This is a genomic window from Aquimarina ulvae (assembly GCF_053613295.3).
Genome location: NZ_JBSIBP030000009.1, coordinates 57,672 through 173,014, shown reverse-complemented (window position 1 = coordinate 173,014; position 115,343 = coordinate 57,672). Strand labels below are relative to the sequence as shown.

The following is a 115,343-nucleotide window of genomic DNA, read 5'->3' as shown; positions in this document are numbered from 1 at the left end:
AACAAAGCAGCTTTTCCAAAAGGTATGGTATAATACCCTTCAGGTATTTCTTGTCTTATACTACGGTACAGTGCTTTATGTTCAAAAAACAATATTGGATTCGGATCTTCAATCGAAGTCAGTAATAACCCTTTGGCATCCGCAGGAAAAGCTGGGTATGCGACTTTTAACCCCGGAGTTTTTGTAAACCAGGCTTCGTTGGTCTGACTATGGAAAGGACCGGCACCAACACCACCACCACAAGGCATTCTTACAACTACATTTGCCGACTGACTCCAACGATAATAAGATTTAGCTAATAGATTTACAATAGGATTAAATCCAGACGAAACGAAATCAGCAAACTGCATTTCTACCACAGCTTTCATCTTATTTATTGATAATCCATATGCCGCAGAGATTACAGCAGATTCGCAAATTGGTGTATTACGAACTCGATCCTTTCCAAATGCTGCTACAAATCCTTCAGTGATTTTAAAAACACCTCCATAATCTGCAATATCCTGCCCCATAATAACCAAGTCACGATGTTTATGCATTCCTTCTTTTAAAGCTTCAGAAATTGCATCTACAAATCGTAGCTCCTTAGTATTCGTATGTGGTCGGATTTGTTCAATCTGATATGCACTATACACATCATTCAATTCTCTATCTAGATCAATATCTATTTTTTCTTCTTCGTTAGCCCTTTGCCATTGTGATTCAATTTCTGCTTTTAAAATAGTTTTTTTCTGAAGGTCCTCTCCTTCCGAAAGAATTCCGTTTTCCACAAGGTATTCTTTATAGTTTTCTATGGGATCCTTAGATGCCCAATGCTCCATTAATTCATTAGGAACATACTTGGTACCACTGGCTTCCTCGTGGCCTCTCATTCTAAATGTTTTAAATTCTAATAAAACGGGTCTGGGGTTTTGTCGTATACTCGTTGCCAGCTTATGTACTTTGTCGTAAACTTCCAATATGTTATTTCCATCAATGTGATACGATTCCATACCATATCCTACTCCACGATCAGCAAGGTTTTTACAATGATATTGTTCATCAGTTGGTGTAGATAACCCATATCCATTGTTCTCAATGCAAAAAAGAATCGGTAAACTCCAAACCGAAGCAATATTCAGTGCTTCGTGAAAATCACCTTCACTAGTACCTCCTTCTCCTGTAAAAACCGCCGTTATTTTATTATTTTTTTTTAAGAGATTTCCCAAAGCGATACCACAAGCAACTCCTAATTGTGGTCCGAGATGCGAAATCATTCCGATGATTTTATATTCTTGCGTACCAAAATGAAAAGAACGGTCTCGTCCTTTAGTAAAACCATTGGCTTTGCCTTGCCATTGACTAAAAAGCCTAAACATAGGTACCTCTCTAGTCGTAAAAACACCTAAATTACGATGCATTGGTAACACATATTCATCTTTATGTAATGCACTGGTAATTCCTACTGAAATAGCTTCCTGACCAATACCACTAAACCATTTAGAAATTTTACCTTGCCGAAGTAAGATCAACATTTTCTCTTCTATCAATCTGGGCTTTAACATACAGGTATATAATGAAACTAATAGTTCATCACTATATGTTTTTCTATCATAGTCAAATAATACTTTCTCTTCTTCCATATGGTCCAAAATTCAATAAATTCAAATAATATATAGTTTCATAAAGTAAAAACAGACAAGTAAATGTAATTATTTTTATTTCAGAAAAAACATCAGATTTCATAATACTATTAAGTAGTTGTTAATTTAGATAGAACAATTATGCGAATTAATTAAATTTACCGCTAGTTATCCATAAGGCATTAAAAAATAATTAATTTGACAGTAGTAACGAATATTTCAAAAAAACATATCACGGATGATGTGTTTTTAATGAAATACATCTATTTTAGTTATAGAAAATCAAATAACCATGAATAATATACCAAGTGTAGATCTTGCAGATTTTTTATCTGATGATTCGTCACGTAAAAAAAAGTTCGTTGATGAAATAGGAAAAGCTTATGAGGAGATCGGTTTCGTTGCGTTAAAAAACCATTTTCTAAGTGATGATTTAGTTGAAGAACTGTATAAAGAAGTAAAAGCCTTTTTTGCTTTACCTCTAGAAGATAAAAAGAAATATGAAATTGAAGGACTAGGAGGACAAAGAGGGTATATTTCTTTTGGAAAAGAACATGCAAAAGGAAAGAAAGAAGGGGATTTAAAAGAGTTTTGGCATTTTGGACAGGAACCTTCAGAGGATGCTAAGTTGATTGAAGAATATCCTCCAAATGTAATCGTAGAAGAGCTAATGGATTTTAACCATACCGGTATGGAAGCCTATAGAATGCTTGAAAAAACTGGTATATACGTATTAAGAGCCCTGGCGTTATACATTGGTCTCGATGAACATTATTTTGATCATTGGGCCAGTAATGGTAATAGTATTTTACGCCCTATTCATTATCCTCCTATTACTACAGAGCCAAAAGGCGCAGTTCGTGCAGGAGCTCACGGTGATATTAATTTAATTACGCTATTAATGGGAGCTTCTTCTGGTGGTTTACAGGTACAGCGTAAAGATGGCGAATGGATAGACGCTGTTCCCCAAGAAGATGAATTGGTGATTAATGTGGGTGATATGTTAGAACGTCATACTAATAATAAACTACGTTCTACAATACACCGAGTAGTAAATCCACCAAAAGAAGAATGGAGTAAACCGCGATATTCTATTCCTTTCTTTATGCATCCAAGAAGTGATATGAAATTAAATTGCCTAGAGGAATGTATTACAGAGAGTAATCCAAAACAATATGAAGACATTACAGCTGGTGATTTTCTTCATCAAAGATTAGTAGAAATTGGATTGATAAAAAAATAGTTTCAATAAAATGGACTTAAAAGATCAATTAAAGAATTTATTTCCTGATCATGAACATACTGATGATGAAAAGGAAGAGAAAAAAACAGATAGCATTTGGATGCAAGATGATCCTATTATTTGTAAATATGAGAAACGAAAGGGGAAACCAATTACTATTTTAGAAGGCTACACAGGTGCCAACGAGGATTTTAAAAAACTTGCTAAAGAAATCAAAACAAAATTAAGTGTTGGCGGTAGTTTTAAGGATGAGCGTATTATTATTCAAGGGGATTATCGTGATAAAATTATGGGTATCTTACAAGAAAAAGGATTTAGAGTAAAAAGAGTTGGTGGATAATCACTGCCATATAATTTATCAAAAAAAATAACTAATTGGGGGATACAACTTTACATATTTCTAATGGTGACAGTTTAACTGATCGCCTAAAAGAACTAAAGCTTGTTGATGGAGACTTTATGGTTTGGCGTGAGATGCTTTGTGAAGGGCCTACAGATATAAAGATAGAGTCTGAACAAGCAATAGCGAAACGCAAAGATTTTCTAAAAAAATATTACAGAATTTCTCATGCAGACTATCAGAAAAAGTTTGTAACAGAATTAGATAGGGTAATCAACGAAATTAAAAAGTATGATGAAATCATACTTTGGTTTGAATATGATCTTTTTTGCCATATCAATATGATTGCTGCTATCAGTTTATTGCTAAGACTAGAAATAAAAGACACCCCCATCTATCTCGTTTGTAGTGGTCGGGTTGAGAACTCAAAAAAACACTTAGGATTATGCGAGCTATCAGATGTTCAGTTAAAAAAGCATTTTGAAAATAAAGTTTTGTTACATCTAAACGATTTAGAACTTGCAGCTCATATTTGGACAATATATTGCGAATCAAACCCAAGCAAAATATCTGGGCAAATTAAGAAACAATCATCTTTTGATTATTTATCTATTTGCTTAAGAGCGCATTTACAAAGGTTTCCCAATATGCTAACTGGTCTTAACACATTAGAGCACAATATTTTGGAAATGGTAAATACATATCAGATTAAAAACATAAAACAACTAATGGGATACGCACTTGAATACCAGGGATTTTATGGGTATGGAGATATGCAAATGAAACGAGTATTGGCAAGGCTTTTCCAATTTTTTGATCAAACTAAAGACCAGCTTCTATTATCAGAAAGAGGAATATTAGCTTTACAACAAAAAAAGAATTTTTATAATACACAAATGTTGGATTGGTATTATGGAGGGGTAAAAAAGTATGATTACTTATATAATGATGAAACACACAATCTACTAAAATTATAGTATGCCTATAGCAGAATCTGAATTAATTCTAAACCATGATGGTAGTATTTATCATTTAAATCTAAAACCAAAACATTTGGCAAATACAGTCATCGTAGTCGGTGACCCAGATCGGGTTAATCACGTTACCAAATATTTTGATACCGTAGAATTCAAAATAAATAAAAGAGAATTTCATACCCAAACAGGTACTTATAAAGGAAAACGAATCACAGTATTGTCCACAGGTATTGGTACAGACAACATAGATATTGTTTTTAATGAATTAGATGCATTGGCAAACATTGATTTCGAAACTAGAGAAGTCAAAAAAAATCATACCTCGCTTCATATTGTTCGTATTGGTACTTCGGGAGCGATACAACCAGAAATACCCATAAATAGTTTCATAGTTTCAGAACTTGCCATAGGATTTGATAGCCTGCTCCATTTTTATGATAGTAAAGACATTCAGTTTCCTCAGATTTCAGAACCACTAATGAAACATTTAAATTGGGATAAAGATAAATCAACACCTTATGTAGTGTCTTTTGATAAGAAACTAGGAAGACATATGCAAAGCGATCGTACTACCAAAGGTTTTACAATTACAAATGTTGGTTTTTATGGTCCGCAAGGACGTATATTAAGATTACCTACTTCAGACGCGAAATTGAATGATAAAATAGCATCTTTTCGTTACGCTGATAAAAAGATAACCAATCTTGAAATGGAAACCTCAGGTATCTATGGAATGGCAAAGCTACTCGGTCATCGTGCAGTTTCCATGAATGCAATGATCGCCAATAGAGCAACTCAACAGTTCAGCAGTGATCCCAAAAAGGCGGTTAATGAACTTATCAAATATTCTCTGGATAGGATTGTTAGTTATAAAAGTTAGATTTAACCTAAAATTAAAACTAATAAATTATAGATAATTTAACTTTAAATATGGATCTAAAAGAATACCCTTACCAAAATCGAGATTTAAATTGGTTAAGTTTTAATGAAAGAGTTTTGCAAGAAGCGGCGGACAAATCTAATCCACTATATGAACGTCTAAAGTTTTTGGCCATCTTTTCCTCTAATCTAGATGAATACTTTAGTGTAAGAGTGTCAAGGTTACGTCAAATAAAAAAAATAGATAAAAATTTACGTAAAAAACTTGCTTATAAACCGAGTAAACAGGTAAAAGAAATACTTAAGCGGGTTAAAGTTCTACAAGAGAAGTTTGGAGATATCTTTTTTAATCAGCTTGTTCCTGAGCTCACTAAACACCAGATTTATTTAATCGACCATAAACAGTTTGATCTCAATCAACATCAATTTGCTACGCAATATTTTATCTCTAAAATACTTCCACTTGTCGAAGCTACATTGGTTACTTTAGACAAAGCTAATGAAATCTTTTTAGAGAACAACAACCTTTATTTACTAGTAACTTTTCAGGAACGTGATGTATATGGCATAGTTAATATCCCATCAGATTCTTTAGATAGGTTTATTTGTTTTCCTTCATTAAACGGAAATCACTTTATTACTTTTTTGGAAGATGTTATGAAACCTAATCTCAACCAAGTTTTTGAAAATAATACTATTAAAGACTGTTTTCAAATAAAACTATCACGCGATGCAGAATTATATATAGATGATGAATTTGAAGGTGTCTTGGCAGAAAAAATAAAAGAATCCTTATCTCAGAGAGATTATGGTCAACCAACTCGTTTGCTCTTTGATGCCTCTATGCCCAAACTACTTAAGACAAAAGTGCGTAAACTTTTTGATTTAGGGAAAATAGACATGATATCTGGTGGAACATATCATAACTTTAGTGATTTTTTTGATTTCCCGGATCCAACTGATAATCCATCCTTACATTATACAAAACTAACCGAAGTGAGGCACAGGGCTTTTGATCGAAGTGAAAGTTATTTCAAAACAATATCCCAAAAAGATCAATTGGTTCACTTTCCTTATATGTCATTTGATTATGTTCAAGACTTTATTAATAAAGCGGCAACTGATCCTGCTACTACCGAAATAAAAATCTCGTTGTATCGGGTAGCCAAAGAGTCTCAACTCACTAATTCACTGTTGACAGCTTTAGAAAATGGTAAAAAAGTTACTGTTTTTGTTGAAGCAAAAGCCCGTTTTGATGAGGAGAATAATTTAAAATGGGGAAAGATTTTTGAAGAGAAAGGAGCTTCTGTTTTTTATAGTTATCCTAAAATTAAAGTTCACTCTAAAATATTGCTTGTAAAACGAAATGAAGAGGAAAAAGATAAACTATACAGCTACATCGGTACTGGTAACTTTAACGATAAAACAGCAAAAATTTATTGTGATCACGGTCTATTTACTACAAACCCTTTAATTACTAAAGAATTATCCGAGGTTTTTGAAGTATTGTCAGGAAAAATGATTTTGACTAAACCCAAGTGCTTATTAGTTTCTCCTTACACCACCCGATCAACTTTTGAAAAACTTATCGATATTGAAATAGCTAATGCAAAAAAAGGTAATCCTTCTGGAATTAAGGCAAAATTAAATAGTTTAGAAGACAAAAAAATAATACAGAAACTTTATGAGGCAAGTAATGCTGGTGTAAAAATCGAATTACTAGTAAGAGGGTTTACTTGTTTAATTCCTGGGTTATCTGGATTTAGTGAGAATATTAGAATAACGAGTGTCGTAGATAGATTTTTAGAACATGGTAGAATTTATCTTTTCCATAATAATGGAAACGATAAAATGTATATAGGCAGTGCGGATTGGATGACACGTAACTTAGACAAACGTATAGAAGTATTATCGCCTATTTTAGACAAGGATTGTAAAACTGAATTAAAACACATTCTAGAAATACAATTAAGCGATAATGTAAAGGCAAGAATTCAAGACGAAAAAGAAGCCAATAATTATAAAAAGAAAATGGACGATAATCCGTCCATACAATCTCAACATCAAATAAGAGAATTTCTGAAGAAACAAAATTCTTCAGAAAATGTATTATCCAAACAAAATCTTTAAACTTATTAAAAAATTAGTAGCTAATAGTAAGGCGATGAAAACAACAATTCCATTTTCTAACGTATTGCTTTTTAATTTAGCCACCTTGACTTGAATACTTTTATCTCTTAAAAAATTCTTTTTCATAGCAAATATTGTTTTATTTGGTTCTAATTACTTCAAATATCGTCGTAATTATCAGATTTATATTTCAAATATACTGATATTATTTTTAAATTAACGATAAAAAACAAATATAATCGATAAAATACACAATCTAACAAACTTCAAATATTAAAACTATGCATACTCTAAAAATCGGTGGTGTTCCGGAACACTTTAATTTACCCTGGCATGTAACTATTGAAGAAGGAGCCTACTTACAAAATAATATACAGTTAGAGTGGACAGATTTTCCCGGAGGAACAGGTGCAATGTGTGAAGCTTTAAGAAATAAGGATATAGATATGGCCATTATTCTTACAGAAGGAATCGTAAAAGATATCATTGCTGGTAACCCTTCTCGAATTGTGCAGACCTATATTCAATCACCTTTAATATGGGGTATACACGTGGGGCACAACGCTACCTTTAAAACTCTTAATGAGCTGGAAAACACTAGAGCAGCAATTAGCAGATACGGATCCGGATCACATTTAATGGCGTATATCAATGCAAAAAATAATGGATGGAACATTTCTTCTTTACAATTTGAAGTAATTAAAAACCTTGATGGGGCGATTAAAGCTTTAACAGAAGGTAATGCTGACTATTTCATGTGGGAGCATTTTACCACAAAACCAATGGTTGATAACAAAATATTTCGAAGAGTAGCAGACTGCCCTACTCCCTGGCCATGTTTTGTGATCGCTGTCAGGGAAGAAGTTTTGAATACAAAAAAGGATCAAATAAAAAGTATTTTAGATACCATAAACACCACTACATCAGGCTTCAAAAGCATTCCAAGTATCGACAAAACGCTTGCAACTAGATACGAGCAGAAACTAGAGGACATTAAACAGTGGCTTAAGCTCACCGAATGGAGTCAATCCCTAATAGCAACCAAAACCCTACACGAAATTCAAAATCAATTAGTTAGTTTAGATATAATTGATAAGGTAGTTGATCCTAAAGATTTAATTTTTGAGATATAAGCAACCTTTTCCAATTTGTTACATCTTTTTAAAAGCGAAAACAACTTAATTATTATGAAACAGACAATAATTGCCTTCATTATTTTATTCTCATATCATATTTCATCTGCTCAAGATCAATCAGATATACCGCATAGAGATACGAGTAAAAATGAACTAAGTATCAACCCTTTTAATATTGTAGCGTTTGGAGCATTAGATCTTGGTTATGAAAGAATTCTAAATGATAATAGCAGTTTGGGCTTTGATTTTTTCTACAGGTTAGTTGAGGAAAGAGAGGAGGATGACGATTATGATCTTATAGATACAGATGGTGTGTTTGATAAAGAAATAGCCTTTACCACAAGGTTTAAATATTTTTTTGGTAACAGGGTTGCCAGAGGATTTTATGTAGAAGCGTTCGGGATGCTGTCTTCCGGAGAGCACGATAATTATGTCGTGGTTTATGATGATCAAGGAAATTTTGTTAGTTCAGGAGATGTGGAAGAAGAATATACAGACTTTGCTCTGGGGTTTTCAGTGGGAGGAAAATTCGTTACAAGAAATGGCTTTTTTATCGATTTAGGATTCGGAATTGGACGTAATTTATTCAATAATAAAGCCCCTGAAATCGTATTAAGACCTAACTTATATTTAGGGTACCGATTTTAAATAATACCTTTTAGTTTAAAATAGCTTACCGTTACGTTATAGAAGATACTGTCATGGTTAGAATCAATAAAACCTTAAACATCTAAATTCTGCATCTATTGTTTAATAGTATACGCAGTGTTATATAGCAGAAGGTGATAAAAACTATATAATTCTATTTCTTCAATCCGGAGGAAAAGGTATAATGAAAAACATTTAAAATTAGGAAATACACATATTTAATATAACAGAAGGTTTATTAAACCCAAGTTTATGATTCTTATTTCAAAAAAGGAATACTTAAAAAAATGACCTATACGTACATCATCTTGAGTTGTTTTATTGATTTTGTGGTAGAAACTACCTATAATTTTTTGAATAAAAATAGTTTGGATCTACTAGAGTACCTTAATTTATTAATTGGAAATAATCATAAAAGTAGGGTATTTGATTATATAGACCTTATTTAATATAGGTTATACATAGCAAATGTTCTTTTTTTTAATAGTTTTTTAAAGGAACATTAATTAAAACATAAGGATATTTAATATATAATTAAATCATATATCTTAAGGGCTTTTCATAAGAAAAGGTTTAAATATTTTTGTACATTTGCACTGCCTACCCCAACAAACTAATTATGAAAGTGTACGCAACCTTTTTTAGGTACGAACATCCAATAATTAACTAACAAATAAAATATGGTAACGTTTCTACTAATTCTTGGAGGGCTCATTGCATTCAATTTTATTCTTTTAAAATTTAGTATCCAATCCGTGGATACCAATAAGAAAAAGTCAAAAGAGGTAAGGTCTACTACCCATACCAAGCTAGATAAGTCTAAGACAACAAGTATCCCAAAGGCAGCATAAATAAATTGTTTACCACCGTATAGGCAACTGATTTGTTTTTTTTAGATACTCATTCGCTTTACTAAAATGCTTGTTTCCAAACCAGTATCCCCTATTTGCACTTAATGGTGAAGGATGACCGCTGTTCAGGACGTAATGCTTTTTACTGTCAATTCTAGCACCTTTCTTCTTGGCAAAACCTCCCCACAACAAGAAAACCACATCATTTTTATGATCCGAAATGGATTGAATAACCGCATCCGTAAATTTTTCCCAACCTTTTCCTTGATGAGATCCTGCTTGATGAGCTCTTACGGTTAATGTAGCATTCAGCAATAGTACTCCTTGTTTCGCCCAACGTTCTAGATTGCCATTTGATGGAAGAGGAATATCAACATCAGATGCTATTTCCTTAAAAATATTGATCAATGATGGTGGTATTGGAATTCCATTATTTACAGAAAAACATAACCCATTAGCCTGTCCGATACCATGATACGGATCTTGACCTATTATGACTACTTTTACATTATCAAAACTACAAGAATCAAAAGCAGCAAAAATATCTGACCCTTTTGGAAAACAAGTGTGAGTCAGATATTCAGTTTTTACGAAATCAACTAATTTTGTAAAATATGGTTTTTCAAACTCATCTGTAAGCTGTTCTTTCCAGCTATTATCAATATTTACATTCATGTTAGTATCAAAAAAATATGCAATTGTTTACATTTGCTTTATTGTAAAATTAAAACAAAAAAAAACAAAAATTAAAACGAAGGCTCAGTTTTATCATAAAGAAATTAACACAAAAACAACCCTTCTAAAAGATTAGGACAACACATGATCCGTATTTCCGAAAAAACCTTAAAAGATCTAGAATTTAACATCATACTTGACCATATTTCTGATTTATGTAATACTGAATACGGTAAAAAAAAGGCGTTAGAGATTATTCCATTAGCTACAAAAGAAGCTTTGCATATTGCACTACAACATGTATTTGAATATAAATCTTCTTATTTAAATGATAGTAAGATACCAAATCATGGATTTGATACTATTGATAAAGAATTACAATTACTAGCAATAGAAAATACGTTCTTAGAGACCCCTAATTTTAAAAAGATAGTATCGATAAGCCATACTGCAAATGAATTACTCGCCTTTTTAAAAAAATTCAAAGAACTATACCCCATTCTATACCAATCTTCATCTGAAGTTCCATTTACTAAAGAGATTATCAATTTAATTGAATCAGTTGTTGACAGGTTTGGCGAAATTAAGGACCATGCCTCTCCCACTCTTAGAGTGTTAAGAAAAGACATTAATGAGGTACAAGGAAAACTTAACGGTAGTTTCGGTAGGGATTTGACTAGATACAATAGTCTTGGCTATCTTGATGATATTAAAGAAAGTGTTGTTGATAATAGAAGAGTGCTTGCAGTTAAATCTATGTATCGCCGTAAAGTTAAAGGCTCGATCATGGGAAATTCTAAAACTGGTAGTATTGTATATATTGAACCGGAAGCAACATTACAGTATAGCAGAACGCTTAGCAATTTAAAATATGATGAGCGAGAAGAGATTGTAAAAATACTTAAAGACCTTACCAATAAAATAAGACCTTTCTCAGGATTATTAGAACAGTATCAGGAATACCTAAGTGATATTGACATTATAGCTGCAAAAACAAAATACGCTAATCAACTAAACGGCGTGCTTCCTAAAATAACAGAAGATCGAGAGCTAACTATAAAGGATGCATACCACCCATTACTCTATCTCAATAATCAGGAAAAAGGAGCAAAAACCTATCCACAGACAATTTCTTTAGATAAAAGCAATCGAATCATTGTGATATCTGGCCCCAATGCCGGAGGAAAAAGTATTACACTAAAAACAGTAGGGTTGCTACAAATTATGCTGCAAAGTGGCATGCTAATTCCTGTACACGAATATAGCAGGATGTGTTTATTCAATACCATACTTACTGATATTGGGGATAATCAATCCATAGAAAATCATTTAAGTACTTACAGCTATCGATTAAAGAATATGAATTACTTTCTTCGGAAATGTAACAATAAAACGCTATTTCTTATTGACGAATTTGGTACTGGTAGTGATCCAGAATTGGGGGGTGCTTTGGCTGAAGCCTTTTTGGAGGTTTTTTATGAACGAGAATCTTTTGGTATAATTACTACACATTATGCTAATCTAAAAATATTGGCCAATGAATTGCCAAATATGACCAATGCTAACATGTTATTTGATGCCAAAAGCTTAGAGCCTTTGTTTAAACTATATCTGGGAGAGGCAGGAAGCTCTTTTACTTTCGAGGTAGCTCAAAAAAATGGTATCCCTTACAGTTTAATCAATAAAGCAAAGAAAAAAGTAGAACGAGGAAAAATCCGTTTTGATAAAAGTATCGCCAACCTACAAAAAGAGAGATCAAAACTTCAAAAAACTACTTCTGCACTAAAGACAAAAGAACAAAAAACAGAAGAAGAAAAAGAACGATTAGATAAGATCAATCAACGATTACAATCAAAATTAGAAAGCTATCAAGAGTTGTATGATAGTAACCAACGAATGATATACTTAGGTCAGAAATTAAACGAAATAAGTGAAAAATACTTCCATAATAAAAAGAAAAGAGATCTTATAGACGAATTCATGAAGATTGTTCAGGTAGAAAATTCTAAGAGGACAAAACAAACCGTCAAACAGAGAAAGATTAAAAAAGCAAAGGAAGAAAAAATAGTTAAAGAAGTAGAAAAAAAAGTAGAGGTAATTAGGGAAAAGAAAAAAGAACTAAAGAAAAAAGAAGAAAAAATTGAAAAAGCCAAACCGAAGATTGCTCTTAAAATTGGTGATAGAGTACGCATGATCGACGGAAAGTCAATTGGAACCATCGACACCATAGAAAAAGGAAAAGCAGTGGTTAACTACGGAATTTTTACCACCAATGTCGCCACAGATCAGCTGGAGTTTGTTGAACGGAAAAAATAAGAATTTTTCAGAAAGAAAACAGCATAGCAAAAGGCCACTAGTTTACAGATTAGTGGCCTTTTTATCGTAGGTAAAGTTCAAGTGATTATTACTTCCCTCCTGCTAGTAAGACAAAAGAATTACCTGATATAGGAGACACCGTATAGGTCTTAACTTTCTTTAAGGTTTTTATATGTTTTTCTGCTTCTATAAAAGCCAGCTCCATGGCACTAGAAGATATCACATCATCAATCTTTATCGTTTTAGAAATAACATCCCCATTTATATACTCTACGGTCATTTTCCACTTCTTTATGGAATGAAAGTTTTTTGAAGCCAAACTGCTTTTCACAAGCTCTTTGGCTTTTTCTTTTTTCTTCTTTTCCTTCTCGTTTACTGGATTTGTTGCCAAAGAGTTTGCATTCCCTAATGTTACGCAAAACATTGCAATTGCTAATAAGAATTTCATTTTTAGTGGTTTTGATTTGTATGATTCCAATATACAAATTATATTTTAATAATCAAATATTTTTTTATTAAAAATTTATTTGTATATTTATTCTGTAACAACAACATTAACCAATGGTTAACAAGAAATTAAAAAAACTACTTAAAAAAAGTAAAGGAGCTAAAACTGTTTACGGAATTTCAAAGGCATTAGGCATTAGTCCACAAGCTGGAGACTATGTAGTGAAGAAAAAAAATCTAGCAAAAGATTTTGAACGGCTGCAAAAAATCGCGAAATATATGGAAGTAGATATCACCGATATTGTAGACCTTAAAAAGAAATAAAGACGTCTTAATTCCGTACTGTTTTTTTGATTTTCAATACACAAAATAAGATAAGCAGCGGGAAGAAAATTAATAAAAGAGTGCTATTCCTGAAGTCAATAATATATAATTTGTACGAAGATTTACCTTTATATGACTATCTATATGGTATCAATTATGGCTTATCTGGTTACATATCCCGATCATCGAATACATAGGGTTTTCTATTCGGTGTCAGAAACCGAAGTAAGTACACACTATCATTGTTGGAGCAAGACTTATTATGCACAGGCTTCACACCAACGATCTACATTTATAAGAAAAAAAGAAAATAGTCGTCGTTTTATCGCAAGTATATTATTAGAATTTATAGTTTGGTCATTCATTTAGTAACTTTTAATCCCGGACCAACAATTGCTATTACTGTTCTTTTGGGCGTGTTAATTGGATTAATCTACAGACCTACATAGTCCTGTTAAAGTATCCTTAAACCTAAATACCCAGAATTTTATCTTTTTATATTTGACACAACACTCAAAACTAGGATCAATCTTATATTATGCGAAAACTACTTGTTGTAATAACTTTTAGTATGCTGCTCATACAGGTTATAGAAGGACAGCAGCCTAAAAAACCAAATTCTGTTGAAATTCACGAAGCTATTAAGAAACTTAACTTTTTGGGTTCTGTTCTTTATGTTGCTGCACATCCTGATGATGAAAACACAAGACTTATTTCATATATGTCTAATGAGGTCAAGGCAAGAACAGCCTATTTATCTCTTACACGAGGTGATGGCGGTCAAAATTTAATCGGTCCTGAAATAAGAGAACTTCTTGGAGTAATAAGAACGCAGGAACTGTTAGCGGCTCGACATACCGATGGTGGGGAGCAGATGTTTACACGAGCTAATGATTTTGGATATTCTAAACATCCTGATGAAACCTTAGCTATCTGGGATAAAAAAGAAGTGTTGAGTGATGTTGTGTGGGCAATAAGAAAGTTTCAACCGGATGTTATTATTAACCGATTTAATCATAGAACTCCAGGTAGCACACACGGACATCATACCTCTTCTGCAATGTTGAGCGTAGAAGCTTTTGATATGGTAGCTGACGAAAATATTTATCCCGAACAGTTAAAATATGTAGATACTTGGCAACCCAAAAGATTATTTTTTAATACTTCTTGGTGGTTTTATGGAAGCAGGGAAAATTTTGAAAAAGCAGATAAATCTAAGTTTTTAGAGTTTGATACAGGTGTATTTTATCCTGGTTTAGGGCTTTCCAATACAGAAATTGCTTCCTTAAGCCGCAGTCAGCATAAGTCACAAGGTTTTGGGAGTACGGGAACGAGAGGAACTCAGACAGAATATATAGAATTAATAAAAGGAGAATTACCTAGAGATAAAACTAACATGTTTGATGGTATAGATACTTCTTGGAATCGTATTAAAGGAGGAAAAGCTATTGGTGATATCCTGTCTGAAGTAGAAAAAAACTTTGACTTTAAAAACCCATCCGCCTCAGTTATCCAATTAGTTAAAGCGTATGAATTAATACAAAAACTTGAAAACACACACTGGAAAACTATTAAATCTAGAGAGATTAAAGATATCATAGCAGCGGCTACCGGCCTTTATCTAGAAGCCGCTGCTACGGATGCTTTTAGCACACAAGACAGCGACGTAACGATCAAAATAGAAGCCATTAATAGAAGTAACGTTCCTGTTCGTTTGAGATCAATTGAAATTGAAGCAATTGCGGTGTCTGAAAACCCTGAAATTATCCTGAAACAAAATGACAGAAAGGATTATGAATTAATAGGAAAAATAGCTTCAGAAACTAAGTACACCACAGCCTATTGGCTAAATAACAAAGGGACTCTTGGTATGTATAATGTAACAGACCAAAAACTGATAGGTACCCCAGAAACCAAACATCAAACCAAAGCAATTTTTAGTATCGAGATCAACGGAGTAGTGATTCCATATTATAAAGATATCGTTTATAAGACCAATGATCCTGTAAAAGGTGAAGTATATAAACCTTTTGAAATAATTCCTGCGATATCGGCCAGCATAAAAGATAAAGTTATTATTTATGCAAATTACCTTTCAAAGCAAATTCCTGTCAGTCTTAAAGCTGGAGAACCTAATGTAACAGGGACTGTTTCCTTAAATCATCCAGAAGGATGGCAGCTATCTCCTCAAAGTATTGATTTTAGTATAGCTGAAAAAGGTGAAGAAAAAACAGTTGTTTTTACCCTTACTGCACCCAAAGCTCAAAATGAAGGATATATTTCTCCTAAAATCAAAAGTAATGGAAAGACTTATAAAGATGAAGTAATCACGATGAACTACGATCATATTCCTTACCAGACCGTAGTACTCCCATCAAAAACTAAAATCGTTCGATTAAACGTTGAAAAGAAAGGCCAAAACATCGGGTACATACAAGGTGCAGGAGATGTGGTACCAGAAAGTTTACAACAAATTGGCTATCAGGTTACTATTATTAATCCAGAAACAATTTCTAAAAACACCTTGCAGCCTTTTGATGCAATCGTAGTTGGTATACGTGCTTATAATACTGTAGAAGCTTTAAAATTTAAACAAAAAAACCTACTGGATTATGTAAAGAACGGTGGAAATCTAGTTATTCAATACAATACCAATAGAAGGCTAAAAGTAGAAAACAACCTTGGACCTTATCCTCTAAAATTATCCAGAGATCGTGTTACCGATGAAAATGCACCTGTTAAGCTTCTTGCGAACGATCATCCGGTACTAAATACCCCAAATCAGATTACAACTAAAGATTTTGAAGGTTGGGTACAAGAGCGAGGATTATACTTTCCTAACGAGTGGTCTAAAGAATATGTTCCTATCCTATCGTTACACGATAAGGGAGAATCTGAAAAAAAAGGAGCATTATTGATTGCTAAATATGGAAAAGGATACTATATATATACTGGCTTAAGCTTTTTCAGAGAATTTCCCGCCGGAGTTTCGGGAGCGTACCGATTATTTGCAAATATGTTATCTTTAGGAAAATAAAAAAACCACGATGAAAATTTCAAATATCAAGATAGTATGGCAAAAACTTTATACGATTATACTAGTTGTCAATGTATTCTATTTGCTCTTTTTTTATTGGATTACAAAGACTTTTTCATAAAGTTTTATTTACTGAATATCCTCTTATACTAATTTTCATTATTACAATAGATAACTAAGATATGCAACTTATAGATTGGATCGTACTAACTGGAACATTATTATTTATTGTATTATATGGGGTTTGGAAAACTCGAGGCAGCAAAAATGTTCAGGACTATATTCGAGGAGGTAACCAGGCAAAATGGTGGACAATTGGGCTCTCTGTTATGGCAACACAAGCTTCTGCAATCACCTTTCTTTCTACTCCTGGACAAGCATTTCATAGTGGTATGGGATTTGTTCAGTTTTATTTCGGTTTGCCTATAGCTATGATTATTATATGTATGGTATTTATTCCATTATACCATCAATTAAAAGTGTATACTGCCTACGAATATTTAGAAAGTAGATTCGATTTAAAAACCAGAACAGTTACCGCCTTTTTCTTTTTAATTCAACGAGGACTTGGAGCGGGAATAACCATCTTTGCTCCTGCCATCATATTATCGGCTGTATTAGGTTGGGATCTTACTACGCTAAATATCATTATTGGAATACTCGTTATCATATATACCGTTTCTGGAGGAACAAAAGCGGTGAGTGTTACCCAAAAACAACAAATGGCCATTATATTTACAGGAATGTTTATTGCTTTTTTCTTGATAATAAGTTATTTACCAGAAGACGTAACCTTTTCGAAAGCGTTGGATATTGCAGGTGCTAGCGGAAAAATGGAAGTATTGGATTTTTCATTTGATCTTGATAATAGATATACAGTCTGGACAGGAATCATAGGAGGTACATTTTTGATGCTTTCTTATTTTGGAACAGATCAAAGTCAGGTACAACGTTACTTATCGGGGAGATCGGTTAGAGAAAGTCAACTAGGTTTGTTATTTAATGGATTGCTAAAAATCCCTATGCAATTTTTTATTTTATTAGTTGGAGTTATGGTTTTTGTTTTCTATCAATTTAATGCTGCACCCCTTAATTTTAATCCTGCTGCTACAATTGCTGTTGAAAACTCTAAATATACCCGTGATTATAAAGACCTAGAAAAGCAACTAACAGAAATTCAAAATTCTAAAGAAATCGCTATTCAAAATTATTTGAAAGAAACTGAAAATCAGGCAAAACTACAAGCTAAAAATGAAATAATCACTTTAGAAAAATCTGAGAAGAAAACGAGAGAGGCTGCAAAGGAATTAATAACTATGGCAGATCCAATTGTAGAAACCAATGATAAAGATTATGTGTTCATTCATTTTATCCTAAACAATCTACCTAGAGGACTTATTGGTTTATTATTAGCTGTGATACTATCTGCTGCCATGTCATCAACAGCTTCAGAATTGAACGCCTTAGCTTCTACCACGGCGATTGATCTCTACAAACGAAATATAAAAGAAGAAAAAAGTGAACAACATTTTGTTACTGCTTCCAAAATTTTTACACTGATGTGGGGTTTATTAGCTATTCTAGTGGCCTGTTTTGCTGACTTGTTTGATAATTTAATACAACTAGTCAATATTATAGGTTCCATATTTTATGGAAATGTTCTTGGGATTTTCTTGTTGGCCTTTTTTGTTAAATTTGTAAAAAGTAATGCCGTTTTTGTTGCGGCATTGATAACACAAGTTATTATAATTATTGTATGGTGGCAAGATTGGATGCCTTTTCTTTGGCTTAATGCATTAGGTTGCGGAATCGTAATGTTTTTAGGTATCTTTTTAGAACCTTTTATTCCAACCAGTGATATAGAAGTTGAATCGTAATGAAAATAAAAAAAGGGAAGCTAATAAATGACTTTCCCTAATTAAACTATTATTAAGTAAATAATATCTATACCGCTTTGAACAGTTCTAAAGGTAAATATGAGTCTTGATATCCTTCTATTATTACCAGACACTACCCTGATGTAATATAATTATCTATTAAAATATAAATTAATAGAGGTCAGTATTTAAATACGTATCTTGATATCTAAGAATATGTATAAATATGAATATTTTTAAGGGTCAAAATGTTCTAGAGTTCTCTGATCGGTTCAAAACAGATGAAGAATGTAAACAATATTTAACTGAAATTAAATCCGAAAATCCATTTAAATGCACTTGATGTAATCATACTGCCTGTCAGACTCGTGATGATTTTTCTAGACAATGTAATATATGCATACATACATAATTAGCTACGCCGAGACTCTTTTTTACAAGGTTAAGTTTGGTGTACGTAAGGCATTTTTTATTTGTTTTGAAATGGCTACCAGCACAAAAAGTTTATCTGCAAGTTATATGGGTGTTCGCTATGGCGTAACGGAAAAACAGCTAGATTGTTTATGCTTAAGGTTTGGGAAGCAATGTCATCAAGCCAGAATAATCCAATGGATGGAGAAGTTCATGTCGATGAATTTATTTTGGGAGGAAGAGATAAAGGAAAAACAGGAAGAAGTTACGATGGTAAGAAAAAGGAAGCGGTAACAGCTGTACAGCTAACAGAAGATAGCAAGATTAAAAGAATGTATGCTATGAAGATAGATGATTTCTCGGCTAGATCACTATATTACATCTTTGTTATTACCTAAGTCGTGAAGCAAAAGAGACCACAGATAAATGGAGAGGATATCGACCTATTGCAAAAGCATATAACATCAAACAAATAAAAAGTAATAATGGTCTAAACTTTAAGGCTCTTCATACAATGATCCATCAAGTGAAATCTTAGATACGAACAACCTACTCTTGGGTTAGTGACAATAATTTGAATAGATATTTTAATGAGTTTTGTTTTAGAATAAACAGATCGCAGAGCAAAGAAATCATTTTTAATAATTTGATTACCAAAATGGTAAAAATAGATAAAATATATCAAGCAAAATTAATAAGTAACTAATTACTGACCTCTATAAATTAAAATGAATTCTATTATCAGGTAATGACACTCACAATATGTGTTCATTTGTAGCGAAAGAATTCTTGATATAATTAAAAATGAATATAATACCTTTTACTAATTGTATTTTGATAATTATCATGGTTTCTGTTACCCAAAAAGTTTTTTGATAAAAGGTAGTTAAAAATTAACTTTGTTCTATTAAATAGTGAGCTAAGCATTTGCACGAATTCATTAAAAAATCAATAAAAACTTTATTATTAAATGAATAGACATTCATCCCACTCAATTTCATGATTTGTTAAATGCGAAATAATGCTTAAGCCAATTCCAGACAATCCTTCTAGTAAACTATATGGCTTAGTCCAATTCCGTAGTCCAGCATCTACTGAATAATTAATCCTTTTATTTTTATCAAATTCTGCCATATCATCACCAACTTTTTTCCAATATTCAGAAGATTCCTTAAAAGAATAAATTTTAGTTTTTTTATACAATTTCCCATATATATGGAACAAACCATAGGCCCCGTGACATAATCCCGCATCCATTATCGAATTTTTTTCTACCCCCCTTCTTTTTGATGTATGACATAATATTAGAAGTGCCTCTTTTCTGAGTTCTATATTTTTTGTTACATCCGCGGCTTTCAATAACGATAACCCTAGACCAACATCGCCATAACACCAAGCTAAACGAGTGAAAGGTTTTTCTGTTTTTAGAGAAATATATTCACGTGCAGGAAACAACGAAATGGTATTAGTCTGTTTTGTAGATAGAATATATTTATAACTTCCTCTTATTAATTGTATATTTTTTTTACGGTATATATTTTCTTCATAAACAAGAGATAAAAAATACAAGATACTAGGCACGCCATGAGCTAACCCTAAATCAATATATGAATCCTCATTATCATCTAACCTCTTCGGGAATTCCCACCTGATACCTCTTTCGTCTTCGATTTTTGTTTTTTCAAAATAAAATATCAACTTACCGATTATTTTTTCATATCTAACTTTTAAATTATGACTATTTGTATTTTTGTAACGTTTTAGAAAAAAAACGCCATATCCAATTGCTCCATGCAAAAAATCATAATCCTTTCTTTCTAAACTAAGGTTTAGAGCGTTAAAAAGAAAGTCATCTACTTCTGAGAAAAAGTTTTCATCATCAATTTCTATAATATCATTTTCTTCTAAGAATTGTAATGTCCATAAAAAACCAGTAATTCCATTGCTATAAGTTGAATTAATATAACCTCCATTAATACTTTCAATGCCTCTTTGAATAAGATGTTTTGCTTTTTCAAATTCTTTCTCGCATTTTAATAATTTGGATAGTAAAAAACGAAAACACAATATTCCGGAAAGCCCTGAGATTACACCTAGATTTTCTTCAAATTTTTCATTTTCATCAATTGCATCTTTAATTTTATCTAAAATGAGTAAGTTTCTTTTCTTATCAATCATATTTTATAGCGTTTTAAAATTAAAAACAGCAAAGATTCTAATAGAATCCTTGCTGAAAAAATTACTTTTTTAATTAATCTTAGACAACTGTTGTACAACATTCTTTATAATTAGTAAAGTTAGTAGCCTGGCTATTGCAATACCCGTCTTTAGAGTCACAGCCATCACCACTTGCATCTATGGCCATTTTTCCTCCATTTACAGATTGTAAGCTGCTAATTGTCATCTTGTTTAGGTTTAGCTTTCCTACGTTTACTTTGTTGTTTTTCATAATTCGAGATTTAAATAGTTTTTATCTACTTTTTTTAGAGACCTGTAGATATATAAGTCTGTCCTTTTCAATACTATTTTTAATTTATTTGAATAGTCTCTTATGTCAACGCATTTTATGTGTACTCTGCTATTGAAAATTTCCAAAGCATGATAAAAGTCAGATAGTCAATTTTCATAATTATCCTATGCATATGGGTTAAATTTCTTAGCACTGACCGGCACTTAGTTCGGTTAAACAAGCATTAAATGCATTATAATCAGTGGGATGACAAGCATCACATTCATAAGCAATTGTGGAGCACTCTATAACAGTTGCTTTCCCTGCAAAAATTGTTTTTTGTTCGTTCTTATTTAATGCCTTTCCTAAATCTGAAATATTTTTTAACATGAGTAAAATTTAAATTAATTATTCTTTAGCTTTTATAATTTGACTATTGTACAAAGACAGATTATAAGCATCCACTATTACGCATACACCATCTCCAAGTTTCTGTATCAGTCATATCATTTGGATCACCATTGCAATAATCAGAAATTGCCCAAAAATCCTCATCAGAGCATATTGGTCTTAGTCCACCGTTGGTAGATCTTTGTTCTGTCTTACTTAAAATCTTTCCTAAGTTTAAAATGTTTTTTAACATGATTAAAATTTAAATTATAATGAATACCGTGATCCTTTTTAGACACTCACAGCATATGTCCTATCCTTCGCGAAAGAATTTAGATTATATAATCAGGAAAGAAACGTGAGTAACTTTTTCTAATCATACCGGCTTGTTACCACAAATAGTTTTTTGTTACCCAAGAAAATTATCTTTTTTTCAGAAAAAATAATAACGAAATGATTACCAGTATCATAAGAAGAGAAAAAAGAATTCCGTATAGGAATATATTTGATGGAAATAGTTTGGTTTCTGCATCGCCAATCAATACAAAAGTTGCCCAATAGTGTGGAGATGCATCGGTTAAAGAAGCCGATTTTAGATAGCCAATTTTAGCATTGTGTAATGCTTCAGATTTCGTCTGACCTTCTGCTAAGTTATGATAGAAACTCTCCATAATTTGAGAAGTAGATTTATCATTGGCATTCCATAGCGAAGAGATTACTGTATTCGCTCCGGCATAAAAAAAACCTCTTGCCAAACTCATCACACCTTCGCCTTCTACTATTTCTCCTAATGAGGTGTTACAGGCACTTAGAACCACCAATTCTGCTTGATTTCGGGAAGTGTACAACTCGTGATACTCTAGATTAGTATCATAAAATGCTATCTGAAGATTATCCGAAAAATTGGCGTGTGTAGCCAGGTGAATTATTTTATGATCATCGGTATGAGACAAAAAGTTATACTTAGAAGCTTCTTTATTGCTATACCTATCTCCTACTACGCTCTTAGCGATTCCTTCTATCTCTTTCCTACTATTGCTAATCTCTTCAAGATCATCTTGGGCAAAATTTATTGGAGCAAAACATACAATATCCTTAGAAGGTGCTCTCTTAACGCTAGCATTGTGTTGCAAAAATGACATAGAATATGCATAACTTATTTCATTATCTTCAATAAGATATTTATTTGTTTTTTTATCAACTATTAAGGATTCAAAAGGAATATATTGTAAAGTGCCATCAGGAATAATCACTAAGTGCTTTTGATCCAGAGAAATAGCAACCTTTTCTTTTGGAATCAGTAATGTATATAATTCTGAAGCTGTCTCCTGAAAAGCCAATCGATCTTGAATTGTCTCAAAAGGTTTTGATAATTGAATTCTGTAAGTGCTAACAAGCTTTTCTAAAACAGCTAATTCTCCGATTCTAATAATCTCTGCTTGTGTTCTAGAAACCAAAGTGGCGTATACTACGCTAAAAGAATCATAATATTCGTCGTGATTAGTAATGTATGATATGATAACACTGTCGTCATCTATTTTACTTTGAACACACTTAAGGTCAACAATTTTAGTGGACTCTTGCCCCTTATAATATGCAGGAAATAATACTTGTAACGAATCTTCTTGTTTTTGATATTTTTGTTTTAATCTAAACCGATTTCTTTCCAGTAATTCAACACTATCCGTATTTTTAGTAGTAGAAATTGAATTTTCAATATCAATAATTTGTTTTTTTAACTCATTTTCTAGTGCTAATACTGTATCTGGTAGCTCTGATTTCCCTATAGAATTGATAATATCTTCGGTCAATAATAATGCCTTCTTTTTTTCTGAGAAATAAAATGCTTTTTCTTTCTCATTAAGCATTTTACAAACTAATATTCCTTTTAAGTAAATTTCTGAAGCTTTTTCTTTCCAATAAAACTTTGAGCCTTCTTCTTTACTTACATCGATCAAAATGTCTACTAATGCATCAGCCAAAACTAAGTTAGACAGTGCGAGTTCTAAATAGGCTATATTATTTTCTTTTTCATTTAATTTTATAAGAACAGTTGATTTCTGGATTAAGGCTAGTAAAATATAATATTGATAATCAGAATTTTTTAAATCCTTCAACCTTGGCAGCGTATTAATATTCTCATCCAAATTTGAACTCGCCATTAGCGATTTTTGTATTTTATTTAATGCTTCTTTGAATTGATTATTTTCATAATAATAATAACTCAATTGGTGATATGCAGTTGATTTTTCCCTTACTTCTCTAGCATATTTTACACCTTCATTTAAAAAGAAAAAAGCACTATCCATTTGTTGCTCTTTTATCCTATCTCTATATAAATCTCCTAGTAATACATAGGATGTGTAAATAAAAGTAGAGTCATTATCCTTAATAGCTTTATTTAGGTTCCTGTAACTATAATATTTAGCTTTATTAAAATCAAGTTTTTCTGCAGAACTGTAGTAATTGGCGTAGTAATTATTCAATGTTCTATAATCTCTTACAGAATATGTAGCTACTTGATTAAAAAGTTGATCGGTTTTATCCAATAATTCTTTCGCTCTGTCCAAACTATTAGAAGTGTTAATTTCCAGTAGAACCAACGCATGGTTGAGATACTTAACGATCAAAACATTATGATTACCAATTTGTTCCAATCTAGAAATTCCGTGTGTATAATACTCATCAGATCTAAAAAAATCTCCATTTTTTCGATAAAATTTACCTAATTCACAATATGCTCTGGCGGTAGAATAATCATCTAAATTCTTAGTGATCACCTCTTTGTGGTAGGTTATGGATTTATCAAAATTGTCAATTTTAGAATATAAAAGCCCTAATTTATATAGAGCTTTTGCATATTCCTTATTCTTTAAACCGAGCTTGTGATATATCGATATTTCATATTCTGTGTAGTCAATTGCTCTTTCATACAACCTTGCTTTATACAACTGTTTTGAAAATTCACCAGCGATTTTAATTTCATTTAAATACGCTCCCTTATTTTCATATATACCAATAATACTATCAACCTCTCTTGCTATAACAGAAATCTCAATATTCTCATAATCCCATAAAGATTCGTAGTATTTATAAAGGTCTTGAGAGTTTATATGTGTATGTATAAGTATAAAAAGAACGAACCAACAATACTTATAACACTTCATTACTTCCTAATTACGGGGTTTACAGTTAGCAAAATAGGTAACATTTTGGATAGCTTGTCTCAAAGGCTCATCACTAGAAGTATCAGCAAGAGGCCCAGGTATTCTGGCTGATTCTACTGTCCAAGTTTCTTTATCATCTTCCTCACATTGGACTATATCAGATATTAATAATAACAATCTATATTCTGTTCGTATTTCATTTTTTAAACTATCTGATGTACCCTCTACATATTCAATCAATACTTCTATTGTACCATCTGCCAACAAAATAGGTCTTCGTTTATCTAATGCTGTTTCTTCAATAACCATATCGTTTGTTACTGAATCAGTGCTACAACCCATCATAAAAATCATCGCACAAATAATTGTAACTTTATTCAAAAAAAATTGTCTAATCATTATCTTACTTTTTTAAATTATAATATTTTATCCTATTAGTTACAAAAAAGTTCATTTTGTTACCCGGGTGAAGATAAATATTTTGTTTGACCATGGAATCACAATATCATAATGATTAAAAATGAACAATATCTTATCGGTTTGTTGAATAATGATTCTAAAGGAATCATGAAGATTTATACCGAAGTTTTTCCCAGAGTGAGAAAGTTTATTTTGCAGAATAAAGGTACACAGCAAGATGCCGAAGATATTTTTCAGAAAGCCTTAATACAAATCACTGTTAGATATCGAAAAGAAAGGTTTGAAATCAAAGCGAGTTTTGAAGCTTATTTATTTACTGCTTGTAAAAATTTATGGCGCAGAGAATTAAATACTTCAAAAAATAGGGTAACAAATAGTGATATTATTGAACTAGTACCTGCAGAGCGCAATACTGCATTAACTATTTTAGAGCAAAAGAGATGGGAATTGTTTACAGAAAAACTTGATTTGATCTCAGAAAACTGTAAGAAAATATTGACCATGTTTTTTAATAATAGCTCATATGCCGATATTGTTCATAAAATGGGATATAGTTCTGAAACTGTAGCAAGGCAACGTGTTTTTAAATGTAAAACAAAATTATCGAAGACGATTAAAGACGATCAACGTTATAATTCACTCAAAAAGTTATGAGTATAGAAGAAGACATATTAATCCAAAATTTTCTTAAGGATACACTTTCGGAAAAAGAAAGAAGCGAAGTTTTACTTCAAATGGAAAACGATAATGATTTTCGAGAAAAGGTGAACTTTGAAAAACAATTACTTCTAAACCTAAATGAAAGTAAATGGAGTATAAGTACGAATCATGAATTACAGGAAGTAAAGGAATATGAAGCATTGCTTAGAAGTGAATCTACTAAGGTATTAACAGATACAATTAGTGCCGTAAATAATGAATACCAGTTAAAACAAAACAGAGGAAGCCGATCCTGGCTTTTATATATAGGTATAGCGGTCATTTTGGTTCTTATAGGTTTCACTATTTTTTCGCCTTCTAAAGCTACTTCCGAAGAATTATATGTAAGTTATTTAGATGCATCAGAATTACCTTCTTTAGTAGATCGAGGAAATGGTGAACAAAAATCACTTATCAAAGCACAAAGATTATTTGAATCGAAACAATATAATAAAGCATTAGAAATTTTGACCGCAGACTTAGATAATATGCAGAAAAACAAAGCAACTATATATTTATATACTGGAATTTCTCAAATGGAATTGAATCAATTTGATAATGCAGAAAAAACATTTGATACGTTAATTAATAGTAACCTTATCGATGCTCCTAAAGGAATATGGTATAAAGCATTATTATTACTAAAACAAAATAACATAGAAAAAGCAAAAGAAATACTTTCAGAAATTGGTAAGTACCCAAATCATTATAAATCTAAAGAAGCATCCGAGCTTTTGGAACAATTATAACACTAAAAACCCACGAAGTTCGTGGGTTTTCAATTTTATCAAATAATGCATTCTCATTCCAGAGAAATATTACATAGTTTTTATCCTAACACTTCAGCTACTTTCTTACCAATTTCAGCAGGGGAATCTACCACGTGAATTCCGCATTCTCTCATAATTGTTTTCTTTGCTTCAGCTGTATCTTCACTACCTCCTACAATTGCACCTGCGTGTCCCATTGTACGTCCTGCAGGGGCTGTTTCTCCGGCGATAAATCCAACCACCGGTTTAGAGGTTCCACTTTGTTTAATCCATCTTGCCGCATCTGCTTCAAGCTGCCCTCCAATTTCTCCGATCATCACTACACAACTGGTTTCAGGATCATTGATCAATAATTCTACAGCTTCTTTAGTTGTTGTTCCAATAATAGGATCCCCTCCGATACCGATAGCAGTAGTAATACCTAAACCTTGTTTTACAACTTGATCTGCAGCCTCATAGGTTAACGTACCTGATTTAGAAACAATACCAACATTTCCTTTTTTGAAAACAAAACCTGGCATAATACCAACTTTGGCTTCACCAGGAGTAATAACACCCGGGCAATTTGGACCGATTAATCGACATCCTTTATCTTTGATATAGTTAGAAGCTGTAATCATATCTGCAACAGGAATACCTTCAGTAATAGTGATGATTACTTTAATTCCTGCATCAGCAGCTTCCATAATAGCATCCGCGGCAAATGCAGGTGGTACAAAAATAATAGTCGTATCTGCTCCAACTTCTTTAACGGCATCTTCTACAGTATTAAAAACTGGTTTATCAAGATGTGTCTGCCCTCCTTTTCCTGGAGTTACACCACCGACGACATTAGTACCATACTCGATCATTTGTCCAGCGTGAAAAGTACCTTCACTACCTGTAAAACCTTGAACTATTATTTTAGAATCCTTATTTACTAGAACACTCATTGCGTTATGATTTTTTTAATTTTTTTAGCAGTTCCAAAAGTACGCTTTTGAACACTATAGTTAAAATGAAAAATAAAAAAAATGGTTATTTTTAATTTTTTGCTTTCTGTTTATAAAAATTAAACCAACCTACTTTAATTTATTACTTTACTTGGAAACAAAAGATTTTAAATTTTCTGGAGTATTATCTCCTTGTTGACTAATTTGGTAACCTCTATATAGTTTATCATCCTTTAATTCCCATATAGCTATAAAATGTGCTATTGCTTCTTCTTTGTCTGGTCTTTCGATGGTTTTTGCCACATATGTATATCGTATAGTTACCATCCCCTTTTCTTCTAAAAGATGACTAATTTCACACTTAAACGTTTCAAAAGAACTAGACATCTCCTTAAACATCGTTTTGATATCTTCAAAACCCTTCTTGTTGTAGCCAAAACTACTGTTCCAATTTAGTTCAACTTCTGGATGTAAATATTCAGAAAAGGCATCTATATTATGAATCAAATCCGTTTGATAAAAGGACTGAACCACCTCTTTTGCTGTAGTACTCATTATTCTTTATTCTTTAATTTTTCTATCATTTCGGGGATTTGCCTAATGGCAGCAATTTCTTTATATTTTTTTCTAAAATCATCTGCAGGAGTTCCAAAATAACTTTTATTCCCTTCCAATGATTTACTTATTCCGGATTGTGCGGATACAACAGCCTTCTTTCCTATTGTTATTCCACTAGTTACTCCGACTTGTCCCCATAAAGTCACCTCGTCTTCTATCACCACACAACCTGCTATACCAACTTGAGATGCTATCAAACATTTTTTTCCAATAACAGTATCGTGTCCTATATGAACCTGATTATCAATTTTAGTCCCTTCTTTAATTGTAGTATCGCCTGTAACTCCTCTATCTATTGTACATAAAGAACCTAAATCTACATTGTCTTCTACTACGACTCTTCCTCCGGATACTAACTTATCGAATCCTTCAGGGCGATTCTTATAATAAAAAGCATCAGCTCCTAATACAGTTCCAGAATGTATGGTTACATTATTGCCTATAATAGTACCATCATATAAACTTACATTTGCGTGTATCACACAATTATTGCCTATCTCCACGTGATTACCGACAAATGTTCCTGGTTGTATGACGGTGTTTTTTCCTATTTTGGATGATTCGGATATAGCTGAATTAGTTTTTTGAAAAGGTTTGAAATATGTAGTTAATATATTGAAATCACGAAAAGGATCATCAGAAATAAGCAAGGCTTTTCCGTCAGGACAATCAACTTTTTTATTGATTAGCACCACTGTAGCCGCACTTTCTAAAGCTTTGTCATAATACTTCGGATGATCTACAAAAACAATATCGCCTGGAGTCACCACGTGAATCTCATTCATTCCCAATATCGGAAAATCAGGTCTACCGATAAATTCTGAGGATATTATCGTAGCTATTTGTTTTAAGGTGTGTTCCTGAGGAAATTTCATTTTTATAATTCGGAATTCAGAATACGTTTTCTGAATTATTCTTTAATACGTTCTTTATAGGTACCCTTTTCGGTTTCCACTTTGATTTTATCTCCTTCGTTGATAAAAAGTGGTACCATTACCTCTGCTCCTGTTTCCACCGTAGCAGGTTTTGTAGCGTTTGTAGCTGTATTTCCTTTTACTCCAGGTTCTGTAGAAGCTACCTCTAATATTACACTTGCCGGCATTTCTACAGAAAGAGGCATTTGGTCTTCAGAGTTAATAATTACAGTAACAACTTCTCCTTCTTTTAATAGTCCGGGAGCGTCTAATGTAGATTTTTCTAAAGTTATTTGATTATAATCCTCTGTATTCATAAAGTGATACGTGTCTCCTTCTGCATACAAAAACTGAAATTTATGCGTTTCTACCCGTACATCTTCGATCTTATGACCGGCAGAAAATGTATTATCAATTACTTTTCCAGTAGTTACACTTTTTAATTTTGTTCTTACAAAAGCAGGGCCTTTCCCTGGTTTTACATGTAAAAACTCTATAATCTTATATATATCGTGATTGTATTTAATACACAATCCATTTCTAATATCACTCGTACTTGCCATTGCTATTATATTACTTATTGCTATTTTATCTTTCTATCACTATTAATTTGAGAAATACCCTTTCATAATACCTCTCTGAGAGTTTTTTATAAACTCTAAAACTTCATCTCTTTCTGGCGTAGCTTCCATTTCAGCTTCAATGATCGCAACAGCTTGAGAATTATTATAGTTGCTTTGATACAATATTCTATAGATAGATTGTATCTCTCTAATTTTTTCTGTTGTAAACCCTCTTCTCCGTAACCCGATAGAGTTTATACCTACGTAAGATAATGGTTCTCGTGCCGCCTTTGCATAAGGGGGGACATCTTTACGGACTAAAGAACCGCCAGTTACGAATGCGTGATTTCCAATACTACAAAATTGTTGTACTGCTGCCATTCCTGCTAATACTACATAATCTCCTACATTAATATGCCCCGCTAATGTACTGTTATTAGAAAAAATGCAATTGTCTCCTACAATACAATCATGCGCAATATGGCAGTACGCCATAATCCAGCAATTTTTACCGATTTTTGTTTTCATTCTATCGGTAGTTCCTCTATTAATGGTTACACATTCCCTGATCGTTGTATTATCTCCTATTTCAGTTGTTGTATCTTCATCATTAAACTTTTTATCTTGTGGAACCGCAGATATCACAGCTCCTGGAAAAATACTACAGTTTTTACCAATACGAGCACCCTCCATAATGGTCACATTAGAACCTATCCAGGTTCCTTCTCCAATGACCACATTATTATGAATCGTAGTGAAAGGTTCAATAACTACATTTTTTGCAATTTTTGCTCCAGGATGTACATATGCTAAAGGCTGATTCATTGGTTGTATTTTAATGTTTTTAGTATAAACAAATTATAAAAGTATACTACAGGATAATTATTTTGATTTAACTATTTGTGCCATAAGTTCTGCCTCTGTGACCAATTTTCCATTAGCATAAGCAAAACCTTGCATATGGCAAATACCTCTCCTTATGGGTGTAAGCAATTCTAATTTAAATATCAGCGTATCTCCAGGGAGCACTTGTTGTTTAAATTTCACCTTATCTATTTTCATAAAATAAGTCAGATAATTTTCTGGATCCGGAACCGTACTTAAAGCAAGAATACCTCCTGTTTGCGCCATAGCTTCTACCTGCATCACTCCGGGCATTACAGGAGCACCAGGGAAATGTCCAACAAAAAACGGTTCATTCATTGTCACGTTTTTCATTCCTACTACATGTTTATCAGACATTTCTAAAATTCTATCTATTAGTAAAAATGGAGATCTATGTGGAAGCATAGACATTATTTTATTAATGTCCATCAGAGGTTCTTTGTTTAAATCAAACTGAGGAACTTTATTACGCTTTTCAATTTTAATGATTTTTGAAAGTTTCTTAGCAAACTGAGTATTTACATAGTGCCCCGGTTTATTTGCTATAACCTTCCCTCTAATTCGAGTTCCTGTAAGCGCGAGATCACCAATAACATCTAATAATTTATGTCTTGCTGCTTCATTAGGATAGTGCAGTGTTAGATTATCCAATATGCCATTAGGTTTGATAGCAATAGAATCTTTGCCAAAAGCAACTTTTAGTTTTTCCATAGTATCAGGACTTAATTCCTTATCTACGTATACGATAGCATTGTTTAGATCTCCTCCTTTAATCAGCCCGTGTTCTAACAACATTTCCAATTCGTGAAGAAAACTAAATGTTCTGGCGTCTGCAATTTCTTTTTTAAAATCTGAAAGATGCTTTAACGATGCATTTTGTGTACCTAGTACTTTGGTTCCAAAATCTACCATAGTGGTTACCTGATATTCATCTGATGGCATCACAATAATTTCGCTACCAGATTCCTCATCTGTATATGAAATTACATCTTTTACAATATACTCATCTCTTTCTGCTTCTTGCACTACGACGCCAGCCTCTTCTAAAGCTTTGATGAAAAATTTGCTAGAACCATCCATAATGGGAGGTTCTGAGGCATTAAGCTCAATCAAAAGATTATCAATTTCCAAGCCTACACAGGCAGCAAGTACATGCTCTGATGTTTGGATACTTACTCCATTCTTTTCCAGATTTGTACCTCTCTGCGTGTTTACTACATAATTAGCATCGGCTTCGATAATAGGACTTCCTTCTAAATCTACCCGACAAAAAGCATATCCATGATTTTCTGGAGCAGGTTTAAAGGTAAGTGTCACTTCTTTTCCAGTATGAAGTCCAACTCCTGTAAGTTTAACTTCTTTTTGAATAGTTCTCTGTTTATTTTCAACGGAATTACTCATTGTCATTTATCTTTTTCTCAAGTTTGTATATTCTATTTACAATTTTGGGCAAATTTTTAAAATGCACATAGGATTTATTATAATCCGAGTACCCTAATGCTGGAGACCCTTGTATTGCTTCTCCATCTTTTATATTTCTTCCAATTCCAGATTGTGCCTGGATTCTAACTCTATCTCCAATAATCAGATGGCCTGCAATACCAACCTGACCTCCAATTAGACAATGTTTACCAATTTTAGTGGATCCTGCAATACCGGTTTGTGCTGCTATAGCGGTATGCTCTCCAATTTCCACATTGTGTGCTATCTGGATCTGATTATCTAACTTCACTCCTTTACGTATAACTGTAGAACCCAGCGTTGCTCGATCAATTGTTGTTCCTGCTCCTACATCTACATTGTCTTCTATAATCACATTACCTGTTTGCGGAACCTTACTGTATTCTCCCTTCTTATTTGGTGTAAATCCAAAACCATCTGCTCCAACTATTACACCACTATGGATTACACAATTATTGCCTATAATCGATTCAGAATAGATTTTAGCTCCAGCAAAAACGACCACATTATCACCGATGATTACATTATCTCCTATATAAACGTTTGGATAAATTTTTGCATTTTCACCAATATTTACATTATCACCAAGATATGAAAATGCACCTAAATATAAGTTCTCGCCATATTTTGCTGATTTAGAAATAAAACTTGGTTGTTCAATCCCAGTTTTATTCATTTTAACCATATTGTAATAATCCAATAACTGAGAAAACGCTTTATAGGCATCATCTACCCTAATTAAAGTAGTCTTTATATTAGACTCTGCTTCAAACGTTTTATCAACAATAGTTATTGAAGCGTCCGTAGAATAAATATATGGAGTATATTTAGGATTAGACAAAAATGTTAACGAACCTTTAGTTCCTTCTTCTATCTTTGCTAGTTTTGATACTTCTACGGTTTCATCACCTTCGATTTCACCATTTAGTATACCTGCAATTTGTGTCGCTGTAAAAATCATTAGCAACAAAAGTATAAAAAATGTGTTAATCTATATACTTTGGATAGCATATAAAATATTTAGTTACTGGTTTTGACAATGCCTTTAAATTAAATTGATCGGTAGCGCTCACAATATCAACTATTTTGCTCGATTTATACAGAATATTTATATTTTGTTTATTCTGATGATATGCCTGATTAGAAATTTTTCCAGTGAAAACAAAATAACGAGCTTCTTCTTCTGAAAGATTATTTTTTGTTTTAAACTGGTCTAATCGTTTTTTTATTTTTTCTTTACTAAAGGGCTTCTTTTTAATTTTAATTTTAAGTAAATCCCTATCAATAATCATATTACAAAGATTTCTTAACACAAAGTCTTCTGATGAACCCCACTCTTTCATAGCTGAAATAATGTCGTAATCATCAAGTTTGGAAAATGTTTCTAAAACCTCTACAGTAAAATTATCGACAGCAATTTTATTTTCCAAAAAAAATAGTAATGCTTTACTCGAATTAAGTTTTTTTCCTTGATCTATTAATTCCTTAGCCCTTTTTAAAACTCTTATCAACAAACTTTCGGCAACCAGACTTGTTTTATGAAGATATACCTGCCAATACATTAAGCGCCTTGCCAATAAGAACTTCTCTACTGAGTATATTCCTTTTTCCTCCACCACTAAGTCATCACTTACTACATTTAACATAGTAATTAAGCGTTCACTGTTGATGTTTCCTTCGGCAACACCGGTATAAAAACTATCCCTTTTTAAATAGTCCATGCGGTCCATATCCAATTGCCCTGAAATAAGCTGATGAAGAAACTGTCGATGGTATTCACCCTTAAAAATTTGTATAGCAAGCGTTAAACTACCGTTAAATTCTTCATTGATTCTCTCCATAAACATTAAAGAAATAGCTTCATGATTTATCTCATTTACAATACTATGTTCCATTGCATGAGAAAAAGGTCCATGTCCAATATCGTGTAATAGGATTGCAACACACAATGCATCTTCTTCTTCTATAGAAATACTAACACCTTTAAAACGAAGGACTCGCACTGCATTTTGCATTAAATGCATACATCCCAAAGCATGATGAAATCTGGTATGATGAGCACCGGGATATACCAAATACGAAAGCCCCATCTGAGAGATTCTTCGTAACCTTTGAAAATATCTATGTTCAATAAGATCAAAAATTAGTTCATTAGGAATGGTAATAAAACCGTAAATTGGATCGTTTAATATTTTAAGTTTGTTTCTTTTTTTCAAGTTTACTTTACTTTTGTCAACAAATATATATCTATGTATTCAGAATTACGAATTAAGGGTTGTGAATTATTAGATATTGTATGTTTCAAAAAGTACAACTGTAATTCTAAAAAATAAACAGTTATTTATTTTATGACATACATGATACTAAAAAGATGATACATGTAGATATGTATCACCAAATCATTTTAATATTTATGAATAAAAATTTTAGCATATAATGAGCAATATAAAGATACTTTGGGTAGATGACGAGATCGATTTATTAAAACCACATATATTATTTTTAGAAAAGAAAAATTACGAAGTAACCAAATGCCAGAGCGGTACGGAAGCTCTGGAAACTTTGGAGGAGCATAATTTTGACATCGTTTTTCTTGATGAAAATATGCCTGGGCTTTCAGGAATAGATACACTATCTGAAATCAAAGAAAAAAATGACAGCTTACCTGTAGTGATGATTACTAAAAGTGAAGAAGAGTATATTATGGAAGAGGCAATTGGAAGTAAGATTGCTGATTATCTCATAAAACCAGTAAATCCGAATCAGATTTTACTTAGCTTAAAAAAGAATTTAGATCATTCTAGATTAATTTCTGAAAAGACGACTTCAAATTATCAACAAGAATTTAGGAAAATAGCGATGGAAATGGCTATGGTAAATTCTTATGAGGAATGGGTAGAACTCTATCAAAAACTAGTATACTGGGAAATTCAATTAGAAGATATTGAAGATACTGGTATGTTCGAAATTCTTGAATCACAGAAGGTAGAAGCAAATTCTCAATTCTGTAAATTCATTGACAAAAACTATCCTGACTGGTTTAGCGGTGATGACCAAGGGCCAATCATGTCGCATACCTTATTTAAAGAAAAGGTTGTTCCAGAAATTAGCAAAGACCAACCGACATTGTTTGTGGTCATTGATAACCTACGATACGATCAATGGAAAGCCTTCGAACCTATTGTAAATAATTATTACAAAAAAGAAGAAGAAATCTCTTATTGCAGCATCCTGCCAACAGCTACCCAGTACGCTCGTAACTCAATATTTTCTGGATTGATGCCATCAGATATGAAAAAGCGACATCCAGATTTGTGGTTAGATGATACCGATGAAGGAGGTAAGAATATGAATGAAAATGAATTCCTAACCGCACAATTACAACGATTAGGTTTGAATATAAAACACGAATATTATAAAATAACAAATGAACGATCTGGTAAAACCCTTGCTGCAAACTTCAAAGGGCTTAAAGATAATGACCTAACAGTAGTCGTTTATAACTTTGTAGATATGTTATCCCATAGTAAAACCGAAATGGAAGTGATTAAAGAATTGGCTTCCAATGATAAATCGTATAGATCCTTAACGCAAAGTTGGTTTAAAAACTCTCCACTGCTGGAAATGATACAGCAAGCTCAACAAATGGGATTCAAACTATTAATCACTACGGATCACGGAACAATCAACGTAAAAAATCCATCTAAGGTAATAGGAGACAAAAATACAAGCCTGAATTTGAGGTATAAAACTGGTAAAAGTCTAACGTATGAAGATAAAGAAGTCTTAGCGGCTACAAATCCAAAGTCAATACACCTACCTTCTATAAATATGAGCAGCTCCTTCATTTTTGCAAAAGGAGACTATTTCTTTGCTTATCCTAATAATTATAATCACTATGTAGGATATTATAGAAACACCTATCAACACGGTGGAGTTTCTCTTGAAGAAATGATCATACCATTTGTGGTGCTAAAACCAAGGTAATTAAAAATAAAAAATGAGACTGTTTTAAAATAATAACTTCTAAAACAGTCTCATTCGGTATATGATAATCTCTAAATAATAAAGATCTAAAACGTTAATTACATTGAGATTAACCAATTCTCAGGCTTGTCAGACAATATGAATCACCGTCTTCTCTACAATCGAAACAATCTTGTCAAAATTTTGTTTACAATAATTGATAACGACTCCTTGGATAGTAGGTTGTTCTGATTTGTTCACGATTTAAACACCTGTTAACTTTAAGATTGAAATCCTAATTACTTGGAGTAGGGTAAAAAAGATAACCCGCTAATTGTAAAAAAGAGCTGAATAAGAGAAAAAGAAGGACAAAAGCTATTATTATAGTGATTGTAGTAAAAACAAAGTGTAATAAGAGAGGTTCTAACATCCAAGATCTTACTTAATTAGGTATAAAAGTATCCTCTTCTGAAAACACTTTGAATAGTAGGAGTTAAAAATATTATTTTACTTAAAAATTTGAGAATATTAATGAAGCAAATGACATTAACGTACACCTTAGAGGAGCTTTCACAAACTGCACGGCAGCTTATAGAACATATACAACATAAAACACTTTTATTTGATGCAGAAATGGGTGTGGGAAAAACAACATTAATCAAGGAAATCTGTAAGCAATTAGGGGTGAAAGATACAATTTCGAGTCCTACCTACTCTTTAGTTAATGAATACAAAGGTACAAACGATACCATCTATCATTTTGATTTTTACAGAATACACGATGAAGAAGAGGCATATGATATAGGTTTTGAGGAATATTTAGATACGAACGCCTGGATATTCATTGAATGGCCCGATAAAATAATTAATTTATTACCAGAAAAGAGTGTTAAAATTAAAATACAGCTTTGTAACGACGGTAAAAGAATGCTTTTACTGGAATGAAAATATGTTAAAAAAGCTGTTTTAATAAAATTTAACAGAATTACTCTTTTTCTTACAGTAATAATCTACTATTTTTAAAGTTGATTTTTACAAGTATTTAATCGATAAAAGAATGATTTTTGACAGAAACAACGTAATAGAAATACGTTTCTCCAGTACGAGAAGTGCGCTCTTACAGCTTGCAAAATTACAATTTTTTTGAATCGAGCTACTGTAAGATTTTGAGTTAAGTTTGAAATCTAACTAATTTAAACCTTTTTAACGATGAAAATCACCTCCACTATCTTTTTAAGCTTTTTCTTTACCCTAGGAACCTACATATGCTCAAATGTAGATAACAATTACCAGACAATACCCGATACCTCAATCACACAAAATGACAACACCCAGCAAGGAACAATTACCACCTCAAAATCAATGTCCACACCAAAAATCAAAATTAAAGTACCTAAGAATAAGTAGTCTGATTGTTTTTCTCATAGCAACAGTCCCTTTCTTATTTTATATAAATGATATTTTCCCGGATGGTGCCATCTGGGAAAACTCATTTTTTACTTACCAAAGTCAATATTATCAAAGCGTCAATGTATTTATATGGGTATTGCTGGGTAAATTTATTCCATTAACACTTTTTATTATCTGGTTTTTTACCTGTAAACATTGGTGGTGTCCTGTAATTCTAATTCCTATTTCTCTCTATAGCTTTCAGCTTATCACACTAATAATTGAAGATTCTCATATTATAAATGAAAATGAAATATTTTATCTTATTCCAGTTATGATAGTAATTTTAAGTATTGTCTATACCATCCGTACCCGAGTTTTTGACAAGATACATGGTATCGACTTATCAGAATTACATTCTTTTAGTAAATTTGATAAAAAGTCTTGGTGGAATAGATTCCGATAATTATTGAGCATCTTGATTTCTAAGTTGATGTCTTGCTGAGTATTGTATGTTATTGATCGATCCAACCAAATACCAACTCACCCAAATACAGAGATACTAAATTTGGATGCTATTCATTTTTATTCGTAATTTGAGATACAGAAGATCACACAATGGACAAACCAACCTCTCCTTTTACCAAAGAGCAACTCTTGCCACAGGAGGAAATGATAGAAGTGGCACGTAAAAAAGGAAAACTTTTTATAGGTATCCCCAAAGAAACTAGCTATCAAGAAAAACGGGTATGTCTTACACCCGATGCTGTTGCTGCTTTAACTGCGCACGGTCATAGAGTATTAATAGAAACAAATGCAGGAATTGGAGCAAGTTTTACCGATCGGGAGTATAGTGAAGCTGGAGCAGAAATTACTAATGATACCAAAAAAGTTTTTGGATGCCCTATAATTCTAAAAGTAGAACCACCATCCATAGAAGAATTATCGCATATCAACCCTCAAACTGTACTGATCTCTGCCTTACAATTAAAAACTCAATCCAAAGAGTATTTTCAGGAACTTGCAAAAAAAAGAATAACAGCCCTCGGTTTCGAATTTATTAGGGATGCAGACGGTGCCTATCCTGCCGTTCGTGCGTTAAGTGAAATTGCTGGTACTGCGGCAGTTTTAATTGCTTCAGAGTTGATGAGTAGTTCAACACAAGGTTCTGGATTGATGATGGGTAATATTAGTGGTGTTCCACCTGTAGAAGTAGTCATTATTGGAGCCGGTACAGTGGGAGAATTTGCAACGCGCTCTGCAATTGGACTTGGAGCTAATGTAAAAGTTTTTGATAATTCTATCACTAAACTTAGATGTATACAAACGCACGTTGGGCGACCCTTGTATACATCAACTATCCAACCAAAAAACTTATTAAAAGCACTAAGACGCTGTGATGTGGTTATCGGAGCTGTTAGAGGTAAAAACCGCTCACCTATTATTGTATCTGAAACGATGGTAGAACGTATGAAAACTGGAGCTGTTGTCATAGATGTAAGTATAGATATGGGTGGCTGTTTTGAAACCAGTGAAGTAACATCACACGATCACCCTACTTTTGAAAAACATGGTGTCGTACATTACTGCGTGCCAAATATACCATCCCGCTATGCCAAAACATCTTCTTTATCTATCAGTAATATATTTACGCCTTATATATTACAAATTGGCGAAGAGGGTGGTGTAGAAAATGCTGTACGTTTTGATCGTGGGCTAAAAAGTGGATTGTATTTTTACCATGGAATTCTTACGAGTAAATCTGTTGCCGATTGGTTTGATTTGTCATATCGTGATATTAATTTGTTAATTTTATAATCGTAGGTCTTTCAGTATAAAAAAACTCGGCTGTATTTGAATAACCCTTATTCCTATACTTCTTGCTCATACCCCAAACCTGATGGAACTCTCTTATCCTTCAAGTAGTAAAAAACTCATTCACTCAAACACCACCAAACTCCAAAACTTTACTTACTTTTGACCCTTTATCATTACAAAATATGAAGCTTGCACATAGACTGGGATTTTATTTTTTTGGATTTATTATCGGGTTATTTTTATTGTTCTTTTTTTTAGGTGGAAAAAAAGCTTCTTGCGATTACACTCCCACTGCCAGAGTGTTGAAAAATATTCGAATCAAAAAACGTATATTTTCTGAAGATGCAAGAGTCGCAATGTCTAACTATCGCATTGATACTGCAGATATTTCTAACATACTCAGATCAGGAAATGTAGATTTCGGGAAGAGTAATACAAAACTAGATTCTTGTAAGACCTATTTTATAGAAGGTGAGGCTAAAGAGAAAACTATTGGATTACTAATCGCAAATTGTGATTCGATAGCTCGTGTGACTACTTTGGAGATTTTAAAGTGATTTTAACATACGACTCATTACCCAAAACTCAAAATTCTCTTTGCCAATACTAAAAGGGTGTTCTCTAATAATCTTGTAGTTATTTCTTTGGTAAAAAGCCACTGCTTTTTCATTAGACTTTAGAACAGATAGCCAAATAAACTCGCTATGATTTTCAATTGCTTTATGAATTATTGTAACTGGGTACCTATACTTTTGCCCAGATGCTGTTTTAAAATATAAATTTTTTGAAGTTTACATACTTTCTTTGCCTTTATAAACTCTGATCGATCGTTTAGTTGAATTTTAGCATACCCCACCGCGGTATCTGCATCAAAAACGATCCAATACATATTTGAGGATTTTTCTTAATTTTTCTTCAGAAAATGTATTTTCTAGATAATTGATTAAACCATTTCTGTCTCTAAAAAGATACCCAAAAGATTGATCAAAAGTCATTTTTCCTAGGAAAGAAAGCTTATGAACATCATGTACCGAAGTTATTTGTATTTGCACACTCAAAATTTTATCTTTCTCTAGAGTTATCCTTCCTAAATGTGTTTAGTAGTTCTCTAAAACTTTCCATATCTACTGGTTTATGGATTTTTTTAGAACTAACAGGATATTTTTCTAACAGATGAGAAGGTCTGGTTGGTCTTTTAGTAAAACCACCTCCACAATTAGGACACACATTATGCAAAATTGTAGCTACACAATCTTTACAAAAAGTACATTCAAAAGTACAGATCATCGCTTCTTCACTTTCATTGGGCAAAGATGTATTGCAGTGCTCACAAGTAGGTCTTATTTCTAACATATTTCCAAAATTAAGAATTGTGATTATTCAGTTATGAATTAAAATTAACACTTGTTTTCTATATACTTCATTACAGTTTCTGGAACTTTGACACCACTTAGCAAATCAGGTTCTGAAACGGGATCACTTGCTACTTGTCTGATAGGTACAACTCCAGCCCAAATAGGTAAACTGTGATCCTCTTTTTCATCAACTACTCCCTCTGCTCTGATTTTTGCTGAAGCTATATCAATCTCAACCGCCATAACTAAAGTCGCATCAAATTCTTTCCTATTAGGTCTTCTCACATTGTCCCAATGCCCCGGAACCATATGGTTAAGAATACAGGCTAATGCATTCATTTTTTCTTTAGGATTTAGCACTTTACGAACGTTACCAAAAGCATTTACAGAACGGTAATTAGCGGAATGATGAAATGCAGATCTGGCCAGCACCAACCCATCCAGATGTGTAACAGAGAGGCTAACTTTTCCCGCATCTAATAAATTTATAATCATTCTGTTCTTTAATGATCCGTGAATATAGATGATATTATCTTTTCTTCCATAAGCAGTTGGAATGACAATCGCTTTACCGTCCCACACATACCCAATATGACATAAAAAAGTATCATCCAGGATTTTATTAATTTCTTCTACAGTGTAACTGGCTCTTTTAGCTCCTCGTACTACTTTATTCAACGGTGTAATTTTATATTCTGACATTATTTGTTCGTTTTTTGATACGCCTCAAAATTAGTAGCTTTATGGAGTGTTAATCTAATCCAGTTTACATATTATGAGTAGTCCAGTTTTATTTCCTTTAAAAAGTATAATTGAATTGAACAGAACGTCTAACAGGCACCTTTACTTGCAATTGTGCGATCAAATAATTGGTCTTATTCAATCAGGAAAATTAATACCATCTACAAAACTACCAGGATCCCGCCCGTTGTCAGAAGATCTTAATATACATCGGAAAACAGTTGTAGCAGCTTATGACGAACTGATGTCACAAGGTTGGATTCATAGTATTCCTGCAAGCGGCACTTTTGTTAGTAAAGATTTACCTATCATCAATCCTAGACAATTAAAAGTTTCTCTTACCTCCAAAAGCAATTCAAATACAGTGGGTTTTGAATTCAAAAACAGAAAACATCTCTTAAGAAAAGAAATAGAAACTCATCATGCTATGTTAAAAATAGATGACGGAGTTCCTGATCATCGATTAGCTCCTATTGATGATATTGCGAAAAACTATCGAAATATTGCAAAAACTTCATATCACAGAGAACTACTGACTTATAGCGATACTCGTGGAAATATCGATTTACGCAATGCATTGGTCACCTATCTTAACCAAACCAGAGGGTTAAAAATAACAAAAGATAATATCCTTATTACTAGAGGGAGTCAAATGGGTATTTATATAGCTAGTCAACTTTTGCTTAATCAAAAAAATATTGTCATTACTGGTAACACCAATTACATGACCGCAGATAATACTTTTAGAGAAGCAGGTGGAATTATAAAACGTGTATCGGTAGATATAGAAGGTATAAAAACGAGTGAAATTGAAAAAATCTGTAAAAAACATCAAATTAGAGCAGTGTATGTAACATCACATCATCACCATCCTACTACCGTAACTTTATCCGCAGAGCGACGTATGCATTTGCTAAGTCTGGCGCAGCATTATCATTTTGCTATTATAGAGGATGATTACGATTATGATTTTCATTATAACAATGCCCCAATTCTACCATTAGCCAGCAATGATACTCAGGGAAACGTTATTTATATAGGAGGGTTTACAAAGATCATCGCTCCCGCACTACGTATTGGGTATTTTATTGCTCCAAAAGAAGTGGTTGATGAAGCTGCAAGACTAAGGCGTATTCTGGATAGACAGGGCGACACCTTATTAGAACAAACACTGGCTCGAATGATTGTAAACGGTGATATACAAAGACATAGTAATAAAGTTCGTAAAATCTATAAAGCTCGTCGCGATTTATTCTGTAAATTATTTCAGGAAAAGTTGGATGATTTTTTCGACTTTAAAATCCCGAGCGGCGGCATGGCAGTTTGGGTACAACTAAAACAACCATATCATTGGAATTCAGTAATAATAGAAACACAGAAAAAAGGTCTCGTATTTATAAATGACTGGAAACGGTACGATAATGACAACTCCGGTCATAACGGTTTTAGAATAGGTTTTGCTAAATTTAACGAAACAGAAATAATTCAGGTTATTGATATACTGGAAATGGTTATGAAGGCTATTCAATAATCAAATCAAACTTTTTCAATACGCCTGCTATGGTTTCTTTAGAAAACTTGGCTTTCTTTAATTTATTCTGAGTTGGATCAATATCAAATTTTATCGCTGATGTAAAATCTGCTTTCTCTGCATTTGTTTGTTCAAAAACTGCACTATTTAAATCACAGTTTCTGAATTCAGAACCTATAATTGTAGCTTCGGTAAAATCAGCTCCAATCATTTTACAATCAATAAACTTCGTATTTTTTATTTCAAAACTAACAAAGGAAGCATAATCTAATATACACCCTTGAAATCCTGCAGAAAACATAAAAGCATCACAACTACTAAAATTTGCTCCTAACAACTTACAGTCTTCAAATATACATTCATCTCTAAAAGCAGCTTGTTTCAGGAGTACCTTAGTAAAATTGCAATCACTAAATGTACATCCCAAAAATGTAATAACAGCTATATTTGCTTCCGTAAAATCACAATTCGTAAACGTACAGTTATCGTACTCATTACCGGGTAATTTCTGATTAGAAAAATCTTGATTGGTGAAGTTTTTGTTTACGAACGTTTGTAATGTCATTTCTATCTTATATAAATTCAAAAATAAATATTTCTTTAAAACTATAATAATAATGTGATTTACAATTTGAGCCTATCTAAAAGTAATACCATTGTAGTGTACGGAAAATTGAAAAGGTTCACACATGTATGGGTCAATTTTTAATGATCTCTACACGATATCCACCTTTATTTTAACCTATATGATTAAACTTTTGAACCAATCCGTGTTCTTAAGACCATATTAAGATAAAATTCAAAAGAGATTAACTTTTAACAATGTACATTTGCCTTTGCTAGCTTAAATAACGGTATACCTTTTCGTGTGGAGAAAAAAAAGAAAAAAATATATAAATGGTTAAAAATACTATCTAAAATAGTTGCTGGTATACTTTTCATTTTTATTCTTTTAATTCTATTTATAAGAAGTCAATGGGGTCAAGATATTATTGTCAATAAACTAGTCTCATATATATCCGACAAGACTGGTACCGTCGTAGATATTGACAAAGCTTATATCACATTCTCCGGAAATATTCTTTTAGAAGGCGTGTATCTCGAAGATCGAAAACAAGATACACTACTATACTCCCAAAAACTGGAAGCTTCTATAGCTTTAATTCCGTTGATCAGAGGAAAAAGTTATCATCTTAAATCTTTGGATTGGAAGGGTGTAAAAGCAAACATCGTCAAAACTGAAGACACAAATTCTTATAACTTCAATTTTATAACTGAAGCCTTTTCTTCAAATCAAGATTCGATTATAGAACCTTCAAAATCTGATCAAAATGTACCTATAAAAATTGGAGATATTGCATTACACGATTTTGAAGTAACCTTTCTTGATGAAATAATTGGCATTGATATGAAAACAAAATTGGGAACGCTCGAAGTAGCGGTAGAAAATTTTGATCTGGAATCGATGCTTTTTGAAATAGATGCATTGAATTTTACAAACTCAGTAATCAATTATACACAAACCAAAACAATCGCTCAGGATACTACCAGCAGTAAATATCCACTACCAATGATAGCAGTAGCTGAAATTAATATTCAGGATATAAAAGCAACATACCAGTCAATACCAGAAATAGTTACATTGATTTCGGATGTTAGGGAGTTATCAGTAACCTCGGGTATTATAAATTTAGAAAAACAAGCGTATCAAGTGGATGTTTTGACACTTAACAATTCTATAGTTTCATATACCGATTTAAGTAATAAAGTTAAAGACCCTGTTAGCGATACTCCCGTTGTTTTTCAATGGCCAGACGTAAATGTAACAGCTAATCGACTAGCATTACAAAACAATGCGATCCAATACCGCACTACTTCGGATATCATCCATACTTCAGCATTTAACCCCGATCATATCGTACTGAATGCTTTAACACTACAAGCCAATGATTTTAAAATAAGAAAAGGAAAAGCCAATGTGGATCTTACGCAGCTATCTTTGAACGATCGAAGCGGATTCAAACTTCAAAAGCTTTCTTCTAAAATAAGTGTCGATGATTCTTCTGGATTAGCGATCAATAATCTCATTATAACCACAAATGGTAGTACCCTGAATGGGTCGTTCAATGTTACCTATAACTCCTTATCTAATTTTGTCAATAATCCAGAAAAATCACAGATGGATATCGATATCGATACTATGAATATTGATATACAGGATTCCTACTTTTTTCAGCCGGATCTGGCAAAAAATCGCTATGTAGATTCCTTGGCAAAAAAAAGAATCCGTGGTTCATTACAAGCTGATGGAAAAATTTCTGATTTCAATACCAATATATCAAGCCTATATTGGGGAGCCGATACAAATTTGAAACTAAAAGGAGCGGTTAAGAACCTTCTAACTGAAAAAGAGATCAGAGTTGATACGCTAAAGTATAGTATGCGTACTACAAATAATGATGTGAAAGCTTTTATAAATGAATCAGATTTGGGAATTAAGATTCCTGACACAACCCATATCAGTGGTCAAATAACTGGATCGATAAATCAAATTAAAGGTAATGCTACACTCCAGACATCCATAGGATCTGTGAGCATTAATGGAAATTATAAAAACCAACGTACTATTGCTTTTGACGGAGCTATTAACATTACTAAACTTCAGTTACAAAAGCTATTAAATAATGAGCAGCTTGGAGCTGTATCGCTTTCTGCGAAAATATCGGGATCCGGAACTTCTCTCAATACGCTAAACGCAACGTTGAACACGGATTTTAAGCAATTGACCTATAAAAAATATGATTTTTCTGATCTTACGTTATCAGGTAAAATTAACAACGGAGAAGGAAACATCAACGCGAAGTTTAAGGATGATAATTTAAATATATTGATGGATACTAAGGTGAAACTAGACTCAGTTTCACCTAAAATAGATGGATTAGTAGATGTAAAAGGAGCTGATTTAAATGGTTTAGGGATCACTCAAGAACGCATTAAAACCCAGTTTAAATTACTTGTTGATTTTAAAGGAAATTCAGATAATTTTACACTCATTTCTAATATCACCGATGCTTTGGTCGTAAAAGAAAATGAACCTTATCCAGTAAGTGATATCAAAGTCACCGCTTCTAGTAACAAAAAGCAAACAAAAGCATTAATAGATAGTAGATTTCTAAATGCTAATATATCTGCCAACGCAAACATCCAAGCGATATCCTATGCCGTACAAACACAATTAAAACAATATATTTCTGAGTCAGCAGTAAAGGATACCATTAAAAATCCGGTAAACATTAAAATCAACCTTACGCTTAGAGAAAAACCGATTCTTAGCGATGTTTTTTTATCAGGGCTAAAACAAATGGATTCTGTTACTGTGGACATTGATTTTACAGAAGACACAGAACAACTTACCGCTAACATCGAGGCTCCGTCAATACAGTATAATACCAGCAGTATAGATAGCCTCTACCTTTCAATCAATGGAGACAAAAAAGATCTTAACTTTTCCTTGGGTTGGAAAAATATTTTGTCCGATCCTATCCATATTAATAGAACATCTTTGGATGGAGTGCTAAAAGATCAAGCATTACTACTCGATTTCAGCACCAATGATGAAACTGATGAAATTGCTTATTTGCGGTCCGAGCTACGTCTCAAAAATGATACACTATACTATCACATTGATCCCAAATCTGTCATTTTTGATAAAAACCCTTGGACTGTTTCCGGTAACAATCAAATTACTATTGCAGAAAAATATCTCTCCTTCAGAGATTTTGAAATATCACAAAATCAACAGCAACTAAGCATTAACTCTAATGATCCTTCGATTGATAAAGAACACATAAAAATAATATTCGACAAGTTTAATTTGTCTACGTTCACCTCTGTTCTAAGTAATGACGAAATACTTGCTAATGGAGTAGTTAACGGTGAACTGACTATTGAAAACCCATTTGATGAAACAGGATTGTTAGCAGACATTGGTATAAGTGAATTAGAAGTTACCGAAATACCTTTAGGTAAGCTCTCTTTAAAAGCAACTTCCAAAAGTTTTCAAAGTTATGAAGTAGCACTTCAACTCAATGGAGAAAATGCTGAATTAAGCCTTGATGGTGATTACAAAGCTTCTGAAACAGCAGCAAATATTAATCTCGACTTTACTTTAGATAAGTTGAATATGAACGTCATAGAAAAATTTGTAGATGATCAAATTTCAGGTACTAAAGGTATCATAAGAGGTAATGCAAAGATTACTGGCACCACTTTAGAACCTACATACGACGGGATTTTTCATTTTGAAAACACTAGTTTAATTATAAATACACTAAACACTAGGTTTACATTACCAGAAGAAAACATCAAAATCGATAATTCAGGATTGTTATTAAACAATTTTACGATTGCAGATGAAAATCAAAACACTTTTTCCTTAGATGGAAAAATTGGAACGAAGAATATCAATAATCCTAACTTTGATCTGAAGCTAAAAACTAAAAACTTTCAGATATTAAATGCAACCAGAGAAGATAATGATCTTTTTTACGGTACGGTAAAAGTAACAGCGAATCTTGATATTCAAGGAGATCTTAATGTTCCAAAGATTCGAGGAAATTTGGCAATTGATGAGGGATCTGACTTCACGTTGATTGTTCCTGAATCTGAATTGGATATCAAAGAGCGAGAAGGCGTGGTAGTATTCGTAAACCGCAAAAATCCTGATGCAATTATGACGCGTGTTGAAGAAGACCAATATGCCACAGCATTATTAAAAGGATATGATATTAATACACGGTTGAAAATTGACAAAGGCTCTACTTTTAAAATTGTCATTGACGAAAGGAGTAAAGATAATTTTCAAGTTTCAGGTAAGGGCGAATTTAAATTTGGCATGGAACCAAACGGAAGAACGACTTTATCAGGACGTTATGATATCAACGATGGTCATTATGAGGTAAGTTTGTATAATATTGTAAAAAGGAGGTTTACCATTGCTCCAGGTGGTTCTATTACCTGGCTTGGTGATCCGCTGGATGCCAAACTAGATGTAACTGCCATCTATGATGTAGAAACATCTGCCGCTTCGTTGATGGCTTCAAAAACATCAGGAGAATCTACAGGAGTCGTTAATCAATTTAGGCAAAAACTACCATTTTTGGTATATCTTAATGTAGATGGTGAATTATTAGAACCCGAAATTTCTTTCCAATTAGATATGCCAGAAGATGAACAAGGATCACTTGGAGGAGAAGTTTACAGCCAAGTTCAGCAACTGAACAATCAAGAAGAAGAATTGAATAAACAAGTGTTTTCTTTATTAGTTCTTAATCGATTCTTTCCCCAGTCAGGAAGTGACGGCAGTAATGGTGGTGCTGTCTCTCTGGCCAGAGATAATGTAAATAAGGTTTTATCAGGGCAGCTTAATAACTTTTCTGATAAATTAATTGGAGATACAGGTATAGAATTGGATTTTGGACTCAATAGTTATACAGATTATCAAGGAAATTCGCCACAAAATCGAACCCAATTAGAAATCAATGCGCAGAAACGATTATTTAATGATCGGTTGATTATACAAGTAGGAAGTGATGTAGATATCGAAGGTAGTAGCCAGAACAATGAAGAAAGCACTCCGGTAATCGGTAATGTGAGTCTCGAATATCTGTTAACAAAAAACGGTAGATATCGCCTTAAAGGTTTTAGAAAAAATGAATTCGAAAGCGTTATTGATGGGCAATTGATAGTTACAGGAATAGCTTTCATCTTTAATAGAGAATTCAATAAATTTAAAGAATTATTTTCTAGATCAGTCGCAAAAGAACTGGAGCAGGAAGAGACTACTAATAAAAAGAAGAATTGAAATTGAATAAGAACCTCATTTTTTTAATCAGTATAGCGGCGCTATCGTTTTCCTGTGGAGTAAAAAGATTTATTCCGGATGATGAAACATTGTACACCGGTGCTTCCATTACACTACAATCCGAAGAAAAGATTAAAAACATCAAGGCAATTGAAGAAGAATTAGAATTGGTACTGAGACCAAAACCAAATACTAAAATTTTAGGTATTAAACTCGGGTTGTACGCATATTACAAAAATCAAAAGAAAAATCCGGGATTTATTAATAAATTCTTATTTAAAAACTTTGGTGAAGAACCTGTTTATCTTTCTAATGTAGATCCGGAAAGAGTCAGTGAACTCATCGATAACCGATTAGAAAACAGAGGTTTTTTTAGAAGTATTATCGACTCAGAAGTACATAGGGATAGCACCAAGGCCAATTTGTTATATACTGCTTCAATTAAAAAACCATATAAATTACAAACGTATCAAATGGACTCGATACAATATCCTATTGCCAAAGATATTAAAGCAACATTGGCAGAGACTCCGATCAAAAAAGACGATCGTTTTGATCTCGCATTGTTTGAGTTAGAAAGAGAACGAATCGATAAATCTTTAAAATCTAAAGGGTATTACAATTTTAATGCAGATTTTCTAATCTTTGAAGCCGATACCAATCAATATAAAAATAAGCGTTTTGATTTATTTTTACGGTTAAAGAAGGAAGTACCAGAAAAATCGCTGGTACCTTATAAAATTAATGAAGTTAATGTGTATCCAAACTACTCGATAGATACTGATAGTATTAAAAAGGACACTGTATCACTTTCGGGTATTAATTTTATTCAGAATAAAGAATATTTTAAACCTAAAAGGCTAGAATCTTACATTCTATTTGAAAAAGGACAACTATATAATCCTACTATTTCTAAAAGAACCAGTAATCGTTTATCTTCTATTGGAACATATAAATTTGTGAATATAGAGTATGATGTTTTGGACTCGGGTCAAAATGGTACTGGAAATGGTAATCTGACCGCCAATATCTATTTATCTCCTTTAAATAAACGAGCATTGAGAGCAGAATTACAGGCAGTTTCGAAATCTAATAATTTTACAGGGCCAAACGTACTGCTAACCTACGCTAATAGAAATCTTTTTAAAGGAGGTGAAACTCTTAATATAACCGCTTCTTTTGGCTATGAGACACAATTATCTGGTTCAGAAAACCAGGGGCTAAGCAGCACTCAGATAGGTTTAAAATCAGATCTTATATTTCCCAGATTGTTATTTCCGATAGAAATTGTAGATCGTTTTAAGTATGCTGTTCCTAAGACGATCGTGAGTGCAGGATTTGAATATCTTAACAGAAGTAAACTGTATAGTCTAAATTCTTTAAATGCCAGCTTTGGATACAGCTGGAATGCCAATCGTTTTGTAAATCATGAATTAAATCCCATAAGTATCAATTACGTAAATCTCTCTAATACGACCCAAGAGTTTGAAGACATCTTGGATGAAAATCCATTTTTAGCCAGTAGTTTTGATCAACAATTTATCGCAGGGCTCACCTACTCCTTTATTTACAATGAACTTAATGACAATTCAATTAAAAATGCATTCTATTTTAATGCAAATTTTGATATTGCAGGTAATACGGTTAGCCTTTTCGGAAAAGATCAAGAAGGCAATAATTCCAAAACGTTTCTAGGGTTGGAATATGCTCAATATGTAAAAGCTGATATCGATTTTAGATATCATTTTAGTTTAGGTAATGATCAAAAACTAGTAGCGCGTTTGTTTGGTGGATGGGGATTGGCTTATGGCAACTCTACTACGTTACCTTTCTCCAAACAATACTTTTCTGGTGGGCCTTTTAGTGTTAGAGCATTTAGAATACGATCTCTTGGTCCGGGAACCTATACACCTGACCCTAACGATACGGGATCTTTTTTTGATAGATCCGGAGACATTCGGTTAGAGGCTAATTTAGAATATAGATTTCCTATTATTCCATATCTTAAGGGGGCTGTTTTTGCAGATGCAGGGAATGTTTGGCTGATGGAAGCTAATGATGCACTATCTGGAGGTAAATTTTCATCAAATTTTATCAATGAACTCGGTATTGGAGCAGGTGTTGGATTGCGTGTTGATATTCAAAACTTTGTAATTCGCTTTGACTTGGCCGCTCCATTAAATGATCCTTCAGAAGAACCCCAAAGTTTTAACTTTGATGTTGCTAATCCCATCCTGAATTTTGCCATCGGGTATCCTTTCTGATATATATTATCTATTTATCCGCCACGGCGGGTTCTTGCGGTTATCTCCTGCAAAAAATAATATGATGTGATTTCCGTCGGGATCCTTCAGTCTTGCTTCTTTCCATAACCATCTTTGATCGGTAGGTAATTGATCAAAATGAATTCCTTCTGTTTGCAATCGTTCTACTTCCTCATCCAATTGTTCCGTTTCAAAATACACATATATCCCTTCTCCTTGTGGCAATCTTTCGACCTGATGAATAGAAAACGTAGCCTCCCCTTCTTTACACTCAAAACGTGCATAATGTGGTAACGCTTTTACAATTAGTCGCAATCCCAGTTTCTCATAAAAAGCAATAGATTGCTCAATGTCTAATGATGGAATAGTAACTTGGTTTAGATTCATTTCTTATGGATTTCTTGTATTAAGATTAGAAGTTACCACGTCATCCAGATGCAGAACGCGATCCGTTTCTAATTAAAGTAAAAAACTAACAATTAAAAAACTACAACTTTCTTCGATGCATTGCTTTATAGATTGCAACATACATATCGAAACCTGCCTGCTAAAAAGAAAGCTCAATGTGACACCTTGAAAAGACATTCCACTAAAACTTATAACAACTGAATTCAAAACTCGTAATTCAAAAAACTACATCTTTCTTCTTTTTCGTTCTTTGGATAACAAATCCAATTCCCTTGTGGTCTGTCCGGCTACCGATGTGTTTTCTTCTGCTCTACGGATTAAATATGGCATGACGTCTCGCACTGGTCCAAAAGGAAGATACTTCGCCACATTAAAACCTTCTGCTGCCAAATTAAAACTAATATGATCACTCATACCATATAATTGTCCTAGCCACACTCGCGGATCATTCTTAACAATTTGTTGCTTTCTCATCAATTCGATTGCCTTATAACAACTGTCCTCGTTATGTGTTCCTATAAATACCGAAATATCGTCCAGGTTCTGTAAAATGTACTCTAGTGTCGTGTTAAAATTTATATCTGTAGCAGCTTTGCTCTCGCATATAGGTGTAGGGTATCCTTTTTCTGCCGCACGTTCATTTTCTTTTTCCATATACGCCCCACGCACAATCTTCATTCCGATCTTAAAACCAGCTTCTTTTGCTTCCTGATGTAGTTTCTTTAGGTAGGCAAACCTATCATGTCTATATAACTGTAAGGTATTGTATACAATAACTTTTTCCTTATTATATTTTGCCATCATCTTAGCCACCAATTCATCGGCAGCACCCTGCATCCAGCTTTCTTCTCCATCAATCAATAATGGTACATCACATTCATATGCCTTTTTACATACCTGATCAAAACGCTCCTCTATCCTACTCCATTCTTTTGCTTCCTTTACCGTAAAAGGCGTTCCTTCTGTTTTTTTCTGCCAAACTAAAAATCGTCCGAAACCTGTAGGCTTAAATACTCCAAACGGAATTGCTTCTTTTTGATCTACAAAGTCCAGGATTTCTAAAGTCTTTTTAAAAACGTGATCAAACTGTTCTTCTTCTTCCTTACCTTCAACCGAGTAATCTAACACTGAAGAAACCTTGCCTTTTGTATACATTTTTTCTACTACAGGCAAACAATCCTTCTTGTTCACTCCGCCACAAAAATGATCAAATACTGTGACCCTAATTAATCCTTTAACCGGCAAATATGCTTTTAATGCAAAATTAGTAACGGCAGCACCAATGCGTACAAGGGGCTCGTTAGCAATCATTTTAAAAAGAAAATAAGCTCTTTCCAGTTCTGGATCACTTTTTAAAGTAAAAGCGGTCTCTGTATTATCAAACAAAGTTTGTCCTTTCATTCAGTATTAATTTTAAAAATTCGCAACTATATGCGTAAATTCACTAAAACAACAATAGTATTATCACTTAGCAATTAATAGTTTTGAGATATCTGCAAATATAAAACTTGGAAGTTTATTTTATTATAAATTCTACTTAATTTCACAACCTATTAAAAACACTATTTATGAAGCCCATAGTTTCTAAAGATTCTATCGTTTATTTTAATGATGATTGCTATACCGCACTGAATTCTTACTTAAAAAATGCGATACATTCTAAAATTTTTATGCTAGTAGATAGCAACACGTATCAAAATTGCTATGCGCATTTCATAAGCAAGATTGAAGGAGATTATGAAATTGAAGTTTTGGAGATCGAGCCCGGAGAAATCAACAAGAATATTGATACCTGCAGTAGTATCTGGAGTGTTTTGGCAGAATATGGTGCCGATAGAAAAAGTTTGCTCATCAATCTAGGTGGTGGCGTGGTAACAGATCTTGGCGGGTTTATCGCCTGTACATATAAACGAGGAATTCGTTATATCAATGTGCCGACCTCATTACTAGCCATGGTTGATGCTTCTGTAGGTGGAAAAACTGGTGTCGATCTCGGCAACCTAAAAAATATGGTAGGTGTCATTAGTGAATCTGAAATGGTATTGGTCGACACCGAATTTTTAGGAACCTTACCCGTAAATCAAATGTGTAGTGGTTTTGCAGAAATGCTGAAACACGGATTGATACAGGATAGTGCTTATTGGGAAAAAATGAGTGATCTATCAAAACTTACCACAGATGATCTGGATCAGTTGATTTATGATTCTGTAGTAATTAAGAATACGATTGTATTTGAAGATCCTACAGAACAAAATATTAGAAAATATCTAAATTTTGGACATACATTGGGCCATGCGATTGAATCTTTTTATCTCACTCATGCAGAAAAACCAGCATTACTGCATGGAGAAGCAATTGCTATAGGAATGATCCTAGAAGCATTTATTTCTGCAGCAGAACTCTCTCTAAAAGAAGAAGAACTGATCATCATAAGTCAGGTAATTTTGGCTACATTTCCAAAGGTAGATATTGATCCAAATGATCGCAAAGCAATTATGGAATTACTGGTTCACGATAAAAAGAATGAAAAAGGAAACATTTATTTTGTGCTACTCCATAGAATTGGCGCTGCAAAATACAATTGTATTGTTTCTGATGACCTGATTATAGATGCTTTTGAATATTACGATTCGCTTTAATTTCGGTTTGATTTAATATATTTAAACCTCACAAAAGCACAATATCTTGAAAAAGCGACTCCTTAAACTCCTTACAATATTCTTTGCCAGCTTATTGGTTATCGTAATTTTTTTGGTAACGATTTTATATTTCTCTCTGGATAAAGAGATTCCGGAAGGAACACCAGGAGCAGCAGCAGATAATTTTGCATTACAAATACAGAATGCAGTACAACACGATAAGTACCTGAATACTGATTTCGTACAATGGACATTTCGTAAAAAAAATCATTACCTCTGGAACAAAAAATCCGGAAAAGTGCAAATCAAATGGAACGATTATGAAGCCAACTTGGATCTTCAAAACCATCAAAATAGTACTATCACTAAGAATGGTCAACCTATAAACTCCTCTAAAAAAGAAACTCTATTAGATAAAGCTTTATCTGATTTTAATAATGATTCTTTTTGGATCGTAGCGCCACATAAACTATTTGATCAGGGAGTAACCAGAAAACTAGTGGATCTGGAAAATGGGGATCAAGGTCTATTAATTACTTACAGTTCTGGTGGAACAACACCCGGAGATTCGTACCTGTGGAAAGTTGATGAAAATTATCTTCCAATAGCGTTCAGAATGTGGGTTTCAATTCTTCCAGTCGGAGGTATACAAGCTAGTTGCGAAAATTGGAAAACAACAGAAAGTGGTGCCTACCTGGCACAAGAACACAAGCTATTAGGTTTTGGAGTTCCTATTGATAATCTAAGAGCTTGGAATGAGGAGTGATAGTTGTTAGTAGGTAGTACGGAGTAATTTGCACTAAGTGGAGCATATGGTATAATAGTGACTGCTGATTATTTAATACTAAACCAACTAAAATAACTTTTTTAGACATCTTACTCGTTTCTTCTCCCTCTGGGAATGAACTTAAGGTGAGGATTTATATTTGAAAATCCCCTTATCCTATCATTCACGATAGAGAAAAAGGAACATCCCTTTATTAAAAAAATACTGACTAAAAACCGATTCACAATATCCCGATACTCGATACTAATTACTCAATACTTTATACTCCAAACTAACCATCAAAATAACAACGACACATAAAACTTAAACAACAGCACCAGCAATATAACCGAAATAACATTTAGGATGAATCCTGCTTTTACCATTTCGGATACTTTTACATAACCACTAGCAAATACGATTGCATTAGGCGGAGTTGCCATTGGCAACATAAACGCACAACTCGCAGCCATCGTTACAGGAATTAGTAAATGCAGCATCGGTATATCTAATCCTATTGCAATCCCTGCAACTACAGGCACAAAAATGGCAACTAAAGCAACATTACTCATCAATTCGGTCATAAATAGCATAAAAACAATGAGTAGTAGTGTCACCACTAACAAGCTCAATCCCTGATTTGCAGCAATGCCATTTGCTACCAATTCTATCAAACCAGCATGAGATAAACCGCTTGCTAGTGCCAAGCCCCCGCCAAAGAGAATCAGGATGCCCCAAGGTAGTTTTTGTGTGTCTTTCCAAAGTAAGGTAAACTCTCCTGTACTTAGTTTAAACGGAATTACAAATAGTGCAAAGGCTCCCATCATACTGATCCCGGTATCTGATAATTTCAGCTCCGGAAAAAAGCCATTGATCGAAGTTCTGGAAATCCATAAAAATATCACCACACAAAAAATGGTCAATACCCTACGTTCTGTACGCTTGATCTTCCCTAATTTTTTTAGTTCTTGATCAATCAGGTCTTTGGATGCGGTGAAACTCCCGATCCGATTGGGATAAATCCATTTTACGATGACAATATAAACAATACCGATCATTAGTATAGAAAAAGGTAATGCTAATAACATCCAGTTTAAAAAAGAGATTTCTATTTGGTATTCGTTTTCTAAAAACCCTACCAATACCGAATTTGGCGGAGTTCCGATAATCGTGGCAACACCACCCACATTGGCAGCAAAAGCGATTCCCAACATAATACTCAAGGCAAAATTGCGATCATTTTTAGTAAATCCATCTTTATCATTTACCAATAATTGTATCACCGATAACGCAATCGGTAACATCACTACGGTACAGGCTGTATTACTGATCCACATACTCATAAAAGCCGTGGCAATCATAAACCCAAGGATTACCCGATCCGGACTTGTTCCTGTAATTTTGATGATAGATAAAGCGATACGTTTGTGGAGATTTACTTTTTCTAAAGCTAATGCCATTACAAACCCTCCAAAAAACAAAAAAACAATCGGGCTTCCATAACTTTGAGAAACTGTTTTTAGATCTAAAACTCCTACTAATGGAAACAAAATCAACGGAATCAAAGCCGTTACCGATATAGAAACTGCTTCAGTTATCCACCAAACAATCATCCAAACTGCTACCGACAGTACTTTATCTGCAATTTCAGAAACTAATACAACCGGAAGATTGATCAAAACCAAAAACAAAATAGGTCCTGCGATTAATCCGATCTTTTTGATGAGTGGATATCGTGTCATTTATTTTTTACTACTTCCTGTAAATTGCTGAGATTTATTTTTGAACAGTACATTAAAAGTCGTTAAACTGCCATACATACGAGTGATGTATTGTTGTAGATCTACTTTATCCTGATCCTCGATTACTTTAGAGCTATTGATCTTTTGTTCCATCACACGGATGCGATCCCGTACCATCACTATTTTATGAAAGAAGGTATCGATAGGAATTTCTTTTGAAGTTAAATTGGTATCACCTGGTTCTAATATGATCTTACCACCTTTCCATTTATCAGCAATAGGAACAATTTCTGAGATATCGCTATAGCGTTTTAGTAATTCTCTAAAGGTTTGTTCTACCTCATAGAAACTGATGGTATATACTTCATCCTCTACTCCATCGATCACTTCAAAATCTTCATCTACATCAATGGTTTCTAATCCGTTTTCTATAAACGTGACCCAATACATTTTTGCGGTTACATTGGTCACTACCCCTAATCCGTAAGTTGGGTGTTTAATTCTGGAGCCTATTCCTAATATCATTGGTATTTGTTTTTAAGCTAAAATATAAAAGTATTGGGGTTTTACCGATATGTACCATTACAAAATCCATAACACTGATAAATATAGTTAAGAAAATTTCCCTATATTCAGGTTTCGGAATAATACTCGGACTTCGGCTCCGCTCAGTCCTCGGATATCGAACCCCGAGATGTCAAACTGAGCTTCCTCCATAGGCGGACAGGTGTCGAAGTGGGAACCGAAGGATGAATGTATACTTCGGCTACGGCTAGGGTTCGGTATTCTGTAACTCGTGCACTTCGGCTACGCTCAGCGCACAGGTCATACATCCCCAGAAAGTAAGGTCGTCAAACCTGCTTTCATAACGTAAACAAACCCAATCGACTGCTATATATTCTTGTAGTGGTATCTCATCATTGTATCTAAACGACACCCATTGTGGAAAACCACAACGAATTGTTTGGTGGTTGGTGTAGTTTAGTGGAAAGATTAAAGGAAAGTGTATATGGTTGCGGAAACGTGGCTCTGTATTAATTATAAAATAGTGTATTTGATTATCTAGGTAACTAGATATTATTGTTAGGGCAAATTTGAAAACAAAAAACAACAAATGAAAGTTAAGGAAGAAGACAAACACCCTGATAAGATAAGAATAAATAATATTTACGAACAATTCATCCGCTCCGAAAAGAGTACTTAAAAATTAAAAACGAAATGCTGCGCAAAGTCCCCATCTGGCGCGAGCGTATCACTCGTGCTAAATTAAATCCAACTATATACCTCAAAGTCGGGAGACTTTGCGGAGCAGTGGTTTATACATACTACTCCTTTCCCACACACCTAACCACAAAAACAAAACAACCCACAACTAAAAATGGGTGCGGGTTTTTTTTTCGATCTATGCTAAACATCCGTTATCGATCGCAAAGGACAAAGTCCCTATAGCGAACAAGTTGGCAGCCAATACCAAGAGTCGGGCTACCAACGCCAAAAGTCCGACGCCTCACACGAACAGCTCGGTGAGCCCCGCCAACGATTCGCCTTACCCTAACTAATGTTCGCGTGGCTACACTTACTACTGGGATTAAGAACGGTACTTGCTGATATATCCTTTAAAACGTTTGGGATTTTTTCTAAAGGCATATTTACCCGTATCTCGGATTTCGTTCATAGCTTCTTTTAGATAGGTATACGCACGATCCCGCATATCTTTGGCTTTGGAGTTGTCTAATCGACTACCATTGGCTTTTGCCAATAAATCAGCGAGTTCATCAGAGCGCTGTGCTGCTAGGTCTAATTGGGTAAGATCAAAATTAGCATTGGTCAGTTCTTCGGGATTTGCTTTTCCTAAGGCGCTGATATCACTAAGATCCTGAATCATATCGGCATTGCCTTCGCCATCAGCTATAGCGCGTACCCGTGCAATAAGATCTGCACGTTTTCTATAGGCAAAACGTAGATCAGCTAATAAGTCATTTCTAAACTCAAAGGCTTTTGGAGCCTCCTCTTTCCAGGCTCTGGCTGCTTCTTCCTGTCCGTAACGCTCGGCATTCCAGATAGATTGCGCGTGTCTGGCGGCTCCGGTTCGTACGGGTAGATCGGTAACAAACGTCCAATCCAACCCTTTACTTTCTAATGCCTCCTGATCTTCTTCAGCCCAGATAAACTGATCTTCGGCTTCCTGCAAATAAGAATCAATTGGAGTTTTTGGCGGTTTTACCTGGTTTTGCGGTATCGCCTCTAATATTGCTACTTTGGCGTCATAATTTTCTTTTGACATCTTTTTTAGTTTTTAGATTACGGCAGTAATCGCACTGCTTCATTATATAGTGTTAAAAAAGAGAAGAATGTTACCTTGTATGCTCACCCTTCGGCTACCACTTCGACAAGCTCAGTGTGACAGCTCAGGGTTCTGGATTGAGGGTTTGTATTTCGACAAGCTAAGCCTCCGCAAAGCAGATGTCCAATTATGATCATTTGATAAAATATAACAGCTATTTAACAATTGTAAAAGCCAGCTGCATTTTACTAACACATTTCAAATAACTACATTTGCAATCTTGGTTAAAAATTTATGGCAGGATCAAATGAAAATATAGAGGTTTTAGGTGCTCGGGTTCACAATCTAAAGAACATTGATGTGACGATACCTCGCGAGAAATTGGTAGTAATCACAGGACTTTCGGGCTCTGGTAAGTCTTCATTGGCTTTTGATACCATTTATGCAGAGGGACAACGTAGATATATCGAAACATTTTCTGCCTACGCCAGACAATTTCTAGGCAGTCTGGAACGACCGGATGTCGATAAAATTGATGGGCTTTCTCCTGTAATCGCCATAGAACAAAAAACAACCAGCAAGAGTCCCAGAAGTACCGTAGGAACCATTACGGAGATTTACGATTTCTTACGCCTATTGTTTGCTCGTGGTAGTGATGCGTACAGTTACAACACCGGCGAAAAGATGGTAAGCTATAGCGATGAGCAAATCAGAGATCTTATCCGTACTGATTTTAACGGAAAGCGAATTAACATCTTGGCTCCTGTAGTGCGATCCCGCAAAGGACACTATCGAGAGCTTTTTGAACAAATTGCCAAACAGGGTTTTGTAAAAGTGAGAACCGATGGTGAAATCAGGGACATCACCAAGGGAATGAAACTGGATCGTTACAAAACACACGATATTGAGATTGTTATTGATCGCCTGGCGGTTAGTAATGATACAGATAACTCCAAACGCTTGATGGAAACGATCAATACCGCTATGTATCACGGAGATGATATACTAATGGTGATTGAACAAGATGCTAAAGAGCCTCGATTTTTTAGTAGAAGCCTGATGTGTCCGTCTAGCGGAATTTCTTATCCCAATCCGGAGCCCAACAATTTTTCTTTCAATTCTCCCAAAGGAGCATGTCCTAAATGCAACGGGATCGGGAATCTGTATGAAGTAAATATCAAAAAAATCATTCCGGATGAATCTAAATCCATTAAAAATGGAGGATTGGTTCCGCAGGGACCCCAAAAAAATAATTGGATCTTCAAGCAACTGGAATTAATTGCACAGCGTTTTGATTTTAAGCTGAGTGATCCCATTAAAAAAATTCCTAAAGAAGCGATGGAAGTCATTCTTCATGGAGGTAAAGAAAAATTTAGTATCAATAGTAAAACATTAGGTGTTACCAGAGAATATAAGATTGATTTTGAAGGGATTGCTACTTTTATTGATACTACCTACACCAACAACGATTCTACTTCTTTACGAAGATGGGCCAAGGATTTTATGGACAATATCCAATGCCCTGAATGTAACGGATCGAGATTGCGCAAAGAATCTTTGTATTTTAAAGTAGGTGAGAAAAACATAGCAGAACTGGCCAATATGGATATCAGTGAGCTGGCGACATGGTTTAAGGATATTCCGAAGCTACTTACCGAAAAACAACAGCAAATTGCAGGAGAAATCCTAAAGGAAATCAATGCTAGACTTCAATTTTTGATCGATGTAGGATTAACCTATTTATCATTAAACCGAAGTAGTAAATCACTTTCTGGTGGCGAAGCACAACGTATTCGGTTGGCTACACAAATTGGTTCTCAGTTGGTAGGTGTTCTTTATATTCTAGACGAACCAAGTATTGGTTTGCATCAGCGTGATAACGAAAAACTGATTAATTCATTAGTTCAGCTTCGGGATATTGGTAATTCTGTGATCGTCGTAGAACACGACAAAGATATGATTGAGCGTGCAGATCATGTAATTGATATTGGTCCCAGAGCAGGAAAACACGGTGGTGAAATAATAAGCGAAGGTACTCCTAAAGATGTAAGGGGTCACAATACATTAACTGCTGATTATCTGAGCGGTAAAAAGCGAATTGAAGTTCCGGCAACAAGAAGAAAAGGAAATGGTAAAAAGATTTCGTTAACCGGAGCCACAGGAAATAATCTAAAGAATGTTTCGATTGATCTTCCTTTAGGAAAAATGATTGCAATCACTGGAGTTTCTGGTAGCGGTAAATCAACGTTGATCAATGAGACGCTCTACCCGATTCTGAATGCTTATTATTTTAACGGGGTTAAAGAACCAATGCCTTATAAAAAGATCAAAGGTTTAGAACACGCAGATAAGGTAATTGATATCAATCAATCCCCTATTGGACGTACACCACGCTCTAATCCTGCTACCTATACCGGAGTATTTTCTGAAATAAGAAACCTATTCTCTAAAACTCCGGAATCGATGATCCGTGGGTATAAACCAGGACGTTTTAGCTTTAATGTTACAGGCGGAAGGTGTGAAACCTGTAAAGGTGGTGGTTTACGCGTGATTGAAATGAACTTTTTGCCCGATGTATATGTAGAATGCGAAACCTGCCAGGGTAAAAGGTTTAATAGAGAAACCTTAGAGATACGATATAAAGGAAAATCTATTTCTGATGTGTTAGAAATGACAATCAACGAAGCTTGTGATTTTTTTGATCAAATTCCGAAAATATTCAGAAAACTTAAAACCATAAGAAGTGTTGGGTTAGGATACATTACCTTGGGCCAGCAATCCACTACATTATCTGGTGGCGAAGCACAACGTATTAAACTGGCTACAGAATTGTCTAAAAGAGATACCGGAAATACTTTTTACATATTAGATGAACCCACTACCGGGCTCCATTTTGAAGATATCAGAGTATTAATGGAAGTATTAAATGAGCTAGTCAATAAAGGAAACACTGTGTTAATTATAGAACACAACCTCGATGTTGTAAAAATGGCTGATTTTATTATTGATATCGGATATGAAGGAGGAAAAAATGGTGGAGAAATTGTAGCAAAAGGAACTCCGGAAGAAATTATTAAAAACAAGAAGAGCTATACCGCCAAGTTTTTGAAGAAAGAATTAGTTGCCGGCAACTAATTATATTCATAAAGCATTGGGTATTGTGCTTCATTAGTAAAATAAACAAACCATAAAAGCTTTATCAGTTATGTACTGAAAAGGTAAAACAAGAATGTATGAGAAAAGAACAACGCCATAAAGGATGGAATGAAATAAAGACCAACGACTCTTGGGCAATTTTTAAGATCATGGGCGAATTTGTAAGTGGATTCGAAAAAATGAGTAAAATTGGGCCTTGTGTATCCATTTTTGGATCTGCTAGAACAAAAACGGATAACCCGTATTATCAATTAGCGGTAGATGTAGCCCAAAAGATCGTAGAACATGGATACGGAGTGATCACTGGCGGTGGTCCGGGTATTATGGAAGCAGGTAATAAAGGAGCACACCTTGGTGGAGGAACATCTGTGGGACTAAACATAGATTTACCTTTTGAGCAGCACGATAATCCTTATATTGATAGTGATAAAAGTCTGGATTTTGACTATTTCTTCGTGCGCAAAGTAATGTTTGTAAAATACTCTCAAGGATTTGTAGTAATGCCAGGAGGATTTGGGACGTTAGACGAGCTTTTTGAAGCAATCACTCTAATACAAACTAAAAAAATTGCCATATTTCCTATCATATTAGTAAGTACGGAGTTCTGGGGGGGACTAATTGATTGGGTTAAAAGTACCCTGTTAGATAAATTTGAAAATATTAGTCCCGGAGATATGGATTTAATTCATGTAGTAGATACACCAGAAGAAGTATTACAAATATTAGATAAGTTCTATGGTAAATATAATTTAAGTCCCAATTTTTAATTGTCTTCTCTTTTCGCACAAACTCAACAAACTCAACAATGAAAAGAACCTTATTTTATATAATAGGATTTTGTATTTCCCAAATATCCTTTGGGCAGGCGACTATTAAAACTATGTTTTACAATGTATTAAATTACCCTGCTGCTCCACCAGATAACAGAGAGGAAATATTAGAAACAATTATCGATAGTTATGAGCCTGATATTTTTATGATTTGTGAATTAGAAACAGAGGAAGGTGGAAATGAAATACTGAATAGTTCTCTAAATGATGATGGTACTACCTATTCGAGTGCTCCTTTCTTGAGTAATTTTTCTAATTCTGACGTTAACCTACACCAATTACTGTATTACAACAATCAAAAGTTTACTTTGATCCAAAGCCAAAGACTAACCACAACAATTAGGGATATTAATTGGTATACATTAGAATTGATCTCTGAGGACCAAATGAATAACCCTATCAGAATAGAAGTTTTTGTAGCACATCTTAAAGCGAGCAGAGGTGCGGACAATGAAACAAAACGCCTGAATATGGTAAAAGCGTTTACAGATAACAACGCTAATTTAGATGAAAATGATTATGTTATTTTTGCAGGTGACTTAAATCTGTATTCTTCTAATGAACCTGCATATCAGGAGTTGCTGGATATGAATAATAAAATTACAATGGTTGATCCTATCAAAACCCCTGGTAATTGGACCAGTAATAACACGTTTACAGATATTCATACACAAAGTACTCGGCTAAATAGCGACGAGTTTGATGATTTTGGCAGCGGCGGTGGATTGGATGATCGATTTGATTTTATTTTGATATCAGAAAACATGGTGAATAGTACAGAATTAAGTTACATTCCTAATAGTTACCTTGCCTATGGTAATAACGGTAATTGCTATAATCAGAGAATTGATGCTGTAGATTGTACTGGATTCTATGATAGCACAGTAAGAGATGCATTATACACGATGAGCGATCACCTACCCGTAGTTATGGAATTAGAAGCAAATCAACAGTTTCTTAGCACTCCAGAATTTGTAGCAACTCAAAGTATCATACAATTAAACAATGGTACTATAATTGATGATCAATTGTCTTTACAGATCCATAATAATCCAGAGACGGTTAATTTTAAAATATATAATACTATGGGGCAGGAAATACAATCGTTTTCGGCAAAAGGCAATAACATTACGACGGTTTCAGTGTCTGAATTAAGTGCTGGACTCTACTATCTAGTTCCTGTAAATACGACGAGTGATACCATAAAATTTATAAAGAAACATTGAGCCTTTCCAGACTATTCCATATCATAATTATGTTGCTGATCCTGCAAGTCGCTTCGGCTCAGCATAGCATTGCGATTGATGCAATATTGGATGCAGAAAAGAAAACAATTGCTATAGAACAGGAAATAACCTATACCAATACTTCTCCTGACACCCTGAAAGCACTATTTTTTCATGACTGGGCTAATAGTTTTGAAAGTAAGACAACACCTTTGGGCGAACGTTTTTCTGAAGATTTCCTGAAAAGGTTTTATTATGCAAAAGATGAAGAACGTGGATCAACGTCTATTGAGTCTATTAAAGATACCTTAGCAAGGAATCTAACCTGGATGCGCTATAACCAAACTCCGGATATCCTAAAAGTCGAAATGGATCAACCTCTATATCCGGGAGCTAGTTTTACCTTTAGATTACAATACAAAGTAAAATTACCTAGTGAAAAATTTACTCGTTACGGATATTACGAAAATGGGAATTTTAGTTTAAAATACTGGTATATCATACCAGCGGTGTATACAACTAAGTGGAATGTATATAGTCATAAATACCTTGATGACCTTTATGCTCCAACAGCAGATTATACCATAAACTTTACCATCCCATCAGAATACCATCTTACCAGCGAATTTGATCAGGAAGAATCAATTGCACCTGATGCTCCTACCAAAACTGTTCAATTAACACGTAAAAAAAGCGTTGAAGCAAATGTGTATCTAGAGTTAAACAATTCATTCTACGATTTTAAAATGAATGGTGTGAAACTTATTAGTAATATAGAAGATAATGATTTGATGCCAGAAATGAAAAGTGTGGCTACCAAACGAATTATTAAATTTCTGGAAAAAAGATTAGGCCCCTACCCCTTTAATAAAATTATGGTTTCAGAAAATGACTATAAAAATAATCCTGTTTATGGTCTAAATCAATTGCCAGATATCCTAAGGCCATTTCCTGACGGTTTTCAATACGAAATAAAACAGCTTAAGTCTATTACGGAAAGTTACCTCGAAAAAACATTGCTTATAAATCCCAGATATGATGCCTGGATAAAAGATGCTATTCATATTTATTTAATGATGGCCTATACAGAGCAGTATTATCCAAATATGAAAATTATTGGAAACTTAAGTAAAGTTATAGGTATACGGTGGTTTCATGTGGCAGATCTGGATTTTAACGACCAGTACTTTTTAGGATATAAAAATATGGCCAGATTATTTCTGGACCAGCCTCTATCTGAACCACAAGACAAACTGATAAAGTTCAATAAGAATATTGCGAATGCCTATAAAGCCGGAATTGGATTTAAATATTTACAAGATTATCTAGAAGATGATAATATCCTGGCAGAAGCTGTTAAAAAATATTACACAAACAATACGTTAAAAATTACCGATTCTAGGGAGTTTGAAAACATATTAAGTGATCTGACTTCAAAAAATATTGATTGGTTTTTTGAAGATTTTATTCCTACCAATGAAAAGTTAGATTTCAAAATCAAATCTGTAAAAAAAGGAAAGGATTCCCTTGAAGTTACTATAAAAAATAAGAGAAACAATGCAATGCCTATTTCTATTGCCGCATTAAGAGATGGTCAATTGGTTTCTAAAACCTGGGTTGAAAATATTACTGGAAACAAAAAAGTAAAAATTGCTAATGAGGATATTGATAAATTGGTATTGGATTATGACCAAAATATTCCTGAATTAAATAGAAGAAATAACCATAGAAATTTAAAATGGATTTTTAATAAACCTATCCAGTTTAGGTTCTTACAAGATATTGAAGACCCTACTCGCGGTCAAGTATTTTATATTCCCGAATTTGAATTTAATGTGTACGACGGTTTAACTATTGGCTCGAAGTTTTACAATAAAACATTTATTAGAAGGGATTTTGATTATAAAATTACTCCCAGTTATGGTTTTCTGTCCAAAAAACTAATCGGCTCCGCTTTTTTTCAATACAGAGATCAAATAGCAGACCACGGTCTTTATCAAATCAAATATGCTTTTAGCGGTAGTATGGCTAGTTATGCGCCCGATTTACTGTTTAGACGTTTCTCTCCCTCGATTGATTTTTTTTGGAGACCGCAAGACTTACGATCCAATGAAGCACAACGGTTATCCATACGCAGTGTGAATGTGTTTAGAGAACGGGATGAAAACAATCCGGTAGAAACACCTGATTATAGTGTATTTAATGTGCGGTATCGATATTCTGATTTTAATCTACTAGATTTTACTTCCTATATATTTGATTATCAAATAGCTAAAAACTTCAGTAAATTATCCACTACAATAAACTACAGGAAACTATTCCTAAATAACAGACAACTCAATCTTCGTTTGTTTGCAGGGGCTTTCATTTATAATGATACTGAGAAAGATGGTGATTTCTTTAGCTTTGCTCTGGATCGCCCTACTGATTATCTTTTTGATTTTAATTATTTAGGACGTAGTGAAGAAGCCGGATTAGTTAGCCAGCAAATTATTATTGCTGAAGGAGGTTTTAAATCACAATTAGAATTTCCTTTTGCAAATCAATGGATTACTACCCTGAATGCTAATACCAATATTTGGAATTGGATCTATGCTTATGGAGATGCGGGATTTGTTAAAAACAAAGGAGTATCTCCAAAGTTTGTATATGATGCAGGAGTTCGGGTAAGTCTGGTAGCAGATTATTTTGAGCTTTTCTTTCCAGTAGTATCAAATAATGGTTTTGAAATAAATCAACCCAATTACGATGAAAAAATTAGATTTATCATCACCCTCAGTCCACAAACACTTATAGGCCTTTTTACCAGGGAGTGGTATTAAAAAACATCATAAGTACTTTTTATTTATAGCTGTATCATTTTCTGATGTAGTTTCTGCCAGAAATTTCATGAAAAGATACAAGCTCAAAACGTGTGCAATATTAACAAAGACAGTAAATATATCACTAGGATAGAATAGTTCATTGATTGGCAAAAGCGCTACTATGAATATGCATAAAAAAGCTACTATTAATAATTGTAAACCATTTTTGTACATATCTTGCATGTAGATTGCGTATGCTACCAAATTATAAGTAGTAGAACAAAATAAACAAAAGATAACTTCTGGAATTGCTTCTATTACTACCTCTATCAATAATTGAGAAATAGCATAAATTAAATATAAAATTAATGCAGCACAAACTAAGATGGGGGTTGACAAGAATATGCTCTTTTTCATAGTTCTAAATAACAAATGTTTTCTTAACGCAAGAGTGGAGAAAATAAAATACACTGATGTCACCAAACAAATTACTGAAAAATTTGCTTCAAAATCAGAATAAATTAGAACATCACAGAGCATCATAGTAATCAAGCTAAGTACATACCATACGTTTATTTTTTTGGAACGTTCGAAATATATGATCCCAACAGAAACAATCATTAGAGGCAATGCGAAGACTAAATAATTTCGATCAAAAAAAACAGTAATTATAATAACCACTGCAAAAGCTATATAGAATACTATATCGGTAAGTCTTTTTATTTTCAAAAAATCTGGTTATATCTAAGGATGAACCACAATGTATAAAAAATCCTTCTTTAACCTACAACGATTGCCACTATTTGTTTAGAGTTTACTCTTTTCAGGCTATTTAAGATCGCTACAAACATTAACATAAAGCAGTATGTAATGTATAAAAAGAACCTTAATCGATCCTAGATTATCTGTAATTATGAACAAAATTTAAATGTTAAGTTGCTAAAAATAAATCAATTGAATTCATACACAAGATTTTTATTAAATATCAATTCAATCTATAGCACACAATAAAATTAGTGAACAAAGCAGTCATATATGGAGAAATAGTAAATGTGAAAATTTTGAATATTTATCAAACAACCTTTAAAATAACCTAATAAAAAAAGAATTCATCAATGAAACGTTAATTTACATGAATATTTCACAACAACTTTAATACTTCCTCTCTTGGAAATGACCCGAATTTTAGCTAAATTTGCACACCGTAAAACTTCGTTCACATGCAGCCTGAAACAACAGTTACATCTAATATTTCTTTTGAAGAGTATCAAAGTCAAATACTTAGAGATTACAAAATTGCTTTAATTAGTAGAGAGTGTAGTTTATTGGGGCGAAGAGAAGTACTTACCGGAAAGTCTAAATTCGGAATTTTTGGTGGTGGAAAAGAACTACCTCAGTTAGCAATGGCCAGGGTTTTTCGTAATGGCGATTTTAGATCTGGTTATTATCGGGATCAAACTTTTATGATGGCAATAGATCAATACACTGTAGAACAGTTTTTTGCAGGTCTATATGCGCATACAGATATTAAAAAGGAACCTTTTGCTGCAGGTCGACAAATGGGTGGTCACTTTGCCACGCACAGTCTAAATGATGATGGTTCTTGGAAAAATTTGACAGAACAAAAAAATTCTAGCTCAGATATCTCTCCTACTGCTGGTCAAATGCCTAGATTATTAGGTTTAGCACAAGCTTCTAAAGTATATCGTAATGAAAAAAGTGTGGCGGGATATTCGAACTTTTCAATACAAGGAAATGAAGTAGCTTGGGGAACTATAGGGAATGCAAGTACGAGTGAAGGTCTTTTCTGGGAAACTGTAAACGCAGGAGGCGTTTTACAAGTACCGATGGTTATAAGCATTTGGGATGATGAGTACGGCATCTCGGTACATGCAAAGCACCAAACCACTAAAGAAAATATATCCGCAATTCTGGAAGGGTTCAGACGGGATGAAAAAAACGATGGATATGAAATCATTGTAGTAAATGGCTGGGATTATCCAGCATTGGTAGAAGCTTATGAAACTGCAGAGGATTTAGCTAGAGAGCATCATGTTCCCGTAATTGTACACGTAAAAGAATTAACACAGCCCCAAGGTCATTCTACATCAGGTTCACACGAGCGATACAAAAATGAAGAACGATTAAATTGGGAGCGTGAGCACGACTGTAATAAAAAATTCAGAGAGTGGATCATTGAGCATAATATTGCTTCTGCTGATGAATTACTGGAATTAGAAAAATCGTGTAAAAAAACCGTAAGACAAGGTAAAACTAATGCTTGGAACGCCTTTATATCCGAAATTAAAGCAGAAAAAGAAAAAGCCCTTGTTAAGTTACAAGCAGTAGAAGCAAAAAGTACGAATAAGAATTTTATTTCTCCTCTGGTAAAAACATTAGCTGACAAAGATGAGCCTACCCGTAAGGATATTCTGGAAGCAACCAGAAGAGCTTTACGTTATTTGGTTAGAGAAGACTTTACTGAAAAAACCGATCTTCAAAACTGGATAAATAACTATATAAACGAAATACAACCTAAGTATAGTGATCACCTTTATAATGATTTTGATAGCAATGTAACTAAAATCAAAGAAGTAAAGCCTCAGTATGCAGAAAATGCAGAAATCGTAGATGCGCGTGTAATCCTTAGAGATAATTTTGATCAACTATTCAGTAGAATTCCTGAATCTTTAATCTTTGGAGAAGATAGTGGTAAAATTGGCGATGTAAACCAAGGATTGGAAGGATTACAAGAAAAATTTGGAGAAATCAGAATTTCTGATGCCGGAATACGAGAAGCAACGATTATTGGACAAGGTATTGGTATGGCGATGCGTGGTCTGCGACCTATTGCAGAAATACAGTACCTCGATTATATTCTCTACTGTATTCAGGGATTAAGTGATGATCTTGCGACCTTACGTTACAGAACATTTGCAAAACAAAAAGCACCTTTGATTGTTAGAACACGAGGACATCGATTAGAAGGTATTTGGCATTCTGGTTCGCAAATGGGTGGATTGATTCATCTATTACGCGGTATTCATATTTTAGTACCAAGAAATATGACAAAAGCAGCTGGATTTTATAATACCTTGATGGACAGTGATGAACCAGCAGTGGTAATTGAATGTCTGAATGGCTATCGTCTTAAAGAAAAGATGCCAATGAACCTGTCCGAAATCAGAACGCCCGTTGGTGTTGTTGAAACTGTAAAAGAAGGAAGTGATATTACTTTAGTTTCCTACGGATCCACCTTAAGATTGGTAGAGCAAGCAGCAAAAGAATTGTTGTCTGTTGGTATCAGTGCTGCGGTAATCGATGTACAATCCTTAATTCCATTTGATTTGAAGCACGACATTGTGAAGAGCGTTGCTAACACCAATAGAATCATGATTATTGACGAAGATGTTCCTGGCGGAGCAACCGGTTATATATTGCATAAACTTATTGATGAGCAGAATATTTATAAGTATCTGGATAGTGAACCACAAACATTAAGTGCACAACCACATCGTCCTGCTTTTGGTACCGATGGAGATTATTTCAGTAAACCATCGACCGAAGATATTTTCGAGAAAGTTTACGATATTATGAATGAGGTAAATCCCAGCGAATATCCTAAACTAAGATAATAAAATTAGAAAGGATTTTCTATTTGTATACGTTTTCCTTCTTGGTAAGAGATTACAAAAATATTCTTATCGACAATACCAGAACGCAACAAAATCTTTCTGAATTCCTGTGCTTCAGCTAGTGTTTCAAATATCCCTAAGCTCAATTTATAGTAAGAGGTATCACTATAAACCAGAGCATTTGTGAATTTTTCGGAAACCAAAGAAACTTCATCATTAGTAAAAGACTGAATCTGTACAGAATATACAGTGTCCTTGTTGATTAAGTTTCTATATAAATATAAATCATTTAATTTTTTGAGTTCAATTTGATCTTTTTTTAATTGACTCAGTTGAAATTTAAGACCATTGATTTCCGATTGAAAAGATGAGAATTCTTTATTTTCTTCATTCTCATTACTATCTCCTTTAGAATCGCCCAAAAATATCAGATATATCAATAATGTTAAGGTAGTAATTAGTAAGAACGAACAAAGCACTTTGAACAAGATTTTAGAAGCTCTGTTTTTTTTAAGTTCTGCTGATCTATCATTCAAAAGATTTTCTAATTTTCTTTGTTCCACCTCAGCTTTTTCAATCTGATAATGTAATGATAAAAGATCTTCATTTTTGATATCTGGCATCTTCGTTGGGGTTAGGTTATTAAGAGTGGTTTTATCTTATGGCAATTCTTGTTTAGTAATTTTATATACGATTCCGTCGTCTAGATCTAAAACCATAATAGGATTTTCTGCTATGATTTTTTGAAAAGCTTTTAAAGGAAACCCTTTGGATATTTGGTTAATATCCTGAATACGAGCTTTATCATTTAATTCTAACCTTCTTAGCTTAGAATTTTCATTGGACACATAATAATTATTATACAAAAAATACAAAGTATCCCCATTTTTATCTATATCATATTCAGCCTCATTATTTTCTTTAGCTTTTTCTACGGCTTTTTTTCCTTTATAATATTCTATAAAATCAACTTCAATAAAAATTACACCATTATTCCTAAAAACATTTTTAACATAGCAATGTTTTCTTTCAAATTTTATCTTGTTTAAACTATCTTTTGTTGCCTCATTAGAAATACCTTTAGTACCTATTAACTTAGTTGTCCCAATATCGATATCTCCGACTGTGGTCAATCCTCTTTTATAATCCGCAATATCAGACTTAAGTTTTACTAATTCGCTTTGCAACGAGTCGTTATCTTTCTTGATTTGGTATAGGTCAACTCGCACATTTTCTGCAGGGTCTTCAGAAATTGTTGTATTATCACGACTTAAATAATACATCCCTCCTCCCATTACTATAACAACAGTGAGAAAAAAGATTATAAAAATTAGGCTATTTCGCTTACTTCTTTTGAGTTCCTCCGAAATGGAAACAAGGCGGTTCTCCAGCTTTTGCTGTTTCATTCCTGATTTTTCAATCCGGTATTGTACCGATAATAGCTCGTCTTCCTTGCTTTTCATTTTAAATTTATAAAACAGATATTAAAATAAAACTATGGGATCCATTTGATATTTTTAAAATCAGGTTTCCGTTTTTCTAAAAATGCATTCCTCCCTTCTTTCGCCTCTTCGGTCATATAAGCTAGTCGTGTAGCTTCTCCCGCAAAAACTTGTTGTCCGACCATACCATCATCTGTAAGATTCATTGCAAATTTAAGCATCTTTATAGATGTTGGAGATTTTTCTAATATTTCTTGCGCCCATTGGTACGCTGTTTCTTCCAGCTCATCGTGCGGTATTACTGCATTTACCATTCCCATTTCGTACGCTTCTTGTGCAGAATAATTTCTTCCCAAGAAAAAAATCTCTCTGGCTTTCTTTTGTCCTACCATCTTCGCTAAATATGCTGAACCATATCCACCATCAAAACTGGTAACGTCTGCATCGGTTTGTTTAAAAATAGCATGTTCTTTACTTGCCAGTGTCAGGTCACAAACGACATGTAAACTATGTCCGCCTCCGACAGCCCATCCAGGTACTACCGCAATAACTACTTTTGGCATAAACCGAATCAATCGTTGCACTTCCAGAATATTTAGTCGATGCATACCATCTTGCCCTACATATCCCTGATGCCCCCTCGCTTTCTGATCTCCTCCACTACAAAAACTATACACACCGTCCTTTGTAGAAGGCCCTTCTGCAGAAAGCAGTACTACTCCGATAGAAGTATCTTCTTGTGCATCATAAAAAGCATCATACAGTTCACTAGTAGTATTAGGCCTAAAAGCATTACGGACATTAGGCCTGTTAAATGCAATTCTAGCTACACCATCTGATTTTTTATAAGTTATATCTTTGTATTCTTTTACAGTTTTCCAATTTATTGAACTCATTATATTTTTTTTAGTGCTATCAAAAATAATATAATATATCGTATCTGTCTACATCAATTATGCAGTTAAATCGAGTAAAAAGGGGATGATTTTTTAGATTTTGATTAAATTAACAGTGGTTTTGCACGATTTTTGATATTTTTATCAAGAATATAAAGTAAAAATTATGAGAATCTTCTTAGGATTGTTATTCACTAGTTTCTGTTGTATTACTTTTGCTCAAGAAAAAGTATCTTTATCTATTGAATGGGAAACCCTGAACACGCAGTTATCTGAAAACCATAATAGATACTCTATTGTACATAAGGAGATTATTCCGTCACTTTCACATACAAGGCCTGAAATATCTATAGGACACTATCGACTAATGGAAATCAATTTGGCAGTCGACTTACGTAAACAACGTTTAAAAGACGAAACACCTATCCTACTTCTTCCTGAAAATAAATTTATACAGTCTGATTATGCTGTTTCCATTCCTACCAAGACCAAAAACGATATAAACATAACCATCACTGGTAATGGTAATGGTGGGTATAATAGTAATACTACCAGTGGAGGTGTAAAAAACACTGCATATAAAGATGCCAGTACGTACACAGGGATTTATTGTCCTGTTACTGGGTTACCGCTTATCGCTAGAGGCAGAAACAACAATTAGGATTTAAGTATTTTTGAATAACAGTATTCTTCTAAAGAGTTTTATTCTACCAATCGAATACCGTCTTTTTCTATAATTATTTTTTTTGCTTTATATAAAGATCCTATCGCTTTTTTAAAACTTTTTTTACTTAGTTGAAAAACTTCTTTAATATCGTTAGGATCGGATTTATCATTAAGATCAATAAATCCACCATTTGATGTTAGCTCATCAAGTATCTGTTGTGCATTGGGTTCTATGGCCCTGTATCCGTGTCTTTGTAAGGTGAGATCTATTTTACCATCTGGACGAACTTTTTTTACAAAACCTTTTAACTGATCGCCTGGAGTAATTTTCTGAAAAATTTCATCTTCATACACCAGACCCAAATGTTTTTGATTTACGATCATATTCCAACCAAAAGGTGACGGATGTGAAGCAATAAGTGTTACCTCATCAAATGGAGATAATAATACCAGAGAATTATCCAAAAAAGCATTGGTTTTACTCGAACCTACAAGCCTGTTTGTCTCTTTATCCAAATATACGTATATCAGATACCAACTACCTACTCGCATCTTGGAAGCTTGTTCTCTAAACGGAACAAAAAGCTCCTTCTCTAATCCCCAATCTACAAAAGCTCCAATATCAGAAACCGTTGTACATTTTAGATAAGCAAATGAATTAACGGTCGCAAAAGGTTCTATTGTGGTAGCCACGATTCGTTCTTCGTGATCCAGATACAAAAATACCTTTACCTCATCCCTGATCATAAATTCATCTGGTACATACTTATTGGGTAATAACACTTCATTTCCATCGTCATCACTAAGATAAACTCCCTGATCTCTTTCTCTAACTATTTCCAGTGTATTGTATGTACCAAGTTTCAACATAATCTATTTTTTGCGCAAAGATAATTCTTTAATCTCCTTTCTGTTAAATTAAAATAAAAAAGGTGCTTCTAAATGAAACACCTCTTTTACTTTACAAACAGACCTATTATTTTACTTATATACAGACTCTTTTTTGAAGTGTTTTGCTAATAAATAATATACTACTGCTCTATACTTATTTCTATTAGACTTGCCGTATGCATCCATAACAGATGCAATTGCTTCATCTAATTTTGGTCCATCAGAAAGACCTAATTTTTTGATTAAGAAATTTTTCTTAACTGTTTCTAATTCTGCAGCGTCACTACCAGATACAGTTGCAGCATCTTTATTATAAATTGATGGTCCACAACCAATGGTAACTTTAGTTAAAAAATCCATATCTGGTGTTTGACCAATTTTATCTTTAATATCAGCAGCGTACTTAGTAATTAATTCGTCTCTTTTACTCATAGGATGATTAGTTTTTAGTTAATTTATTACGTTATCTCAAATATAACTTATTTATTAATGAATTATTCAGTAATAAATTATATTAAGGATACCTTTTTAGACAAAACACCTAAAATAATCGATTAAAACACTATCATTCTTCTTTCTGGGTGTAAAAATCTCTAATAACCTTGGTGAATCATTATCATAATATAGGTTTTTGATACCTTTTATTAGTTCTTTTTCACTGCTTGCTTTAATGTATTCGATATTAAACATCTGGCATAACTGCGCTGCAGTAAGGTTATGTTTCGTTTCAAAAAACTTGCTGAAATTATCGCTTTCAGATTTACCTGGTAGAATCCTAAATATCCCTCCTCCACTATTATTAATCAAAATAATCTTGAAATTAGATGGTATTACATCATTCCATAATCCATTGCTGTCATAAAAGAAACTAAGGTCTCCGGTAATTAGAGTGGTTGGCAATTGTGATCCTACTGCCGCTCCAATAGCTGTAGAGGTACTGCCATCGATACCACTTGTACCTCGATTGCAATATACCTGGAATGTAGGATTCAATGAAAACAATTGAGCGTACCGCACTGTCGAACTATTACTTAGTTGAATCATTTGATGATTTGGAATGAGATCAAATAGTGATTCAAACACTTTTAAATCAGTAAAGTCAACATTTTTCAAATATTCGGAATGTCTTACTCTTCTCTTATTTCTGATCGTAATCCAATTAGACTTATACTCAGTTTCTATCCGAATTGTATCTGGTAAAAAATCAGAAAAAAATGAATTTGGTTTCATTTTTATATGTTCGGTTAAACAAAAATACGTATCATATGCTTTCTTTTCATCGATATGCCAATGTACCTTAGGCTGATATTTTCGTAAAAAGCCTTTGATACGCTTTGATACTACCATACCACCAAAAGTTAATAAAACTTCTGGCTTCATTGCTATAAATTCATCCTGACTTAATGGAGTTATTAACTGATCAATACAATTTATGTGTGATGGATGATGAATATTTGAGGTGGTTTCTGTTAGCACCAAAACCGAAGGGTCTTTGGCAAAATGGTCTATCCATCTTTGCTCTACACTATGTGGAGAATTAACACCTATCAATACGATTTTACGTGCAGCTCCATTCCATTCGCTAAGCATAGTAGATCGCAACGTTTCTGAAATTTTATACTCTATGTACTCTACAGGTATATTTTTGGGGTTTATTGTTGGGGTAGTTATTGTATCATACAAGGGTTCGTAAAATGGTACATTGATATGAACAGGACCACTCTTTTCTATTGCCTTATTTAATGCTAGATTAATTTCTCTTTCATTGTGCTTTTGAGCTTCATGCTGTTTTTGTTTTATTTTTAAATCATCAATTTCTATCTCTGGCACAATTTCAGAATATAGATTTGCTGAATAAAGAATATGATTTTCAAATACATTTTTCTGACGTATTGTTTGTCCGTCACCAATATCAATCCGTTCAATCGGTCTGTCGGCACTTAACACGACTAATGGAATATCACTGTAAAAAGCTTCAGAAACTGCGGGATAATAATTGAGTAAAGCACTACCTGATGTGCATACTAACACAACTGGTTTATTGATTTGTTGGGCAATCCCCAATGCAAAAAAAGCCGCGCATCGTTCATCTACTATACTATAACATTTCATCGTCGGATTTTCTGTAAAACCAATGGTTAAAGGCGCGTTTCTGGATCCAGGCGAGATCACTACATGATGAATTCCTTTTGCTTCGCATAAAGCAACGATTGTCTGCGACAAAGGAATTTTGGAATATAAACGTTTTTTCATTCGAGATGCTAAATTACGATATAGCCGTAATTAAAGCCAAACCTTTTATAGGTATTTTAATACAAAACCTTTTTCATGGTTGCTGTTTTTTTGACAGTTTCTTCCCATTCATTTTCTGGTATTGAGTCTTTTGTAATTCCTCCTCCGACATAAATGATGGCTTTATTAGAAACTACCTCCATACACCTAAGGTTTACAAACAAATCGGATACTGTTCTTTGATTTTTGCTCATGTTTAATTCACCTAAAAAACCTGTATAAAACTTTCGATCATAGGATTCATTGTTCACGATAAAAGATGTAGCTTCTTCTTTCGGTAAACCGCATACTGCGGGTGTGGGTTGTAGTGTTTTAATGATATCATTTATAATAAAATTATCAGAGGACAACCTACCTTTTATATCTGTTCGTAAATGTAACAGCGACCCAGCTTTATGCGTGTATGTTTTGGATTTTTCAATAGTACGAACTTTAGAAGAAAGTCCATTTACAATATAATCCGTTACCATAGCTTGCTCTTCTATTTCTTTAACACCCCAATCAACTGTTATTTTATCAATAAAGGGTTGAGTGCCTGCGAGAGACATTGTAAAAAACTGGTTGTCTTTTATAGTTACCAGAGTTTCTGGCGTAGCGCCTAGCCAAATTCCTATTGCCGGATGAAACCAGCAATACACAAATGCATTAGAATAACTATCTAGTAGCTGTTGAAAAATTTTTATAGGGTCTGTATTCAATAGGGGAACCTCTTCTTTTCTAGACAACACCACTTTTTTTAAAGAACCTTGAGCAATTGCACTAATTGCCTTACGAACCAATTGCATATATTGTTCTTTTCCGTTACGATCGTGATCTATAGCTACAGATCTAGTATTGTGAAGAACTTTATTGCGATTTCCGGTAGTCTCTGCGCTGTAGTAACTACTTTTTTCAATAGACATTAAAATGGTTTTATCGCTGTCATTGAATGGCGAAAAAATAAAGCCTGAAACATCGTAAGAGCCTACCTGATATACCTGATTATCGTTTTGAAGAAAACAATGTAGTTCTCTTTCTTCAGGTTTCCTGTATACTACAAACGGTAACCCCTGATCCCAATGAGATTGGACTTTAGTATATAAGGTAGCCGTATCCATATTATCTGGATTTTGCCAAAGCAATAGTCGTTAGTTTAACTATTGAAATCAAAAGACCTTCTGCATTGCGTATTTTTATATCCCAAAGCTGTGTGGTTCTTCCTTTGTGTACAATCTCAGCTCGTGCATATACAAATCCTTCACTAATACTTTTTACGTGATTTGCTGAAATCTCTAATCCTCTAATATAAAACTCCTTGGTATCCAAAAATATATGAGAAGCAGCACTACCAACGCTCTCAGCCAAAGCTACCATCGCGCCGCCGTGAAGTACGCCATCTGGTTGGTGTACTTTAGAAGTAACTGGCATCATTGCCACTAAATAATCTTTTCCTACATCACAAAAAGAAATATCCAATGTTTCCATCAATGTATCCGCACACATCACAGCACACTGTTTCAATATTTCCTCTTTATTTAACTCCATCTGTTTTTTAATTTTAAGTAAAAATAAGGAATGACATCAAATTATTCTAACTATATTTGATTGTTATTTTAACGAACGTTCAATAAAATGCCAAAAACTAAAACATCTAAAGAAGAAGTTCTAAGCAAAGTCATTCCAGTACTAAGGGAGCGTGGTGTTTCTAAAAGTAGCATGAGTGAATTGGCTAAAGCTTGTGAAATAGAAAAATCACATTTTTATTATTATTTCCATAATAAAGAACAATTAATAAAAGAAGTATTGGCAACCGTAAATAGTTATTTTAAGCATAATTTGTTTAAAGTGATTAAGAGTGATCAACTCACCATCGAACAAAAACTAGAAAACATAGACCGACTTCTAGACATCATGTTCAAAAATTCCAATAGCGGTTGTATCATGGCAAATACAGCATTAGAAACCGCACACCTAGATCCTATCTACAAAGATGAAATTAAATGTTTTTTTGAAGATTTCATCAGTGGATTACAGATACTTCTGGGGCCTAACTACGATAAAGAAGAATCATTGCTACTTGCGGAACAGATGGTACAGGATCTGGAAGGTGGAATTTTGCTGATGCGTATTTATAATGATCATAAGTATATTAATAATGCCGTTTCCAGAATGAAAAAAATAATACGTACTTCATCAACATGAAATCATATTTTGTAAAATCCAATGATGGATACCCCATTTCAGTACACGAGTTTGTTCCAAAGTTGAACCAACATAAAACTATTGCATTTGCACCAGCAGTAGCTGTACCTCAGAAGTTTTACTTCAATATAGCTATGTATCTGGCAGAAAAAGGGTGCAACGTATTTACTTTCGATTATCGAAGCATCGGTATGTCTACATCACGGTCTGTTAAATCCTTAAAAGAACATGGTTTTTTTTCGTGGGCAATGGATTTTAGAGCTGTATCTAAATATGTAAAAGAAAAACTTCCAAACAACACGCAATACATGATAGGCCATAGTTATGGTGGAAATAGTGTAGGATTTAGTGATGCTTTCCTATATTATAATAAGTATTTAACCATTGGATCCCAGTTTGGATTTTATAAACATTTCACTCCCAGAATGCAGGCCTTGATATATATAAATTTTAAAGTGTTTGTTCCTGTCACTACCGCTATTTTAGGATATTACCCATCTGGTTGGTTTGGATTAGGCAGTGCTTTAACCTCAAAAGCGGCAAGAGATTGGGCTGCCTTCTTATTACACCCTGATTCTATGCTTCATTTTAAACAAAAAAATGCTAAAACCTATTATAAGGATATCACAGCGCCTATGCTGCTCGTTAGTATTGATGATGATCTTTTTGCTCCCAAAAAATCAGTAGATATTTTAGGAGATCGTGTGTACAGCAATGCAAAAACGATTCGAAAACACTTAAAACCATCAGATTATAACCTAAAAACAATTGGTCATTTTGATTTTTTTAGAAAGAAAAATCAGAATATATTGTGGCCTATAATAGATGACTGGTTCCAACTATAAAAAGCTACCGATTATGCAAAAAGAGGTTGTATATCAATCCACAAATACTTACGACACCTTAAACGAATTAACTGCCAAAACTAAAACGGTCTGGTTGGTTTTTCACGGAATTGGCTATTTAAGCAGGTATTTTATTCGATTATTTCAGCGTTTAGATCCTAAGGAAAACTATGTCATTGCACCACAGGCCCCTTCTAAATACTATAAAAATAATGATTACAAAAAGGTGGGATCAAGCTGGCTTACTAAAGAGAATACAAAAACAGAGACTCGAAATGTGTTGAATTATATTGATGCGGTCATAAATGCCGAAGATTTACCTTCAGCAATCAATTTTGTAGTTTTAGGATATTCGCAAGGGGTTAGTATTGCCAGTAGGTGGATTGCCAGCAGAAAAGTGCAGCCGGAAGGCTTGGTAATGATCTCCGGAGGGTTTCCGAAAGAACTTACAAAAGAAGATTTTACATTTTTAACCCACACCAAAGTAACTCACATCTTGGGTACAAACGATCCTTATTTTGAGATTGACAAAGTTGAAGCCGAAAAGAAACGAGTCAAGAAAATCCTACCACAAATAGAATTTAGAATGCATTCGGGAGGACATGAACTAGACTTTGAAACTTTAACAGATATCGTATAAGAATACGTTTTAAGAAAAAAAATAAGCATAAAAAAAATGATATTTCAATCGCTTTTATACTACAAATAGCCAGTTAAATTCATCTAATTAATTTTTATTTCGTAAATTTTACTCTATTAAAACATAAGCACGTATAAATGTTGGTTAAAATAGACACCATAATGACTAATTATTCTTTGATCTTACTATTGATATTCCTATTTTCTTTTGATGCCATCTATCCTTATGGAGATTATTATATTGATCGAGTTACAGGAGAACAACTTGGATCCGACGGGTCTGAATCAAACAATCTACGTGTAATTGATATAAGGGAATGGAATTATGTAATAGAAGAAAAAGGAGGAACACATACGACATCAGGAATCCTAGAATTACACAAAAATAGTTATGTCATTACTTTTGATGAAGATCAGATACAGAAAGAGGTACAAGCTATTGCTGATGATACCATGACAGAAGGTTTAGAAAATCAGGTATTTATTGTCTTGAATGTAAATAACGGAAAAGTATTTGCTATAAGAGATTGGATTCCAGAACTAAAAACCAATAAAGAGATTATCATTCATACGTATACAGTAGGGACCAATAGTGCTCCGAGAGTTGGAGAAGGACTCATGCTTCTTGGTCAATTACACGGACATCCTAAGGAAATACAAAATGACAAAATAAATATTAGTTCTGTTTCTGATTTGGACATAGCGGTAGCCAAAGACCTGGGCATAACGGTTTTTGCAGTTGATGCTTTTAATTCGTTTGATGCTTTAAAATTAGAAAAATTGAATACGCATTCCAGAGCACTTCATATTCATCAGGTAACAAGGGATGGGTTTACAAAAAATTTTATTGGCCAAACATTTGGTAAAAATGGCTCAAACATTTTTAATTTTTCTACTTATTTTTATTCCATTTTGAGAACCCATGCTGATGTAGACATATTGTAATATACTATTTACCTAATAAATCCCTGGTATTGACCGTGTCGTAAATAATTGTCAGTTTTTGAATTTTGTTTTTCTTAGTGAGTTCTAAAATATCAACTACCTTAAATTTAACTTTTTCATTACTTTTTAACGTCCACTCATAATTAAAAAGTAAAGAAACCCTCTTCGTATTTTTCTCATAAAACAAACCGTCAAAATGAAGCTGAGAGGATTTCGTATCTTCCTGTAATGTATTGTAGAATTCTGCTGCTGGCAAAACACCATAAAGAGGGGACTCTACAATACCATTGTTCGTGAAAAGATCAATAACTTTATCCATCTCTCCTCTTTCCAAAAAAGAAAGATATTTCTTAGTAACTTCTTCTGCAGTCATATTAATTTTATAAATATCGGGCTTTTATAATATCCAAATGATGTTTCTGATGTCCTGAAAGTATAAAACCTACTGCCCTAGTGCTCATTGGACTACCACTAGCCTCCCCAATCTGAAGGAGCATTTCCTCTGTAAAACTTTTAAATAACGTTATCGAACTATTTCTAACTGCTTCAAAATTTTCTAAGAGCTCTTGCTTGCTAAAATAATTCGCATTAGAATTAGGAACATATGCATCTTGATCAAATCCCACTAAAGAACTTTTATCTTTTCTTGCAAAACAAAGTGCCCTGTACGCAAAAATACGTTCAGTATCAATTATATGTTGTATAACCTCTGCGATTGTCCATTTCCCATTAGCATATGCATAGGTAAATTTGTCTTCTGGAATGGTATTTACAAAGTCCATAAACTGTTGTTTGCTCATTGTCAAACCTTCTGGGATATTAACGTTTACAGCTTTATCAATATAAACACCATAATATGAATTATACTCATCAGTAGTAAGTAAGGATTGCATAAGTTATTATTTATAAATTATCCAGAAATGTACTAATTCTTAGTGCATTATTTCTTCCTGTTAACAGTTCTTTATTATTCGATATATTACGTTTGTACAACCGCGGTTAGTTCCTCTAGTTTACGTGCTCTGAAATATAAAAACAATGGAAATGCGAAAGCGATCGCTACCATAAACGTTAAGGGAATAAATATCCACCAATACTTCATTTTTAGTTGAATAGCTTCTGGTATATACCAAACAAAAAAAGTAAATACGACCACTAATAAATCTGCATTAAATGATTTTGCAGGAAAGGTAGTTTTCGTTTGAGCAATATAATTAAGTAAAGAAGTATCCTCTACGTTTAAATAAAACTGAATATTAAAATACCATGTAGAGCAAAGTCCAATCACTGCTAATAATAAAAATGCGTACTTAAGTTTCATATGACTTGATTTTTATTGTTTTTCAATTCTTTAAAACTATTTAGGTCATAAGTACCTCTAGGATAATCAAATACTCTTACGTGATTCTTTCACATCACTCTTAGCGCATCCTTTTGTAATCTATCTTACAGATACCTATAAATCATTATAACTCCAATTTCAATTTGTTCTAAATCTATATACCACTATTACAAAGTTGTAATGCAAGCTTATTACCTTTAAAACCTTATGGTATATCCCAAAAATGCTATGAGGTACAGTTCCGAATTTATTCTACTCAAAAAAAATCAAGGTCCTGTAGCTCATAAAGTCCTCCGATTAACTCTTCATAGGACTTTTATCATCTTTATTCTTTTTAATTCCTAAAAATTTATCTTCTAGAAGATTTGTTTATTGCAGCGAGAACGATTAGTTCGTTTGCTCTTTTACCCAACTTATTATGACATCCAAAGCAATAGGCGAAAATGTTTGCTCTATTTCTGAATACTCACTTATAGCACCCGTGGTAGACTCCTGAAATAAATGATTTAGATTTTCTAATGCTACAATTTTAATATTATCATTACCAGCCTTTGCCAATGATTTTTTAATGACAGCAAGGTTTTCTTCTGCAGAGACTTGAAGATCCTTTTTACCATTTATCGCCAATACTGGTATCGTGATTTTTTCTAAATATGTAGAAGGCCGAGATTTTAAAAGACTGGCAACTTCATTATCTGTAATTTGTTTGACCAACATTTTTCTCTGGTTTTCAGGAAATAATTCTCCATATTTGTTTACATAAAATGAATTAATACTGTCTTGTAGCGATTTTCTATCGAGCTTTGTGTTTTTTATAATATCATAAGCTCCTTTAACCAATTCCTGACTTTGAGCAATTTGTGTTTCATTGAGTCCCATGGTTTTTTCTACGGCAGCTTTTTGCGAAAGCATCAAAACATCACCATCTACTCCGGGTGCGGCTAAAAGCACTATAAAACCTACATGCTTATCTACTGAGGCTACCTTAGGAGCAACAATCCCACCTATACTGTGACCAATTAACCCAATTCTTGAAGTATCAATTTCTTTCCTTGTTCGTAAATAATCTATTGCCGAAGAGACATCCGATGAGGATACAGCTATGGTAACTGTATTAAACTCTCCTTCTGATACCCCAACTCCTCGTTCATCAAAACGAAATACACCTATCCCATTTTTTGTTAATTGATCTGCTATCAAAAAATAGGGTTTATGACCAAACATTTCACCATCCCTATTTTGCGGACCACTACCACTAACAATGATAACAACAGGAAACTTCCCTTCTTTTTTTGGAAGCGTTAATGTTCCTGCTAGCTTTAGGGTATCGGTACTGTTCATAAAGGTTATGTTTTCTGAATAATAATTAAATGGTGGTTTAGGCTCCTGTGGTCTTTTCAGTTTAATTATCCCTTTTTTTAAGTCCAATGAAATTGGGTATCCTCTTTGTACTAGATTTCCGAGAATTTTGCCATTATCGACAAGGTTTCCCTTATACTCTATTTTAAACTCGGGAAATGAAACCTTTAATTCAGAATTTACAAAAGTGGTTTTTGCAGCCTTTGCTTTACTTAATCCCTGTTTTGGAATATCCATTGTAGTAGTATAACCAGCGTCTGTTTTTTGAATATGGAAGGCAATACCCAGATTATTACTGTTAACATTGATTTCTCCTATCCAGTCTCCAGAAACATCCTGTGAGAAAGCATTTATCGTACCTATCCAAAAAAGAAAAATGATTCCTATTCTATTCATTTATATTGTTTTAAATAATTTAAAAAAATTATTTAATAAAGAGGTAATCAATGTATGATATTTTTATCGTTATTTACGAAAAAGTAAAAAAACACTTCTTTTCATACAAGTAATTAAATTACTTAAAACAATATTTGATCTAGAGCGAGTTGAATCTTAGCATTACTAGTCTAGTATAAAAGTATATATACCCCTGTTTTCGTCAAACTCAAATTCCGAATTTTGAATCTCTATATCACTAAAAATCCACATATCACAACATTCTTTACTGATTCTTTCTGTTAACAATACCACTACAAACAGTTCTGCATCAGATACTCGTATAGAATAACTTGCCGATCCTACTGATAAATTTGTAGCATCTATATACAAAATAACACGATCGTTTTCATTACTCATTCTAAGGTCTATGATATTTTAATTCGCTGGATTACTAATTTCAATATCGCTCAGTTGTAGTGTTCCATTGGATATTAAATTTTCTTCGTTTGTATTGAGTAACTCAAATCTAAAGGTAGCATCAGGAGCACACACTATATTAACACAATCACTATCATCACAACTACTAAAGAGTATACCTAACAGTACTATGAATATAAAAATTTTAGTGTTCATCGTTTCGTTTTTTAGTTATATCTAATAGATCAACAAATTGTATAATGGTTGCTTTAAATACTGGGGTTAATGACATTAGACAATACTGATGTCAGGCGTTAAAAACAGCTTTTTCAAAATTTAAAACATTGATAAAGAGATATTTGACTCCTTTAAAATCGAGCTGAACACTAATTTAGAACCTAACCTCACCTTACGAAAATTTATTGTTTAATTAACGCTATTGTTTTTTTGAGTTGATAATCTTCTTTCCAAAAAATTTGCTCCAAATTCCTTTCAATTACAATATCTGGTGCAGTTCCAATTCCGTCTAATATGTTACCGTTTTTTTGAAAAGAAACCATGGTACTTATTTTTCCACGCAGCTTAGAATTTGGTAACTCAAATCGTTCACTATTTCCGCTCGAACCATCAGTGTTTACTCCGACTATTTTAATATTCGGTAAATCTTTAAAAACAGAAACAAGGATAGAAGCTGCACTAAAGCTCTTTTCATTTGCTAATATGTAAATAGGCTTATTGTAAAAATACTTTTCTTTGGTAATTTTATATCCATTAAGAACGTGGTAATGATATTTGCTAAATTTATCTTTATTCAATTCATACATTGGTTTGAAAGAAGCCATAAACTTTTCAACTTCTTTTTGCGCTCTTATATCCAGCTCATCTTTGGAGAATAAATAACGACTGTGTAAGCTTTCTTTGATGTTTTCGCTTACTTTTCCTTCTTTTACTCTTTGTTTAGCAACATTTACAACGTAAATAGAATCTGGATGTACGAAGTACCCTGCTAATTCTTGAATTATATGACGGGTTCCCCCTCCATTGTCACGCACATCGATAATCAAGGCATCGGTTTGCTTTGCTTTTAACATAAAATCATTAAAATATTCAAAGAAAATAGGGTGCTCTTCTTTATCTACCATATCAGCAAGTTGTATATAACCTATATTATTTTCTATCGTAAAAAATCTATTGATAATTTCTGTATTACTATAATCCTCATCATTTAGTAAGTATAAGTTTCTATACATTCGTTCGTCCCAGTATCTTGCTCTCTTCTTTTTCGTAACCAACTCAATATCTATAGTTTTATCAATACCTTTTTCGTTTGTCAACGTTATTGAGATTGGATTAGGTAGATCAACAGCTAATGATTTGAAAATTATTTCAATGTCTCTCAATTCCCTAATCGCCATTGTAGCGTAAGATGCATTTGGGGAAAGAATTTCCAGTGGAAGAATTTTTGATAATAATGTTTCGATTGGTATGTTATGAATCGATTTTAAATAAGGGAAATCTTTGTCATAAAAATTATACTCCTTTTTTTTTCTGTCATAATTAATAGCTACTACACGATTATTAAAAGGTGCAAAAGCTAAAGGAAAAAAAAGCGAATTACGTACCCTTTCCCCTTTTATATAAGAATGTCTATCCCCTATTTTCCCAATGGTTCTTGATAAAAATAATTCAAAATCATATTTGGTTACTGATAACCCTTTTGTTTTATCTAAAAATTCCTCAAAGTCTTTTTTATAATCATATCCGTTTAATCCTTGATATGATGATGTATTTTGAAGAATGCTGTCTAGGTATTTCAAATCATTCTCAAGGTCACTCTGAATTACATATTCTGTATTGTCTTGAGCGTTAGTGCCAAGTGTTAAAATAAATAATAAAAGGATTAAACGAATTTTCATTATGTATTACTGTTTTACATTACTAAGGGTAATAGCTCAAAATACATTTTAATATATTACTGGTAAACTTTTTCTAGTTTTTATTTACACATGGATTGTGTTACTTTATTTTTCCATTGGATCCAATATTCTTGTAACCCTTCGGGTGTTTTTTTAAGGTCACTTATAACTAGTGTTTGTTTATCCATCAAAGCATTTGTAAGCTGTTTTTTTCTAGCTTCCAATGCAGGTGCGTGATTCCACCCTCCTACATGATCAAAAGAAGTATACGCATCACATTTTGCTATCACTCGTTCAAAAGGAATTTTTATATAATATATGACATTGCCACTACCCATTCCTTCTGTGGTCATGATAATACGATCAAAATCTACTTTTGAATATTTACCTTTCTTAAACAGTTCTTTGAGTTTATCTCCAACTTCTGTCGAGATTTTGTTGGAGAATTGATGTGCAATATCAGATCCGTTTATAAATTCAGCTCCTTTATAATGACCACAACATTCTTGATCTGTACAGTTTATTGGTTTAGGTATCAATTCATATCTGTTGCTTTTCTTAGAATTACCTTGATATCCAAATAAAATTGAAATTAAAAGTATCAAAATAATGGTTTTATTCATTCTTATTATCAATTTGTATAACATGGTAATGTATATGAAAAGTAGTAAGCTATCAAGTAGCCATTTTTATTTTATTACTCATTTTTTGGTTAACGTTTAAACTGTTGTTTTTTTCTATTATCTTGGTTATAGTTGTTTATGATTGTGACCATTCCAGTACGCAATTATCAAAATTTTTATTCTTTAAATCTTCTTCTTTAATTAACACGTTAAAAACGCCTTCATCATTAAACCCATTTTCTCCAATCTGAAATAAAACAATATACTCTTTCATTGTTTCTAGTTTTTCTTTCTCTGAAAGTTGGCAGTTTGAATAAACTCCAAACATTTTAGATTGATTACTGCCTTCAAAATATCCCCAAGACTCTCCTTTTTCATTCAGATTTAAATCTTCTAATTGACTTTTCTTAATTTCTTGTTCGCAATTGCAGGTTAAAATATTCCCATCACACTCCAAACATTCAAGATCACCTTCTTCTGGTTTTTTGTAATAATCAGATAAAGATTCTTGGCTTGCTTTAAACTCGATAATTAAAACACCTAGAAAAAAATTATCTGTATGTTCTTCAATAACTCGTTGTAATTGAGAATTCTCCGTATCTTGATAGATTACCTTACCAATATTCTTTTTTATATCAGCAAAAAAAAACAAGTGTCCTGTTTTGGGTAAAAGATTTGTTTTATCAAATTGGCTGATTTCGTTTAAATCTAGCTGACCTGCAAATCTCATGTTTTTCGGGATTTCAATTCCTTTTGGTATGTCTATTACACAACCTCCATATCTTGATTTTCCCATTGGAATATTCATTTCTTGTGCTCTAACCCAATTATCGTCCATCCAATCTTCTTTTTTCAAGGAATTAGGGAAATACGATTTGTTATCTGGTGTAAGTTCAATTATGTTGAAATCTTTTCTCATAGCTTTTTAATACTGTCTACCTGTTTTATAAGATTAATTTTGTCAAAAAAGACACCGCTATTTGATATAAAAAAATGAGATTTTTTACATTATTTTTAATTATTATTCATAAAAACCGAATTTAAAATTTTATCGTGCTTTTCAGATAAATACAAACTCTCCTTTACAATACTAGTTCACACTGTTTTATAACCATATTATCGTTTGTTATTTTCTATTTGATGTTGATAAAACTCCAAGGCAACTTTTCTAACATATTCTGTATAATCCTTGTTTTCGGATATTGATTTAAGTAACGCTACACATTTTTCCCATTCGGTTCCTTCTATATAATTTGTGTATCTATTCAGCAAAAGGACAGAAGTTATCGTTCCATTTTCGGTATTGAATTTTAATAGCTTTGGATAATACATTTCATAACCTGGATTATCAATACTTTCGACAAAATGAATAACAGAAAAGTTTTCCTCCATTTCTGGATCTTGAGATTTGAGAAACTCAAATAGAGTATCAATTAACTCTTCCTTTTGTAACTCAGTCAGAAGCTTTACATCAGTCAAGCCCGTTGCAATTTCATCAAAAAATTCACTTATTTCATAATTCTGTATTTCCTTTCAACTTTAAAATTTTAGAGTTCTAACAATACTTTTTTTATCTCCATTTCTCTCTTTGCTTAATGAATTTCAGTCTCAAATATAATTACTGTTTTAACCAAATATTGATTGAAGCGGCAACTATTAACCTGTATTCCATCTTAAAGAAACAGAAAATTTTTAAAACAAAAAAACCACAACATAACTTGTGTTGTGATTCTCTCTTAAAAAAATTATTCTTTTATGCGGAGTTACGACTAGCATTAATATTACCAAATAATGATCGGGTAACCATCTTTTCATAGACATCTAGGTCTTCTGTCTCCTCTCCGGATCTATTAATATCCTGAATTTTCTTCAGTGCATATTGCTGGATCGTTAATAAAGGCAACACAATATTCTCTCGGATATCAATAGACGCCTTTCCTGCCGGTTCATTTTCCATTAATTTAGAATACCCAGTTAGCCTTAACAACAAACGTTTAGTCAATTCGTACTCATCATGGATAATATTCCAAAATGCTCCATATTCTGGATCGTCTTTCATATAAGCAGTAAGCTGAAAGAATGATTTGGTCAAACTCATCATACTATTTCCTACCAACGCTCTAAAAAAAGCAGATCCCTTATATAATGCGGTGATCTTATCAAATTCTCCTCGATCTTCATAGGCTTTCAGTGCCGTACCTACCCCATAAAACCCAGGTACATTTTGTTTCAGCTGACTCCAGCTACCTACAAAAGGTATCGCCCGTAAATCTCCAAAATCTAAACTACTACTTTTACTTCGTTTCGATGGACGGCTACCAATATTGGCTTTTCCGTAGTACTTAAGTGTACTCATATGTTCCAGATACGGCAAAAACTTAGGGTGGTTTTTAAAATCTACATAGGTTTGGTAGCTGATATCTGCCAATTCCTGCATCGTGGCCTTATTCTCTTTAGAAAAGAGGTTAGCCTCGTTATCTGTCAATTGGTTTTCTACACCAGCACCTAACAACTGTTCTAAATTATACTGACAAGAATCCAAGGTTCCAAAATTAGAACTGATGGTTTGCCCCTGAACGGTTATTTGTATTTGTTCGTGTTCTACAGTTGGACCCAGAGATGCGTAGAATTGGTTAGTATTTCCACCACCTCTAGCTGGCGGTCCTCCACGACCGTCAAAAAATATAACTTTTACATTATATTTTCTAGATATTTCGGTCAACGCTTCTTTGGCTTTAAAGATTCCCCAATTTGCCATCAGGTATCCTCCATCTTTTGTACCATCAGAGAAACCAAGCATAATCGTTTGTTTCATTCCCCGGCGTTTTAGATGTTCCATATACACCGGGTTACTGTACAACGTTTCCATCACTTCATGAGAAACACGAAGATCCGGTACTGTTTCAAATAATGGGATTACATCTACTGTTGGTTGTTCCCAATCGCTTAATCGAATCATTGCAAAAGTCTCCATGACATTGAGTACACTACCGTTATTACTAATGATATACCGATTAGCACCTCGCTCTCCATTACTTTGCTGTATGGTCTGGATCGCATAAATAGACTCCATGGTTGCTCTTGCCATATTATCATCTAATACCGATGGATCTAGTTTTCCATTAACATTAGATAAAACCTTTATCTGCTCATCCTCTGATAATGACTCATAGTTATCCGGAAAGAAGCCTAATCCTAAATTATTTGTTTTTCTAACAATTTCAGTAAGTACATTATGATGTACCCTAGAATCTTGTCGGATATCCAAGGTTCCGAAATGGAATCCAAAAATCTTTACCTTATTAATTAAATCCTGTAATTCTTCTAAAAATAATGATTGATGTTTGCTAATTAGTTCTTCTCTTACTTCCAGCAGCCCATTCATTAATGTCTCAATAGATAATGGCTCTGCGGTTCTGGCATAATAAAAATTATCGTATAAGGCCTCCTCTAAAACTCCCAATTTATCCTGAAGGTTTCCAAAAGTGATTCTACGTTTTAGTTTACGCATATCCCTATAATAATTAATCAGAATAGTTTTACGAAGCCTTTTGGCAACTTTGAGCGTCGTTTCGGTAGTTACAAAAGGATTACCATCTCTATCGCCACCTGGCCAAAAACCAAGATTAATCAGATCATTTTCTAGGTCTTCCCCCTGAAAAATGTTTTGCTGAATATAATTATAAATTGCTCCTACCGAATGATAAAATACATTTTCCAGATACCAGATTAAACTGACCGCTTCATCATAAGGAGTTGGTTTTTCTTTCTTGAAAAAGGCCGTTTTACCAAGCTGAGCAAGCAATTTTTTAATTCTTTGAGAGTCGTTTTCACGAATTGCAGTATCCAAATCGTGAATAATTCCCAAAACAGTGCCAGGATAAAATTGCGTAGGATGCGCTGTTAGTGTTGGCCTGATTTTAAACCTTCTTAGATACTCTTTTAACTCTTCTAATTGACCTTTTGCTTGTGCTTCTTCTTTGATACTTCTTAGTGTACCGCGACCGTCCATATTATTTACAGTGGGAAAAGCGGCATCTTCGATCGCATCAAACAGTACAACCTGACGCTCTATATACTGGATAAACCGAAATAAAAGATCGTGTTTTTCTTTTTCTGAAGGGTGATCCTGATATAGCTCAAAAAAGCTTTCTACAATTTCTGAAGGGTTTTTCTTCTGATCATATCCTTTTTCGCAAACTTCCTTAAAAAGTGGAAGTAATACACCTGTATTGGTAATCTCATCAAAAGGTAGTGTGATAAATATACTGTTGTATATCTGATATTTAGTAAGAACATTGTGGTTAAAACGTTCTATTTTTGGTTGTCTTGCCATAATTGTGGTTACGAGTATGGTTGATTAATAAAATATTTTAAAATAAAAAACCCTCTAAGAGCTGTTCCTAAAGGGTTTGTATGTTTCATAACGGACCCTTTATAAATCCTGAAAGATAGAATGCATTAAGCGCTTCTTGTCATTAATACTTTCTTCTAAAGAGATCATCGTTTCTGTACGGTAAACACCGTCGATGTCATCTAATTGGAAAATGATATCCTTAGCATGATTTGTATCCTTTGCCCTTACTTTACAAAAGATATTAAATTTGCCAGTAGTGATATGCGCAACAGTAACAAAGGGTATCTCATTAATTCTTTGTAAAACAAATTTAGTCTGAGATGTGTTCTGAAGATATATACCTACATACGCAATAAAAGAATATCCTAATTTTTTATAATCTAACGTTAAGGAAGAACCTTCTATGATTCCCGCTTCCTCCATTTTTTTCACACGCACATGGACGGTACCTGCGGATATTAACAACTTCTTTGCGATATCCGTAAAAGGAGTACGTGTATTTTCGATCAACATGTCTAAAATCTGGTGATCTACTTCGTCTAATTTAAATTTTGCCATAGTAATTCTAATAAATTTTCCCGATTATTTACATTGCAAAAATAACAGAAAAATAATGTTTTCATACATTTTTTTTCAACTTTTTATTAATTCTGTTGAGAATAATTCATCGTTTAGGTAGAATTTTAACATCTTAAGATCTGGAACTACCTCTACTGTAACGTTTTCGTTCTGTATTGTTCGTTTATTGCCGATAATCTCTCTATGACCATAAAAATTTCCTAAATCCGCAATTTTAACAATTTTCGGAATGAATTTAATATCATTTTCTGATAATTCTTCGGTATACTGAATCGCAATATCTACATTTTTTTCATGAAGCATCACATCCCTGATAATGACATCATAAAAACATTTTCCGTTTTCAGGAATATCAAAATACTTTTCATAAAGATCGCCTCGTATATCATTTTCCGAAATGTATTGAACTGCAGTAACCAATGCATAAAAAATAAACATTCTGGTTTTTTCCCGATCGTAGTCATTCTTATAATGCCCTGCTTCAAATAAAATTGTAGGTATCCCAATATTTGATAAAGTATCACCAACGCAATTTATATTAAAACCATCATCATATCGCCCAACACTACTCGGAATCACTTGCTGTAATACCGAATTCATAGCACCTATAATTTCCATGGCCACTTTACGACAAGTAGTAATGCTCTGTTCTTTATCACTTGCGGGCGACAAAAATGAGACTGTAGCTGGATGCTTGGTTTCGCCTGCACTAAAAATAGTTCGCTGCCCATGTAGATTAAAGGCATAGTCCGGCTGAACTCTACGAATTACATCGCTTAATATAACGCTCTCTTGCTGTGTTTTATCTTGTGCATCTCTGTTAAGATCTACATGATTATGATTAAGCCTGGTATACGCTTTTGCCCCATCAGGACTCAGGATAGGGATAAAATGTAGTGTGCAGGAAGTTATAATGTTGTGAGCTATTTTATTAGTAGAATCCGTCAATACATTTAAAAAATCAAAAACTGCTTTTGTGGTAGTACTTTCATTCCCATGCATTTGTGACCAGAACAATAACTTCTTTGGCCCATTGCCTAAAGTTAAAAGATGTACAGGAGCATTATTTTCTGAAGTGCCCAAAAGTTCCAATTGAATTTTTTGTGAAAACAGATCTAATAATGGAGTGATGTGTCCTAAATGTATATAACGCCCTGATAAAGATGATTCTCTATAGGCTGCAAATAAATTAGACAATTTTTCTATATCCATAACTTAATTAAAGTGTCTAAATTACTACTGTTTACTGAAGATTCATAACAATTATTGTAGTTTTTACATATGTAAACTAAAATACATTTTACATTTGTAAACTAACTAAATTTACATTTGTAAACCTCTCAGATATTCATTTTGTTTAAGATGTTAAACATATAATTCTTTGTTGTTTTTAAGAATAAGTAACAGATCCATGATTAACCGTAAAGATTAAATTATTAATTATAAAGTATTAAATTTCAATTGATTAATTAAAATTACCTAAAGTTATTATTTATTATTTTTTAGCAGTCTATTTACTTAAGTTACAATTGTAAACTATTATTTTAGCTCTTTTGTTTACCTTTGTAATCAATACGTACATCTTAAATAGTTTACAATGGTAAACACAGCAGCTTTTGGAAAAAGAATACAAGAAATAATGAAATTCTATCATATTTCTGCATCTGCGTTTGCAGACGCTATGGGGGTTGGTCGCTCCTCTATTTCTCATATTCTATCTGGTAGAAATAAACCTAGTTTAGATTTTGTCATGAAAATTACAGAAGCATATCCTGAAGCAGAATTATATTGGTTGTTATATGGAGAAGGAACATTTCCGAAGTCTGAAAAAGAAGTGCCTGTTGCAGAAATAACACCACCAACAAAAACAACAAAACCCACTCCATCTGAAACACCTAATTCTACAGATACGGAACAAGATTTGTTTTCTCAAACGGGAACAAATACTCCTAGCCTATCTGAGGAAACTGTTCAAAAAGTAAAAAAAGACACGATCAATACTCTTTCTTCTGGTAAAAACATCAATCAAATTGTATTCTTCTATAACGACGGATCTTTTGAAGTTTATAGGAATTAAAATCTTAACAACTTTTTGATTCATAATCGTAGAATCTATAGAAATAAAATTATTTTCGTTGACCATTATTAAACTCCATGAGAAAACTTGTTTTTTTATTTTTTATTTCGGTATTATTTATGGGTTGTTATCAACAAAAGCGCGACTGTACAGATTTTCATACAGGTACTTTTGAATTTGAAACATACTTAAATGGTGAGCTTGCCAAAACTACATTTGTACGCAATGACTCTATCGAAATTGATTATTTTCAGGGAAAAAGTGATACAGCCAGTATCCGTTGGATCAATGACTGCGAATATATTGTAAAGAAACTCCATCCTAAAAACATGGCTGAGGAAAAAGCAATTCACATGAAAATTTTGACTACAGATAAAGACACTTATACTTTTGAATATGGGTTAGTGGGTGTCAAAAAAAATAAGCAAAAAGGAACTGCAAAAAAAGTAAATAATTATTAACCTATTTTACAATGATGTTTCAACAACCTAAGGGTTAAAATAGCTTGCATAAAAAAACTAATCTTATTGTTTAATAAATTATATGAGTAAACTAAAAGAATTACAAACGCGCAGTGGATCTAAATGCGAATTATGCAGTGCTGCCAAGGATTTATCAGTATATGACATCCCGAAATCCCCTAATGTAGGGTTAGATTCTAGTATTTTGGTATGCGAGACTTGCAAGGGGCAAATAGAAGACACTTCTATTACGAATACTAATCACTGGAGATGCCTTAACGATAGTATGTGGAGTCAAGTTCCAGGAGTTCAGGTAATGGCCTGGAGACTACTTACTCGATTACGATCAGAAGGTTGGCCGCAGGACTTATTAGATATGTTGTATCTGGATGATGATACGTTGGCTTGGGCTAAAGCCACAGGAGAAGGTGATGATGAAAGCAGTATTGTTAAGCATTTAGACTCAAATGGAGCTTTACTTAAAGCTGGTGACAATGTTGTGCTGATAAAAGATCTAAATGTTAAAGGCGCTAATTTTACTGCTAAAAGAGGTACATCTGTTCGTAATATCTCTTTAGTTCACGATCATTCAGAACATATTGAAGGAAAAGTAAATGGTCAACACATTGTAATACTAACCAAATTTGTAAAAAAATCTTAGTTGATTTGTTTAAATCTAATAAAGTATAAACTACTTAAAATTTAAGTAAAAAAATACTTTATATACTCCATAATTTTTGTTTTTTGTTGTTATTTAAGAATTTTACTTTTGTTAAACAAACTAAAGTATTACTTTAATATAGTATCGTAACTAATTAAAAATCAAATTTTTAAAAATGAAAAACTCTTTTTCAAAATTACGGACCTCAACAATTCTCTCTGTTTTATTGTTATTATTTTTTCTGGGAAATATTTTAAATGCCGGAGCGCAGACTTATTGTATACAATCGGGGTCAGAACAAATTGCTGGAGAAGCAAATGGATTCAGATACGAATTGTGGAATCAAAATTCACAAGGAACTGCCTGTATGACTTTAGGAAACGAGGCATTATTTAGTGGAGAATGGGATGGTATACTAAATTATTTATCAAGAAGAGGGTTAGGTTATGATCAAACTCAACGGCACGAAGAAATAGGAAATTTTTTCGCTACTTACGATTGTAACTACACCCCCTCAACTAATTCCGGGAACTCTTATTTATCTATATATGGATGGACTATTGAGCCTCTTGTAGAATATTACATCATTGAAGATTGGCGTAACTGGATTCCATCAATGGCAAATGGAGCAGTTTTAAAAAAATCTTTTGAAATAAATGGAAGTGTATATGATATATATGAGAATACGAGAGTGAATCAACCTTCGATTGTTGGCAATGCTACTTTTCAACAATATTTTAGTATTAGAAGAGATACAAGAAATAGTGGTGCCATAGATATTTCTGAGCATTTTAGACAATGGGAGTCTATCGACATGAATCTAGGTAAATTGCACGAAGTTTCTTTTGTTGTGGAAGGATATCAAAGTAGTGGTAGTTTTGAATTTATAGAGCTCGACATATTTGCAGATACTAGTTCTTTAGGTATAAATGATCTTGAAAATCAAAATTCTTACTTTGAGATTTACCCGAACCCCACAAAAGATGAAGCATTTATAAAATTTAAAAAAACCTTTAATTCGACAAAAAAACTTAAGATATATGACGCCTCTGGAAAAAAAATGCTATCGAAAAGTTATGATCACGATCACACAAAGAATACAGTTACAATCTCTGATTTAACATCAGGTATTTACTTTATTTCATTAAATATTGATAATCACAAGGTAGTAGAAAAATTAATCGTCTACTAAAAAAGTACAAATCATGATTGAGAATATTTTGATTTTCTAAAGTGATCTATACTTTTTAAAACAAACTTGTTTGCTCTCCATCCCCATCATCTTCCTCTTCATTGTTTAACGAAACCTTATTACCTGTTTCGAAACTCCCGGATGTTTTTGAATCTGGAGTGACCGATTCTTCTTCTACCACTTCTATTTCCTCGGCGGGCAAATCTTCAGGTTCATCATATGGTAATGGATCTAATAAATTTATTTGCCTTACCTTCTCTACGGTAAGTTGATTTCCTTGTGCTTTGATACCCTTTACCGAAATAAATTCTTCTAGATCAATTTCATCATTTGGCCTCTGATCTTTTCCTCTAATTTTATTATATACTATTTCTACCACTGGTCTATGATCAGTTGAAATAATTTCTAAAAATGATTTCTGATGATCAGAAATCACTGTCTCTTCACGATCAAGGTTTTCTACTAAAAACCGTTTTACGTAATATCGTTCTTTTTCTCCGTCCCAGTAAATAGTAGAGATCGGTTTCATCGGTCTCCATTTTTCCAGAACGATCATATCTGGGTCAAAATGCACTGTGATCTCTGGGATGATAGTTTTTACAATTCCTTTTTGATTAACAATCAATAATCGATCCTCTCCTTTAAATTCTCCTAATAATTCACCGCGTCCATCAACATTCAATCTTCTAACGGTATCATCAAACCAAATCTTACGTGGTTTTAGGGTAGAGACTCCAAGTTCTTTTAATTCTATCTTTTTTATATTGTATTTGGTGACAATATTCCCTTTAACTCCTCTCCCTTTGATTAATAAATCTGAAAAATCAAGATCAAACTTCAATTTCTTTATACTTCCAGCCTGACGTAAAAAAATAGTAATGACTTCAGCTTCACCATTTGGATTGGCTGTAAAATAGGTTATCTTGGAGCTTTTCTTTCCTTGTGTTAAATCGTATTCTTTATCTCTGGTAACACTTGTAACAGCAAAACGTTTCACATACGATGCTCCTCCTCGACCATCTTGATAGATCATGTTATATATAGTACGCTTATCTTTCTTTTTAAAGACGGCTACATGGATAATATCTTTCCCTACAAAAGTCTTAGCGTCAACTTTAGTTATCATCATTTTACCATCCGCCATGAAACAAATAATATCATCAATATCAGAACAATCGGTCACATATTCATTTTTTCGAAGCGACGTACCCACAAAACCTTCTTCCCTGTTTACGTATAATTTTGTGTTTCTGATAACAACTTTGGTCGCCTCGATATCATCAAAAATTCTAATTTCAGTTTTACGTTCTCTTCCCTTGCCGTACGTATCTTTTAATCTTTTAAAATAAGAAATTGCATACGCTACAAGATGCTCTAGGTGATTTTTCACCTTGGCAATATCGTCTTCTAAAGCTTCTATTTTCTGTTGCGCCTTATCAATATCAAACTTTGAGATTCTTTTTATTCGAATCTCCGTCAACCGTACAATATCTTCTTCAGTAACCGAACGTTTTAGGTGTTTTATATGAGGCTGTAACCCTTTATCAATTGCCTGTATAACTCCTTCCCAAGTCTCTTCTTCTTCAATTTCACGATAAACACGGTTTTCAATAAAAATTCGCTCTAATGAAGCAAAATGCCATTGTTCCTGTAGCTCATTCAACTGAATTTCTAATTCTCGCTTTAGTAATTCTACGGTATGATCCGTAGAACGTTTCAACATTTCAGTGACTCCTATAAAATTCGGCCTGCTATTTTCTTCAATCACACATCCAAGTGGTGAAATAGATGATTCACAGTTTGTGAATGCGTATAATGCATCGATGGTTTTGTCTGGAGAAATACCTCCTGGCAAATGCACCAAAATCTCCACTTCGGCAGCAGTATTATCTTCTATTTTTTTAATTTTTATCTTGCCTTTATCGTTAGCTTTCAGGATAGAATCTATTAAACTAGAGGTTGTAGTGGAGAACGGTATTTCTTTTATAACCAGCGTATTCTTATCTAATTGAGATATCTTTGCGCGTACTCTAACCTTTCCTCCTCTTTTGCCATCATTATAGTTAGTAAAATCTGCAATTCCAGCCGTTGGGAAATCAGGTAATATTGTAAAACGTTTTCCTTGTAGATGTTTTATGGAGGCTTCGATAAGCTCAATAAAATTATGCGGAAGAATCTTAGTGCTCAATCCTACTGCAATACCCTCTGCGCCTTGAGCAAGTAGCAAAGGAAATTTTACAGGGAGATTTATAGGTTCTCTTTTTCTACCATCATAGGATAGCTGCCAATCTGTTACTTTTGGATTATACACCACATCCAAAGCAAATTTAGATAAACGCGCTTCTATATACCTGGAAGCTGCAGCCCTATCTCCAGTAAGTATATTACCCCAGTTACCTTGCATGTCTATTAGTAATTCTCGTTGACCAATCTGCACCATCGCATCAGCAATACTTGCATCACCATGTGGGTGATATTGCATCGTATGCCCAACAATATTGGCTACTTTATTATACCGACCATCATCAAGATCCTTCATAGAATGAAGAATTCTTCGTTGTACAGGCTTTAAGCCATCTTCGATTGCAGGTACTGCTCGTTCCAGGATTACATAAGAAGCATAATCAAGGAACCAGTCCTTATACATGCCAGTAACTTTGGTAATCACCTCTTGAGGCTGATGATCTTCTGGCGACAGCTCATTATCGTTATGAAGTTCTTCGTTTTCGTTTTCTATATCCATACTTTTTTCTGGAACACTTATTTGTATTTCTTACAACTAATCTTCTACTACGTCTAGTTCTACTTTCAAGTTTTCTATGATAAACTCTTGTCTGCTTGGTGTGTTTTTCCCCATATAAAAAGACAACAATTCTTCTATTGTTTTTTCTTTATCTAACATTACAGGATCTAATCGTATATCGTCTCCTATAAAATGTACAAACTCATCTGGTGATATCTCACCCAGCCCTTTAAATCGAGTAATTTCAGGCTTTCCTGATAATTTCTTGATCGCATCTCTTCGCTCTTGTTCTGAATAACAATAAATAGTTTCTTTTTTATTTCGTACTCTGAATAACGGTGTTTGAAGAATATACAAATGACCTTCCTTAATTACCTCCGGAAAGAATTGAAGAAAAAATGTAATTAACAGCAAACGAATATGCATTCCATCAACATCAGCATCCGTAGCGATTACAATGTTATTATACCTAAGGTCTTCTAAAGATTCTTCAATATTTAATGCTGCTTGTAATAGGTTAAATTCCTCATTCTCATACACAATTTTCTTACTCATGTTGTAGCTATTCAATGGCTTACCACGTAGACTAAAAACGGCTTGTGTATTCACATCTCTTGATTTAGTAATTGAGCCACTTGCAGAATCTCCCTCGGTAATAAACAAGGTACTCTCTAGATTTCTGTCTTTTTTACTATCTGTAAGATGAACTCTACAATCTCTAAGTTTTTTATTGTGTAAACTTGCTTTCTTAGCACGTTCTCGAGCTAGTTTGCGTATCCCAGATAAATCCTTACGTTCTCGCTCTGCTTGTAGTATTTTTCGTTGAAGAGCCTCTGAAGTATTTGAATTTTTATGTAAAAAATTATCTAATTTTGTTTTTACAAAATCATTTATATAGGTTCTTACCGTAGGTAAATCTCCTCCCATATCTGTAGAACCTAATTTAGTTTTTGTCTGACTTTCAAAAACCGGTTCCATTACTTTTATACTAATCGCAGAAACGATGGACTTACGAATATCGCTGGCCTCATAATTTTTACCATAAAATTCTCTAACCGTTTTAACCACAGCTTCCCGAAACGCTGCCTGATGGGTTCCGCCTTGTGTTGTGTGTTGTCCATTAACAAACGAATGGTACTCCTCGCTGTACTGTGTTTTGCTGTGTGTAATGGCAATTTCTATATCATCCCCCAATAAATGAATAATCGGATATAATCGATCCTCTTTATTGATGTTATCTGAAAGCAAATCTTTTAGCCCATTTTCAGAAAAATATTTCTCTCCATTAAAAATAATGGTCAGTCCTGGGTTTAAATACACATAATTCTTAAGCATTTTTGCAACATACTCTGTACGATACTTATAATTCTTAAAAATTGTGTTATCAGGTATAAAAGAAACTTTTGTTCCTCTCCTTCTGGAGGTTTCATCTAAAATATCCTGATCGGTTAGATTTCCTTGTTCAAATTCTGCAGATGCAGATTTACCATCACGAGTAGATTCTACTCTAAAATATGCTGACAAAGCATTTACTGCTTTTGTACCAACCCCATTTAACCCCACAGATTTTTTGAATGCTCTGGAATCATATTTACCTCCTGTATTCATTTTGGAGACAACATCTACAACCTTACCGAGCGGAATTCCACGACCATAATCCCTTACGATCACCTTATCACCTTGAATCGAGATCTCAATAGTCTTTCCCGAACCCATGACATATTCATCGATAGAATTGTCTAACACCTCTTTTAGCAAAATATAGATTCCATCATCTGCAGATGATCCATCTCCAAGTTTACCAATATACATACCAGGTCGCATACGGATATGTTCTTTCCAATCCAGGGATCGTATATTATCTTCCGTATATTTAGTTTCGTCGCTCATAAAATTTTGGGTAGAATGCTTGCTAATATAAGGTTTCACTTACAAAATTGAAATAGCCAAACTACAAAGTAATTAACAATTCTAATACATTTTTTGTTGATTAATTGGCATAGAATAGTTTAGGGTGAAATACAACTATCACTAAACAATTTACATTTGTAATTCATTCTAATAATAAGAGTAGCAGTATACCATATTACTTATTCTTTATATCTTATTTTTTATATTTGATATGAGCTTTCAAATATTTTTAAATCTCTGTATCTGATACCAAATGAAAAGAAAAAAACACATCAAATTAAATCTTTTTAATTTCGAAAGAGCGCACTGAAAGAGGCAGAAGATTAAAATATCTGAGATTCTCAATTATGCTGCGGACAAACTTGAGGTCATTCTTGACGTTCCTAATAGACGGGCAAAAGAAATTTATGCTTTAGGCGATTTTCAACGCATACCATCTATCGGAATTAAATTCGCACAAGATTTAATTTTTCTTGGGTATTATTCAGTTATCGAACTAAAAGCTTGAATGGTGCAGAATTAACACATCAGTATGAAAAAAAGAAAGGATATCGTATAGATTCTTGTGCAGAAGATCAATTTAGATTGGTCGTACATGTCGCGAACACCGGTGAATACTCAGAAAATGGTGGAAATTTACGAAGGAAAGAAAAAGTTATAGAAATAAGTTTGGCTATCTAAAAGACAGACCATTAAAGAATTGGCACGGAGTTCTAAATACTATTTAGATTAGGGCAGAAAATCAAGAATAAAAAAAGTGATCTTTTTTTAAAGATCACTTTTTTTAGAATACGACAACTTGATACTTAGTTTCTACTTCAAGTCAAACCTATCAAGATTCATCACTTTTGACCAAGTCGCTACAAAATCATGAACGAACTTTTCTTTTGAGTCTTCTGATCCGTATACCTCGGCGACTGCTCTTAATTCTGTATTAGAACCAAAAATAAGGTCTGCTCTTGTTCCTCTAAACTTTGCTTTACCTGTTTTGCGATCACTACCTTCAAACACTGTGTCATCATTAGACACAGATTTCCAAGTATATGAGAAATCTAAAATATTTGTAAAAAAGTCATTTGTCAATACCCCAACATTGTCTGTAAACACACCAAGGTTTGATCCATCAAAATTAGCTCCCAATACTCGTAGACCTCCCACAAGAACTGTCATCTCCGGAACGGATAGAGTTAATAATTGAGCTCGATCTATCAGTAAAGATTCTGCAGCTGATTTCTGATCACTTCGAACGTAATTTCTAAAACCATCCGCTTGTGGCTCTAAATATCCGAAAGAAACCAGATCTGTTTTTTCTTGTGTAGCGTCTCCTCTACCTGATGTAAAAGGAACTGATATGTCAAATCCTGCATTTTTAGCTGCCAATTCCACCCCTACATTACCACCCAATACTATCAAATCTGCAATAGACACATCTCCAGAAAAATCATTTTGAATACTTTCATAAACTTCTAAAACTTTAGATAAAGACTTAGGATTATTTACCTCCCAACTTTTTTGTGGTTCTAAACGTAAACGTCCTCCATTAGCTCCACCTCGCTTATCAGAATCTCTGTAAGTAGCGGCTGATGCCCAAGCAGTAGTTACCAACTGCGATATTGTTAACCCTGACACTAAAATCATTTTTTTCAGAGAAACAATATCAGAATCTCCCAACGTTTTTCCTTTTGGAATTGGGTCTTGCCAAGTAAATTCTTCTTTAGGAACCTCAGGTCCAAGATATCTGGAGATAGGTCCCATATCCCTATGAGTCAATTTATACCACGCTCGAATAAATGCATCTTCTAATTCTTTTGGATGTTCTCTAAAACGTTTGGATATTTTAAGAAATTCAGGGTCTAATTTTAGTGCCATGTCTGCATCAGTCATCATTAAGGCTTGTCTTTTAGATGGGTCTCCTGCTGTAGGAGCTGTAGGTGCATCGGCACTTGCTACAGGAGTCCATTGGTGTGCTCCTGCCGGACTTTTCGTCAACTCCCATTCATAATCTAGCAATACCTTTAAATAATCGTGATCCCATTTATCAGGGTTTGGTGTCCAAGCACCCTCCAATCCACTGGTAATTGCGTGATCTAACACACCTGTTTTATAAGTGTTTTTCCATCCTGTGCTCATCTCTTCGATTGAAGCGCCGTGTGGTTCTATACCAACATATTGATCAGGGTTGGCTGCACCGTGTGCTTTACCAAAAGTATGTCCACCTGCGGTAAGCGCCACAATCTCCTCATCATCCATTGCCATACGCCTAAAAGTTACTCTCATATCTGCTGCAGATCCTAATGGATCAGGTGTTCCATCTGGTCCTTCAGGGTTTACATAAATAAGTCCCATATGAACAGCACCTAATGGAGCCTCTAATTGATCTCTACCTTCAGAGAAACGCGCATCATTTCCGAGCCACTCTTTTTCGGACCCCCAATATATATCTTGTTCTGGTTCCCAAACATCTTCTCTACCTCCTGCAAAACCCAACGTTTTTAGTCCCATCGACTCAATCGCACAATTTCCAGCCAAGATCATTAGATCTGCCCAGGATATTTTATTTCCATATTTCTTTTTGACTGGCCATAGCAATAAACGAGCTTTGTCTAAATTACCATTATCCGGCCAGCTATTTAAAGGTGCAAAACGTAGTGAACCAGAACCAGCTCCTCCTCTACCATCACCAGCTCGGTAAGTACCTGCACTGTGCCAGGCCATACGAATTATAAATCCTCCGTAATGCCCATAATCAGCGGGCCACCAATCTTGTGATTCGGTCATAAGATTAAGAACATCTTGTTTTAATGAAACATAATCTAAACTTTTAAATGCTTCAGCATAATCAAATTCTTCTCCTATAGGATTAGATTTCGAAGCGTGTTGTCTAAGTACATTTAACTTTAATTCGTTAGGCCACCAATCACGATTTGTGGTTCCTTGTCCCGCAACCCCTTTTGCAGCTCCTCCCATAAATGGACACTTGCTGATGTCGCTATCCTTATTAATATTGTAACTTCCTGTGTTATCCATAATATTATTGAGTTTTAAAGTATTATTTCAAATTTAATCAATTGTAATACGATTATATATAGATCAATCATATATTTAAATGAATAAACGATCAATAATATTGATACTAAAAACAAAAATTATCCGAAAGATTATTTCAATTATTTTTCATAATCTATAATGCACTGAAAAAAGTAAAAAAATTGAACTATCAACAGTTAGGGTTTATTGGTAATAAATTAAAGAAACTTGAAGAAACTTCAAACCATCCATCGTATAGATACTATGAAAGAAACCTTATTTTGCACAATAAGAAATAATATAAACCTGTCACCACAACATTGGCTATCATAAAAAAATAATATCTTTAACAAAAAACTGCTAACAAAAATAAGTTTTGAAAACCACTATTATAGTTTATGGAAAAAGAAAATCATGCAAAACTTACTCCTTTTAAAAACATAGAATATGATACTATAATAATCGGGTCAGGAGCGGGTGGACTATCTGCTGCTATATGTCTGGCACGTGCTGGTCAAAACGTATTGGTATTAGAACAGCACGATGTACCTGGAGGATGGTGTCATAGTTTTTATCTTAACGGATATCGTTTTACACCGGGAGTACACTATATCGGTTTGTTAAACAAAGGAGAATCCACTTGTGCCCTATATGAAGGACTTGGTATTGCTAATGATATTTCGTTTTTTAGGATGAACCCTAAAGCCTATGAGCATTGTTGGATTGGTGAGGAACGTATCGATATGCCTGCAGGATATGAAAATATAAAGGAAACATTAGCCGAATTATTTCCAGATGAAAAAAAAGGAATAATCAAATATTTAAAACTAGTAAGTGCTGTTAGCTATGAACTACAATTAATTCCTAAAGTAAAAGGGTTTTGGGCACATCTTACCATACCTTTTCGTACTAAGAATATGGGTAAGTATAGTGTTTTTAGTTTGAGGAAAGTTATAAAAAAACATATTAAAAGCCCGTTGCTAAAAGCAGTTTTAAATATACAAATAGGAGATCATGGACTGCCTCCTTCAAAAGCTAGTTTTCCTTTGCACGCTGCAGTTATGGGGCATTACTCTAGTGGTGGATTTTATCCGGTTGGCGGTGGTGGTGCTCTGGTGAAAGCAATGACAAATGCGCTTAAAAAACATAAAGCGGAAATAAGAACAAGTCAAAACGTAAAAAGAATTTTACTGGAAGGTGATAAAAAAAAGAAAGCTATTGGTGTAGAACTAGATACTGGTGAAAAAATTTTCGCTAAACGTATTGTCTCTAATGCTGACCCCGGCAAAACTTTTCTTGAATTAGTTGGACAAGAAAACATCAGTCACAAATTAAATAAACGCCTTGCTAAAACCAAATATTCTTGTACTTCGTTAATGCTTTTTCTAACTGTGGATATGGACATGCGCAAAGCTGGTTTAGACTCTGGTAATATATGGATGATGCAATACGAAGATCTTGATGTACTATTTGAAGAAACTCAAAAAATAGATATACTCGAAGGCGATACATTTCCAGGAATGTTTATTAGCTGTACAACTTTAAAAGATCCTATTAGTTTTGATGGTAGGTATCATACAATAGAAGCCATTACCTATATCAATCATAAATCTTTCGACAAATTTAAAAATGAAGGAAATGACCGATCAAAAGAATATCTGGATTTTAAAGATCATTTGACTAAAAAAATGATTAGAACTTTAGAAAAAGTGGTTCCCGGAATTGACGATAAAATTGTTCAAAAAGAATTAGGAACCCCTATTACCAATGAATACTACATCAATTCTACGAATGGTTGTGTATATGGAACAGAAAAAAGTTTTTGGCAAATCGGGCCTTTTTCGTACAAATCAAAAAGTGAAATCGAAAACCTATATTTATGTGGAGCCAGTGTTTTATCTCATGGAGTCGCGGGCGCTGGATACTCTGGTGTAGAAACTGCTGCAAAAATACTTAATTGCACACAAGAAGATCTCATACAACCAGACGACTCTCAAAACATTCGTATTTACGAAGCAGAAGATGATACTGATTACCCCGAATGGATGCATAAAAAAATAGAAGTAAAAAGAAATAGACTTGCCGCTGGTGTGGATGGATTTTCAGAAACAGAATAATATAAAATTAGAATATTCTTTTATCTTTATGATGATAACCAATCCAAAATAAACCAAACCAAACATGTTTACGATAGAAGAATTAAGTAAAATTCAAAAACGGAAACAGCTTATTGATATAGCACATCAAAAAAATATTGATGTACATAAGATATTATCCGATATAAGATATGATGAAGAACTTAGAGCGCTACAAGCAGAACTGGTAAGCTTTCAGAATTGGATCGCTAAAAAGAAACTACGAGTTGCCGTAATTTTTGAAGGAAGAGATGCTGCTGGTAAAGGAGGTGCTATAAAACGTTTTACAGAACATTTGAACCCTCGTTCCATGCGAATTGTTGCTTTGGCTAAACCTACTGAGATTGAAAAAGGGCAATGGTATTTCAGAAGATATATAAAAGAATTACCAAACCCTGGTGAAATTGTTTTTTTTGATCGTAGTTGGTATAACAGAGCTGTTGTAGAACCTGTAATGGGCTTTTGCTCTCATAAACAATATAAAAAATTTATGGTACAAGTCCCAGAGTTTGAGCATATGCTGTATGAAGATGGTATTATTGTAATAAAATTTTGGTTTTCTATTTCTAAAGACGAGCAGAAAAAGCGTTTTGATGCAAGATTAAAAAATCCGCTTAAAATATGGAAGTTTAGTCCAGTCGATCTGGAAGGACAAAATCTATGGGATAAATACACACATTACAAAGAACAGATGTTCTCAAAAACGCATACCACTTTTAGTCCTTGGATTATTGTGAAAACGAACAATAAAAAAACCGCAAGATTAGAGAGCATACGTTACCTACTTTCCCAATTTGATTATCTTGGTAAGACAAAAGCAAAAACCACTATTCTACCAGACCCCAATGTTATGTTACGATACTACAGATATATAGAACAAATAGATATTTAGCATATGTCAGTAACCCATAAACAAAAAAAGATACATCTGTCAGATGAAGATGTAGCATTTATTAATTCTAAAATTGGTTTAAAATATCTTTTTGCTGATAAAAAACCTGATTTAGAAAAAGTAATTCGTATGACTAAATATGAGAACGAGCTTAAAGGGTTACAAGCAGAGCTTATCAAATTACAAGAATGGACTGCTAAAAATGAAAAGAAAATTGTTATACTTTTTGAAGGTCGAGATGCTGCAGGAAAAGGAGGTGCCATACGGAGAATGACTGCTCATATCAACCCAAGACAGTTTAGAATTATTGCGCTGCCAAAGCCTTCAAAGGAAGAAGAAGGACAATGGTATTTTCAACGGTATATAAATCAACTACCTCAACCTGGAGAAATTGTTTTTTTTGATCGTAGTTGGTACAATCGGGCGGTTGTAGAACCAGTCAATGATTTTTGTACACAGGATCAGTATAATACCTTTATGGGTCAGGTAAATGATTTTGAAAGGATGTTATTAGAATCAGATACTTACTTAATAAAATTTTATTTTTCCATCACCAAAGGTGAACAAGCCCGAAGATTTAACGATATAAAAACCAGCCCTCTAAAAAGGTGGAAAATGACTACTGTAGATGAAAAAGCTCAGGAGTTATGGGATGAGTATACAAAATACAAAGTAAAGATGTTTGAGTACACGAACACAAAAATTTGTCCCTGGATCATTATTGAAGCCGACAAAAAGACCAAAGCAAGAGTTGAAGCAATCCAATATGTGCTGGATAAAATTCCTTATACCAAATAAAAAAAGGGCGTTTAAACACCCATTTTTTATTTACTACTATTTGTTGTTATTTTGATCTATCCCTTTAACCAAGCATTTCTTAATGCTAATTGTTCTTTAGTCGGATTCTCAACCGGAGTTAAGGCTTCTCCTTTGGTGAAAGATTTAGTAAGCTTAGTATCTATTACAATCTCCTCTCCTGCTCTATCTAATGTTACCACTATATTATCACCTTCTTTCCATTGTAGTGTTTTTTGCAATATGGCATTGGCATTTAATAAGGTTAATTCTGTTCCATTAATTTCTCTAATAACATCGTATGGTTTTACTCCGTTATCCGCCCAAAAACTATTTTCGTTTACTAATTCCGTAAAGAAAATAGTACCCTTATCCTGATCACCACCGACAATTATTGCACTACCGTTTCTAACATAATCGGTTTCGATGTCTTTAGTTCCTATAGAAAGTCCTACTTTTTGAAAAAAGTCATTATAATTAATTGGGGTGTCACCTACTACATACGTCTGTAAAAAATCACCAACTGATGGGTATGTCATAGCTGTAATTTCTTCAATAATCTTATCATCTTCAAAGGGTTTGTTTTTTCCATATTTCAAAGACAGCTCTTTCATAAGTGACAAAATGCCTCGGTTACCTTCACTTTCTTCTCTCATTAAAATATCAATACACATCCCAATTAATGCACCTTTTTCATAAACATTTGCATAATTCTTAGCATAGGGTTCGTTTAGTATATTCTCGCTCATGACCGTAAAACTCATAGCATCATCAAACATACTGGCAGACTCAATCTTACTCATCATTTTAGTATAAAATTCTTCCTCTGGGACTAAATCTTGATTTACCTGAAAAACACTTGCAAAATATTCAGTGACTCCTTCATACATCCATAAATGTTTAGAAAAAGTTGGATCATTATAATCAAAATAATGAACATCCTCAGAATGCACGCTTAATGGTGTTACTATATGAAAAAACTCATGAGAAACGACGTCAATCATAGCAGATGTTAAAGCGTCTTCTGGAATTGCTTCTGGTAATACTACTACAGTAGAAGTATGATGTTCGAGTGCTCCGAAACCTGTTGGTGCAGACGCTGTTTGAGGAGCAAGATATAAATAGATATCATATCTAGGAGTACTGTCTATATCTCCCAAATATGCTTTCTGAGCCTTCATCATCTTAAAAACCGTTTCTTTAATTCCTGCTGCAGTGTATACTTTATTAGGAGAATATACACTTAAAACAATCTTTATACCACCTACTTCGAACTCTTCTACATCCAATTTACCATACATCATGGGATTATCTGTAATATCAAAATACCTCGTAGCAAAATACTTATCAGTAGTAATACTTCCGTCTTCACTTGCCTCAAATCCTACTTTTTGTAAAGCAGAAGTTCGCTGCATTGCAGTAGGTGCTTTTACTTCTAACGCATATTGATTGTTTTTTAATACATCAAAATATCCTATAAAGCCGTGAAGATTCAATACAAAATTATCTGGCTCTATATTCGTACCCGATGGTGAAAAAGGAGCACTCTCACCAGTGTTTTCGATGTCATATGTATCATTAACCTGATAGACGATTTTATCCAATTGCTTAGCGTTAGTAATAATCCAGGTATTGGCATCTAATTTCTCACTTGGCAACTCTACCCCGTTATAATCAAGCGCTCTAAAACCATCCACAAACTTTCCAAAATCACTAACAGCATAAGTTCCTTGTACTACTTTAGGAAGAAAATATTTTACCGTGTCTTGTATAAACCGTCCTGGATTGATTACAACAGGAACTTTATCATCTTTTATCTCAGTTAAATCTACTGCTGTAGCTATTGGTGTATTTGAAGCAATATCATTTGCATTGTTTATAGATCCACATCCTATTAGTACCAATCCTATGAGTACTATCATTAAGGTATTCTTCATGTATTTCAATTATTTTCTTTTGTTTACTTTGCTAGACGCAAAAAATTAATGGGTGTTACAATTTTGATCCTGCAAAATATATAATTTGTATAGACTTTAACCTATTTTTGGCTATTATTTACTTACACATATCACTTTTGGATATTTTAATTAACGCACATCGAATACGACTTTCTGAGAATCCAGCATTGTTTGATTCTTCAAAACCGACCATTATATTTTTGCACGACTCTTTAGGTTCAATCGAACTTTGGAGGGATTTTCCTCAAAAAATAGGTGCATCAACAAATGGTAATATTCTTTCGTATGATCGTCAGGGTTATGGTAAATCAGATGACTTCTCTGAATTAAAAAGAAACAAAGAGTACCTTCGTAACGAAGCAGGTATACTAGTTGAACTAATAAATCAATTAGCACTAAAAAATGTAATTCTTTTTGGTCATAGTGATGGTGGAAGTATTGCATTATTAGCAGCCAGTTTATACCCAAAAAAAATAAAAGGAATTATTACAGAAGGAGCACATGTTTTTGTAGAAAAAGAAACACTGGAAGGTATACGAAATGCTAAAATAGCTTATGAAACTACTTCTTTAAAGAAAAAACTAACTAAATATCACGGTGATAAAACAGAAAATGTATTTAGGATGTGGACAGAAACTTGGCTTTCTCGATCTTTTATAGATTGGAATATAGAGAATTATCTCGGGAGGATACAATGCCCGTCCTTAATTATACAAGGTGAAAAAGACGAATACGGCACTTTAGATCAGGTTTATAGTATTACCAAAAAAACTTTGGGCAAGTCTGAATCACTTATCATTCCTAATACGGGACATACTCCACATAAGGAAGCTGCCGATATCGTTATTGAAAAAACTATGGATTTTATCCTAAATTTATGAATTTGTGTTAGTATTTTCCTCAAAAAAATTGAATCTGACTGTTTAAAATAATAAATATCTATTTTTGAAAACTCACATAAAATTTAAAAAATCATGAAATTCATCAAATCATTTTTGATTATACTCTTTCTTAGCTCAGTCGTATACGCTCAGGAAAATTTAGAGTATCAAAAACCTGTAAAAGAAATTTTAGACTTGGTAGATGTGTCGCTAGCACCATCTATACGAATTGATCAAAAAGGAGAGCATATAATTTTTCTTTATCGAGATGGCTACAAGACTATAGCAGAATTATCAGAAAAAGAAATGCGACTGGCAGGGTTGAGAATTAATCCAAAAACCAATATTTCTAGTCGTACAAACTACTATAATAATATAAAAACAAAATCGATAGATAGCGAACCTGTGCAAGTAATAGGGCTTCCTGAAAACCCTAGAATTTCTAATATTTCTTGGTCTCCCGATCAGACTAAAGCAGCATTTACTAATACAAGTTCTAATGGAGTTGAACTATGGGTCCTAGATATCAAAAGTAATAAAGCAACTAAAATAACTGATGCTACTTTAAATGCTAATATAGGATCCCCTTTTAGATGGTTTAAAGATAATGAAGCCTTATTAGTAAAGTTCCTGCCTAAACAGAAAAAAGATTTGATTAACGTAGATAAAGCTATTCCATCAGGTCCTGTCATCTCCACAAGTGAAGGTACAAAAGCACAAAACAGAACCTATCAGGATTTATTAAAAAACCCAAATGATGAATATAATTTTGAACAATTAGCTACTTCAGAGATCTTTAAAGTAAGCCTTGACGGAACTAAAAAATCATGGGTAAAAGTTGGAATGATTCGTAATTACTCTTTTTCTCCAGATGGAAACTATGTAATGATTACGGAAATAAAGAAACCTTTTTCTTACTTGGTTCCTTACTATCGTTTTCCTCAAGAAACTACTATTTACAAGAGTTCTGGAGAAACCTTGAAAACTATTAATAAAGTTCCGATTGATGAAGTGCGCCCTAAAGGGTTTATGGCCACAAGAATTGGAAAAAGAGCTATCAGTTGGAGAACAGATAAGCCGTCAACCATAGTTTGGGCTGAAGCTTTGGATAAAGGAGACCCAGATATCGAAGTTAAATTTCGAGATGAAGTTTTTCAACAAGATGCACCTTTTGATGGTAAACCAGTATCTTTATTAAAAACAATAAATAGATATAATAGTATACAATGGAGTAATAACAAAGAAATAGCATTTGTATATGATTATTGGTGGAATACTAGGAACACTAAAACGTATATTTTTAATCCAAATAACCCTTCTGAAACTCCAAAGATAATACATGACAGAAATTATCAGGATAGGTATAGTGATCCTGGAAATTTTGTAACGGTAAGAAACGAATTTGGACGTTCAATAGTTGCTATTAATATGGGGAAAGTATACCTTACAGGCGATGGTTATAGTCAAGAAGGACAATTCCCTTTTATTGATCAATTAAATTTAGAAAGTAACACAACAAAAAGAGTTTATAAATCTTCTTATACTGATAAAATAGAGAATATTTATTTTGCTACTAACCTAGAAAAAGGAGAATTTCTTGTTCGAATTGAATCTTCGAGCGAATACCCAAACTATTATATAAGAAATATAAACGTTAAGGACGAAGTAAAACAAATTACTAATTTTGCTAATCCCTTTGCTGCGCTACAAGATGTACATAAAGAAGTTATCAAATATAAACGAGATGATGGATTAGAATTATCTGGCACATTGTATTTACCTATTGGGTATGATAAAACCAAAAAGGAGAAAATGCCTATGATCTTATGGGCGTATCCAGAAGAATTTAAAGATAAAAAAAGTGCATCTCAGTCGACATCCAATCCCAATGAATTTACATATCCATTCTGGGGCTCCATGATCTATTGGATCACCAGAGGTTATGTAGTACTTGACGATGCCTCTTTTCCTATTGTAGGAGAAGGTGAAGAAGAACCAAATGATTCCTTCAGAAAACAATTAGTATCCAATGCAAAAGCTGCAATTGATGCTGTTGATAACCTAGGATATATCGATAGAGACCGGGTTGCAGTAGGAGGACATTCTTATGGAGCATTTATGACGGCAAATTTATTATCTCATTCTAATCTTTTTGCAGCTGGCATCGCAAGAAGTGGTGCTTATAATAGGACATTAACTCCATTTGGTTTCCAGAGTGAGGAAAGAAGTTATTGGGAAGCTCCAGAGGTTTATTATACGATGTCACCATTTATGCACGCCGATAAAATGAAAACTCCTCTTCTACTTATCCATGGAAAAGCTGATAATAATTCGGGAACCTATCCATTGCAAAGTGAACGCTATTTTAATGCTTTAAAAGGTTTGGGAGCCACTGCCAGACTCATTATGCTACCCAAAGAAAGTCATGGATATAGAGCAAAAGAGTCTATTCTTCATCTTTTGTGGGAGCAAGATCAATGGCTTGAAAAATATGTTAAAAACCGAAAAACACCTGTCTCTGAAGAGACAAATTAACTTGATGATGGTGTCTGGCAGATTAATTTATCAGATACCATCTCTAATTTGAAAAGAATATAAACCCACTCTATTAAGGCAGGAGATTTTTTGCGATTATATCCCTTAGATCATTTTTATTTAAGGGTTTGTTAATAATATCGTTCATTCCGATAGCAAGGCATTCTTCTTGCACTTCTCCTAATTCTGCGGCAGTCAATGCTATAATTGGTGTTTTTTTATCAAATTCCCTGATTCTCTTTGTTGCTTCACTACCATTTAGATATGGCATGTTAAGATCCATAAGGATCAAATCAAAGTCTTCTTTCTTTACCATTTGTATAGCATTAAAACCATTTTCTACAATCACACAATCGTACCCAATTAAACTTAAAAGATTTTTAGTTACGATTTGATTGATTTTGTTGTCCTCTGCAACCAATATGCGACGATAAACATTTGTAGCTCCATTATTTCGTTCATTAGTAGTTTGTTCTTCTCCTTCCTCCAAAATTCCCAGTTCAAGATCAAAATAAAACTTAGTACCTCTTCCTTCATTACTTTCTAAAAAGACCTGACTATTCATCATTTTTAAAAGATTTTTCACTATAGAAAGACCGAGACCGGTACCCTCTACATTATTCGATTCTCTATCAACCTGTGAAAATTTCTCGAATACAAAATCTTTTTTATCTTCCGGAATTCCGACGCCACTATCCTCAACTTCATACCGAATATGAATATTATTTTTTTCTTTACGAAGTATCTTTATTCTCAACCATATTTTTCCGTTTTCGGTAAACTTAGAAGCATTACCGATCAGGTTAATCAAAATTTCTGATAGTCTTAGAGAGTCTACGCTAAGAGAGTCTGGCAGATCGTTAGGTACATCGAGAATAAGTTCGTTATTTTTACTTTTTGCCTGATATTCGAAAGAATTTAATAGGTTTTGTGAAAGCTTAAATAAATTGGTTGGTGTTTTTGCAAGTCGTACTTTATTAGATTCTATTTTACTTATCTGAAGTACATTGTTAATCAGGTTTAAAAGATAATCTCCAGAAAACTTTAAGGAACCTAATAATTGTTTATGTTTTTCTAATATATCCTCCTCTTCGAGTAACAAAGATGTTATTCCAACTACTCCATAAAGTGGAGTTCTTAGTTCGTGGCTTACTGTAGATATAAACTGGGATTTTACCTGTGTTAGTTTTTCAGCTTCTGCCTTTGCTTCTATGAGCTGAGCATTTTTATCTTTCAACACATCATTTAGCCTTTTCTTCGATCTATATCCCAGATATAGAAAAAATACAGTAGCAAATAAGAATATTAACCCAGCTACAGAAATCATATTAATAATTCTGTTGTTTTTAGCCATCTTTGCCTGATATTCTTTTTCTGTTTTTGTTATTTCTAATTCTCTTTTGTACTCATCTACATTAAAACTCACTCTGGCAACTTCTATTTGTTTTAATTTTTCTTTGCTGTATACTTTATCTTTGTAATCTTGGTATCGTTTAATATCCTTATAGGCTTCTAAAGGATTACCCATTTCTATGTGCATCTCAGCTCTAGCTTCATATAGGTAAGACAATTCTAATAACATATTATGCTTTTCTGCAATTTCTACAGATTCTTCAAAATAGTTTTCAGCTTCTTCGAATTGATTATTACCCAATGCAAGTCTCCCTTTTAGATAAAAAACTTCACAATACCCTTCAATATCCCTGTTT

The 115,343-nt window shown here is 33.5% G+C and carries 100 protein-coding genes and 1 pseudogene (2 of these 101 cut by a window edge); 46 read left to right on the top strand and 55 right to left on the bottom strand.

Features of this window, described 5'->3' with window-relative positions; genetic code table 11:
* Positions 1 to 1,622: the 5' portion of an alpha-ketoacid dehydrogenase subunit alpha/beta gene (locus tag ACWGOQ_RS18355; RefSeq protein WP_452057786.1), read on the bottom strand. Its footprint begins 376 nt before the window's first position; only the first 1,622 of its 1,998 coding nucleotides appear in the window; its start codon is at positions 1,620 to 1,622; its stop codon lies beyond the left edge, outside the window.
* 292 nt (positions 1,623 to 1,914) lie between these two features.
* Here ACWGOQ_RS18355 and ACWGOQ_RS18350 point away from each other — a divergent pair, with 292 nt between their 5' ends.
* The 8 genes from ACWGOQ_RS18350 (at position 1,915) to ACWGOQ_RS18315 (ending at position 9,826) form a co-directional block, all read left to right on the top strand.
* The gene (locus ACWGOQ_RS18350; RefSeq protein ID WP_452057787.1) at positions 1,915 to 2,865 is read left to right on the top strand and encodes an isopenicillin N synthase family dioxygenase; all 951 of its coding nucleotides are present in this window, start codon (positions 1,915 to 1,917) and stop codon (positions 2,863 to 2,865) included.
* A 10-nt stretch (positions 2,866 to 2,875) separates the two neighbouring features.
* Positions 2,876 to 3,205: a translation initiation factor gene (locus tag ACWGOQ_RS18345; RefSeq protein WP_452057788.1), complete on the top strand. Its 330-nt coding sequence runs from the start codon at positions 2,876 to 2,878 to the stop codon at positions 3,203 to 3,205.
* Positions 3,206 to 3,240: 35 nt separating this feature from the next.
* On the top strand, positions 3,241 to 4,182 hold the full coding sequence (locus ACWGOQ_RS18340) for a DUF1835 domain-containing protein (RefSeq protein ID WP_452057789.1): 942 nt from the start codon (positions 3,241 to 3,243) through the stop codon (positions 4,180 to 4,182).
* Between the two features lies 1 nt (position 4,183).
* Entirely contained in the window at positions 4,184 to 5,062 is an 879-nt protein-coding gene (locus ACWGOQ_RS18335; RefSeq protein WP_452057790.1) for a nucleoside phosphorylase, read from the top strand.
* A gap of 50 nt (positions 5,063 to 5,112) precedes the next feature.
* Complete coding sequence (gene ppk1 / locus ACWGOQ_RS18330; protein WP_452057791.1) at positions 5,113 to 7,191, top strand: polyphosphate kinase 1; 2,079 nt, start codon at positions 5,113 to 5,115, stop codon at positions 7,189 to 7,191.
* Between the two features lie 281 nt (positions 7,192 to 7,472).
* A complete protein-coding gene (locus ACWGOQ_RS18325; protein WP_452057792.1) occupies positions 7,473 to 8,324 on the top strand; it encodes a substrate-binding domain-containing protein in 852 nt (283 codons plus the stop codon).
* A gap of 54 nt (positions 8,325 to 8,378) precedes the next feature.
* Positions 8,379 to 8,975, top strand: a complete 597-nt coding sequence (locus ACWGOQ_RS18320) for a hypothetical protein (RefSeq protein WP_452057793.1) — start codon at positions 8,379 to 8,381, stop codon at positions 8,973 to 8,975.
* 680 nt (positions 8,976 to 9,655) lie between these two features.
* Entirely contained in the window at positions 9,656 to 9,826 is a 171-nt protein-coding gene (locus ACWGOQ_RS18315; protein ID WP_452057794.1) for a hypothetical protein, read from the top strand.
* Between the two features lie 9 nt (positions 9,827 to 9,835).
* On the opposite strand, the gene ACWGOQ_RS18310 is transcribed toward ACWGOQ_RS18315, so the two are convergent.
* On the bottom strand, positions 9,836 to 10,501 hold the full coding sequence (locus ACWGOQ_RS18310) for a uracil-DNA glycosylase (protein ID WP_452057795.1): 666 nt from the start codon (positions 10,499 to 10,501) through the stop codon (positions 9,836 to 9,838).
* A gap of 144 nt (positions 10,502 to 10,645) precedes the next feature.
* Between ACWGOQ_RS18310 and ACWGOQ_RS18305 the strand changes: the two genes are divergently transcribed.
* The gene (locus ACWGOQ_RS18305; protein WP_452057796.1) at positions 10,646 to 12,817 is read left to right on the top strand and encodes an endonuclease MutS2; all 2,172 of its coding nucleotides are present in this window, start codon (positions 10,646 to 10,648) and stop codon (positions 12,815 to 12,817) included.
* An 88-nt stretch (positions 12,818 to 12,905) separates the two neighbouring features.
* Here the strand turns inward: ACWGOQ_RS18305 and ACWGOQ_RS18300 are convergent, their stop codons facing one another.
* Complete coding sequence (locus ACWGOQ_RS18300) at positions 12,906 to 13,265, bottom strand: hypothetical protein (RefSeq protein WP_452057797.1); 360 nt, start codon at positions 13,263 to 13,265, stop codon at positions 12,906 to 12,908.
* Positions 13,266 to 13,378: 113 nt separating this feature from the next.
* Here ACWGOQ_RS18300 and ACWGOQ_RS18295 point away from each other — a divergent pair, with 113 nt between their 5' ends.
* The 4 genes and pseudogenes from ACWGOQ_RS18295 to ACWGOQ_RS18280 all read left to right on the top strand — a co-directional run bounded on the left by ACWGOQ_RS18295 (position 13,379) and on the right by ACWGOQ_RS18280 (position 19,619).
* Complete coding sequence (locus tag ACWGOQ_RS18295; protein ID WP_452057798.1) at positions 13,379 to 13,588, top strand: helix-turn-helix domain-containing protein; 210 nt, start codon at positions 13,379 to 13,381, stop codon at positions 13,586 to 13,588.
* Positions 13,589 to 14,126: 538 nt separating this feature from the next.
* Positions 14,127 to 16,625, top strand: a complete 2,499-nt coding sequence (locus ACWGOQ_RS18290) for a PIG-L family deacetylase (protein ID WP_452057799.1) — start codon at positions 14,127 to 14,129, stop codon at positions 16,623 to 16,625.
* A gap of 182 nt (positions 16,626 to 16,807) precedes the next feature.
* Complete coding sequence (locus ACWGOQ_RS18285; RefSeq protein WP_452057800.1) at positions 16,808 to 18,502, top strand: sodium:solute symporter family protein; 1,695 nt, start codon at positions 16,808 to 16,810, stop codon at positions 18,500 to 18,502.
* Positions 18,503 to 18,728: 226 nt separating this feature from the next.
* Positions 18,729 to 19,619: pseudogene (locus ACWGOQ_RS18280) on the top strand (IS1595 family transposase).
* A 260-nt stretch (positions 19,620 to 19,879) separates the two neighbouring features.
* On the opposite strand, the gene ACWGOQ_RS18275 reads toward ACWGOQ_RS18280, so the two are convergent.
* From ACWGOQ_RS18275 to ACWGOQ_RS18250, 6 genes are all read right to left on the bottom strand, one after another.
* Positions 19,880 to 21,091, bottom strand: a complete 1,212-nt coding sequence (locus tag ACWGOQ_RS18275; RefSeq protein WP_452057801.1) for a lanthionine synthetase LanC family protein — start codon at positions 21,089 to 21,091, stop codon at positions 19,880 to 19,882.
* Positions 21,092 to 21,170: 79 nt separating this feature from the next.
* A complete protein-coding gene (locus ACWGOQ_RS18270) occupies positions 21,171 to 21,362 on the bottom strand; it encodes a hypothetical protein (RefSeq protein WP_452057802.1) in 192 nt (63 codons plus the stop codon).
* A gap of 207 nt (positions 21,363 to 21,569) precedes the next feature.
* Positions 21,570 to 21,752: a hypothetical protein gene (locus ACWGOQ_RS18265; protein WP_452057803.1), complete on the bottom strand. Its 183-nt coding sequence runs from the start codon at positions 21,750 to 21,752 to the stop codon at positions 21,570 to 21,572.
* Between the two features lie 61 nt (positions 21,753 to 21,813).
* Complete coding sequence (locus ACWGOQ_RS18260; RefSeq protein ID WP_452057804.1) at positions 21,814 to 22,005, bottom strand: hypothetical protein; 192 nt, start codon at positions 22,003 to 22,005, stop codon at positions 21,814 to 21,816.
* 169 nt (positions 22,006 to 22,174) lie between these two features.
* Positions 22,175 to 24,919, bottom strand: coding sequence for a CHAT domain-containing protein (locus ACWGOQ_RS18255; protein ID WP_452057805.1), 2,745 nt, complete (start codon positions 24,917 to 24,919; stop codon positions 22,175 to 22,177).
* A gap of 6 nt (positions 24,920 to 24,925) precedes the next feature.
* Entirely contained in the window at positions 24,926 to 25,318 is a 393-nt protein-coding gene (locus tag ACWGOQ_RS18250) for a hypothetical protein (RefSeq protein WP_452057806.1), read from the bottom strand.
* 111 nt (positions 25,319 to 25,429) lie between these two features.
* On the opposite strand from ACWGOQ_RS18250, the gene ACWGOQ_RS18245 reads away from it, so the two are divergent.
* A complete protein-coding gene (locus tag ACWGOQ_RS18245; RefSeq protein ID WP_452057807.1) occupies positions 25,430 to 25,993 on the top strand; it encodes an RNA polymerase sigma factor in 564 nt (187 codons plus the stop codon).
* Positions 25,990 to 26,787, top strand: coding sequence for a tetratricopeptide repeat protein (locus ACWGOQ_RS18240; protein WP_452057808.1), 798 nt, complete (start codon positions 25,990 to 25,992; stop codon positions 26,785 to 26,787). The genes ACWGOQ_RS18245 and ACWGOQ_RS18240 overlap by 4 nt, the downstream gene beginning before the upstream one ends.
* A gap of 80 nt (positions 26,788 to 26,867) precedes the next feature.
* On the opposite strand, the gene sucD is transcribed toward ACWGOQ_RS18240, so the two are convergent.
* The 8 genes from sucD to ACWGOQ_RS18200 form a co-directional block, all read right to left on the bottom strand.
* Entirely contained in the window at positions 26,868 to 27,740 is an 873-nt protein-coding gene (gene sucD / locus ACWGOQ_RS18235; RefSeq protein ID WP_452057809.1) for a succinate--CoA ligase subunit alpha, read from the bottom strand.
* A 147-nt stretch (positions 27,741 to 27,887) separates the two neighbouring features.
* On the bottom strand, positions 27,888 to 28,295 hold the full coding sequence (locus tag ACWGOQ_RS18230; protein ID WP_452057810.1) for a nuclear transport factor 2 family protein: 408 nt from the start codon (positions 28,293 to 28,295) through the stop codon (positions 27,888 to 27,890).
* Complete coding sequence (locus ACWGOQ_RS18225) at positions 28,295 to 29,233, bottom strand: UDP-3-O-(3-hydroxymyristoyl)glucosamine N-acyltransferase (RefSeq protein WP_452057811.1); 939 nt, start codon at positions 29,231 to 29,233, stop codon at positions 28,295 to 28,297. Before ACWGOQ_RS18225 ends, ACWGOQ_RS18230 begins: the two co-directional genes overlap by 1 nt.
* A gap of 35 nt (positions 29,234 to 29,268) precedes the next feature.
* Positions 29,269 to 29,835 carry an elongation factor P gene (gene efp, locus ACWGOQ_RS18220; protein ID WP_452057812.1) on the bottom strand — a complete coding sequence of 189 codons (567 nt, stop codon included), beginning with the start codon at positions 29,833 to 29,835 and terminating at the stop codon, positions 29,269 to 29,271.
* A gap of 42 nt (positions 29,836 to 29,877) precedes the next feature.
* Positions 29,878 to 30,660, bottom strand: a complete 783-nt coding sequence (gene lpxA / locus ACWGOQ_RS18215) for an acyl-ACP--UDP-N-acetylglucosamine O-acyltransferase (RefSeq protein ID WP_378173556.1) — start codon at positions 30,658 to 30,660, stop codon at positions 29,878 to 29,880.
* Between the two features lie 57 nt (positions 30,661 to 30,717).
* A complete protein-coding gene (locus ACWGOQ_RS18210; protein ID WP_452057813.1) occupies positions 30,718 to 32,121 on the bottom strand; it encodes a bifunctional UDP-3-O-[3-hydroxymyristoyl] N-acetylglucosamine deacetylase/3-hydroxyacyl-ACP dehydratase in 1,404 nt (467 codons plus the stop codon).
* Complete coding sequence (gene lpxD / locus ACWGOQ_RS18205; protein ID WP_452057814.1) at positions 32,114 to 33,142, bottom strand: UDP-3-O-(3-hydroxymyristoyl)glucosamine N-acyltransferase; 1,029 nt, start codon at positions 33,140 to 33,142, stop codon at positions 32,114 to 32,116. The genes ACWGOQ_RS18210 and lpxD overlap by 8 nt, the downstream gene beginning before the upstream one ends.
* A gap of 25 nt (positions 33,143 to 33,167) precedes the next feature.
* Complete coding sequence (locus tag ACWGOQ_RS18200) at positions 33,168 to 34,397, bottom strand: HD domain-containing protein (protein WP_452057815.1); 1,230 nt, start codon at positions 34,395 to 34,397, stop codon at positions 33,168 to 33,170.
* 220 nt (positions 34,398 to 34,617) lie between these two features.
* Here ACWGOQ_RS18200 and porX point away from each other — a divergent pair, with 220 nt between their 5' ends.
* From porX to ACWGOQ_RS18175, 5 genes are all read left to right on the top strand, one after another.
* Positions 34,618 to 36,168, top strand: coding sequence for a T9SS response regulator signal transducer PorX (gene porX / locus ACWGOQ_RS18195; protein ID WP_452057816.1), 1,551 nt, complete (start codon positions 34,618 to 34,620; stop codon positions 36,166 to 36,168).
* Between the two features lie 519 nt (positions 36,169 to 36,687).
* A complete protein-coding gene (gene tsaE / locus ACWGOQ_RS18190) occupies positions 36,688 to 37,092 on the top strand; it encodes a tRNA (adenosine(37)-N6)-threonylcarbamoyltransferase complex ATPase subunit type 1 TsaE (protein ID WP_452057954.1) in 405 nt (134 codons plus the stop codon).
* A 376-nt stretch (positions 37,093 to 37,468) separates the two neighbouring features.
* A complete protein-coding gene (locus ACWGOQ_RS18185; RefSeq protein ID WP_452057817.1) occupies positions 37,469 to 38,002 on the top strand; it encodes a hypothetical protein in 534 nt (177 codons plus the stop codon).
* A 152-nt stretch (positions 38,003 to 38,154) separates the two neighbouring features.
* On the top strand, positions 38,155 to 39,354 hold the full coding sequence (locus tag ACWGOQ_RS18180; RefSeq protein ID WP_452057818.1) for an alanine dehydrogenase: 1,200 nt from the start codon (positions 38,155 to 38,157) through the stop codon (positions 39,352 to 39,354).
* Positions 39,355 to 39,536: 182 nt separating this feature from the next.
* A complete protein-coding gene (locus ACWGOQ_RS18175; protein WP_452057819.1) occupies positions 39,537 to 39,911 on the top strand; it encodes a hypothetical protein in 375 nt (124 codons plus the stop codon).
* 170 nt (positions 39,912 to 40,081) lie between these two features.
* Here ACWGOQ_RS18175 and ACWGOQ_RS18170 read toward each other — a convergent pair whose 3' ends face one another.
* The 4 genes from ACWGOQ_RS18170 to ACWGOQ_RS18155 are packed head-to-tail and all read right to left on the bottom strand — an operon-like array spanning position 40,082 to position 41,411.
* On the bottom strand, positions 40,082 to 40,243 hold the full coding sequence (locus ACWGOQ_RS18170) for a GNAT family N-acetyltransferase (protein ID WP_452057820.1): 162 nt from the start codon (positions 40,241 to 40,243) through the stop codon (positions 40,082 to 40,084).
* Entirely contained in the window at positions 40,224 to 40,406 is a 183-nt protein-coding gene (locus tag ACWGOQ_RS18165) for a hypothetical protein (RefSeq protein WP_452057821.1), read from the bottom strand. Before ACWGOQ_RS18165 ends, ACWGOQ_RS18170 begins: the two co-directional genes overlap by 20 nt.
* 10 nt (positions 40,407 to 40,416) lie before the next feature.
* Positions 40,417 to 40,707, bottom strand: a complete 291-nt coding sequence (locus ACWGOQ_RS18160) for a DUF1272 domain-containing protein (RefSeq protein WP_452057822.1) — start codon at positions 40,705 to 40,707, stop codon at positions 40,417 to 40,419.
* A 44-nt stretch (positions 40,708 to 40,751) separates the two neighbouring features.
* On the bottom strand, positions 40,752 to 41,411 hold the full coding sequence (locus ACWGOQ_RS18155; protein ID WP_452057823.1) for a pyridoxamine 5'-phosphate oxidase family protein: 660 nt from the start codon (positions 41,409 to 41,411) through the stop codon (positions 40,752 to 40,754).
* A gap of 73 nt (positions 41,412 to 41,484) precedes the next feature.
* Between ACWGOQ_RS18155 and pdxR the strand changes: the two genes are divergently transcribed.
* Positions 41,485 to 42,981 carry a MocR-like pyridoxine biosynthesis transcription factor PdxR gene (gene pdxR / locus ACWGOQ_RS18150; RefSeq protein ID WP_452057824.1) on the top strand — a complete coding sequence of 499 codons (1,497 nt, stop codon included), beginning with the start codon at positions 41,485 to 41,487 and terminating at the stop codon, positions 42,979 to 42,981.
* Here pdxR and ACWGOQ_RS18145 read toward each other — a convergent pair.
* The gene (locus ACWGOQ_RS18145) at positions 42,971 to 43,567 is read right to left on the bottom strand and encodes a pentapeptide repeat-containing protein (protein ID WP_458202836.1); all 597 of its coding nucleotides are present in this window, start codon (positions 43,565 to 43,567) and stop codon (positions 42,971 to 42,973) included. The two genes, pdxR and ACWGOQ_RS18145, sit on opposite strands and share 11 nt — an antisense overlap.
* A gap of 282 nt (positions 43,568 to 43,849) precedes the next feature.
* Between ACWGOQ_RS18145 and ACWGOQ_RS18140 the strand changes: the two genes are divergently transcribed.
* Positions 43,850 to 48,844, top strand: coding sequence for a translocation/assembly module TamB domain-containing protein (locus ACWGOQ_RS18140; protein ID WP_452057826.1), 4,995 nt, complete (start codon positions 43,850 to 43,852; stop codon positions 48,842 to 48,844).
* 2 nt (positions 48,845 to 48,846) lie between these two features.
* Positions 48,847 to 51,108 carry a translocation and assembly module lipoprotein TamL gene (tamL, locus tag ACWGOQ_RS18135; RefSeq protein WP_452057827.1) on the top strand — a complete coding sequence of 754 codons (2,262 nt, stop codon included), beginning with the start codon at positions 48,847 to 48,849 and terminating at the stop codon, positions 51,106 to 51,108.
* Between the two features lie 6 nt (positions 51,109 to 51,114).
* On the opposite strand, the gene ACWGOQ_RS18130 is transcribed toward tamL, so the two are convergent.
* Positions 51,115 to 51,495, bottom strand: a complete 381-nt coding sequence (locus ACWGOQ_RS18130; RefSeq protein ID WP_452057828.1) for a VOC family protein — start codon at positions 51,493 to 51,495, stop codon at positions 51,115 to 51,117.
* A 246-nt stretch (positions 51,496 to 51,741) separates the two neighbouring features.
* Positions 51,742 to 52,917, bottom strand: a complete 1,176-nt coding sequence (locus tag ACWGOQ_RS18125) for a proline dehydrogenase family protein (protein WP_452057829.1) — start codon at positions 52,915 to 52,917, stop codon at positions 51,742 to 51,744.
* Positions 52,918 to 53,084: 167 nt separating this feature from the next.
* On the opposite strand from ACWGOQ_RS18125, the gene aroB reads away from it, so the two are divergent.
* Both aroB and ACWGOQ_RS18115 read left to right on the top strand, forming a co-directional pair.
* Positions 53,085 to 54,155 carry a 3-dehydroquinate synthase gene (gene aroB, locus ACWGOQ_RS18120; RefSeq protein ID WP_452057830.1) on the top strand — a complete coding sequence of 357 codons (1,071 nt, stop codon included), beginning with the start codon at positions 53,085 to 53,087 and terminating at the stop codon, positions 54,153 to 54,155.
* A 46-nt stretch (positions 54,156 to 54,201) separates the two neighbouring features.
* Complete coding sequence (locus ACWGOQ_RS18115; protein WP_452057831.1) at positions 54,202 to 54,921, top strand: hypothetical protein; 720 nt, start codon at positions 54,202 to 54,204, stop codon at positions 54,919 to 54,921.
* A gap of 299 nt (positions 54,922 to 55,220) precedes the next feature.
* On the opposite strand, the gene ACWGOQ_RS18110 is transcribed toward ACWGOQ_RS18115, so the two are convergent.
* The 4 genes from ACWGOQ_RS18110 to ACWGOQ_RS18095 form a co-directional block, all read right to left on the bottom strand.
* Positions 55,221 to 56,663, bottom strand: coding sequence for an SLC13 family permease (locus ACWGOQ_RS18110; protein ID WP_452057832.1), 1,443 nt, complete (start codon positions 56,661 to 56,663; stop codon positions 55,221 to 55,223).
* Positions 56,664 to 57,188, bottom strand: a complete 525-nt coding sequence (locus tag ACWGOQ_RS18105) for a DUF8685 domain-containing protein (RefSeq protein WP_452057833.1) — start codon at positions 57,186 to 57,188, stop codon at positions 56,664 to 56,666. It lies immediately after the preceding gene.
* 247 nt (positions 57,189 to 57,435) lie between these two features.
* On the bottom strand, positions 57,436 to 57,600 hold the full coding sequence (locus tag ACWGOQ_RS18100) for a hypothetical protein (RefSeq protein ID WP_452057834.1): 165 nt from the start codon (positions 57,598 to 57,600) through the stop codon (positions 57,436 to 57,438).
* A gap of 651 nt (positions 57,601 to 58,251) precedes the next feature.
* Complete coding sequence (locus ACWGOQ_RS18095; RefSeq protein WP_452057835.1) at positions 58,252 to 58,947, bottom strand: hypothetical protein; 696 nt, start codon at positions 58,945 to 58,947, stop codon at positions 58,252 to 58,254.
* 294 nt (positions 58,948 to 59,241) lie between these two features.
* Here ACWGOQ_RS18095 and uvrA point away from each other — a divergent pair, with 294 nt between their 5' ends.
* The 4 genes from uvrA (at position 59,242) to ACWGOQ_RS18075 (ending at position 66,981) form a co-directional block, all read left to right on the top strand.
* Complete coding sequence (gene uvrA, locus ACWGOQ_RS18090; protein ID WP_452057836.1) at positions 59,242 to 62,082, top strand: excinuclease ABC subunit UvrA; 2,841 nt, start codon at positions 59,242 to 59,244, stop codon at positions 62,080 to 62,082.
* A gap of 98 nt (positions 62,083 to 62,180) precedes the next feature.
* On the top strand, positions 62,181 to 62,870 hold the full coding sequence (locus ACWGOQ_RS18085) for an LOG family protein (protein ID WP_452057837.1): 690 nt from the start codon (positions 62,181 to 62,183) through the stop codon (positions 62,868 to 62,870).
* 38 nt (positions 62,871 to 62,908) lie between these two features.
* Positions 62,909 to 64,159 (top strand): T9SS type A sorting domain-containing protein, encoded by a 1,251-nt coding sequence (locus ACWGOQ_RS18080; RefSeq protein ID WP_452057838.1) that lies wholly within the window; start codon positions 62,909 to 62,911, stop codon positions 64,157 to 64,159.
* Positions 64,160 to 64,188: 29 nt separating this feature from the next.
* Positions 64,189 to 66,981, top strand: a complete 2,793-nt coding sequence (locus tag ACWGOQ_RS18075; protein WP_452057839.1) for a gluzincin family metallopeptidase — start codon at positions 64,189 to 64,191, stop codon at positions 66,979 to 66,981.
* Positions 66,982 to 66,987: 6 nt separating this feature from the next.
* Here ACWGOQ_RS18075 and ACWGOQ_RS18070 read toward each other — a convergent pair whose 3' ends face one another.
* A complete protein-coding gene (locus ACWGOQ_RS18070) occupies positions 66,988 to 67,692 on the bottom strand; it encodes a hypothetical protein (protein WP_452057840.1) in 705 nt (234 codons plus the stop codon).
* A 491-nt stretch (positions 67,693 to 68,183) separates the two neighbouring features.
* Here ACWGOQ_RS18070 and ACWGOQ_RS18065 point away from each other — a divergent pair, with 491 nt between their 5' ends.
* Positions 68,184 to 70,598, top strand: a complete 2,415-nt coding sequence (locus tag ACWGOQ_RS18065; protein ID WP_452057841.1) for an alpha-ketoacid dehydrogenase subunit alpha/beta — start codon at positions 68,184 to 68,186, stop codon at positions 70,596 to 70,598.
* 5 nt (positions 70,599 to 70,603) lie between these two features.
* On the opposite strand, the gene ACWGOQ_RS18060 is transcribed toward ACWGOQ_RS18065, so the two are convergent.
* From ACWGOQ_RS18060 to ACWGOQ_RS18050, 3 genes are read right to left on the bottom strand one after another with little or no spacing between them, the layout of a single operon-like run.
* Complete coding sequence (locus tag ACWGOQ_RS18060; RefSeq protein WP_452057842.1) at positions 70,604 to 71,221, bottom strand: hypothetical protein; 618 nt, start codon at positions 71,219 to 71,221, stop codon at positions 70,604 to 70,606.
* A gap of 36 nt (positions 71,222 to 71,257) precedes the next feature.
* On the bottom strand, positions 71,258 to 72,061 hold the full coding sequence (locus ACWGOQ_RS18055; protein WP_452057843.1) for a hypothetical protein: 804 nt from the start codon (positions 72,059 to 72,061) through the stop codon (positions 71,258 to 71,260).
* 32 nt (positions 72,062 to 72,093) lie between these two features.
* Positions 72,094 to 72,936, bottom strand: coding sequence for a 1,4-dihydroxy-2-naphthoyl-CoA synthase (locus ACWGOQ_RS18050; protein WP_452057844.1), 843 nt, complete (start codon positions 72,934 to 72,936; stop codon positions 72,094 to 72,096).
* A gap of 166 nt (positions 72,937 to 73,102) precedes the next feature.
* On the opposite strand from ACWGOQ_RS18050, the gene ACWGOQ_RS18045 reads away from it, so the two are divergent.
* Positions 73,103 to 73,597 carry a hypothetical protein gene (locus ACWGOQ_RS18045; RefSeq protein ID WP_452057845.1) on the top strand — a complete coding sequence of 165 codons (495 nt, stop codon included), beginning with the start codon at positions 73,103 to 73,105 and terminating at the stop codon, positions 73,595 to 73,597.
* Positions 73,598 to 73,638: 41 nt separating this feature from the next.
* Here ACWGOQ_RS18045 and ACWGOQ_RS18040 read toward each other — a convergent pair whose 3' ends face one another.
* The 5 genes from ACWGOQ_RS18040 to ACWGOQ_RS18020 all read right to left on the bottom strand — a co-directional run bounded on the left by ACWGOQ_RS18040 (position 73,639) and on the right by ACWGOQ_RS18020 (position 78,309).
* Positions 73,639 to 74,472: a CvfB family protein gene (locus ACWGOQ_RS18040; protein ID WP_452057846.1), complete on the bottom strand. Its 834-nt coding sequence runs from the start codon at positions 74,470 to 74,472 to the stop codon at positions 73,639 to 73,641.
* A gap of 111 nt (positions 74,473 to 74,583) precedes the next feature.
* Positions 74,584 to 74,925, bottom strand: a complete 342-nt coding sequence (locus ACWGOQ_RS18035) for a DUF2853 family protein (RefSeq protein WP_378291208.1) — start codon at positions 74,923 to 74,925, stop codon at positions 74,584 to 74,586.
* Between the two features lie 96 nt (positions 74,926 to 75,021).
* Positions 75,022 to 76,746, bottom strand: coding sequence for a 2-succinyl-5-enolpyruvyl-6-hydroxy-3-cyclohexene-1-carboxylic-acid synthase (menD, locus tag ACWGOQ_RS18030; protein ID WP_452057847.1), 1,725 nt, complete (start codon positions 76,744 to 76,746; stop codon positions 75,022 to 75,024).
* Between the two features lie 56 nt (positions 76,747 to 76,802).
* Positions 76,803 to 77,882 (bottom strand): chorismate-binding protein, encoded by a 1,080-nt coding sequence (locus ACWGOQ_RS18025; protein ID WP_452057848.1) that lies wholly within the window; start codon positions 77,880 to 77,882, stop codon positions 76,803 to 76,805.
* 1 nt (position 77,883) lies between these two features.
* Complete coding sequence (locus ACWGOQ_RS18020; RefSeq protein ID WP_452057849.1) at positions 77,884 to 78,309, bottom strand: PaaI family thioesterase; 426 nt, start codon at positions 78,307 to 78,309, stop codon at positions 77,884 to 77,886.
* An 87-nt stretch (positions 78,310 to 78,396) separates the two neighbouring features.
* On the opposite strand from ACWGOQ_RS18020, the gene ACWGOQ_RS18015 reads away from it, so the two are divergent.
* The 4 genes from ACWGOQ_RS18015 (at position 78,397) to ACWGOQ_RS18000 (ending at position 81,395) form a co-directional block, all read left to right on the top strand.
* Positions 78,397 to 78,966, top strand: coding sequence for a TetR/AcrR family transcriptional regulator (locus ACWGOQ_RS18015; protein ID WP_452057850.1), 570 nt, complete (start codon positions 78,397 to 78,399; stop codon positions 78,964 to 78,966).
* Complete coding sequence (locus tag ACWGOQ_RS18010; protein ID WP_452057851.1) at positions 78,963 to 79,811, top strand: alpha/beta hydrolase family protein; 849 nt, start codon at positions 78,963 to 78,965, stop codon at positions 79,809 to 79,811. Before ACWGOQ_RS18015 ends, ACWGOQ_RS18010 begins: the two co-directional genes overlap by 4 nt.
* Positions 79,812 to 79,824: 13 nt before the next feature.
* Positions 79,825 to 80,451 (top strand): alpha/beta hydrolase, encoded by a 627-nt coding sequence (locus ACWGOQ_RS18005; RefSeq protein ID WP_452057852.1) that lies wholly within the window; start codon positions 79,825 to 79,827, stop codon positions 80,449 to 80,451.
* Positions 80,452 to 80,612: 161 nt separating this feature from the next.
* Positions 80,613 to 81,395 (top strand): hypothetical protein, encoded by a 783-nt coding sequence (locus ACWGOQ_RS18000; protein ID WP_458202835.1) that lies wholly within the window; start codon positions 80,613 to 80,615, stop codon positions 81,393 to 81,395.
* A 4-nt stretch (positions 81,396 to 81,399) separates the two neighbouring features.
* Here ACWGOQ_RS18000 and ACWGOQ_RS17995 read toward each other — a convergent pair whose 3' ends face one another.
* The 13 genes from ACWGOQ_RS17995 to ACWGOQ_RS17935 all read right to left on the bottom strand — a co-directional run bounded on the left by ACWGOQ_RS17995 (position 81,400) and on the right by ACWGOQ_RS17935 (position 93,578).
* Positions 81,400 to 81,768, bottom strand: coding sequence for a nuclear transport factor 2 family protein (locus ACWGOQ_RS17995; RefSeq protein ID WP_452057854.1), 369 nt, complete (start codon positions 81,766 to 81,768; stop codon positions 81,400 to 81,402).
* Positions 81,769 to 81,775: 7 nt separating this feature from the next.
* Entirely contained in the window at positions 81,776 to 82,288 is a 513-nt protein-coding gene (locus ACWGOQ_RS17990; RefSeq protein WP_452057855.1) for a DinB family protein, read from the bottom strand.
* 86 nt (positions 82,289 to 82,374) lie between these two features.
* The gene (locus ACWGOQ_RS17985; protein ID WP_452057856.1) at positions 82,375 to 82,716 is read right to left on the bottom strand and encodes a DUF2834 domain-containing protein; all 342 of its coding nucleotides are present in this window, start codon (positions 82,714 to 82,716) and stop codon (positions 82,375 to 82,377) included.
* A gap of 408 nt (positions 82,717 to 83,124) precedes the next feature.
* A complete protein-coding gene (locus ACWGOQ_RS17980) occupies positions 83,125 to 84,492 on the bottom strand; it encodes an alpha/beta hydrolase family protein (protein WP_452057857.1) in 1,368 nt (455 codons plus the stop codon).
* Positions 84,493 to 84,657: 165 nt separating this feature from the next.
* The gene (locus tag ACWGOQ_RS17975; RefSeq protein ID WP_452057858.1) at positions 84,658 to 84,891 is read right to left on the bottom strand and encodes a hypothetical protein; all 234 of its coding nucleotides are present in this window, start codon (positions 84,889 to 84,891) and stop codon (positions 84,658 to 84,660) included.
* 18 nt (positions 84,892 to 84,909) lie between these two features.
* Positions 84,910 to 85,107, bottom strand: coding sequence for a hypothetical protein (locus ACWGOQ_RS17970; RefSeq protein ID WP_452057859.1), 198 nt, complete (start codon positions 85,105 to 85,107; stop codon positions 84,910 to 84,912).
* Positions 85,108 to 85,310: 203 nt separating this feature from the next.
* Positions 85,311 to 86,807 carry a S41 family peptidase gene (locus ACWGOQ_RS17965; RefSeq protein WP_452057860.1) on the bottom strand — a complete coding sequence of 499 codons (1,497 nt, stop codon included), beginning with the start codon at positions 86,805 to 86,807 and terminating at the stop codon, positions 85,311 to 85,313.
* 80 nt (positions 86,808 to 86,887) lie between these two features.
* The gene (locus ACWGOQ_RS17960) at positions 86,888 to 87,430 is read right to left on the bottom strand and encodes a hypothetical protein (protein WP_452057861.1); all 543 of its coding nucleotides are present in this window, start codon (positions 87,428 to 87,430) and stop codon (positions 86,888 to 86,890) included.
* A 136-nt stretch (positions 87,431 to 87,566) separates the two neighbouring features.
* Complete coding sequence (locus tag ACWGOQ_RS17955; protein ID WP_452057862.1) at positions 87,567 to 88,349, bottom strand: DUF1963 domain-containing protein; 783 nt, start codon at positions 88,347 to 88,349, stop codon at positions 87,567 to 87,569.
* A gap of 197 nt (positions 88,350 to 88,546) precedes the next feature.
* Positions 88,547 to 88,909: a hypothetical protein gene (locus ACWGOQ_RS17950; protein WP_452057863.1), complete on the bottom strand. Its 363-nt coding sequence runs from the start codon at positions 88,907 to 88,909 to the stop codon at positions 88,547 to 88,549.
* A gap of 274 nt (positions 88,910 to 89,183) precedes the next feature.
* Positions 89,184 to 91,766 (bottom strand): phosphoenolpyruvate carboxylase, encoded by a 2,583-nt coding sequence (locus tag ACWGOQ_RS17945; protein ID WP_452057864.1) that lies wholly within the window; start codon positions 91,764 to 91,766, stop codon positions 89,184 to 89,186.
* A gap of 99 nt (positions 91,767 to 91,865) precedes the next feature.
* Positions 91,866 to 92,345 (bottom strand): Lrp/AsnC family transcriptional regulator, encoded by a 480-nt coding sequence (locus ACWGOQ_RS17940; RefSeq protein WP_452057865.1) that lies wholly within the window; start codon positions 92,343 to 92,345, stop codon positions 91,866 to 91,868.
* Between the two features lie 75 nt (positions 92,346 to 92,420).
* A complete protein-coding gene (locus tag ACWGOQ_RS17935) occupies positions 92,421 to 93,578 on the bottom strand; it encodes a M14 family zinc carboxypeptidase (protein WP_452057866.1) in 1,158 nt (385 codons plus the stop codon).
* A gap of 385 nt (positions 93,579 to 93,963) precedes the next feature.
* On the opposite strand from ACWGOQ_RS17935, the gene ACWGOQ_RS17930 reads away from it, so the two are divergent.
* The 4 genes from ACWGOQ_RS17930 to ACWGOQ_RS17915 all read left to right on the top strand — a co-directional run bounded on the left by ACWGOQ_RS17930 (position 93,964) and on the right by ACWGOQ_RS17915 (position 96,757).
* On the top strand, positions 93,964 to 94,443 hold the full coding sequence (locus ACWGOQ_RS17930) for a helix-turn-helix domain-containing protein (RefSeq protein ID WP_452057867.1): 480 nt from the start codon (positions 93,964 to 93,966) through the stop codon (positions 94,441 to 94,443).
* Between the two features lie 77 nt (positions 94,444 to 94,520).
* Entirely contained in the window at positions 94,521 to 94,904 is a 384-nt protein-coding gene (locus ACWGOQ_RS17925) for a DNA topoisomerase IV (RefSeq protein WP_452057868.1), read from the top strand.
* An 82-nt stretch (positions 94,905 to 94,986) separates the two neighbouring features.
* Positions 94,987 to 95,565 carry a PhnA domain-containing protein gene (locus ACWGOQ_RS17920; RefSeq protein WP_452057869.1) on the top strand — a complete coding sequence of 193 codons (579 nt, stop codon included), beginning with the start codon at positions 94,987 to 94,989 and terminating at the stop codon, positions 95,563 to 95,565.
* Positions 95,566 to 95,740: 175 nt separating this feature from the next.
* Positions 95,741 to 96,757: a glycoside hydrolase family 11 protein gene (locus ACWGOQ_RS17915; protein ID WP_452057870.1), complete on the top strand. Its 1,017-nt coding sequence runs from the start codon at positions 95,741 to 95,743 to the stop codon at positions 96,755 to 96,757.
* 55 nt (positions 96,758 to 96,812) lie between these two features.
* Here ACWGOQ_RS17915 and ACWGOQ_RS17910 read toward each other — a convergent pair whose 3' ends face one another.
* Together ACWGOQ_RS17910 and ACWGOQ_RS17905 are read right to left on the bottom strand one after the other, a co-directional pair.
* Positions 96,813 to 99,500: a DNA gyrase/topoisomerase IV subunit A gene (locus ACWGOQ_RS17910; RefSeq protein ID WP_452057871.1), complete on the bottom strand. Its 2,688-nt coding sequence runs from the start codon at positions 99,498 to 99,500 to the stop codon at positions 96,813 to 96,815.
* 36 nt (positions 99,501 to 99,536) lie between these two features.
* Positions 99,537 to 101,390 (bottom strand): DNA topoisomerase IV subunit B, encoded by a 1,854-nt coding sequence (locus tag ACWGOQ_RS17905; RefSeq protein ID WP_452057872.1) that lies wholly within the window; start codon positions 101,388 to 101,390, stop codon positions 99,537 to 99,539.
* Between the two features lie 343 nt (positions 101,391 to 101,733).
* On the opposite strand from ACWGOQ_RS17905, the gene ACWGOQ_RS17900 reads away from it, so the two are divergent.
* Together ACWGOQ_RS17900 and ACWGOQ_RS17895 are read left to right on the top strand one after the other, a co-directional pair.
* Positions 101,734 to 101,919 (top strand): helix-hairpin-helix domain-containing protein, encoded by a 186-nt coding sequence (locus tag ACWGOQ_RS17900; RefSeq protein WP_458202838.1) that lies wholly within the window; start codon positions 101,734 to 101,736, stop codon positions 101,917 to 101,919.
* Positions 101,916 to 102,092, top strand: coding sequence for a helix-hairpin-helix domain-containing protein (locus ACWGOQ_RS17895; RefSeq protein ID WP_452057873.1), 177 nt, complete (start codon positions 101,916 to 101,918; stop codon positions 102,090 to 102,092). The genes ACWGOQ_RS17900 and ACWGOQ_RS17895 overlap by 4 nt, the downstream gene beginning before the upstream one ends.
* Before the next feature lie 132 nt (positions 102,093 to 102,224).
* Here ACWGOQ_RS17895 and katG read toward each other — a convergent pair whose 3' ends face one another.
* Positions 102,225 to 104,438: a catalase/peroxidase HPI gene (gene katG, locus ACWGOQ_RS17890; protein ID WP_452057874.1), complete on the bottom strand. Its 2,214-nt coding sequence runs from the start codon at positions 104,436 to 104,438 to the stop codon at positions 102,225 to 102,227.
* Positions 104,439 to 104,836: 398 nt separating this feature from the next.
* Here katG and ACWGOQ_RS17885 point away from each other — a divergent pair, with 398 nt between their 5' ends.
* From ACWGOQ_RS17885 to ppk2 (ACWGOQ_RS17875), 3 genes are all read left to right on the top strand, one after another.
* On the top strand, positions 104,837 to 106,555 hold the full coding sequence (locus ACWGOQ_RS17885; protein ID WP_452057875.1) for a phytoene desaturase family protein: 1,719 nt from the start codon (positions 104,837 to 104,839) through the stop codon (positions 106,553 to 106,555).
* Positions 106,556 to 106,619: 64 nt separating this feature from the next.
* Positions 106,620 to 107,465 carry a polyphosphate kinase 2 gene (gene ppk2 / locus ACWGOQ_RS17880; RefSeq protein ID WP_452057876.1) on the top strand — a complete coding sequence of 282 codons (846 nt, stop codon included), beginning with the start codon at positions 106,620 to 106,622 and terminating at the stop codon, positions 107,463 to 107,465.
* A gap of 3 nt (positions 107,466 to 107,468) precedes the next feature.
* Positions 107,469 to 108,263: a polyphosphate kinase 2 gene (gene ppk2, locus ACWGOQ_RS17875; protein ID WP_452057877.1), complete on the top strand. Its 795-nt coding sequence runs from the start codon at positions 107,469 to 107,471 to the stop codon at positions 108,261 to 108,263.
* 56 nt (positions 108,264 to 108,319) lie between these two features.
* On the opposite strand, the gene ACWGOQ_RS17870 is transcribed toward ppk2 (ACWGOQ_RS17875), so the two are convergent.
* A complete protein-coding gene (locus tag ACWGOQ_RS17870; RefSeq protein WP_452057878.1) occupies positions 108,320 to 110,197 on the bottom strand; it encodes a M61 family metallopeptidase in 1,878 nt (625 codons plus the stop codon).
* Positions 110,198 to 110,334: 137 nt separating this feature from the next.
* Between ACWGOQ_RS17870 and ACWGOQ_RS17865 the strand changes: the two genes are divergently transcribed.
* Positions 110,335 to 111,099 carry an alpha/beta fold hydrolase gene (locus ACWGOQ_RS17865; RefSeq protein ID WP_452057879.1) on the top strand — a complete coding sequence of 255 codons (765 nt, stop codon included), beginning with the start codon at positions 110,335 to 110,337 and terminating at the stop codon, positions 111,097 to 111,099.
* A gap of 93 nt (positions 111,100 to 111,192) precedes the next feature.
* Positions 111,193 to 113,634 carry an alpha/beta hydrolase family protein gene (locus tag ACWGOQ_RS17860; protein ID WP_452057880.1) on the top strand — a complete coding sequence of 814 codons (2,442 nt, stop codon included), beginning with the start codon at positions 111,193 to 111,195 and terminating at the stop codon, positions 113,632 to 113,634.
* 73 nt (positions 113,635 to 113,707) lie between these two features.
* Here ACWGOQ_RS17860 and ACWGOQ_RS17855 read toward each other — a convergent pair whose 3' ends face one another.
* Positions 113,708 to 115,343, bottom strand: the 3' portion of a protein-coding gene (locus ACWGOQ_RS17855) for a tetratricopeptide repeat-containing hybrid sensor histidine kinase/response regulator (protein WP_452057881.1). 554 nt of this gene lie beyond the right edge of the window; the window shows 1,636 of its 2,190 coding nt (coding positions 555-2,190); its start codon lies beyond the right edge, outside the window; the stop codon is at positions 113,708 to 113,710.

Excerpts from the sequence above, each read along its gene's own strand:
- ACWGOQ_RS17905 (WP_452057872.1), bottom strand. The coding sequence starts at position 101,390 with ATGAGCGACGAAACTAAATATACGGAAGATAATATACGATCCCTGGAT.
- ACWGOQ_RS17920 (WP_452057869.1), top strand. The coding sequence starts at position 94,987 with ATGAGTAAACTAAAAGAATTACAAACGCGCAGTGGATCTAAATGCGAA.
- katG (WP_452057874.1), bottom strand. The coding sequence starts at position 104,438 with ATGGATAACACAGGAAGTTACAATATTAATAAGGATAGCGACATCAGC.
- uvrA (WP_452057836.1), top strand. The coding sequence starts at position 59,242 with ATGGCAGGATCAAATGAAAATATAGAGGTTTTAGGTGCTCGGGTTCAC.
- ACWGOQ_RS18245 (WP_452057807.1), top strand. The coding sequence starts at position 25,430 with ATGATTAAAAATGAACAATATCTTATCGGTTTGTTGAATAATGATTCT.
- ACWGOQ_RS18250 (WP_452057806.1), bottom strand. The coding sequence starts at position 25,318 with ATGATTAGACAATTTTTTTTGAATAAAGTTACAATTATTTGTGCGATG.
- ACWGOQ_RS18335 (WP_452057790.1), top strand. The coding sequence starts at position 4,184 with ATGCCTATAGCAGAATCTGAATTAATTCTAAACCATGATGGTAGTATT.
- ACWGOQ_RS18155 (WP_452057823.1), bottom strand. The coding sequence starts at position 41,411 with ATGTCAGAATATAAAATTACACCGTTGAATAAAGTAGTACGAGGAGCT.
- ACWGOQ_RS18345 (WP_452057788.1), top strand. The coding sequence starts at position 2,876 with ATGGACTTAAAAGATCAATTAAAGAATTTATTTCCTGATCATGAACAT.
- ACWGOQ_RS18305 (WP_452057796.1), top strand. The coding sequence starts at position 10,646 with ATGATCCGTATTTCCGAAAAAACCTTAAAAGATCTAGAATTTAACATC.
- ACWGOQ_RS18010 (WP_452057851.1), top strand. The coding sequence starts at position 78,963 with ATGAAATCATATTTTGTAAAATCCAATGATGGATACCCCATTTCAGTA.
- lpxA (WP_378173556.1), bottom strand. The coding sequence starts at position 30,660 with ATGAATCAGCCTTTAGCATATGTACATCCTGGAGCAAAAATTGCAAAA.
- ACWGOQ_RS18255 (WP_452057805.1), bottom strand. The coding sequence starts at position 24,919 with ATGAAGTGTTATAAGTATTGTTGGTTCGTTCTTTTTATACTTATACAT.
- porX (WP_452057816.1), top strand. The coding sequence starts at position 34,618 with ATGAGCAATATAAAGATACTTTGGGTAGATGACGAGATCGATTTATTA.
- ACWGOQ_RS18015 (WP_452057850.1), top strand. The coding sequence starts at position 78,397 with ATGCCAAAAACTAAAACATCTAAAGAAGAAGTTCTAAGCAAAGTCATT.
- ACWGOQ_RS17870 (WP_452057878.1), bottom strand. The coding sequence starts at position 110,197 with ATGAAGAATACCTTAATGATAGTACTCATAGGATTGGTACTAATAGGA.
- ACWGOQ_RS18275 (WP_452057801.1), bottom strand. The coding sequence starts at position 21,091 with ATGATTGATAAGAAAAGAAACTTACTCATTTTAGATAAAATTAAAGAT.
- tsaE (WP_452057954.1), top strand. The coding sequence starts at position 36,688 with ATGACATTAACGTACACCTTAGAGGAGCTTTCACAAACTGCACGGCAG.
- ACWGOQ_RS18065 (WP_452057841.1), top strand. The coding sequence starts at position 68,184 with ATGCAGCCTGAAACAACAGTTACATCTAATATTTCTTTTGAAGAGTAT.
- ACWGOQ_RS18320 (WP_452057793.1), top strand. The coding sequence starts at position 8,379 with ATGAAACAGACAATAATTGCCTTCATTATTTTATTCTCATATCATATT.
- ACWGOQ_RS18085 (WP_452057837.1), top strand. The coding sequence starts at position 62,181 with ATGAGAAAAGAACAACGCCATAAAGGATGGAATGAAATAAAGACCAAC.
- ACWGOQ_RS18350 (WP_452057787.1), top strand. The coding sequence starts at position 1,915 with ATGAATAATATACCAAGTGTAGATCTTGCAGATTTTTTATCTGATGAT.
- ACWGOQ_RS17965 (WP_452057860.1), bottom strand. The coding sequence starts at position 86,807 with ATGAAAATTCGTTTAATCCTTTTATTATTTATTTTAACACTTGGCACT.
- aroB (WP_452057830.1), top strand. The coding sequence starts at position 53,085 with ATGAAGCCCATAGTTTCTAAAGATTCTATCGTTTATTTTAATGATGAT.
- ACWGOQ_RS18125 (WP_452057829.1), bottom strand. The coding sequence starts at position 52,917 with ATGAAAGGACAAACTTTGTTTGATAATACAGAGACCGCTTTTACTTTA.
- ACWGOQ_RS18105 (WP_452057833.1), bottom strand. The coding sequence starts at position 57,188 with ATGATATTAGGAATAGGCTCCAGAATTAAACACCCAACTTACGGATTA.
- ACWGOQ_RS17915 (WP_452057870.1), top strand. The coding sequence starts at position 95,741 with ATGAAAAACTCTTTTTCAAAATTACGGACCTCAACAATTCTCTCTGTT.
- ACWGOQ_RS18170 (WP_452057820.1), bottom strand. The coding sequence starts at position 40,243 with ATGTATTGGATCGTTTTTGATGCAGATACCGCGGTGGGGTATGCTAAA.
- ACWGOQ_RS18260 (WP_452057804.1), bottom strand. The coding sequence starts at position 22,005 with ATGTTAAAAAACATTTTAAACTTAGGAAAGATTTTAAGTAAGACAGAA.
- ppk2 (WP_452057876.1), top strand. The coding sequence starts at position 106,620 with ATGTTTACGATAGAAGAATTAAGTAAAATTCAAAAACGGAAACAGCTT.
- ACWGOQ_RS18110 (WP_452057832.1), bottom strand. The coding sequence starts at position 56,663 with ATGACACGATATCCACTCATCAAAAAGATCGGATTAATCGCAGGACCT.
- ACWGOQ_RS18270 (WP_452057802.1), bottom strand. The coding sequence starts at position 21,362 with ATGAAAAACAACAAAGTAAACGTAGGAAAGCTAAACCTAAACAAGATG.
- ACWGOQ_RS17945 (WP_452057864.1), bottom strand. The coding sequence starts at position 91,766 with ATGGCAAGACAACCAAAAATAGAACGTTTTAACCACAATGTTCTTACT.
- ACWGOQ_RS17885 (WP_452057875.1), top strand. The coding sequence starts at position 104,837 with ATGGAAAAAGAAAATCATGCAAAACTTACTCCTTTTAAAAACATAGAA.
- ACWGOQ_RS18315 (WP_452057794.1), top strand. The coding sequence starts at position 9,656 with ATGGTAACGTTTCTACTAATTCTTGGAGGGCTCATTGCATTCAATTTT.
- pdxR (WP_452057824.1), top strand. The coding sequence starts at position 41,485 with ATGAGTAGTCCAGTTTTATTTCCTTTAAAAAGTATAATTGAATTGAAC.
- ACWGOQ_RS17980 (WP_452057857.1), bottom strand. The coding sequence starts at position 84,492 with ATGAATAGAATAGGAATCATTTTTCTTTTTTGGATAGGTACGATAAAT.
- ACWGOQ_RS18080 (WP_452057838.1), top strand. The coding sequence starts at position 62,909 with ATGAAAAGAACCTTATTTTATATAATAGGATTTTGTATTTCCCAAATA.
- ACWGOQ_RS18040 (WP_452057846.1), bottom strand. The coding sequence starts at position 74,472 with ATGTTGAAACTTGGTACATACAATACACTGGAAATAGTTAGAGAAAGA.
- ACWGOQ_RS18180 (WP_452057818.1), top strand. The coding sequence starts at position 38,155 with ATGGACAAACCAACCTCTCCTTTTACCAAAGAGCAACTCTTGCCACAG.
- ppk2 (WP_452057877.1), top strand. The coding sequence starts at position 107,469 with ATGTCAGTAACCCATAAACAAAAAAAGATACATCTGTCAGATGAAGAT.
- ACWGOQ_RS17990 (WP_452057855.1), bottom strand. The coding sequence starts at position 82,288 with ATGCAATCCTTACTTACTACTGATGAGTATAATTCATATTATGGTGTT.
- ACWGOQ_RS18045 (WP_452057845.1), top strand. The coding sequence starts at position 73,103 with ATGAGAATCTTCTTAGGATTGTTATTCACTAGTTTCTGTTGTATTACT.
- ACWGOQ_RS18295 (WP_452057798.1), top strand. The coding sequence starts at position 13,379 with ATGGTTAACAAGAAATTAAAAAAACTACTTAAAAAAAGTAAAGGAGCT.
- ACWGOQ_RS18225 (WP_452057811.1), bottom strand. The coding sequence starts at position 29,233 with ATGAAATTTCCTCAGGAACACACCTTAAAACAAATAGCTACGATAATA.
- efp (WP_452057812.1), bottom strand. The coding sequence starts at position 29,835 with ATGGCAAGTACGAGTGATATTAGAAATGGATTGTGTATTAAATACAAT.
- ACWGOQ_RS18230 (WP_452057810.1), bottom strand. The coding sequence starts at position 28,295 with ATGAGTACTACAGCAAAAGAGGTGGTTCAGTCCTTTTATCAAACGGAT.
- ACWGOQ_RS18310 (WP_452057795.1), bottom strand. The coding sequence starts at position 10,501 with ATGAATGTAAATATTGATAATAGCTGGAAAGAACAGCTTACAGATGAG.
- ACWGOQ_RS18000 (WP_458202835.1), top strand. The coding sequence starts at position 80,613 with ATGACTAATTATTCTTTGATCTTACTATTGATATTCCTATTTTCTTTT.
- ACWGOQ_RS18025 (WP_452057848.1), bottom strand. The coding sequence starts at position 77,882 with ATGGATACGGCTACCTTATATACTAAAGTCCAATCTCATTGGGATCAG.
- ACWGOQ_RS18075 (WP_452057839.1), top strand. The coding sequence starts at position 64,189 with ATGTTGCTGATCCTGCAAGTCGCTTCGGCTCAGCATAGCATTGCGATT.
- ACWGOQ_RS18035 (WP_378291208.1), bottom strand. The coding sequence starts at position 74,925 with ATGAGTAAAAGAGACGAATTAATTACTAAGTACGCTGCTGATATTAAA.
- ACWGOQ_RS18095 (WP_452057835.1), bottom strand. The coding sequence starts at position 58,947 with ATGTCAAAAGAAAATTATGACGCCAAAGTAGCAATATTAGAGGCGATA.
- ACWGOQ_RS17935 (WP_452057866.1), bottom strand. The coding sequence starts at position 93,578 with ATGGATATAGAAAAATTGTCTAATTTATTTGCAGCCTATAGAGAATCA.
- ACWGOQ_RS18325 (WP_452057792.1), top strand. The coding sequence starts at position 7,473 with ATGCATACTCTAAAAATCGGTGGTGTTCCGGAACACTTTAATTTACCC.
- ACWGOQ_RS18285 (WP_452057800.1), top strand. The coding sequence starts at position 16,808 with ATGCAACTTATAGATTGGATCGTACTAACTGGAACATTATTATTTATT.
- ACWGOQ_RS18185 (WP_452057817.1), top strand. The coding sequence starts at position 37,469 with ATGACAACACCCAGCAAGGAACAATTACCACCTCAAAATCAATGTCCA.
- ACWGOQ_RS18265 (WP_452057803.1), bottom strand. The coding sequence starts at position 21,752 with ATGTTAAAAAATATTTCAGATTTAGGAAAGGCATTAAATAAGAACGAA.
- ACWGOQ_RS18290 (WP_452057799.1), top strand. The coding sequence starts at position 14,127 with ATGCGAAAACTACTTGTTGTAATAACTTTTAGTATGCTGCTCATACAG.
- ACWGOQ_RS18300 (WP_452057797.1), bottom strand. The coding sequence starts at position 13,265 with ATGAAATTCTTATTAGCAATTGCAATGTTTTGCGTAACATTAGGGAAT.
- ACWGOQ_RS18020 (WP_452057849.1), bottom strand. The coding sequence starts at position 78,309 with ATGGAGTTAAATAAAGAGGAAATATTGAAACAGTGTGCTGTGATGTGT.
- ACWGOQ_RS18175 (WP_452057819.1), top strand. The coding sequence starts at position 39,537 with ATGAAGCTTGCACATAGACTGGGATTTTATTTTTTTGGATTTATTATC.
- ACWGOQ_RS17975 (WP_452057858.1), bottom strand. The coding sequence starts at position 84,891 with ATGAGTAATGAAAACGATCGTGTTATTTTGTATATAGATGCTACAAAT.
- ACWGOQ_RS18060 (WP_452057842.1), bottom strand. The coding sequence starts at position 71,221 with ATGCCAGATATCAAAAATGAAGATCTTTTATCATTACATTATCAGATT.
- ACWGOQ_RS17860 (WP_452057880.1), top strand. The coding sequence starts at position 111,193 with ATGAAATTCATCAAATCATTTTTGATTATACTCTTTCTTAGCTCAGTC.
- ACWGOQ_RS17960 (WP_452057861.1), bottom strand. The coding sequence starts at position 87,430 with ATGAATAAAACCATTATTTTGATACTTTTAATTTCAATTTTATTTGGA.
- ACWGOQ_RS18210 (WP_452057813.1), bottom strand. The coding sequence starts at position 32,121 with ATGAGTAATTCCGTTGAAAATAAACAGAGAACTATTCAAAAAGAAGTT.
- ACWGOQ_RS17970 (WP_452057859.1), bottom strand. The coding sequence starts at position 85,107 with ATGAACACTAAAATTTTTATATTCATAGTACTGTTAGGTATACTCTTT.
- ACWGOQ_RS18240 (WP_452057808.1), top strand. The coding sequence starts at position 25,990 with ATGAGTATAGAAGAAGACATATTAATCCAAAATTTTCTTAAGGATACA.
- ACWGOQ_RS18050 (WP_452057844.1), bottom strand. The coding sequence starts at position 72,936 with ATGAGTTCAATAAATTGGAAAACTGTAAAAGAATACAAAGATATAACT.
- sucD (WP_452057809.1), bottom strand. The coding sequence starts at position 27,740 with ATGAGTGTTCTAGTAAATAAGGATTCTAAAATAATAGTTCAAGGTTTT.
- ACWGOQ_RS18130 (WP_452057828.1), bottom strand. The coding sequence starts at position 51,495 with ATGAATCTAAACCAAGTTACTATTCCATCATTAGACATTGAGCAATCT.
- ACWGOQ_RS17925 (WP_452057868.1), top strand. The coding sequence starts at position 94,521 with ATGAGAAAACTTGTTTTTTTATTTTTTATTTCGGTATTATTTATGGGT.
- ACWGOQ_RS18055 (WP_452057843.1), bottom strand. The coding sequence starts at position 72,061 with ATGAAAAGCAAGGAAGACGAGCTATTATCGGTACAATACCGGATTGAA.
- ACWGOQ_RS17955 (WP_452057862.1), bottom strand. The coding sequence starts at position 88,349 with ATGAGAAAAGATTTCAACATAATTGAACTTACACCAGATAACAAATCG.
- menD (WP_452057847.1), bottom strand. The coding sequence starts at position 76,746 with ATGAAAAAACGTTTATATTCCAAAATTCCTTTGTCGCAGACAATCGTT.
- ACWGOQ_RS18160 (WP_452057822.1), bottom strand. The coding sequence starts at position 40,707 with ATGTTAGAAATAAGACCTACTTGTGAGCACTGCAATACATCTTTGCCC.
- ACWGOQ_RS17985 (WP_452057856.1), bottom strand. The coding sequence starts at position 82,716 with ATGAAACTTAAGTACGCATTTTTATTATTAGCAGTGATTGGACTTTGC.
- ppk1 (WP_452057791.1), top strand. The coding sequence starts at position 5,113 with ATGGATCTAAAAGAATACCCTTACCAAAATCGAGATTTAAATTGGTTA.
- ACWGOQ_RS17910 (WP_452057871.1), bottom strand. The coding sequence starts at position 99,500 with ATGGATATAGAAAACGAAAACGAAGAACTTCATAACGATAATGAGCTG.
- lpxD (WP_452057814.1), bottom strand. The coding sequence starts at position 33,142 with ATGATTTTTACAGCGACACAAATTGCAGGTATACTAAATGGTGAAATC.
- ACWGOQ_RS17940 (WP_452057865.1), bottom strand. The coding sequence starts at position 92,345 with ATGGCAAAATTTAAATTAGACGAAGTAGATCACCAGATTTTAGACATG.
- ACWGOQ_RS17995 (WP_452057854.1), bottom strand. The coding sequence starts at position 81,768 with ATGACTGCAGAAGAAGTTACTAAGAAATATCTTTCTTTTTTGGAAAGA.
- ACWGOQ_RS17930 (WP_452057867.1), top strand. The coding sequence starts at position 93,964 with ATGGTAAACACAGCAGCTTTTGGAAAAAGAATACAAGAAATAATGAAA.
- ACWGOQ_RS18005 (WP_452057852.1), top strand. The coding sequence starts at position 79,825 with ATGCAAAAAGAGGTTGTATATCAATCCACAAATACTTACGACACCTTA.